This window comes from Flagellimonas aurea (assembly GCF_017313785.1).
GTDB classification, from domain to species: Bacteria; Bacteroidota; Bacteroidia; order Flavobacteriales; family Flavobacteriaceae; genus Flagellimonas; species Flagellimonas aurea.
This window is the reverse complement of the sequence record NZ_JAFLNL010000006.1, coordinates 1-115,343: the sequence shown is the minus strand read 5'-3', so window position 1 is coordinate 115,343 and position 115,343 is coordinate 1. Positions and strand designations below refer to the sequence as shown.

At 43.6% G+C, this 115,343-nt stretch carries 94 protein-coding genes and 1 tRNA gene (1 of these 95 running past the window's edge); 64 read left to right on the top strand and 31 right to left on the bottom strand.

Translation table 11 applies throughout. The features are described from left to right. Window positions 1-746: the 3' end of a zinc-dependent metalloprotease gene (locus J0656_RS11840; RefSeq protein ID WP_207034025.1), read on the top strand. Its footprint begins 1,591 nt before the window's first position; only the last 746 of its 2,337 coding nucleotides appear in the window; the start codon falls outside the window, past its left edge; it ends in the stop codon at window positions 744-746. Window positions 747-862: 116 nt separating this feature from the next. Here J0656_RS11840 and J0656_RS11835 read toward each other — a convergent pair whose 3' ends face one another. The 4 genes from J0656_RS11835 to J0656_RS11820 all read right to left on the bottom strand — a co-directional run bounded on the left by J0656_RS11835 (window position 863) and on the right by J0656_RS11820 (window position 3,073). After that, window positions 863-1,108 (bottom strand): DUF6520 family protein, encoded by a 246-nt coding sequence (locus J0656_RS11835; RefSeq protein WP_207034022.1) that lies wholly within the window; start codon window positions 1,106-1,108, stop codon window positions 863-865. A gap of 58 nt (window positions 1,109-1,166) precedes the next feature. Continuing rightward, entirely contained in the window at window positions 1,167-1,622 is a 456-nt protein-coding gene (locus J0656_RS11830) for a MauE/DoxX family redox-associated membrane protein (RefSeq protein WP_207034020.1), read from the bottom strand. A gap of 76 nt (window positions 1,623-1,698) precedes the next feature. After that, window positions 1,699-2,661 carry a helix-turn-helix transcriptional regulator gene (locus tag J0656_RS11825; RefSeq protein WP_207034018.1) on the bottom strand — a complete coding sequence of 321 codons (963 nt, stop codon included), beginning with the start codon at window positions 2,659-2,661 and terminating at the stop codon, window positions 1,699-1,701. A 40-nt stretch (window positions 2,662-2,701) separates the two neighbouring features. Further along, a complete protein-coding gene (locus J0656_RS11820) occupies window positions 2,702-3,073 on the bottom strand; it encodes a DUF7793 family protein (protein ID WP_207034015.1) in 372 nt (123 codons plus the stop codon). Between the two features lie 376 nt (window positions 3,074-3,449). On the opposite strand from J0656_RS11820, the gene J0656_RS11815 reads away from it, so the two are divergent. Beyond that, window positions 3,450-4,289 (top strand): RteC domain-containing protein, encoded by an 840-nt coding sequence (locus tag J0656_RS11815; RefSeq protein ID WP_207034014.1) that lies wholly within the window; start codon window positions 3,450-3,452, stop codon window positions 4,287-4,289. A gap of 67 nt (window positions 4,290-4,356) precedes the next feature. Here J0656_RS11815 and J0656_RS11810 read toward each other — a convergent pair whose 3' ends face one another. The 3 genes from J0656_RS11810 to J0656_RS11800 form a co-directional block, all read right to left on the bottom strand. Continuing rightward, entirely contained in the window at window positions 4,357-5,556 is a 1,200-nt protein-coding gene (locus J0656_RS11810) for a serine hydrolase domain-containing protein (protein ID WP_207034012.1), read from the bottom strand. Window positions 5,557-5,689: 133 nt separating this feature from the next. Continuing rightward, window positions 5,690-6,808 (bottom strand): alkene reductase, encoded by a 1,119-nt coding sequence (locus J0656_RS11805; protein WP_207034010.1) that lies wholly within the window; start codon window positions 6,806-6,808, stop codon window positions 5,690-5,692. A 23-nt stretch (window positions 6,809-6,831) separates the two neighbouring features. Then, window positions 6,832-8,001: an MFS transporter gene (locus J0656_RS11800; RefSeq protein WP_207034008.1), complete on the bottom strand. Its 1,170-nt coding sequence runs from the start codon at window positions 7,999-8,001 to the stop codon at window positions 6,832-6,834. 94 nt (window positions 8,002-8,095) lie between these two features. On the opposite strand from J0656_RS11800, the gene J0656_RS11795 reads away from it, so the two are divergent. From J0656_RS11795 to J0656_RS11675, 25 genes are all read left to right on the top strand, one after another. Beyond that, window positions 8,096-9,004, top strand: a complete 909-nt coding sequence (locus J0656_RS11795; RefSeq protein ID WP_207034005.1) for a LysR family transcriptional regulator — start codon at window positions 8,096-8,098, stop codon at window positions 9,002-9,004. A 454-nt stretch (window positions 9,005-9,458) separates the two neighbouring features. Continuing rightward, complete coding sequence (locus tag J0656_RS11790) at window positions 9,459-9,746, top strand: helix-turn-helix domain-containing protein (RefSeq protein WP_207034002.1); 288 nt, start codon at window positions 9,459-9,461, stop codon at window positions 9,744-9,746. Then, the gene (locus J0656_RS11785) at window positions 9,743-10,417 is read left to right on the top strand and encodes a hypothetical protein (protein WP_207033999.1); all 675 of its coding nucleotides are present in this window, start codon (window positions 9,743-9,745) and stop codon (window positions 10,415-10,417) included. Before J0656_RS11790 ends, J0656_RS11785 begins: the two co-directional genes overlap by 4 nt. Then, window positions 10,401-11,078 (top strand): ATPase, encoded by a 678-nt coding sequence (locus tag J0656_RS11780; RefSeq protein WP_207033997.1) that lies wholly within the window; start codon window positions 10,401-10,403, stop codon window positions 11,076-11,078. Before J0656_RS11785 ends, J0656_RS11780 begins: the two co-directional genes overlap by 17 nt. A gap of 18 nt (window positions 11,079-11,096) precedes the next feature. After that, window positions 11,097-12,173: an exonuclease/endonuclease/phosphatase family protein gene (locus J0656_RS11775; RefSeq protein WP_207033995.1), complete on the top strand. Its 1,077-nt coding sequence runs from the start codon at window positions 11,097-11,099 to the stop codon at window positions 12,171-12,173. A gap of 613 nt (window positions 12,174-12,786) precedes the next feature. Next, the gene (locus J0656_RS11770; protein ID WP_207033993.1) at window positions 12,787-17,418 is read left to right on the top strand and encodes a T9SS type B sorting domain-containing protein; all 4,632 of its coding nucleotides are present in this window, start codon (window positions 12,787-12,789) and stop codon (window positions 17,416-17,418) included. Window positions 17,419-17,438: 20 nt separating this feature from the next. After that, complete coding sequence (locus tag J0656_RS11765) at window positions 17,439-18,326, top strand: PorP/SprF family type IX secretion system membrane protein (RefSeq protein ID WP_207033991.1); 888 nt, start codon at window positions 17,439-17,441, stop codon at window positions 18,324-18,326. A gap of 298 nt (window positions 18,327-18,624) precedes the next feature. Continuing rightward, window positions 18,625-23,037: a T9SS type B sorting domain-containing protein gene (locus J0656_RS11760; RefSeq protein ID WP_207033989.1), complete on the top strand. Its 4,413-nt coding sequence runs from the start codon at window positions 18,625-18,627 to the stop codon at window positions 23,035-23,037. A 7-nt stretch (window positions 23,038-23,044) separates the two neighbouring features. Further along, on the top strand, window positions 23,045-23,953 hold the full coding sequence (locus J0656_RS11755; protein ID WP_207033988.1) for a PorP/SprF family type IX secretion system membrane protein: 909 nt from the start codon (window positions 23,045-23,047) through the stop codon (window positions 23,951-23,953). A gap of 221 nt (window positions 23,954-24,174) precedes the next feature. After that, on the top strand, window positions 24,175-26,082 hold the full coding sequence (locus tag J0656_RS11750) for a tetratricopeptide repeat-containing sensor histidine kinase (protein WP_207033986.1): 1,908 nt from the start codon (window positions 24,175-24,177) through the stop codon (window positions 26,080-26,082). Beyond that, entirely contained in the window at window positions 26,075-26,719 is a 645-nt protein-coding gene (locus J0656_RS11745; RefSeq protein WP_207033984.1) for a response regulator transcription factor, read from the top strand. Before J0656_RS11750 ends, J0656_RS11745 begins: the two co-directional genes overlap by 8 nt. A 730-nt stretch (window positions 26,720-27,449) precedes the next feature. Then, window positions 27,450-28,001 carry an RNA polymerase sigma-70 factor gene (locus J0656_RS11740; protein ID WP_207034363.1) on the top strand — a complete coding sequence of 184 codons (552 nt, stop codon included), beginning with the start codon at window positions 27,450-27,452 and terminating at the stop codon, window positions 27,999-28,001. 72 nt (window positions 28,002-28,073) lie between these two features. Then, complete coding sequence (locus J0656_RS11735; protein WP_207033981.1) at window positions 28,074-29,267, top strand: FecR family protein; 1,194 nt, start codon at window positions 28,074-28,076, stop codon at window positions 29,265-29,267. Between the two features lie 214 nt (window positions 29,268-29,481). Then, window positions 29,482-32,871, top strand: coding sequence for a TonB-dependent receptor (locus tag J0656_RS11730; RefSeq protein WP_207033979.1), 3,390 nt, complete (start codon window positions 29,482-29,484; stop codon window positions 32,869-32,871). 14 nt (window positions 32,872-32,885) lie between these two features. After that, a complete protein-coding gene (locus tag J0656_RS11725) occupies window positions 32,886-34,646 on the top strand; it encodes a RagB/SusD family nutrient uptake outer membrane protein (protein WP_207033977.1) in 1,761 nt (586 codons plus the stop codon). Between the two features lie 158 nt (window positions 34,647-34,804). Next, window positions 34,805-36,979, top strand: a complete 2,175-nt coding sequence (locus tag J0656_RS11720) for a hypothetical protein (protein ID WP_207033975.1) — start codon at window positions 34,805-34,807, stop codon at window positions 36,977-36,979. Window positions 36,980-37,010: 31 nt separating this feature from the next. Beyond that, window positions 37,011-38,228 (top strand): AGE family epimerase/isomerase, encoded by a 1,218-nt coding sequence (locus J0656_RS11715; protein WP_207033973.1) that lies wholly within the window; start codon window positions 37,011-37,013, stop codon window positions 38,226-38,228. After that, window positions 38,215-39,654, top strand: a complete 1,440-nt coding sequence (locus J0656_RS11710) for a sugar porter family MFS transporter (RefSeq protein WP_207033971.1) — start codon at window positions 38,215-38,217, stop codon at window positions 39,652-39,654. The genes J0656_RS11715 and J0656_RS11710 overlap by 14 nt, the downstream gene beginning before the upstream one ends. 162 nt (window positions 39,655-39,816) lie before the next feature. Then, window positions 39,817-42,147, top strand: coding sequence for a LamG domain-containing protein (locus J0656_RS11705; RefSeq protein WP_207033969.1), 2,331 nt, complete (start codon window positions 39,817-39,819; stop codon window positions 42,145-42,147). 153 nt (window positions 42,148-42,300) lie between these two features. After that, entirely contained in the window at window positions 42,301-43,569 is a 1,269-nt protein-coding gene (locus tag J0656_RS11700; protein WP_237688923.1) for a Gfo/Idh/MocA family oxidoreductase, read from the top strand. A gap of 112 nt (window positions 43,570-43,681) precedes the next feature. Beyond that, entirely contained in the window at window positions 43,682-47,074 is a 3,393-nt protein-coding gene (locus J0656_RS11695; RefSeq protein ID WP_207033967.1) for a DUF1080 domain-containing protein, read from the top strand. A 116-nt stretch (window positions 47,075-47,190) separates the two neighbouring features. Continuing rightward, entirely contained in the window at window positions 47,191-47,877 is a 687-nt protein-coding gene (locus tag J0656_RS11690) for an endonuclease/exonuclease/phosphatase family protein (protein ID WP_207033966.1), read from the top strand. Between the two features lie 124 nt (window positions 47,878-48,001). Further along, window positions 48,002-49,813 (top strand): sodium:solute symporter family protein, encoded by a 1,812-nt coding sequence (locus tag J0656_RS11685; protein ID WP_207033964.1) that lies wholly within the window; start codon window positions 48,002-48,004, stop codon window positions 49,811-49,813. Window positions 49,814-49,842: 29 nt separating this feature from the next. Then, the gene (gene nagB / locus J0656_RS11680; protein WP_207033962.1) at window positions 49,843-51,762 is read left to right on the top strand and encodes a glucosamine-6-phosphate deaminase; all 1,920 of its coding nucleotides are present in this window, start codon (window positions 49,843-49,845) and stop codon (window positions 51,760-51,762) included. Between the two features lie 15 nt (window positions 51,763-51,777). Next, on the top strand, window positions 51,778-52,608 hold the full coding sequence (locus tag J0656_RS11675; protein WP_207033960.1) for an N-acetylglucosamine kinase: 831 nt from the start codon (window positions 51,778-51,780) through the stop codon (window positions 52,606-52,608). 290 nt (window positions 52,609-52,898) lie between these two features. Here the strand turns inward: J0656_RS11675 and J0656_RS11670 are convergent, their stop codons facing one another. Next, entirely contained in the window at window positions 52,899-53,519 is a 621-nt protein-coding gene (locus J0656_RS11670) for an N-acetylmuramoyl-L-alanine amidase family protein (RefSeq protein WP_207033958.1), read from the bottom strand. Between the two features lie 227 nt (window positions 53,520-53,746). Here J0656_RS11670 and J0656_RS11665 point away from each other — a divergent pair, with 227 nt between their 5' ends. The 15 genes from J0656_RS11665 to J0656_RS11595 all read left to right on the top strand — a co-directional run bounded on the left by J0656_RS11665 (window position 53,747) and on the right by J0656_RS11595 (window position 72,634). Then, window positions 53,747-54,040 carry a hypothetical protein gene (locus J0656_RS11665; RefSeq protein WP_207033956.1) on the top strand — a complete coding sequence of 98 codons (294 nt, stop codon included), beginning with the start codon at window positions 53,747-53,749 and terminating at the stop codon, window positions 54,038-54,040. A 27-nt stretch (window positions 54,041-54,067) separates the two neighbouring features. After that, window positions 54,068-54,358 carry a hypothetical protein gene (locus J0656_RS11660; RefSeq protein ID WP_207033954.1) on the top strand — a complete coding sequence of 97 codons (291 nt, stop codon included), beginning with the start codon at window positions 54,068-54,070 and terminating at the stop codon, window positions 54,356-54,358. Beyond that, the gene (locus tag J0656_RS11655; protein WP_207033952.1) at window positions 54,333-56,759 is read left to right on the top strand and encodes a TraG family conjugative transposon ATPase; all 2,427 of its coding nucleotides are present in this window, start codon (window positions 54,333-54,335) and stop codon (window positions 56,757-56,759) included. The genes J0656_RS11660 and J0656_RS11655 overlap by 26 nt, the downstream gene beginning before the upstream one ends. Continuing rightward, window positions 56,746-57,351 carry a conjugal transfer protein gene (locus J0656_RS11650; RefSeq protein ID WP_207033950.1) on the top strand — a complete coding sequence of 202 codons (606 nt, stop codon included), beginning with the start codon at window positions 56,746-56,748 and terminating at the stop codon, window positions 57,349-57,351. Before J0656_RS11655 ends, J0656_RS11650 begins: the two co-directional genes overlap by 14 nt. 11 nt (window positions 57,352-57,362) lie before the next feature. Next, window positions 57,363-58,187, top strand: coding sequence for a hypothetical protein (locus J0656_RS11645; protein ID WP_207033948.1), 825 nt, complete (start codon window positions 57,363-57,365; stop codon window positions 58,185-58,187). A gap of 27 nt (window positions 58,188-58,214) precedes the next feature. Continuing rightward, a complete protein-coding gene (locus tag J0656_RS11640) occupies window positions 58,215-58,832 on the top strand; it encodes a conjugal transfer protein TraK (RefSeq protein WP_207033945.1) in 618 nt (205 codons plus the stop codon). Between the two features lie 6 nt (window positions 58,833-58,838). Beyond that, window positions 58,839-59,744 (top strand): conjugative transposon protein TraM, encoded by a 906-nt coding sequence (traM, locus tag J0656_RS11635; RefSeq protein ID WP_207033943.1) that lies wholly within the window; start codon window positions 58,839-58,841, stop codon window positions 59,742-59,744. A gap of 11 nt (window positions 59,745-59,755) precedes the next feature. Further along, the gene (locus J0656_RS11630) at window positions 59,756-60,562 is read left to right on the top strand and encodes a DUF4138 domain-containing protein (protein ID WP_207033941.1); all 807 of its coding nucleotides are present in this window, start codon (window positions 59,756-59,758) and stop codon (window positions 60,560-60,562) included. A gap of 285 nt (window positions 60,563-60,847) precedes the next feature. Beyond that, a complete protein-coding gene (locus J0656_RS11625) occupies window positions 60,848-61,834 on the top strand; it encodes a FecR family protein (RefSeq protein ID WP_207033939.1) in 987 nt (328 codons plus the stop codon). Then, window positions 61,824-62,414 carry an RNA polymerase sigma factor gene (locus tag J0656_RS11620; RefSeq protein WP_207033937.1) on the top strand — a complete coding sequence of 197 codons (591 nt, stop codon included), beginning with the start codon at window positions 61,824-61,826 and terminating at the stop codon, window positions 62,412-62,414. The genes J0656_RS11625 and J0656_RS11620 overlap by 11 nt, the downstream gene beginning before the upstream one ends. Window positions 62,415-62,510: 96 nt before the next feature. After that, window positions 62,511-65,879, top strand: coding sequence for a SusC/RagA family TonB-linked outer membrane protein (locus J0656_RS11615; protein ID WP_207033935.1), 3,369 nt, complete (start codon window positions 62,511-62,513; stop codon window positions 65,877-65,879). Between the two features lie 8 nt (window positions 65,880-65,887). Further along, entirely contained in the window at window positions 65,888-67,564 is a 1,677-nt protein-coding gene (locus J0656_RS11610; protein ID WP_207033934.1) for a RagB/SusD family nutrient uptake outer membrane protein, read from the top strand. Between the two features lie 56 nt (window positions 67,565-67,620). Continuing rightward, a complete protein-coding gene (locus tag J0656_RS11605; protein ID WP_207033932.1) occupies window positions 67,621-68,856 on the top strand; it encodes a YdcF family protein in 1,236 nt (411 codons plus the stop codon). Window positions 68,857-68,860: 4 nt separating this feature from the next. Further along, window positions 68,861-70,948 (top strand): glycoside hydrolase domain-containing protein, encoded by a 2,088-nt coding sequence (locus tag J0656_RS11600; protein ID WP_207033930.1) that lies wholly within the window; start codon window positions 68,861-68,863, stop codon window positions 70,946-70,948. 129 nt (window positions 70,949-71,077) lie between these two features. Further along, window positions 71,078-72,634 (top strand): purple acid phosphatase family protein, encoded by a 1,557-nt coding sequence (locus J0656_RS11595; RefSeq protein WP_207033927.1) that lies wholly within the window; start codon window positions 71,078-71,080, stop codon window positions 72,632-72,634. Window positions 72,635-73,078: 444 nt separating this feature from the next. Here J0656_RS11595 and J0656_RS11590 read toward each other — a convergent pair whose 3' ends face one another. The 3 genes from J0656_RS11590 to J0656_RS11580 form a co-directional block, all read right to left on the bottom strand. Next, window positions 73,079-74,485 (bottom strand): alpha/beta hydrolase, encoded by a 1,407-nt coding sequence (locus J0656_RS11590; protein ID WP_207033925.1) that lies wholly within the window; start codon window positions 74,483-74,485, stop codon window positions 73,079-73,081. An 89-nt stretch (window positions 74,486-74,574) separates the two neighbouring features. Further along, window positions 74,575-74,757, bottom strand: a complete 183-nt coding sequence (locus J0656_RS11585) for a hypothetical protein (RefSeq protein WP_207033923.1) — start codon at window positions 74,755-74,757, stop codon at window positions 74,575-74,577. Window positions 74,758-74,806: 49 nt separating this feature from the next. Continuing rightward, entirely contained in the window at window positions 74,807-75,607 is an 801-nt protein-coding gene (locus J0656_RS11580) for a helix-turn-helix domain-containing protein (RefSeq protein WP_207033921.1), read from the bottom strand. A 251-nt stretch (window positions 75,608-75,858) separates the two neighbouring features. Between J0656_RS11580 and J0656_RS11575 the strand changes: the two genes are divergently transcribed. From J0656_RS11575 to J0656_RS11560, 4 genes are read left to right on the top strand one after another with little or no spacing between them, the layout of a single operon-like run. After that, window positions 75,859-77,547 carry a GMC oxidoreductase gene (locus J0656_RS11575; protein WP_207033919.1) on the top strand — a complete coding sequence of 563 codons (1,689 nt, stop codon included), beginning with the start codon at window positions 75,859-75,861 and terminating at the stop codon, window positions 77,545-77,547. A gap of 12 nt (window positions 77,548-77,559) precedes the next feature. Beyond that, the gene (locus J0656_RS11570; protein ID WP_207033917.1) at window positions 77,560-78,642 is read left to right on the top strand and encodes a Gfo/Idh/MocA family protein; all 1,083 of its coding nucleotides are present in this window, start codon (window positions 77,560-77,562) and stop codon (window positions 78,640-78,642) included. 35 nt (window positions 78,643-78,677) lie between these two features. After that, window positions 78,678-79,232, top strand: coding sequence for a gluconate 2-dehydrogenase subunit 3 family protein (locus tag J0656_RS11565; protein WP_207033915.1), 555 nt, complete (start codon window positions 78,678-78,680; stop codon window positions 79,230-79,232). Next, window positions 79,229-79,936 (top strand): galactosamine-6-phosphate isomerase, encoded by a 708-nt coding sequence (locus J0656_RS11560; RefSeq protein WP_207033913.1) that lies wholly within the window; start codon window positions 79,229-79,231, stop codon window positions 79,934-79,936. Before J0656_RS11565 ends, J0656_RS11560 begins: the two co-directional genes overlap by 4 nt. Before the next feature lie 29 nt (window positions 79,937-79,965). Here the strand turns inward: J0656_RS11560 and J0656_RS11555 are convergent, their stop codons facing one another. The 4 genes from J0656_RS11555 to J0656_RS11540 all read right to left on the bottom strand — a co-directional run bounded on the left by J0656_RS11555 (window position 79,966) and on the right by J0656_RS11540 (window position 82,928). Further along, window positions 79,966-80,535, bottom strand: coding sequence for a hypothetical protein (locus tag J0656_RS11555; RefSeq protein WP_207033911.1), 570 nt, complete (start codon window positions 80,533-80,535; stop codon window positions 79,966-79,968). A gap of 50 nt (window positions 80,536-80,585) precedes the next feature. Next, on the bottom strand, window positions 80,586-80,819 hold the full coding sequence (locus J0656_RS11550) for a hypothetical protein (RefSeq protein ID WP_207033909.1): 234 nt from the start codon (window positions 80,817-80,819) through the stop codon (window positions 80,586-80,588). 463 nt (window positions 80,820-81,282) lie between these two features. Next, complete coding sequence (locus tag J0656_RS11545; protein ID WP_207033906.1) at window positions 81,283-82,581, bottom strand: type II toxin-antitoxin system HipA family toxin; 1,299 nt, start codon at window positions 82,579-82,581, stop codon at window positions 81,283-81,285. Continuing rightward, a complete protein-coding gene (locus tag J0656_RS11540) occupies window positions 82,581-82,928 on the bottom strand; it encodes a helix-turn-helix domain-containing protein (RefSeq protein WP_207033904.1) in 348 nt (115 codons plus the stop codon). The genes J0656_RS11545 and J0656_RS11540 overlap by 1 nt, the downstream gene beginning before the upstream one ends. 741 nt (window positions 82,929-83,669) lie before the next feature. Here J0656_RS11540 and J0656_RS11535 point away from each other — a divergent pair. Both J0656_RS11535 and J0656_RS11530 read left to right on the top strand, forming a co-directional pair. Beyond that, on the top strand, window positions 83,670-83,924 hold the full coding sequence (locus J0656_RS11535; RefSeq protein ID WP_207033902.1) for a helix-turn-helix domain-containing protein: 255 nt from the start codon (window positions 83,670-83,672) through the stop codon (window positions 83,922-83,924). Continuing rightward, window positions 83,921-85,159: a type II toxin-antitoxin system HipA family toxin gene (locus J0656_RS11530; RefSeq protein WP_207033900.1), complete on the top strand. Its 1,239-nt coding sequence runs from the start codon at window positions 83,921-83,923 to the stop codon at window positions 85,157-85,159. Before J0656_RS11535 ends, J0656_RS11530 begins: the two co-directional genes overlap by 4 nt. 269 nt (window positions 85,160-85,428) lie before the next feature. On the opposite strand, the gene J0656_RS11525 is transcribed toward J0656_RS11530, so the two are convergent. From J0656_RS11525 to J0656_RS20300, 3 genes are all read right to left on the bottom strand, one after another. Continuing rightward, a complete protein-coding gene (locus tag J0656_RS11525; protein ID WP_207033898.1) occupies window positions 85,429-86,544 on the bottom strand; it encodes an ATP-binding protein in 1,116 nt (371 codons plus the stop codon). 558 nt (window positions 86,545-87,102) lie between these two features. After that, window positions 87,103-87,228, bottom strand: a complete 126-nt coding sequence (locus tag J0656_RS20305; protein WP_288980957.1) for a DMT family protein — start codon at window positions 87,226-87,228, stop codon at window positions 87,103-87,105. Between the two features lie 92 nt (window positions 87,229-87,320). Beyond that, the gene (locus tag J0656_RS20300; RefSeq protein WP_262897080.1) at window positions 87,321-87,404 is read right to left on the bottom strand and encodes a hypothetical protein; all 84 of its coding nucleotides are present in this window, start codon (window positions 87,402-87,404) and stop codon (window positions 87,321-87,323) included. A gap of 460 nt (window positions 87,405-87,864) precedes the next feature. Here J0656_RS20300 and J0656_RS11515 point away from each other — a divergent pair, with 460 nt between their 5' ends. From J0656_RS11515 to J0656_RS11480, 8 genes are all read left to right on the top strand, one after another. Continuing rightward, window positions 87,865-88,950 carry a sensor histidine kinase gene (locus J0656_RS11515; RefSeq protein WP_237688922.1) on the top strand — a complete coding sequence of 362 codons (1,086 nt, stop codon included), beginning with the start codon at window positions 87,865-87,867 and terminating at the stop codon, window positions 88,948-88,950. A 5-nt stretch (window positions 88,951-88,955) separates the two neighbouring features. Next, window positions 88,956-90,284: a sigma-54-dependent transcriptional regulator gene (locus J0656_RS11510; protein WP_207033894.1), complete on the top strand. Its 1,329-nt coding sequence runs from the start codon at window positions 88,956-88,958 to the stop codon at window positions 90,282-90,284. A gap of 219 nt (window positions 90,285-90,503) precedes the next feature. Continuing rightward, window positions 90,504-90,680: a hypothetical protein gene (locus tag J0656_RS11505; RefSeq protein ID WP_207033892.1), complete on the top strand. Its 177-nt coding sequence runs from the start codon at window positions 90,504-90,506 to the stop codon at window positions 90,678-90,680. Next, window positions 90,677-91,285 (top strand): MCP four helix bundle domain-containing protein, encoded by a 609-nt coding sequence (locus J0656_RS11500; RefSeq protein ID WP_207033891.1) that lies wholly within the window; start codon window positions 90,677-90,679, stop codon window positions 91,283-91,285. Before J0656_RS11505 ends, J0656_RS11500 begins: the two co-directional genes overlap by 4 nt. A 241-nt stretch (window positions 91,286-91,526) precedes the next feature. Further along, window positions 91,527-92,819, top strand: a complete 1,293-nt coding sequence (locus tag J0656_RS11495) for a Glu/Leu/Phe/Val family dehydrogenase (RefSeq protein WP_207033889.1) — start codon at window positions 91,527-91,529, stop codon at window positions 92,817-92,819. Between the two features lie 65 nt (window positions 92,820-92,884). After that, entirely contained in the window at window positions 92,885-93,304 is a 420-nt protein-coding gene (locus J0656_RS11490; RefSeq protein ID WP_207033887.1) for a GreA/GreB family elongation factor, read from the top strand. Further along, complete coding sequence (locus tag J0656_RS11485) at window positions 93,301-93,690, top strand: hypothetical protein (RefSeq protein WP_207033885.1); 390 nt, start codon at window positions 93,301-93,303, stop codon at window positions 93,688-93,690. The genes J0656_RS11490 and J0656_RS11485 overlap by 4 nt, the downstream gene beginning before the upstream one ends. 110 nt (window positions 93,691-93,800) lie before the next feature. After that, window positions 93,801-95,654: a SulP family inorganic anion transporter gene (locus J0656_RS11480; RefSeq protein WP_207033883.1), complete on the top strand. Its 1,854-nt coding sequence runs from the start codon at window positions 93,801-93,803 to the stop codon at window positions 95,652-95,654. A 322-nt stretch (window positions 95,655-95,976) separates the two neighbouring features. On the opposite strand, the gene J0656_RS11475 is transcribed toward J0656_RS11480, so the two are convergent. Further along, a complete protein-coding gene (locus J0656_RS11475) occupies window positions 95,977-97,188 on the bottom strand; it encodes a site-specific integrase (protein WP_207033881.1) in 1,212 nt (403 codons plus the stop codon). Between the two features lie 226 nt (window positions 97,189-97,414). Then, window positions 97,415-97,487: transfer RNA gene (locus J0656_RS11470), tRNA-Lys, on the bottom strand. A 118-nt stretch (window positions 97,488-97,605) separates the two neighbouring features. Here J0656_RS11470 and J0656_RS11465 point away from each other — a divergent pair. Next, on the top strand, window positions 97,606-98,118 hold the full coding sequence (locus J0656_RS11465; RefSeq protein ID WP_207033879.1) for a shikimate kinase: 513 nt from the start codon (window positions 97,606-97,608) through the stop codon (window positions 98,116-98,118). Here J0656_RS11465 and J0656_RS11460 read toward each other — a convergent pair. Further along, window positions 98,110-98,607 carry a phosphoribosyltransferase family protein gene (locus J0656_RS11460; protein WP_207033877.1) on the bottom strand — a complete coding sequence of 166 codons (498 nt, stop codon included), beginning with the start codon at window positions 98,605-98,607 and terminating at the stop codon, window positions 98,110-98,112. The two genes, J0656_RS11465 and J0656_RS11460, sit on opposite strands and share 9 nt — an antisense overlap. A gap of 37 nt (window positions 98,608-98,644) precedes the next feature. After that, window positions 98,645-99,016: an Hsp15 family ribosome-associated heat shock protein gene (locus J0656_RS11455; protein ID WP_207033875.1), complete on the bottom strand. Its 372-nt coding sequence runs from the start codon at window positions 99,014-99,016 to the stop codon at window positions 98,645-98,647. A gap of 78 nt (window positions 99,017-99,094) precedes the next feature. Between J0656_RS11455 and J0656_RS11450 the strand changes: the two genes are divergently transcribed. Then, a complete protein-coding gene (locus J0656_RS11450) occupies window positions 99,095-100,048 on the top strand; it encodes an FKBP-type peptidyl-prolyl cis-trans isomerase (protein WP_207033873.1) in 954 nt (317 codons plus the stop codon). Between the two features lie 66 nt (window positions 100,049-100,114). Here the strand turns inward: J0656_RS11450 and J0656_RS11445 are convergent, their stop codons facing one another. From J0656_RS11445 to J0656_RS11435, 3 genes are read right to left on the bottom strand one after another with little or no spacing between them, the layout of a single operon-like run. Then, window positions 100,115-100,714 carry an outer membrane beta-barrel protein gene (locus tag J0656_RS11445; RefSeq protein WP_166247356.1) on the bottom strand — a complete coding sequence of 200 codons (600 nt, stop codon included), beginning with the start codon at window positions 100,712-100,714 and terminating at the stop codon, window positions 100,115-100,117. Window positions 100,715-100,762: 48 nt separating this feature from the next. Continuing rightward, window positions 100,763-101,716 (bottom strand): transketolase family protein, encoded by a 954-nt coding sequence (locus J0656_RS11440; RefSeq protein WP_207033871.1) that lies wholly within the window; start codon window positions 101,714-101,716, stop codon window positions 100,763-100,765. A 17-nt stretch (window positions 101,717-101,733) separates the two neighbouring features. Next, window positions 101,734-102,579 carry a transketolase gene (locus J0656_RS11435; RefSeq protein WP_207033869.1) on the bottom strand — a complete coding sequence of 282 codons (846 nt, stop codon included), beginning with the start codon at window positions 102,577-102,579 and terminating at the stop codon, window positions 101,734-101,736. Window positions 102,580-102,735: 156 nt separating this feature from the next. On the opposite strand from J0656_RS11435, the gene tgt reads away from it, so the two are divergent. From tgt to J0656_RS11410, 5 genes are all read left to right on the top strand, one after another. Continuing rightward, complete coding sequence (gene tgt, locus J0656_RS11430; RefSeq protein WP_207033867.1) at window positions 102,736-103,866, top strand: tRNA guanosine(34) transglycosylase Tgt; 1,131 nt, start codon at window positions 102,736-102,738, stop codon at window positions 103,864-103,866. Beyond that, window positions 103,866-104,948 carry an LptF/LptG family permease gene (locus J0656_RS11425; RefSeq protein ID WP_207033865.1) on the top strand — a complete coding sequence of 361 codons (1,083 nt, stop codon included), beginning with the start codon at window positions 103,866-103,868 and terminating at the stop codon, window positions 104,946-104,948. The genes tgt and J0656_RS11425 overlap by 1 nt, the downstream gene beginning before the upstream one ends. Before the next feature lie 114 nt (window positions 104,949-105,062). Next, window positions 105,063-106,016, top strand: coding sequence for an acetyl-CoA carboxylase carboxyltransferase subunit alpha (locus J0656_RS11420; RefSeq protein WP_207033863.1), 954 nt, complete (start codon window positions 105,063-105,065; stop codon window positions 106,014-106,016). A 167-nt stretch (window positions 106,017-106,183) separates the two neighbouring features. After that, on the top strand, window positions 106,184-107,731 hold the full coding sequence (gene dnaB / locus J0656_RS11415; protein WP_207033861.1) for a replicative DNA helicase: 1,548 nt from the start codon (window positions 106,184-106,186) through the stop codon (window positions 107,729-107,731). Continuing rightward, window positions 107,715-109,019: an asparagine synthetase B gene (locus J0656_RS11410; RefSeq protein WP_237688921.1), complete on the top strand. Its 1,305-nt coding sequence runs from the start codon at window positions 107,715-107,717 to the stop codon at window positions 109,017-109,019. The genes dnaB and J0656_RS11410 overlap by 17 nt, the downstream gene beginning before the upstream one ends. Here J0656_RS11410 and J0656_RS11405 read toward each other — a convergent pair. Together J0656_RS11405 and J0656_RS11400 are read right to left on the bottom strand one after the other, a co-directional pair. Further along, complete coding sequence (locus J0656_RS11405) at window positions 109,016-109,903, bottom strand: dienelactone hydrolase family protein (protein WP_207033859.1); 888 nt, start codon at window positions 109,901-109,903, stop codon at window positions 109,016-109,018. The genes J0656_RS11410 and J0656_RS11405 overlap by 4 nt on opposite strands. An 85-nt stretch (window positions 109,904-109,988) precedes the next feature. Further along, window positions 109,989-110,780, bottom strand: a complete 792-nt coding sequence (locus J0656_RS11400) for an HAD family hydrolase (protein WP_207033858.1) — start codon at window positions 110,778-110,780, stop codon at window positions 109,989-109,991. 97 nt (window positions 110,781-110,877) lie between these two features. On the opposite strand from J0656_RS11400, the gene J0656_RS11395 reads away from it, so the two are divergent. After that, a complete protein-coding gene (locus tag J0656_RS11395) occupies window positions 110,878-111,300 on the top strand; it encodes a secondary thiamine-phosphate synthase enzyme YjbQ (protein ID WP_207033856.1) in 423 nt (140 codons plus the stop codon). Between the two features lie 102 nt (window positions 111,301-111,402). Here J0656_RS11395 and rplT read toward each other — a convergent pair whose 3' ends face one another. The 4 genes from rplT to thrS form a co-directional block, all read right to left on the bottom strand. After that, window positions 111,403-111,747, bottom strand: a complete 345-nt coding sequence (gene rplT, locus J0656_RS11390; RefSeq protein ID WP_207033854.1) for a 50S ribosomal protein L20 — start codon at window positions 111,745-111,747, stop codon at window positions 111,403-111,405. 89 nt (window positions 111,748-111,836) lie between these two features. Next, window positions 111,837-112,034 (bottom strand): 50S ribosomal protein L35, encoded by a 198-nt coding sequence (gene rpmI / locus J0656_RS11385; RefSeq protein WP_108245191.1) that lies wholly within the window; start codon window positions 112,032-112,034, stop codon window positions 111,837-111,839. A 47-nt stretch (window positions 112,035-112,081) separates the two neighbouring features. Further along, the gene (gene infC, locus J0656_RS11380; protein ID WP_262904458.1) at window positions 112,082-112,633 is read right to left on the bottom strand and encodes a translation initiation factor IF-3; all 552 of its coding nucleotides are present in this window, start codon (window positions 112,631-112,633) and stop codon (window positions 112,082-112,084) included. 36 nt (window positions 112,634-112,669) lie between these two features. Next, entirely contained in the window at window positions 112,670-114,610 is a 1,941-nt protein-coding gene (gene thrS, locus J0656_RS11375; RefSeq protein WP_207033852.1) for a threonine--tRNA ligase, read from the bottom strand. Window positions 114,611-115,343 lie beyond the last annotated feature (733 nt).

Here is a 115,343-nt window from a genome sequence, read left to right as displayed (position 1 = left end):
TAAAAAACTTGGAACGGGCCATAGCATTGATGCCCAATGCATGCAGCGATCAAAAGGATAATACGAGATTGATGGGGCTTTATAACAAATCCTTGGATTTGTGGTACCATCATGTGAAACATGTTGTTTCGGTGATAGGAGGGTATGAAATACAGTACCAGTCAATCAATCAAAAAGGAAACCTATTTGAACCGATAAATTTAAAATTTCAGGAGGAGGCCCTGGAATTTATACTGTCCGAAGCCCTTAAATCCCCCAAGTGGCTTACGGATCCTGAATTCTTGGATGGGATAAGACATTCGACCTTTCCGGACCGGGTATTGACCTACCAACAAAAATTGCTGCTGGACCTGCTAAGTGCGCCAAGGTTGAAACGGATAGAACAAATGGAAAAAAGGATGGGACGGCCATATCTACTACAGGAATATCTGGAATCATTACAAACAGGACTTTTTGCTCCCTTGGTAGCGAAGGATTTTGGAACCATGGATAGACGGAGACAGGAAATTCAAATAGCCTATATCACCGAGATGATAAGGTCGATAGAGACCCAAGGTGCCCGTTTTGAACAAGACGCCCAGTTTTTTACACATTCAGCGTATGTCAAAGGACTAAAAGTATCCCAATTGATGGCTTTGAAGAAAAAAATCATAACGGAGCAAAAAGGAAGAAAGGACAGTCCTTTATTGGGGCATTGGCAGCGATGTCTTAAAGAAATCGATTCATTTTTAGATAGTGAACGGTAACCCATATCCTGGTCACTAGTCTAGTATACAATAGTTTATTGTTTTTATTTTTTTTTGAATTAGTGCAAAAAGGTGCCCAATAGCGGGCACCTTTTTTAATCCAAAGTATTCCTTGTTTAAGGTCTACTTAACGGGGTGCTTCCCAAATCACGTTCTGCATACAACTGCATACCATTGAATTTGCAAGGATTGCTTCCCCCTTGGTAGCAAGCATCGTCCACTTGAATGGTTTCCCAACCTTGACCAGGAATATAATAATGGGCATCCTGTACCACAACTTGGTCCTCGGTGGCAAAAGCAAGGCCAACTGCCATAAGAATGGCAAAGGCCGGTAATACGAGTTTTAAAAATTTAGATTTCATAATATTAAGAATTACATATTGATGCCTACTCTCTTCCATAGGTTTTCGGCTTCCCCTATCACTGTACAGTGTCTTTATACGTTGATTTTTTCTTTGTCATCAGAACAATACCAATTAGGGCCAATCCCATCCAACAGATATTGAACACTAGGTGGGTTTCCCATCCCATACTTGATATGACCCCGCCGCAGGAGCAGGGGATATGGTCACTATAGTTGAGTACAACAATGATATAGGCAGAAAACAGGGCCATGAGTATGAGCGACCCATAAAGCGCAAATAAGCGAAATGGCCTCATGAGGAGCAGTATGGCCAAAACAAGTTCGGAAAGCGGGACAAGCCAAGCTGCCCAATGTCCGTATCCAACCAATAGGGTAGATTGGTCCAGTTGGTCCTTGAACTGTTGAAACCCATTTAATTTACTTGTTGCCGCATAGATAAATAGTAGGGCATACAAGAAGCATATCACTTCCACTATGATCTCGGTAAGTTTTATGTTTTTAGTATTGCACATTGTAACTTTCTGATTTACAATGTAAAATTAAAAGGTCTAAAGGATCTCTTAGGGATTATTTAGGCTCTGAGAAGGATTATTTTGACAGTCGTCTTAACACAGAGGGATTATATCCGTACCTTTTTTTGAATTCCCGGGCAAAGTGGTTGCCTTTTTTGAAACCTACGGTTCTGGCTATGGCAAGGATGGTCTTGTTGGAGTGCTCTATCAGGATATGGGCCTTTCTGAGCCGTTCATGTTTTTGATATTGAAAGGCCGTCATTCCGAAGAGCTCCTTAAATCCTTTTTTGAACTTATACTCGTTGGTATTGCAAATATGCGCCAGTTCTTTGATTGCGGGCAGAGGGGTATCCAAGTGGTCCATGATATACTGTTTGGCCTTCCTTAGGTTTTCCATGTCCATGGCGTGGAGGATATGGGTCTGTGTTCTTTGTGGTTTTGGCAAAAGCTCATGGGCCTGTAAGTGTTCCTTCAGTTTCTTTTGTATGAAACCTTGATCCGTTCGGTCGTTCTTGACCAGATCAAAGGATGTGACCATAAGCGTTTCCTTTTTGGTCCCTTGTTCCGGAAAATGCATGATATGGCAATGGGCAGGGAGTTGGAGTCCCGATCGTTCGTTAAAGGTCAATTGCAAGGTCAATTCCCAAATTCGGTCCTTTGGTGAGGCTTTCAACAGTTTTTTCCATCCCTTTTGGGAGTCCTTGGTCAAGAGTTGTACAAAGGGAACCCCAATCAATGTTCCTTGTTTATGGTACAGCATTGTCTCGACCGTAGGGCTTGTCCTGACGATTTGACCTTTGTTATCCAGTTTGAAGAACATTTGAACGACCAAGTCGTAGGAATTGGGCAGTTTGATAAACCCTTGGTGCAGAAAGGCATCCCTGAGCTCTTCGGTGGTGGAGTTGACCAAAAATATCAGAGCCTCAAGCGCATCGTTTTTGTCCGATCGTTCGATTTGGTAAGAGAAGTTTCCATTGGCAATATGCACCAATTGGTTGTAAATGTCCTCCAAACGTATTTTGTTTTCCGGCCGATCCATATGATTTTAATTATTTGGTTCCGTTTATGGAATGTGGGGTTCAGCGATTTTGTAAAAGGAACTGCTCGGCTTCGTCCATATCTTCGAATACCTTGGTTGGAACCGGGGCCACTTTTCCAATGATAAACTTTGAGAATGCACGCCCCAATGGGGTATTGGCGACAAGCACGAGATATTTGATGGATTCAGTACCTTCTTTTTCCAAGTATCGCCAGGCATCCTTATCCACATTTTGTAGGCCTCTCATTCTGCATACAATGGGATAGGATTTTCCTTGTTGTAATCGTATTCGAGCAGCAACAATTTTTTTAGCGTTTGAAAGATCGATATACACCTGTTCTTTCCAAATGAAGAAGAGTATATCCTTTTCCAACCACATGATTGCAATTTCGGTTTCCACAAATCTTTTCATCCCGTCCATTTTCAAAAAGGGCGATTAAATTAAAAAAAAATGAAAAAACCATTTAACAGGAAAAATCTGAATTTTAACAAAATAGGCTCCAAAATGTAAAAAAGCGTATCTGCAGTCAGGGATTATTTTAGGCGCTACCCGCTCATTGGATACAAAATTTTATGGATTTTGATTAGTTTGAAAAAGTGCGGTTTGATACCAATAAAGGTCAGGAGTCCAAATTTGGCCCCATGATTTGGCCCCGATTGGATCGATTTAAAGGAGGCCCAGTTCAAAAGTTCCCAAAACAAAAGATCGATGGATAGCTCCCCTTCCCTAGTGCAAACTAGGGAAGGGATCAGGGCAAGCTTTTGGAGACTACTAAAGATTACCTATAATGAAATATCAAAAACTGCTATTGGATATTGAGGGCCAGTTGGAGGCCTTGGAAAGCGGAAATGGCGATATCCTTTACAAAGCGGAGAAGGGCATAGCATTGGTGGAGAAATGTATCCGCAAACTGCAACAGCAGATTGTAGGCCAAGATTTTGAAACGCAGTCCGATGAGATCTATTTCTTCAAGCATGTCAAGCCCCAGATTTTTAGCAAGCTCATTTATTACATAAGGCTCTTCAGTATCGAGAGCAAACGTCCCCGGGGAAAGGATGTGGCCCAGATCAAATACCTGCAACAACAGATCGATAAGCTACAGACGTTCTTCAACGACAATTTGGAATTCTATAACTATTACCGGCGTGGGGCCATGTCCATGGACGAACAGTATTTTGTCCGTGGCAACCGAGATCTGCGGATGCCCCTGGAATCCTTCCACTTTTTGATCGATGACCAGTTTTCCACCTGTCAGGACGGCACGGTGGCCACCATTATGGCCTACGACATGCTCATTGTATACCTGAGAAAGGAAGTGGACGATTTGAACAACAATATGGAACCTACAAAGAACACCCCTATGGAAAAACCATCAAAACTATTTTGGACAGGGAGCAAGACCGATCTGATCGAGCTCCTTTATGCCCTACACACCAGTAAATGTATTAACGGCGGTACCGTCGATATCAAGGAAATGGCCTCGCATTTCGAATACTTTTACAATGTGGACCTGGGCAATTATTACCACACCTTTATCGATATCCGATCAAGGAAAAGCAGCAAGACGCGTTTTCTGGACAAGCTCATTGAAATGCTCCATCAGCGCATGGAATCCTTGGATGAATAAACGAAGGACAGTGTCTTGCTTTATAATCTGCTATCACGGTCATGGATAAGGATGGTCGGAAACTCCTTTACTCCATGATTCCTTGATAGACCAGCACTTCAAATTCATCGCCTATCCTCCAGTAGGGGGATAGGTACTCTTGGGTGAACAACAATCCTATCAATTTTTCCTTGGGGTCTGCCCAGTAATGCGTATTGAAAGCACCGCCCCAACTGAAGGTGCCTATACTGAATGGGGATAGATAGTCATTTTTTTCGGTCTCCAGTGCAAATCCCAGACCGAATTGAAAATCATCCGGTTGTGCGGGATATGGGGATATGGCCATATCAAGGGTCAACTGATTGGTCAACATCAGTTCCACCGTCTTGCTGCCAAGTATCCTCTTGTTTTTATAGGTGCCCTTGTTCAAGAACATGGAAAGAAAATTGGCATAATCGGACACTGTGGTGCTCAAACCGGCCCCGCCCGATAAATAGGTTCCTTCCTTTATTGGAAAATCGGGATCCACACCTTCATAAATCGGATGGTCCACTTTTTCCAGCCTATCCCCGTTACTTTCATATAGGGTCACCACACGATGGTGTTTTTCGGTGGGTACATGGAAGAAGGTGTCCTCCATATCCAAAGGATCGAATATGCGCTCCCTTAGAAACACATCAAACGGTCGACCTGACCATAGCTCCACCAAATAGCCCAATAGGTCGGTATTAAGGCCATAGGTGAAAGCTTCTCCAGGTTGATGTTGCAAGGGCATTTTGGCCAATGATGGCATTTTATCCGCTAAGGTCCCGTTCATAGTTCCTATACCGCTGGGGATATGGTTCTTTTGATAAATGGCCCACATTGTGGAATCGCTGAATATGGCAGGGTAAGCAATGCCGGAGGTATGCCTGAGCAGATCACGAATGGTGATCTGTCTTTGCGCAGGGACCGTGGTGAATGAACTATCGGCAGGATTAAAGGTTGCAAGGACGCCCGTTTCCTTAAAGGCCGGAATATATCTGGAAACCGGGTCGTCCAAAAGGAACTTTCCCTCCTCCCAAAGCATCATAACGGCCAAACTGGTTATCGCTTTGGACTGGGACGCGATCCTAAAAATATGATCGGTCTTCATGGGGATTCCTTTCGCTAGATCGGCATGTCCAAAGGCTTTGTTGAAAACTGTTTTACCGTCCCGAATGATCAAGGCCACCGCTCCGGGGATATGCTGCTCCTTGATATGATTTTCAATTAAGCCATCGATTTTGTAAAGACGTTCATTGTCCATGCCCTGAACAGTTTGGCCCAGCAGGGCACCAGAACTTGACAAAAGGAGTAGGAGCGATAAAACACCCCATTTTGTATATATGTTGACACTTGGATTCATAGGTTACTTTGATTCTTTTATGGTTGATATGACTTTATTGTAGTACCGTAGGGTAGTCGGTGTATCCTTTGGCACCACCACCGAAATACGTGGTTGCATCCCCTTCGGCCAGTGGATGGCCATGGGCCAGTCGAAAGGGTAGGTCGGGATTTGCGATAAAGGGCCTTCCAAACCCGATCATATCGGCCCATCCTTCCCTGATGGCCCTTTCCGCTTTGACCTTATCGTACTTGCCAGCATAGATAAAGCTTCCTGAAAAGGATTCCCGCAATTGTTGTTTGAATGATATGGGCATAGTTGGGGCATCCTCCCAATCCGCTTCCGCAATATGGATATAAGCAATTCCCAGTCTGTCCAAGAGCTTTGCCGCGGCCAAATAGGTCTCCTTTGGCCGGTCATCGACCGTTCCCTGTAAGGTGGTCAACGGGGCCAATCGCACCCCGACCCTGTCTTTGCCCACGGCCTGTGTTGCGGTCTCAGTGACTTCCTGAAGAAAACGTAAACGGTTCTCCAAAGAGCCTCCATAGCTATCGGTCCGATGGTTCGCTTGTGAATCCAGAAATTGATTGATCAAGTAACCATTGGCACCATGGAGCTCCACGCCGTCAAAACCCGCTTTAATGGCGTTTTGGGCCGCTTGGCCAAAATCAGCGACCACTGCCTTTATCTCTGAGGTGGTCAATGCCCGGGGAGGGGAATGTTGCACCATTTCACCCACGCCTGACTCCGGACCTTTTCCCATGGGGTCTATAAATACCTTGACGCCCTCTGCGCTTAGGGCAGATGAGGATACGGGAGCTTGATGGTCCGGTTGTAGGGAAGTGTGGGATATTCTTCCCACATGCCATAATTGGGCAAATATGGTACCGTTGTTCCCATGAACGGCGTCGGTGACCTTTTTCCAACCCTCGATCTGTTCCTCACTGTAGATACCTGGGGTCCAGGCATATCCTTGTCCCTGTTTGCTTATCTGTGTCCCTTCCGAGATGATCAGTCCCGCACTGGCCCGCTGTGCATAGTAAGAGGCCATTAGTGCAGTTGGAACATCTCCCTTTCCCGCCCTCGAGCGTGTCATAGGGGGCATTGCGATACGGTTTCTTAATCTTTGGTTCCCGAGCCTATGAGGTTCGGACAGTATGCTTTCATCTTTCATAATAAAGTGTTTAATGATCTGAGCTAACAATTGGATGCTGCCACCTTTCTGTTCCGTTGGATGAACAACAAGGAAATAATGACACCGATGATGCCCATGATGGCACCGACCCAAACGGGTGATGTATAGCCATACCCCAATTCTATCGGGATTCCCCCTAGAAATGCACCAAGGGCATTGGCTATGTTAAAACATGAGGGCCCCAAGGAGGCGACAAGCATTTTGGCATCACTTTGGACACTGTTGATGAGTTGTACCTGTAATGGAGGAACGATAGCAAAGGTGGCCGCTCCGGTCAAAAATGTCATAAGGATTGACATACCCGTGTGGGCTGCCGTAAAATAAATGACGAGCATACAGATGACTTGGAATACCAAGGCGAGAATGATGGTGGTGGAAGGCCCCAATTTATCGGACATTTTACCGCCGATCAGGTTGCCGACCACCATCCCAAGACCCGCCAAAACCATGATATAGGGCATATTACTCTGAGCTATACCCGATACTTCGGTCATTAAAGGAGCGATATAGCTGATCCATGCAAACAGCGCTCCGGGTGCTATGGAAATGATCAGGACCATGAACCAAATGTTCGGTTCCTTGAAGATCCCAAAATCCCTCCACGGGCTTCCGATGAGTTTTCGGGCAGCCATTTTCGGGACCCAGAGATGGAGCACCAAAACAGTCAGCCCTCCGATCAGGGCAATCAATAAAAAGGTATAGCGCCAAGAGAAGGCATGACCGATATAGGTCCCGATGGGTACCCCCAAAAGATTGGCAATGGTCAGCCCCGAGAACATGAAGGCCACGGCCTGCGCCTCTTTTCCCTTATCGGCCAATTGGCTGGCCACTACGGCCCCGACGCCAAAAAAGGCACCATGTGGCAATCCCGAGACAAATCGGGAAACCATCAATGATCCATAAGAGGGGGCTATAATGGAAAGTGCGTTGAAAATGGTAAAGAGCACCATAAGTACCATCAAGGTCCTATTGGGGGACATTCTGGCCATACCCGTTACAAACAATGGCGCCCCGATAACCACCCCAATGGCATAGGCCGAGATTAAATGCCCCGCCTGGGGAATACTGATGCCAAGATCAAGGGCGACGTCCGGGAGCATGCCCATCATGGTAAACTCCGCTACCCCTATACCCAATCCGCCAAGGGCCAATGCAACCAAACTTTTTTTCATATCATGATTTTGTTTGGTACAAAAGTATTGGGTGTCGAAATATTATAAAAATAATATAAATCATACATTTGTATAATAATTATAATGATTCGATATGGTCAATTTGGAATGGTTCAGAACGTTTATCGCCATCTATGAAACGGGTACACTTACCGGGGCTGCCCAATCGCTGTATGTTTCTCAGCCGGGGGTCAGCCTGCACCTGGGAGCTTTGGAGACCTATACCGGTTATAAGCTATTTGATAGGTCATCTAGACGGATGGTGCCTACGGAAAGGGGCAAGGTGCTGTACAACCATGTGAAGGACGCCATCACAAAACTTGAGGATGCAGAGCAATGTTTTAAGAAAAATGCCCTGAACAATACACCAACTATCCATGTGGGCATGTGTATGGAAACCTTCCAATATACCTTGGAACCTTATATCTCCAGCCTGCCCTTTGATATCGTTGTGAAGTTTGTGGAATATACCGAGGCCCTTGCCGATTTGGAGAAGGGCATCCTCGATCTGGTGATAAGTTCCCAAAAGGGAAGTGAAAAGAACATTGACTATCGTGCATTTTCCAAGGAAAGGATCGTATTGGTGGCCGGAAGGGATACCGACACCTCCGCCTTTGACGAAATACTTGCAAGAAAGGATAAACAAGAAATGCTCCAGTGGCTCAAACAACAGATTTGGTATGGCACTACAGGGGATATGGAACATTTGCGCAAGTTTTGGCAGACCAATTTTAAAAAACATCCGGATTTTAAGTGCAATTACATCGTTCCCAACAAGACTTCGATCGTACGCTGCCTTAGAAATGCCAGTGGGGTTTCCGTTCTTCCCGATTTTCTGTGCAGGGAAGAAATGTACAAGGGGAATATAAAGTTGCTTTGGGAGGGCTTCAACGTCTTGGAGAACAACCTCTACTTCGCTATGCGCAAGAACACCCTATACTCCGATGAGATCGGACAAATACAACGGATTTTTGAGCATAAAATGACGGTTGCCGAAGTATAACCATGGATACATGCCAGTCGCTATCCCTCAGTTGATGGACTTTGATGGCAACCGTTGTCCAAAGATGGTTCGGGGTAACCATGGGGTGGAAATTTTAGATTCCCGCCCGCAGGATTACTTGTTATTCTTGTAAGGCTTTGGTTTTTGAGTGTTTCACTTACCGGTAATAATTTGCTTGTAGGTGCTACCAGAATTTTTCCCAAGTTGGTACCAACTTGGGAATTTTGGTTTTCGGGCGTTTCGAGGCCTCATTTTTCTCATTTTCATGACATGCTGAGGCTTTCAAGAGTCCAAAACACACCAAAACCATTTAAATTTTATGTAAAAAAAATCGTTCCCAAGTTGGTACCAACTTGGGACTTTTTTCCAAAAAGCTTTTTCAGATTTGTGGTCGAACCCGGATAGCGAGCACATAACTTAGTTGGTAGGCGCCTATCCCCAAAACCATAGTAAAATGGCGGCAACGATCATTACCACCGAGGGTCTCAAAGCGTTCAAAGAGGAACTCCTCAAGGAATTCAAGAGCTTGATGTTGGAACACACCCATCCCCAAACCAAAAACTGGCTGCGCTCCAGTGACGTACTGAAGCGATTGGAAATCAGCTACGGCACGCTACAAGGCCTCCGCAATAAAAATATCATTCCCAGTTACAAAGTTGAAGGCATTCTTTTCTACGATGCCGAGGAAATCGACAAGATTATCTTGGAGAACAAGGTGGGGTTTACGGAAGGGACGGTATGAACTATATCAAGCATCTCAATACCGTGTTTGTAGAGATTTATGGGGACGAACGTTTGGTCCCGGGACATATCAGTCTATATCTGGCCCTATTTTTCTATTGGAACCTGTATCGGTTTCCAAAGGATTTTCCGGTCAATCGCAAGGAACTGATGAAGATGGGCAAAATCGGTTCCAAATCCACATATCACCGTTTGTTGAAACAACTCGATCAGATGGGGTACATCACCTACACTCCCTCACATAGTCCGATCCGATGCAGTAGGATCGGACTGACCCAAAACTGGGACAAGAGCGGTACGGTGATGGAACGCAGCCGTTCCATTTTTGGGACCTACTGTCCCAACCGTGTACCGGACACCTTATATAAGAAAACAGACCAAACCGATAAACGTTCTGGAGTAGCAAAGCCCAAAAGTCAATTGGAGGTTTTCAATTTTTTTAAGGAGAAAGCTTATGGAAAAGAAGAGGCGCAAAAATTCTTTAACCATTACCAGGCCATTGGTTGGAAGATCGGGGGCAAGATTCCCATAGTGGACTGGAAGGCTGCCGCACATAACTGGATGCTCAAGGCCGATGAAATAAAAAAGGCCAATGACAAATCCGTTATCAACACAAGAGACCGGGACCATTTGATGGTCGAAACCCAAAAAGACTATGGACAACCCCTCTAAGATAAGGGAAGGGAGCGTAATCTATTCCCTGGGCGAGTTCGATGGGAAACAGGTGGAATATGATTTTTCCAAAGTACTGACCTATCTGGATGCCAAAGGAAAAATGCTTTTTGGACGGAATTTCAGGCTTTTTCCTGAAGACCATAAGGTACTCTTAAAACTCTGTAATTACATGGTCCGTGATCGTACGGGCTGTCAAAAAATGGGCATTGATCCAGATAAGGGAATCCTGCTTTCCGGTCCTGTAGGCTGCGGGAAGACCACCTTGATGAAGCTCATCAGGCATATTGTTCCACATTATCGCCCTTATGAGGTCATTCCGGCCCGGAACATTGTCTTTGGGTTCAATCATGTAGGACATCGAATCATCGAGGACTATGGCAACGGCCGGTATTTCTGTTTTGATGATATCGGGGTGGAACAGATGGGCAGGCATTTTGGGAAGGACTGCAATGTCTTGGGGGAAATATTATTGTCCCGCCATGAGTTGTTTTTGGAATCGGGCCTCCAAACCCATGCCACTACCAACTTGAACGCGGCCGAACTGGAGGAGCGTTATGGCAATCGGGTACGAAGCCGTATGCGGGAACTGTTCAACTTGGTCGCCTTCGACCAAAGTGCACGGGATAAACGTGGAATCATAACCGAGAATAAAAAATAACATCAAAAAACGAGAATCATGAGAATAGCTACAATGAACATCCAAAACCTTTTTTATAGGGACTTATCCTTCCTCAAGCAAAATGCTTCCAAAAACCTTCAGGACTGGATGGAAGAATTCCATGTCCTATTGAAAAATCCCAAAAAAGAGCACCAAGATTTGGGACGTATGCGGGAACTGGCCTTTTTGATGGGCTTCAGTCCACAGACCACGGAACCTTTTCTCACCCTTCGCAGGAGGGGAGGACATCTTTATGTAAAACCTTTGGGAGGGGAACGTCAGGTAAAGGCATCGGAGCGGGTGGGATGGAACGGCTGGGTGGAACTCAGAAGTTATCCTTTGGATGAAAAGCATCGAGAGGCAAAAGTAAGTTCCATTGTACAGGCAAACCCAGATATTTTGGTTTTACAAGAAGTAGAGGATAGGGCCTCCCTATCGGATTTCAATAGGGACTATTTGGCCCCCAAACTGGATGGGGCCTTTGAACAATGGCTTTTCACGGAAGGCAATGACAACAGGGGACTGGGCCATGCGATACTCACTAGGAACGGGTATCGTATCACTGGGTTCCAGCCCCATGCCCACGAGAAGGACAAAGAGGGCCGTGACCTTTTTGGGATGGACTGCCCAGAATATACCGTCGTGACCCCGGAAGGGAAGGAGTTGACGATCATTAGTGCCAGGTTCCAGGAAGATCACAAGGATTTGGATTTGCATACAAAAAGAAAGCAACAAGCACAAAGGGTTCGGTCTTTCTGCAATCAATTGATTTCCCAAAGTAGGGACAAAATTATGGTTTGTGGAACCTTGGGCGAGGTTTCCTATGGGGATTGTTTAACTCCTTTACTGGGTGATGGAACATTAAGTGACTTTCACGGTCGGTCCTTAGGTAAAACAAGAAAGGGGAAAGAAGGGGACTGGTTGGCCAAACACGATTATTTATTGTACTCAAAGGCCATGGCTTCCTGCATAAATGGGTCTGGGGTTCTATTTCCATTGGAATCAAAGGCATCGGATGGTGGGAAATGCCGATTTGTGGGCAAGAACAACAGGGCTGTTGTCCCCCCATTGATATGGGGTGAATTTGATTTCTAATCATTCCTTTTGCTCCTCCAATGGTGTAGCCTTCCCTAAAAAAGTGTAGATGGAGAATGACCGAAATTAAAAGTAAGTTTAGAGGGAGCCGGCAAGGAGGTGGTTATAGCTCCTAAGTACCTCCTCATTTATACGTCCATTGGCCTACCCCGGTATTCCATTCAGCATTGCTGATAATGGATGGTCTTAATTGATTAACCATATGAATTAAGCACTATTTGAAATGATATGTCTAGTGTAAAAACAAATATTTCTCCAGGGCATCATTTGTAATATCAAGTTAGAAAAGTTTTACAACAAGTTTTACTTAAAAGACAACAAAAGTAGGAAAGCACCTCATAAGTATATATATGTTTGAACAATAATCAACTAATAAACAGCATGCAAACGAAAAAATCGACCCTACTTTCGATTTTTCCTCAAATCGACAATTCCCACCGAATTAATTACCAATGTATTTTCCAAGAATCATTTTTCTTGAATAAAGACCAAAGCTCGTAGGGAAGTTGGAAAAAAATTGCACTCCTATCAAAACATAAATTAAGAATTTACATGGCAAGAGTACCCATGTTTTGCTCACACATTCAAGATGTCAACACCAAAAACCAGCCTCATGAAAAAAATTATATTCTTACTTGCACTTAATTGTTTTCTTTTCCATCAAACCTCCTTTTCTCAAGGTTTGTCAGGCTCTAATGTTGAATTTGTAGAACTTACTTCATCAACAAGTGTAAATAATTCTGATGATGAACTGGATGCTACTCCTGCACAGGCTGACTATAACGTAGAATTTGAAATAGGTAGTACATCTAATATGTATGTGGATGTAGACGGAAATAAAATAGTATTTGGAGCTAGAAATGGTACTACTCTAACTGTTGATGAGATAACATTTAATTTTTCTGGAGGGACCTTTGGAGGTATTATTGGTGCTTCATTCAATTCGGGTGCATCTACAGGGACAAATACGTCGGGGGTTTCCGTATCCTTTACGGCAACAAGCGTCACATTATCGGGGTTACAGGACACAGATTTTTCCCAGGGATTTGGCTTGGGTCAAATGGGTACTTTGGTTTTTGATATAACAACAGTTGGAGCTGGCTGCTCCGCTCCATCTGATGCAGCCACAAGTGCAGTATTTGGAACTGAAACAGCGTCTAGCCTGACATTATCAAGTTTTACGGCACCGGCTGGTGGTGCAGATGGTTATGCAATTTATATGAATAGTACCAATTCTTTCATAGCACCAAGTGATGGCGATCAACCAGTAGCGGATATCACTTGGAATGGTGCGGGACAACAACCTATTTATTTTGGCACTTCAGCTTCACCAAATGTTACGGTTTCAGGCTTGGACGGAAACACAACGTATTTCTTTAGGGTATATGCTTATAACGATTGCTCGGGTACAGATACTTATGAAACCACAGGGTTAAATGCAAACGATACAACGGCAAACTCCGCCCCAACTCAAAACGCTAATACAGGTTCCTCTCTTAATGAAGGTGGTACAGCTATCATTTCCAGTACCGAATTAGATTTTGATGATGCGGAAGAAGCGGATACTGATATTACTTATACACTCGATAATACCCCTTCTAATGGTACACTTAGAAATAACACCACACCGTTATCAGTTGGAGGTACTTTTACACAAGACGATTTGAATAGCAACAGGATTGACTATGTACATAATGGAGGTAACACAACTTCGGATAGTTTTCAATTCGATGTCAGTGATGGTCAAGGAGGTTCAGTAAATAATCAAACCTTCAGTTTTACGATCGCAGCAGTTAATGACGACCCAACACTTACAGGGCTTCCTGCGAGTATTACTGTAACCGAGGATGTAGGGAGCAATGTAGATTTATCTGCTGCCACTTTTGCCGATGAGGATGCGGCCACGGGGAATGTAAGTTTAACAATTACGGCTGCGGCAGGTACACTCTCTGCCTCATCAGGAGGTGGAGTGACCATTAGCAACTCAGGTACAGCCACAATTACCTTATTGGGTACAGTTGCCAATATTGACACTTATTTGAATACAGTTAGTAATATTCAATATACAACTGCGAACAATAGTACCACATCAACAAGCCTTTCTTTTACGGCAAATGATGGAGGGAATACTGGAACAGGCGGAGGATCAACTATTACTGTTGGTTCCTCTGTAACCGTTAATATTACTGCAGTTAATGATGCGCCTACAGTTTCCTCGGTAAGTTTTTTAGGAAACCTTACAGTAGGCCAGACCTTGACGGGGAGCTATGCCTATGACGACCAAGAGGGCGATGCCGAAAGCGGAACCACCTATCAATGGTACCGCTCCGATGACGGAGCAGGTACCAACAAGGCGGCCATTTTCGGGGCCACCAATGACACCTATGTATTGGTAAATGATGATTTGGCCAAATACATCAGTTTTGAAGTGACCCCTAGTGATGGTTCAGATTCGGGCGGCCCCGAAGAAAGTGCTTTGGACGGACCGATCGCTGCCCCGCCCAATAATTCCCCGACCGTAACATCCACGTCAATCACATCAGCAACAGCGCAATCACTTTATTACTATGACATTAAAGCATCAGATGCCGATAACGATGTGATCACTTGGACAGCAAATACCGTTCCTGCTTGGTTGACCTTTACCAGTGGTACACTGCAAACCAGTTTTGTAGGTACTGGTGCAACGCCAACCAATACAGGGGATGGGGTGAATCAGTCGCCAGATGGGACCACTGCTTCCAGTGCGGTTATTCGAACGGGCACTGCCGCCCATGGCGATAATAAACTGTTCTTCACCGATACCGAAGAGTATGGGGTTCGTTATGTTGATGAGAGCGGAAATGTGCAAACCTGGTATCAAGGGGATGGAACTTATACAAATCTAAATCCAGTAGGGATTGCCTATGATGTGGTCAATGATGCGGTGTATGTCGGAGATTATGCCAAATCGGATATCGTGAAAATTGATCATACGGGTACTAGAACCCTTCTTTCTGATTTGCCGGAACCGTTTATGTTGAGACTACTCGTCAATTCAAACGGTTCCAAACTGTATGCGTCCGCGCGAGGAGGTATTTATGAAATTGACCTTGCCAATAATGACCCAGCTACGAACTGGACGCGTGTAGTGGGTACGGGAACAATGGGTTATAGCGATACGGGAACGGCGTCAACCTCACAAGTTTCTCAACCGCACGGTATGGCGTTTGACAGTGCAGGGCGTTTGGTTTTTACCGACCGATTTAACGACATCATCAGGAGGGTTGATTTAGCGACGGACACCATTGAAACCATAGCGGGTACGCAAGGAGCAGGAACAGAAGCTGGCGATGGCGGTCCTGCAGTCAATGCGACTTTTAACGACCCCTCGGGATTGGTCATTAACGAGCACGATGAAATTTTCATCTCCGAGAGATTAAGCAAGCGGATACGAAAAATTGATATCAACGGTGATATTGATACATTTTTCACAGTTTCTGCGGGCGGTTTTGCAGACGACTTAGTGATATCCGATGCGGGTGAGCTGTATTTAGTGACAACCACACTTATTGCACAGGTAGCGACCAAAGCTGAATTGACCGGTACGCCAACCAATGCCGATGCAGGTGTACATGATGTAGCACTTATACTGAGTGATGGTATAGCTAATGTGCCTTATAATTTCCAAATTACGGTTCAACCGATTAACATTGCTCCAACCGATATTACGCTGGATAATAACAGCATCGGCCAGAGTGCTACAGGTGTAGACTCCACGGTAGGTACGTTATCCACTACCGATGCCGATTCTAGCGATTCCCATACCTACACGCTGGTATCGGGAACTGGTGATACGGATAACTCCAGTTTTAATATCAGTGGAAGCATAGTTAGGACCAATAGCTCATTAGCGGTAGGTAGCTATAGTGTCAGAATCAATACCAATGATGGTACGGATGATTTTGCCAAGGAACTTACCGTTAACGTTACCGATGATGTTGCACCTGAAGGCTATACGGTAACCATTGACCAAGATCCCATAAGTAGTTCAAACCAAACTACGATCAGTTTTACTTTTGCCGGTGCCGGAATAGGTACGGACTACGATTATACCTTCAGTAGTGACGGTGGCGGGACAAACGTTACCGGCTCAGGAACCATTGCCACGGCAACCGATCAAATAACAGGTATTGACCTTAGCGGTCTTGGTGATGGAAACATCACGTTGTCTGTGACGCTTACCGATACCAATGGCAACGAAGGGGTTCCGGCCACGGATAGCAAGACAAAGGATGTTGTGGAGCCAGTTCCTAATTTGGTGATTGCAGAATCCCTATACTTTGGCCCTTTCACAATTCGATTACAGTTTTCAGAACCTGTTCTTGATCTGGCCCCCAACCCAGTGTTGATCGCACCAGGGCCAGGCGGGGAACAAATGGCGACCTTGGGTCCACTTCAAGAGGTGACCGCTGGATTGCTTTATGATATTCAGGTTACCCCATTGGTGCCAGGTGAAATCGTATTCTACAATGATCTTTATGGTATGGCAAGGGATGAAGCTGGAAACTATACCATACCGTTAGGATTTGTGAACGGTACCTATTATGATTTGGATACGGACAATGATGGTATTGGGAATAGTACGGATACCGATGACGACAACGACGGTACACCGGACCAGGAGGATGCCTTTCCATTAGATGAAAATGAGGATACCGATACCGATGGTGACGGAACGGGCGACAATGCCGATGAGGACGATGACAACGACGGCACACCCGACGATGAGGATGCCTTCCCGTTTGATGCAACCGAGGACACCGACACCGATGGAGACGGAATAGGCGATAATGCCGATACAGATGATGATGGTGATGGCTACACGGATGACGAGGAGGAGGACCAAGGAACAGATCCCAAAGATGATACCAGTGTTCCAGAGGATGTAGATGATATTGATGACGACACGCCGGACGATACAGAGGCCACGCCCGCATTGGTCCCTGCTCAAGCTTTTACCCCTAACGGTGACGGTAACAACGATACTTGGATCGTTCCCGGCATAAATGATTACCCGAACAATGTGGTACGGGTATACAACCGCTGGGGACATGAGGTATTTGCCACCCAGTCCTACCGTAACGATTGGGGCGGATTTTATAAGGACAATAGGAAACTATTGCCCGCGGGCTCCTACCTATATGTGATCGACTTGGGCAATGGACAACCCCCGTTACAGGGCTGGATATTCATCAACTATTAGAAATCAACAACAAACAACCTATGAAAACCTCAATTCGCATCTGCCTTTTGTTCATATTACTTCTTTCAGGCACTGTACAAGGACAGCAAGACCCGAACTTTACCTTTTACAGGTACAACATGAACATCATTAACCCCGCCTTTGCCGGTAGTACGGAAATGGCCGAGCTTACCCTTGGACTCAGAAGTCAATGGGCTGGGGTGGAGGGAGCACCGGAGAGCCAGAGTGCCATCTTTGGAATGCCAATTGGCAAGAACGTGGGCCTTGGAGTGTCCATATTGAACGACCGTACCTTCATAGAAACCCAGACCTGGATGGCCATCGATGTTTCCTATCACATCCGCCTGAACGATGCCAACCTACTGTATTTTGGACTGAAGGGAAGTGCCAATTCCTATGATGCCAATACCCAGGGCCTGGTCACTTATGGTATGGGACAGGACGGTGCGCTGATGGATTATGAGAGTCGGTTCACTCCAAACGTAGGGGCCGGGGTTTATTTGAAGAACGAGAAATACTTTCTTTCACTTTCCGTACCCAAGGTATTGACACCTGACCGTTTGCAGGAAAACAACGGTAACGCTTTCCTTGGAACGGACAAGCTCCACGGATACCTTTCAGGAGGGTATGAGTTTACCCTATCCAAGAGGATGAAGCTACAGGCGACGGGCCTGTTGCGCTATGTGGAGGCGTCCCCCATATCGATGGAGGTAACGGGGATATTGGACTTCGGGAGCCGTTTCAGTTTTGGGACGAGCTATCGACATAACGAGAGCTTCAGTGGGCTCTTTCTGTTCAATGTTGGCCAAGGCTTTGATTTTGGGTACGCCTATGAGAGTGCGACCCAGCAGTCCATTAACGGCATTGACAATGCCACCCATGAGTTGTTCATGCGGTTGGCACTGTAAATTAAATCTCTGTTAATTAAAGAAATAATTTTATGAAGTTAGCGATATCCTAAAATGGGGATGGCGATCAAAGGGGTAAGGCTACACAATTCTTGAGAATAATAAAGAAAGTATTTATTATTCGGTGTCACACGGGGAGAGCATTGCGAAAAACTATATTAGGTCAGAAATAGGCTATCCAGTTCATTGGTATTCATGTAGCGTACGTACCCCTACGTAAATTATGTACATGGGTGCGTATTTTATTTGATTTTACATCGATATAACTTGCGGCGTGAAAGTATAAAGACCTTTTCACATGCCCAAATCAACGCTTCAATCCCTATCGATTACACTAGTCTTCTTGATTTTAGGTTCAACGAGCCTGTTCGGACAAACCGTAAATCGACCCCATACCTCTATAGGAGACTTGACCAATGGTGAATGGACTCTTTTGCCCTACGAGGGAGGTGGACATCCACGTACCCGGGCCACCATGGACGGTTATTTGCCAACATTGGAGGACGGGGCGGTAGCTGTGGAGTTCATCCTTAAAGGAGGTGACGGCGGACGTGCCACTTGGCAAGGTTTGGTAGCCCAGAAAATAGGACGGGGCGGGGAAGGTGGCACGGTTAGGTTTACCTTGCCCATTACCAGTGAAAATGCAGGGGACCGGCTCCATTTTTTTATAGGATCTCGAGGGGAATCCGATGTTCATGATGTTGCCGCCAGCGGCGGCGGTGGCGGAGCTACGGCAATAACTCCATATGGGCAACCTACTAATCCCATAGTGGTTGCAGCAGGTGGTGGTGGTGGAGCGGCAATCGAAGCTCTGGTTTCCCATGGATATGGTGGCGGCATAGCAAGACATGGAAAAAATAGTTGTAATTCGCACGGATTAAGAGTGGATGATGCTACTTCGTATGGAAGTGGCGGGGTAGCTCATAGAGGCTTAATTAATGATGTTGAGACTACTTTTCATCCATTTTCAGGGGGCGGGGGCAGTTTATATAGCACACCTGAATCAACAGTGTTATTTGAATTGGAAGTTATGGGAAGTTCACCCAATGAAGGTGGTGCCGGAGGTTATCATCCACCAACTACTGTATATGAGGGAGATTGTTCGGGAGGGTTATTAGACCCTAATTGTACAAAAATAGTGGTTAATGATATCAATCGTGGAGGTACGGGCTGGGCCGGTGGCGGGGCTGGCGGAATATTTTATGGCCACCCGATTGGACCTTCACCCAAATGCTCAAATCAATATATTGGGAAAGGGGCCTCTGGCGGCGGCGGCGGCGGTTATTATGGCGGTGGTGGCGGCGATTTGGAACGTGGCGGCGGTGGCGGACAATCTTATTACGACTTGAGTATGGTGCAAAACGGGGTGGAAACAGAAGGAGGAACGACGAACGCTCCTGTTACTGGTTATATACAATACAGGGTCATTTATGATGAACAGCCCCCGGTGGCAGTATGTAGGGATATTACAGTGTCCCTTGACCCTGAGAATCCCTTGTTGGCCGATGGTACCGTTACCATAACGGCTGCCGATATTGATGCAGGGTCTTATGATGATGTCTATGTTGCATCCATGTCCCTATCACAAACTACCTTTACCTGTGATGATGTTGGTACCATCCCAGTTACCTTAACGGTTCTTGATGGTAGGGGCAATGAGGCTACCTGTACGGCCAATGTAACCGTAGTGGACAATACCCCTCCCTTTATGCTTTCGATGACCAATTTTATTGAAATGGGACAGAATACTTCGGTGGAACTTACGCCACAAGGCCCTTTTGATATTTCGGATAATTGTGGAAGCTATACCGCTGTAGCCAGCACGCGTACCGCAACCTGTGCCGATATTGGTACCAATGTTTCGGTTCCCATTGAAGTAACCGACCAATATGGGAATGCGGCAACCTATAATTACATTTATCAAATCAGCAAGGATACGCCTCCTATAGTGAATACAAAACCGGCTACCATTTATCTAAGTGCCAATGGGGGCGCAACCCTAAGACCAGAGGATATAGATAATAACAGTATAGATTTCAATGGCTGTTACACCACATTTACCAGAACATTGAGCAAAACCGAATTTACCTGTGCCGATGCGGGAACACATACGGTTACCTTAACGGTAAATGACGGTTATAATTCGGCTTCGGCCACAGCCACGGTTACTGTGGTAGATCCCTATGATCGCGGTTCAGATATTATTTATGTAGATGAACAGGCCGCGGGGGCAAACATTGGAACCTCGTGGAACGATGCATACACCGATTTACAGGATGCACTTGCCCTCTCCGCTAATTGTGGGTTGGCGGAGATATGGGTGGTCCAAGGCACCTACAAACCGGGAGCTTCCGAATACGATTCCTTTGTCATTCCCGAAGGCGTGACCCTTTTGGGAGGCTTTACCGGAAATGAAACTTCCCCCGATCAACGAGATTGGAACGCGGCTCCGACCATCTTAAGTGGCGATATCAATGGGAGTGGAGTGGCAGATACCGGGGACAGTCATACCATTTTGACCGTCTTACAACCTAATGTGACCATAGATGGAGTCATTGTCCAGCATTCCTATGCGGATGATCCTTCGGACAATAGTCCAGTGGCCATTGGCCGGACAGGTGGTGGGCTTTATATCGATCAAGACGCCAACTTTATGTTAAGGAATAGCATATTGCATGATAATGTTGCCTTTGGTGATGGTGTCAATGGTATGGGGGGCGCCATAATCAGTTTTACCGGCGATACCCAATTGATCAGTTGTTTGTTATATAATAATGAAGCGACTACTGCTGGTGGTGCTGTATCCTGTGAATCCGGTGAAGTTGAAATTATAAATTCCACCCTGAGCGATAATACAGCTGCCGCTGGGGGTGGTATCCATTTAAGCGATGGGACCTTGTTGGTGGCGAACTCCATACTTTCCAATAATACAGGAACAAATGGACATATCAATCTGGTTGCTGGATATGGACGCATGTATAGTTCATTGGCATATAATGGAACTGTTTCTGGAGATGTGATGCAAAGCCGCAATCTGGCGGTAGATCCCGAGTTTGAAGATGTGGCGGAACATGATTATAGCGTGAAGGCCACTAGTCCTGCCATTAATGCCGGGAACAATAATTTTGTGGTATCGTTAGGGGCACCCGAAGCGGTAGTCGATTTGGCTGGAAATGAGCGCATTTACGACTATGCCAACGGTGGTATTGTTGATATGGGCGCCTATGAGTTATTGGACCGGGCACCCGTGGCCATTTGTCAGGATATTAGAGTAGCGCTGGACGCAAACGGTAGTGCAATGATAAGCCCAGAGGAAATAGATGATGGCTCTTATGATGAAGATAATGGAATAACGCTTGCCCTAGATATAACTGAATTCGATTGTTCCCATCTGGGAACCAATCAAGTGGTCTTGACCGTAACCGCCGATAATGGGGTCAGTGAACAATGTATGGCCACGGTGACCGTAGAGGATACCTTGCCTCCGGTTCCCGATCAGGCGGATTTACCGGATATTACTTCAGCGTGTGAAGTGAGCAATCTCATCCCACCAACTGCCACAGATAATTGTAGTAGTACTGCGGTAACGGTCTCCCATAATGCTGTCTTGCCTATCCATATTCAAGGTACTACAGTAGTAACATGGAGTTACGAAGATGAGGCCGGGAATAGCAGCACACAAATACAGCATGTGATTGTAGGGGATACGGAAGCACCGGTTCCTGACCAGGCGGCTTTACCGGATATCACTGCAGTATGTGGGGTAAGTAGTCTCACACCACCGACGGCGACGGATAATTGTAGTGGTGTAATAAGAGCCACTACTGATGCTATTTTCCCTATCCATATTCAAGGCATTACAGAAGTCAATTGGACATACGAAGATGAATCCGGGAACATCCGTACACAAACACAGCATGTGATTATTGAAGATACTACAGCTCCTGAATTGATTTCAGGTTTGGATACGGACCTTACGGTGTATTGTGACCAAGTTCCGGAGATACCCGACCTGGCCTTTGCGGATAATTGTGATATGGAGGTTCAAATTGAATATGGTCAAAACGAGACTATTTCAGCTGAAGGCTACCTCATTGAACGTTTCTGGGTAGCTACTGATTCCAATGGAAACGAAAGACGTGTTGAGCAACATATCACGGTACTCCCCACACAGATCAGGGTCGATGATGATATCAGGGTATGTGACACCGAGACCCGTTTTGATCTTTATACGATAATCGAAGGTACAGTGATGAACGGCATCTGGGAATCCCTAAACGATGGGGTAGGTCTGGAGGGCTCTATGATCGATCCATCGACCATGGAAGCGGGGTCCTATTCCTTTACCTATACCGAAGGCGAAGGAATGTGTGTCAATCAGGTCGTTGTCGATCTAAGCGTCGAAGATTCCTGTGGTATGGATGTGGACGCTGCCATAGAGGTTTCACGGGTGGTTACCCCCAATGGGGATGGCCATAATGATTATTTCGTAGTGGAAGGTTCCGAGATCAATGGAAAAACGATAAGCTTGTTCGTATTTGATCGTTGGGGCCAGCAGGTCTATAAGTCGGATGATTATCAGAATGATTGGGACGCATTAAGCGGCCGAAACCAACGAACATTGGTCTCGGGAACTTATTTCTATGTGATACAGGTCCCGGGCAGCAATATCCGACCGATAAAAGGTAGTGTCTACATTGGAACAAATTAGGATTAGGATGAAGAAGTATATTATTTGGGCCATGATGGGAATCTTGTGTGAAGGAATCTCCTATGCACAGCAGGCACCACAGTTTACACAGTATCTATATAACCCGGTCAGTATCAACCCAGCTTTTGCCGGAAGCACGGAGCGTTTCTCGGCCATTTTGATGCACCGTTCCCAATGGAGCGGTTTCGATGGTGCGCCATCCACACAGATATTTTCGGCACATAGCCCTCTGCCCAATGATAAAGTGGGGCTGGGCCTATCACTGGTCAGTGATGGCCTGGGGGAAGAAAGGTTTCATTACCTCTATGGTGATTTTTCCTATACCCTACGGGTCAGTAGAACTGTTCGTTTGGCCTTAGGGATAAAGGCCGGTTTTACCCATTATTCCTTGAGTCCTGGATTATTAGGCTCGCCGGGGATCCAGAGTGACCCTTATTTCAGTTCATACACGGATAGCTGGTCGCCAAATATGGGGGTAGGTGGGTTTCTGCACGGTGAAGGTTGGCACCTTGCCATTTCGGCACCACAGTTGTTTCAGGTGGATTTTATCGAAAACCCGGGAAACGATACTGCCTATAGGGTTATGGAAAGGCCAAACTTGTATATCACTGGGGGATATGGTATTGATCTGACCAGATTTGTTGAACTGAAACCTACAACAATGCTCATCATCTCTAAGGGAAGCCCGATTTCCATCGATGTGGGAACCAATGTTACTTTTTATGACCGTTTGATGTTGGGAATCAATTACCGTATCAACAGCTACGATGCCATTGGAGGTTTGGGAAGCTTTAGGTTGGGCAAACGGATGACAATGGGGTATGCCTATGAGATTCCTATTTCCGGTATCCGGCCTTATACGGGCGGGACACACGAGTTCTTTTTAAGGTATGATCTTATTCTCGATATCAACTAGGACCATGGACAATGTACCCGGATGCAAAAAATGCATAAATTTAAGTGACCGGTCCCCTGGGTTAAGCTATTAATGGTATTTTTATGCATGTGAACATGTGTCCCGTTCCCATACTGATATTGTTTTTTTACTTGGTTTCCGGTCCCTGTAGTTCACAGGTGTTGAAGGCAAATGACACCGTTGTTGATACGTTTGTTACAATTCCTACGTTCCAGGGAAAAATGGACTATCTACACGGCTTGCTCCAGGATGCCGGACCTGATCAGGATCTGCTGGCCGATAAACTTCACCGATATAGGGATTCATGGATAGCACAAGAACGATGGGAGGAAGCTCTATCGCTTACCAATGTTTTGGGCAACTATTTTATCTACGTGTCCATTAACCATAAAAAAGCCTATGAAATATTGGAAGGGTACACACCCTTTATCCTTCATAATACCGATAGGGAACAGATTTCGTTCTTTTATATGACCCATGCGGAAGCAGCGACCTTTATGCAGCGCTATAAGGAATCCTTGAGCATATTAGATCAGGGGATTGCGTTCATGGAAAAACATAGGGACTCCTCGTTGTACGAGTTCGGGTATGCCTATTTGAAGGCAGGGGAGAACAGTGATAAGGTCAATGAGATCTCCAAAAGTGTCTACTATTTTGAAAAAGCAAAGAAGATATTTATCCATCAAAAGGATACATTGATGTATTTATGGGCACAGAATGGCCTCGCCCAACTCTACGGTAAAAATGGCTTGTATGACAGGGCCTGGCAAGCGCGCAGGGAGGTTTTTGAAACAGGGACGCAAATAGGGGAACACCAAGTGGTGGCCGTAGCACGTTTGACAGCTTGTAATGAGGCAAATCAACAAGGTGATTTTCAGGAGGAGCTGCATCAAATCAGAATGGCCTTAAAGGAAAGGAACCAAGAGGCCGATGTACAAGGGATTGTTGACATTTTAACGCTTTCCTATGCCGTTTCCGTGTATGCAAGAAATGGTATTCGGGATACATCCGACCTGTATAAAAAGGAACTGATCTCTAAAATTGGGCCACATGTCAATAATCCTTTTTTGGAAACCTACTACCAATTGGCAATGAGTCAAAATGCCCTCGCCAATGATCAATTGGTCGAAGCGGAAAATTATGCCCAAAGGGTGCTTGATGGGGTACAGGGCACTTTGGAAGCCGAGAATATTATGCGCTCGGAATTTCTATTGGCAACCATCTATGAACGAATGAACGATTTGCAGGGGTCGCTCGAACATTTTAAAAACTACTCCAGGATGAAGGACTCCGTTAACAATGTGACCTCCAGACGGAAATTTGCCTTTATGCAGGCCGAGCTCGAGGCTGAAAAAAAAGATATGGAAATTGCCCAGCAACGGAAGGATATCAAGATTTTGGATGCCAGCAACAAGGAAAAGACCTATTGGCTGGTTTTTGGGGGCATATTACTTTTGGGTGGCTCTGGCTTTCTGTGGTTGTTCAGGAACCGGCGTTTTGCAAAAAAGGAAAAGGAGCTTACGGAGAAATATTCCCAAGATCTTTTAAGGCAACAGGAAAGGGAACGAAGCCATATCGCTTGGGAGTTGCACGATGGGATCGGCCAACAATTGACCATCATGTCCAAAAAGGCAAGGGACGCTGATCAAAAGGAATTATTGCAACTTTCACAAGATACCCTTGAAGAGGTGAGAATGTTGGGAAAAGGTCTCCTGCCTCCTGCATTGGCCAATTTGGGAACGACCGGTGCCATAGAACAGCTTGTCCATACCTTTGATGAAAAGTACAGTATGATCTTTACGTTGGAAATGGATGGGATAGAGGGTTGCTTTTCCAAGGAACAAAATGTAAACCTCTATCGCTTTGTACAAGAGGCCATGACAAATTTGGTCAAGCATTCGCATGCCACAGAAGTGCTCATACAGATAGTGCGAAGGGCCAATGGCGTAAAACTCTTTATCAAGGATAATGGAATAGGGTTCAATTATGAGGAAAATTACAAGGGCCATGGCCTGGGACTAAAGACGATGGAACAACGGATCAGGATGATGGGAGGGACCATACATATCCGATCAGAAAATAAAAGAGGAACCATTATTAACGCAAACATTCCTATCACCGATGCATAATACCCACACCCTTTTAGTTGCAGATGACCACCCCTTATTACTCAAGGGCCTGGTCGATGAGCTCGAATCGAAAGGATACAATGTGATCGCCCAAGCAAGCAATGGCCTTGAAGCCCTTGAATTGATCATTGAAAAAAGTCCCGATATCGTGGTCTTGGATATCCAAATGCCAAGGCTAACCGGAATAGAGGTCATAGCAAAGGCCAGGGAGGCCGGTAGTTCACCACGTTTCATCTTGCTTACCTCTTACAAGGAGGAGGGGTTGGTATACAAGGCCCAACAGCTTGGGATCAGCGGTTACTTGCTCAAGGAGGAACCTTTTTCGGAAATGCAAAAGTGCCTTCAAAAGGTAAGCGCCGGAGGAACCTATTTCAGTAGGACCTTTGAACAACTCGTCGAAGAAGGAATCAATCCACAACTGCAAAGGCTTAAACTACTATCTTCCTCCGAGAGGACCATCCTTAGGATGATGGCGCAGTCAAAGACTTCCAAGGAGATTGCAGAGGAGTTGGTGATTTCCTTGCGAACCGTCCAAAAGCACAGAAGTAACATGATCCAAAAATTAGCGTTGGAAAGCGATGGGGACCAATGGACCTCATGGCTTACAAAATATAGGGAAATGATATTGGCCTTATAGACGGATAACGAAGGTATTGGATACGTACCCCTACGTAAAAATTGTGGTAGGGTACGTATTTTTAATGAGGCCAGGTCGATTTAACTTGTTTTGCACAAAAACAAGGTTGAATATGATGTCCGTTCCCCGACTTCTGGCCGTTGCCACGGTGTTTTACGAGTACATTTTTCATTATGGGTCATATCCTAAAACCTTTGGGAGTCCCAATCTTCAAAGTGATGCTGCCATCTGCCCATGGCTTTCCCTATATGGTGATCGGTCCCTGTTTTTTTCTGGGTTCTCTTTTTGGGATTCCCCAGTATGTAGGAAAGAAATTATTGTCGTTCGATTGTGTACTGAGCAGCTTTTGTACTTCAAAGACCATGTTTCTGCATTAGAAAACATGATTAATATAAAATTGTTTAACCCTATTTCAACTTATGGTCGTCTTAGTAATGTTATGAGTGGAGTCCAACATAATATTATGCTGAAATTATTGAGTAGCGTAACTGTTTACACATTGTTGAGTCGTTTTAGTTAGTTTGAAATAGGGCAGTCTTTGATTGCCCTATTTTTTGTGGATTGGACGGGTCTATTGATACGCAGTGACATATTGGCCTAGTTCTACCCAATTACAGGTGTGGGATATATCGAACCTAAGGGAACAATGGATTTCCATCCTTTACATTTGGGCGAACAAGGTGGCCATACTTGAAAAGTTTCATCGTAAGGTGAAAATAACCCCCTAAAACTGAAAGCCGATAAAACATACCGTCTAACGACCAAAGAATATAAAGTTCTTTTCGATGACCACCATGCCGCACTTTGTCTGTTCTGCAATCGCTATCTGAACGACCTTGAACTGGCAAAGGACGTGGTACAGGAAATCTTCATTAAGGTTTGGAACCAAAAAACAGTTTTCAAAAGTCAGGGAACGGTTAAATCGTACCTCTATACCGCGGTAAAGAACAGGTCCCTGGACATATTGAAGAGCAAGCACTATAAATCAAAATGCAAGCTATCGGTAGAGATGGTCCAGACTATGGAGACCGATTCTTTTTTTACCAGCGAACTGGTCCTGCAAGAAACCGCCCGTTTGGTGGACATTACGGTCGATACGTTGCCAACAAGGTGCAAGAAAATCATCAAGTTGAGCTTATTGGGCTATAAGAATGGGGAAATAGCCAATGAATTGGAGATTACCTTAAACACGGTAAAGGCCCAGAAAAAAATAGCCTATCGCAAACTTCGTTTCCAACTTCGGGAACATATGGCCGCTTTGGCGCATATCTTCTTACCATAAAAAACATAAATGTTTAACCCCAGTCATTAATTCTATCGTCTTTGGATTAAAGACAGTAACTAAAAATCCTTTATGTCAAGAGATTTCGGCAAAATAATGGAGCTGGCCCAAAAACTGGCCAGAACGATATTTCTAAGAGAGCGCATCGATAAGGTGGATTCCTCAAAGGATCTTGATGATGGGGAGCGAGAATATATAATGCAGAAACTGGGGGAGCCCAGTTATTGGCTAGAAAGAAGCCGCCTAAAAAAGGATATCGACCATGCGCACCAGAAGGATTGGGAAAGGTTAAGGGCCCATATGGTAGGAGATAAAAAAATCAGGCACTTGAGGGCCGTAATTAAGGTCGCCGCGATATTTATAGGTGTTGTTGGCCTCACTTACTTAGGTTTTAAGGAAAATTTCATCACTGATGAAAACGAGGCTCTTTATCAGCAAGAGTCGATTACCTTGGAGCTGGAGAATGGCGCAATAGAGAAATTGACAAGCTCGGGTAGTCGACCGTTCATGAACGGTCAAGGCGGCATTGTCGGGTATCAGAAGGACAATCAAATTGATTATTCAGGTGCTGACCATCAGGATAATCAAGAGCAGCCGCTACAATACCATAGATTGACTGTTCCCTATGGCAAAACGTTCCAGGTTGTGCTTTCGGATGGAACCCGAGTCCATTTGAATGCCGGGACCATGTTGCGGTATCCAGTACGTTTTGTCGAAGGGCGGGATAGAGAGGTGTTTATGGAGGGGGAGGCACTCTTTGATGTGAGCAAGGATGCGAGGCAGCCTTTTGTTGTACATGCGAATCAATTGGGAGTGAAAGTGTTGGGGACACAATTTGTCGTTTCATCCTATCCCGAGGATACATCTATCAATACGATTTTATTGGAGGGTTCTGTAGGACTCTATAGGGCTTCCCATAACATGGGCTCGGAACAATATACCGTATTGAAGCCAGGGTTCATGGGATCTTGGAACAAAGCAATGGGTGATATCTCGGTAAAGGTAGTAGATACGGATATCTATACTGCGTGGACCAATGGCAGAGTGGTATTTAGCCATTTGAAATTCAACGACATCATCAAAAAATTGGCCCGATGTTATAATGTGTCCATTACCAACAACAATGCCCGTTTGGGCGAAGCAACCTTTACGGCCACATTTGATATAAAGGTCGAATCAATCAGGGATATCCTGGAGTCGTTCAAAAGGAACTATGGCTTCGATTATGATTATAGTATCGAAGACAATCAAGTGAATATATACTAACCCTATAAAAATGAAATGCCAATGAAGTGAACCTTCGACAACAAATAACCATCATCCCTGCATAAAAAAATCGGAAAATGCGGACACATTCCCCGATTGGATGTAAGGGTTGATCTAAACCAAATGTTAAATCATCTTAATACAGAACGAAGATATGAAAATCCTTTCGATGTTAAGGGGCATGCCCCCCTTATACTTGAAGTTAGACCTTAAAATGAAACTGACAGTCTATCTTTTTATCATTTCCCTTTTTCATGTTCAGGCCAATTCGTATGCCCAGAACACGAAAATATCCTTGCACATGGACAATGTAAGCGTTGAAAAAGTATTGCGGGAAATAGAGTCCAATACACAGTTTAAATTCTTGTACAACGATAGTGAAATTGAATATGCTAAAAAAGTTTCGATCAATGTAAAGAACAAGCGTATTTCCAGAATATTGGATGAGCTGTTCCTTGATACGCCCATAACTTATGAGGTCTTCAAGAAACAGATTATACTTAAGCGTTCCATGCCCACCGTGGATGAGGATCACCCCAAGAGGGACCGATCAAATCAAGATGACCAACAAACCGTTTCGGGTGCTGTAGAGGATGTCGACGGAAACCCTTTGCCTGGGGTCAATGTCCTAGTAGATGGCACGACAAATGGTACCCAGACCGATTTTGATGGCAATTATTCCATTGAGGCGGTTGAAGGCGATATTCTTGTATTTTCTTATATGGGGATGATATCCCAACGCATAGAGGTGACCTCGGGTACAGTGGATGTGACTATGAAGGAAAACACCAGTCAACTGGATGAGGTCGTTGTAGTAGGGTATGGGGTACAGAAGAAGGAGAATCTGACCGGTGCCGTTGGTGAGACCTCTAGTGTGGTCCTTGAAAACAGGGCGGTCCAGAATGCTGGACAGGCATTACAGGGTACCGTTGCCAACCTGAACGTGACAACGAATCCCGGTTCACCAGGAAGAATCGGTCAAGGATCCGCTTTTCAGATTAGAGGTCTCGGGGACATCAATGGTGGAGCTTCACCACTGGTACTTATAGATGGGGTGCAGGGAGATCTGAACCTGCTCAATCCGGTGGACATAGAAAGTATTTCCGTACTAAAGGATGCTGCTTCCGCTGCAATTTATGGAGCACGTGCAACCTTTGGGGTTATTTTGGTGACCACTAAAAAAGGATCCAGAAGAGAGACCAAAGTAAGTATCAATAGTTCAGTATCGAACAATGCCCAGACCGTTTTTCCAAAAACAGTGAATTCTTTGCTTCATGCCCAAACGATGAACGCCGCTGCTGCCAATTCGGGAATGAACCCGATTTTTGGTCCAGATCAGATGGATAGGATACGACAGTATCTTTCCGATCCCGGAAGTGTTCCCACCACAGTTCCCGAGCCCGGAGACCCTTCACGGTGGAGTTATGCACTGGGAAATGCAAACGTGGATTACTTTGATGCATATTACAGTGATTCCATGGTAAGCCAAAAGCATGATTTTGCTGTAAGTGGCGGAGGGGACAATACGGATTACCGTATCTCCTTGGGCTATCTGGATCAAGATGGGATTTTTGAAATGGGAAAAGACAACTACAAGAGATACAACCTTTTGGCCAATATCAATACAGATTTGAACGAAAAGCTCAAGTTTAGATTCCAGACCTTGTATAACCGAGGTTTTACCAATGAACCCTATGATTATTCCGCACAAACAGGGGATTTGTTCCATATCGCCTACACAAGACCGCCACATTGGCCGTTGTACGACCCAAACGGATATCCTTTATGGACTTCCGAAATCCAATATTTTGAAGGTTCGAGACGTAAAACTAGGGAGGACGAATTAAAATTGATGGGGACATTGGAATTTGAGCCTGTAAAAGGGTGGAAAACCACTGCGAGGTACTCGTATTCCAAATTGATGACGGAAGCCAATGCCCATCAGGCTATTTTACAAGCTCATGATACGGATGGGAATCCATATGATATTCAATCGGTCAACGCCGTTAGCAAGACCAATGCATCCAGGGACTATGAAAGTTTGGAATTGTTTTCTTCTTATGATAAAACCATCGGCGGACATTACTTCAATATTTTAGTCGGGGGTCAGAGAGAGGATTATACCCGCAACGCAATATCGGGCTATGTACCGAACTTGGTTACGGATGCCATACCGTCCTTGAATACGGGTACGGGTATTCGACAAACATCCGATTCGATTGATGAATGGGTCAATATCGGATTTTTTGGCCGGGTCAACTATAATTATGAAGGGAAATATCTATTCGAGGCCAATGCCAGATATGATGGGACCTCGAAATTTCCTGTGGGTAATCAATGGGGCTTTTTTCCGTCTGTATCCGCGGGCTGGAACATCGCCAAGGAAAACTTTTTTAAGGTAGAGGAGATCAACTCCTTGAAATTAAGGGCATCGTATGGGGAACTAGGAAATCAACAAGTTTCAAATTACCTTTTTTATGCACAAGTGCCCATTCGTACGAACCTAGGTTATATCATTGATGGGGAACGCCCCAACTATATTTCCGCACCTGGATTGGTCAGCAATAATTTGACCTGGGCAACTGCGAACACATTGGATTTCGGTTTGGATGCAACTTTGTTGAAGAATCGTTTGAGCCTAAGTTTTGATTGGTTTGAAAGAAAGACAATGGATATGGTCGGGCCAGCGCAAGCTTTGCCTTCTATTTTAGGAGTGGGCGTCCCGGTAACCAACAATGCCGATATGGAAACCAAGGGATTTGAGTTGACCTTGGGCTGGAACGATGTCATCAATGAGGAGTTCAATTATTCGCTTCAACTCAACTTGTCGGACAACTTCTCCAAAGTGACCAGATACAATAGCCCGACCAACAATATCTGGGGTTATTACGAAGGCAAGGAAATAGGTGAGATTTGGGGATATACCACTGCCGGTATTATCCAGACCGATGAGCAGTTGAACAATATGGCCGACCAAACGACCTATATCTATGGGGGCAACTGGAATCTTGGGGATATCGAATACACGGATTTGAACGGTGATGGTGTCATATCACAAGGGGAGAATACCATTGAAGACCCTGGAGATCTGACACGGATAGGAAATACCACCCCACGTTATGCCTTTGGATTTACAACCAGGTTCGAATGGAAAGGGTTCGATTTCAATATGTTTTGGCAAGGGATTGCCAAGAGGGAAGTGTGGCTCGGTGACATCCCGTTCTTTGGACTTACAGGTAGTTGGACGCAGCAAGTGTTCGAAACGACCATGGATTACTGGTCACCGGAAAATACGGACGCCTATTTTGCCAGACCCTATGCAACCGGGGAAATCAGCAAAAACCAACAACGGCAAACCAGATTTTTACAAGATGCTTCCTATGCACGGTTGAAAAACCTTCAATTGGGCTACTCCCTCCCGAATTCGGTTCTGGACCCCTTGGGCTTTAGTAGGCTTAGGGTTTACGTGAGCGGGGAAAACTTATTGACCTTTTCTCCCATTGATGAGAATTTTGACCCGGAAAGATTACATGGAAACTATGGTCCGGGTAAATCATACCCGTTGTTTAGAACAATCACCATGGGTGTAAATATTGAATTTTAAAAATGGACATGATCATGAAAAAACATACACTAGTCATAATGATGGCCGTACTATTTGTTGCGATGCTATCATGCGAAGATGAATTGACCACTATTCCGAAGGATACCATCACGGACCAAGGAATTACCTTCTCGGCCAATGAAATGGAGATGTACGCCAATCAGTTTTATACATCCTTGCCCGGAACCATGGCCGCATGGGCTTGGGAGTCGGATGCCGCATCGGATAATGATGTGCCCGCATCCTTTACATCGTATCCATTGGCATTCGGAACCCAGACGATTCCGGCATCCGGAGGAGGCTGGAATTGGGGCAATATTAGAAATGTGAATTTTTTCCTGGATAATATCTCAGTATCCGAGGCTCCGCAATCGGCCCAGGACAAATATCTGGGGGAGATCCTGTTCTTCAAGGCCTTCTTTTATTTTGACCTGATGAAAAGGTTCGGTGACCTGCCATGGTTGGAAACTACACTGGATGTGGACTCCCCGGAACTTTTCGAAGGGCGTCTTTCAAGATCGGTAGTTGCCGATTCCATACTTTCTGTATTGGACCGTTCCATTGAGAAGCTCCCTGTAAAATCGCAAACCCAATATGGTCGTATACATAGGGATGTGGCGCTACTATTTAAAGCAAGGGTGGCACTTTATGAAGGAACTTGGGAAAAGTATCACGCAGGAACCCCTTTTGAGGGAGATGGAAGGGACGTTGATAGATTTTTCACCCAAGCAAGGGATGCTGCTGAAGAAGTTATGGAAAGTGGATATACGTTGTACAGCGATTTTTCACATCCCGAAATTCCGGAAGGCTTTAGTTACTGGAGGTTGTTCTCAACCCCGAGTTCCGAAATTTCAAGTATTTCCGAAGTATTGCTGGCCAGAGAGTATAGTGCCGATTTGGATTTGATCTATTGGGGACAGCAGATCAGGACCTCTGGAGGGCCAAACGGACATGGAATTTCAAAATCTTTAGTGGATGCCTATTTGTGTGATGATGGGTTGCCGATTTCGGTAAGTCCAGAATATTTGGGGGATGAAACACTAGAGAATGTTACGACCAATAGAGACCCTCGCTTGAAAATGACCGTATCCACACCAGGAATGCCGATTAAGATTTTCAATGGTGTGGTCGATACATACGAACTCCCTTTTCTAACATTGAACCCATGGCCCAATACTACGGGATATCAAATATATAAGTGGCTCAGTCCTTTTATAGCAACTGAGGATGCATCTGGTAACAATACCTCCAATGCCGTTCCTTTGTTCAGGTATGCCGAAGCATTATTGATTGCTGCTGAAGCACATGAAGAATTAGGAACTTGTACCCAGGCAGTGTTGGATAGGACCATCAATTTACTGAGGGACAGAGCACGAGTTCCCCATCTCGATGTGAGTGTTGGATTTTCCGACCCCAATTGGAATTTTCCCGGCTTGTCTCCCCTAATGAACGAGATCAGAAGGGAGAGAAGAGTGGAATTGGCCTTCGAAGGATTTAGAAGAGATGATCTGTACCGCTGGGCAGCCACGGATTTGATTCGAGCGCCCCGACTTGGGTCCAAATTGGAGCAATGGAGGGACCGATCTTTTGAGCCTGCATATGATGTGGATGAAGTATCTCAACGGATAGAAAATGTCGATGGCTACATTTCTCCTTTATTACAGACCTTCGGCGAAGGGGAAGTTGGCTTTGATCCTTCAAAAAATTACTTGGCACCATTGCCCGTAGATCAACTTACATTGAACCCAAACTTGGAGCAAAACCCAGGTTACTAGCCATTACGCCTATTAAAAAGCGGTTTAGTTGTGGCCTTTCGATTTTCTGGAAGGCCACAAACTAAATCATGGATTGTTTTATGGATATTCCCATCTTTTAGGGACTTCCAACAACCAGATTGTGTTCTGTAAACCTTCTATAACCATAACCTTACGTAATGAAATCAGTTCTGAAAACACTTATGTTCTTAGGGCCTTTGGCCATTATTTATATCCTATTTGTCCATTATGCATCACCTCAGAAAATACATGTTTACTGTAATGAAAGCAATGATCTATATGGGGTCATCCAAAAATTGGAGCATTTAAAAGTGGTTCGCTATAATAATCTAGAGCAATTGATGCATGGCGTTGGTCCTGGGGAACCATCACTTATTTTAGCAGACAGTTACCCAGGTGAACGCTTGACGTTTCCAGAGAATTTTTTCAATCTATTAAAGGAGAGGAAAAGTCGTTTTTATGTCGAGTTTGCAGATCGGCTCCCAGGGGTAGTGACCCAACCGAAAAATGAAACGCCAAGGTATGAACGGGCGGTGGTCAACTCTTCTTTTTTTGGAAGTTCAGTGGATAGTTTGGACATCTTGGCCGTTAATGGACTTACGTATGTTCCGGTCCAAGTTTCCGAGGCACATATGGTAGCAACTAGAGTAGCTGGCCTGGATAGCGCCATTTATGGAATTCCAGAATCGACTAATCCCCTGCTGTTTGAATTAAACGGTTATGAAGGGTTGGTATCCACTACGGGACTGAGCAATTTCCTTAAAGGAAGGTATGCCCCACAAGAGGAATGGCAAGGGGTTTGGAAAGGTATTCTCCATTATTTGCTCGGCGATACCTTGAGCATCGATACATTGGAATGGGAACCTAAAATTCGAACGACCTATGCTAGTAAAGAATCATTGCCGGAGGATGTCCGCAGAAAAAGTATCCAGCGGGGAATGGCATGGTTTCAAAATGCCAAAATGCTGGTGCCGGAGAACTATAACGTGATATTGGGGAACCACCCCGACAAAGATATCAAGACCGAGTTTATCAACTGGAGCGACACCATTCCCGTAGGGGATGGTAGCAGTGGGGTATTCGAATGTATTTTTTCCAGGATAGATGAAACGGGAAACCAACCCATTGGCGTCGTAGTCAGGGGGGATTGCACCGGTGAGGTAGCGGGAGCTTTTGCTACATCCGGTAAGTTTCTTGATAGAAGGGACAACTACAAGGTCGCCAATAATCTTTTGGCCTTTTATTTGAAAGAATCCCCCGCTTTGAAAGGGGCATATGGAGACCCTGGACATGGTGCTTATGGTCTTGTCCCTTGGGGCATTTCCAGCTATGCCTGGTATAAGGCCAATTATGGGGATGATAATGCCCGTCTTTTTCTTGGTGCCATCATCACTACGGCAATCACAGGGAACCTTGAACATGACAATACATTGATGCGAATGTTGCTCGCATTGTACAGGACCACGGGCAAGAATGGTTTCAGAGGGGATAGGATAGATTTGCCCCAATTACAGGAAAATGGATGGCAACATTATTATGATGGTGAAGTCCTAAACCTTTCCCCGCATATGGAGGCATATCTCTGGGCCTGTTTTCTCTGGGCCTATGATAAGACCGGAGACCCTATTTTTCTGGAACGTACCAAAAAAGCGATAAAGACCACGATGGAAGGCTATCCGGATAAATGGAAATGGATGAACGGATTGGCCCAGGAAAAGGCTAGGATCATTTTGCCCCTGGCTTGGTTGGTACGGGTGGAAGATTCTTATGAAAACAGGAAAATGCTCTATACCGCCCTGGACGGCTTATTGGAGCTCCAGGATGAGAGCGGTGCCATTAGGGAAGAATTGGGAAGCATCGAAAAGGGCGTTTTCCCACCTTCCAAGAGCAATGCCGACTATGGTCTGCACGAAGCCTCCCTGATTGCCAAGAACGGGGATTCCGTAAGCGATCTCCTCTATACTACAAATTTTGCTTTGGTTGGCCTTCATGAAGCATGGTATACCCTTAAGGATCCAAAGATAAAGGCCGCCCTTGACCAATTATCAGAGTTTCTCTTCCGTATCCAGGTAAAATCTCCGGAACATCCCGAGCTGGACGGAGGGTGGATGAGGGCCTTTGATTTTGAAAGGTTCGAACATTGGGGGTCAAATGCGGATGCCGGTTGGGGAGCTTGGGCCATCGAAAGTGGGTGGACACAGGGCTGGATTACGACCATACTGTCCCTTCGTGGTCTGGACACCTCTATTTGGGACCTGACCCGGCAATCGGAGATAGGGGACCATTATAGCCAATTAAAGAAGGAAATGTTGCCTTCCACTGAACATCGATAGGATAAAACAACCAAAGACAATAGGAATTACATTGGAAAACAAGAAAGATATAACAGAGGACTTGGACGGACTGAAAGAGGTCTATCGTTCCGCACTTTTTGACGATTTGGTACCGTGGTGGGAAACCCATTCCGTTGATCAAATAAAGGGAGGTTTTTTGACGCGTCTCGCTAAGGATGGTACACCTTATTCCGAGGACAAGGATATGTGGATGACGGGCAGGCAGGTATGGATGTTCAGTCATTTGTACAACCGGTTCGAAAAGCGGGAACAATGGAAGGAAATTGCTGGACATGGATTGGACTTTATGCTCGAGCATGCATTTTGTGATAATGGAAAGGTGCATTTTAGACTGGATGGCCATGGTAGGCCGGTATCCTCGGTACTGAGCTTGTACACCGAGGTTTTTTGCGCTATTGCATTGGCCGAATATGCAGCACTGGCAAAAGATGACCAATTAAAGGACCGGGCTTTCAGGATGTACGATTTTTTACTGGGTAGGCTCGGGCAGCCATCGGACACCCCTATGTTGGGGTATCCGCTCAATAGGAAGTTTCACTTACATTCCCATGATATGTGCAGGATTACGGTGGCTAAGGTTTTCAAGGATATTTGGCCTTTGAAACGTTTTGAAGATGACATTACCTTGTCCATCGAATCCATACTGAAAAGACATTGGAAACCGGATCAAGGCTATCTTTTGGAAAATGTTGGGATGGATGGATCGAGCATGTTGGATATCCCGGAAGGCCGTCTCTTTCACCCGGGGCATGCCATAGAGAGTGCATGGATGATCATGGAAATCGGTATCGAGCGCAAGGAGGAATACTGGATCAATGAGGCGGTAGCTATCATATTGGCATCAATGGAACATGGTTGGGACAAAGATTTTGGGGGTATCCGCTACCTTACGAATATCGATTGGACCCCTACACATGAACTGGAAGCAGACCTGAAATTATGGTGGCCCCATGGAGAGGCGTTGTATGCTCTCTTGCTGGGATGGCTCCAAACGGGAAGGGATGATTTGAAGGTGTGGTATCAAAAAGTCCATCACTATACGTTTACGCATTTTCCCGATAGGGAACATGGCGAATGGTATGGCTATCTAAATCGGGATGGAAGCCCGGTCTGGTCAATGAAGGCCAATGGATGGAAAGGATTTTTCCACATTCCCAGGATACTGTTAAGGTGTCATCAATTATTGGAGCTCACCATCAAATCAGATGCAGAAAATGACCGATTTTAACAGTAAGGTGGGCGCAGCGTCGTCAGGCAGCTCTCTTTTAGTGGTACAGGTTTGTTTGGTGGCCTCCTTGGGAGGAGTGCTGTTCGGTTTTGATACCGCTGTTATTTCTGGGACCATTGGTATGGTAGAGACCCAATTTGGCTTGGATAAAGTGGAGGTCGGGTGGTTTGGAAGTGCAGCCTTGATAGGGGCAATTATCGGTTCGTTGATCTCGGGTGTACTTGGGGACCGATACGGGCGCAGGTATATACTCCTTGTTTCAGCCGTACTTTTTTTTCTCTCTGCGTTGGGGTCTACTTTGCCATCCTCCTTTAGTGCATTGATCATTGCTAGGCTTGTCGGTGGCCTGGGAATAGGTATTGCCTCTGTCTTGGCGCCACTATATATCTCTGAGTTTTCCCCGGCCAAAATACGGGGACGTCTTGTGGCATTGTACCAATTATCAATTGTCATCGGCATATTATTGGCCTATTTCTCCAACTGGGCCGTATTGGGCCTTGTCCAGATGGATTCGATAGGCCTTGAGGGGATGGAAACTCTCAACAAGATTATGGTATCGGAGACCTGGAGGGCGATGTTCGGAACCGAGATGTTGCCCGCTCTTTTGTTCTTCTTGCTGTTATGGACCATTCCTGAAAGTCCAAGGTGGTTGATCAAGGAAGGGAAAGACAAAAAAGCCATGGCCATATTGGAGCGCATAAACGGACGACGCTCCTTACCTGTCGAATTCAATACAATTGTAGAGTCCCTGTCCCAAAAAGGAGGCTTACTGAAAGAGCTGACCCAGCCAGGTTTTAAAAGGGCACTGATCGCAGGACTGGGACTTTCCATATTTGGGCAGTTTACCGGAGTGAACATCATTGTCTATTATGGCCCGGATATACTAAGCGATGCAGGCATCAACTTTGATGGGGCCCTAAAATTCCAAGTAGCGATAGGGTTTATCAACCTTGTTTTTACGGCACTGGCGCTTTGGAAAATAGATAGTTGGGGACGTAGGCCACTTTTGATATGGGGCATGTCATCCGTTTGTACATCCTTGATCGTTATAGGTGTTTTGTTTTCTTTGCCATCCATTCCCAGTATTTGGGTCGTAGCCATGCTGTGCATCTATATGGCAAGCTTGGCATTTTCCATAAACGCCGTCATATGGGTTCTATTGGGGGAACTGTACCCTACACAGATCAGGGGACGTGCGATGTCATTGGTGACCTTCGCCAATTGGGGCGCCAATTTCGGGACTGCATTTTTGTTTCCTTGGCTTGTTTCCGTGATCGGAATGGATTCGAGCTTCTTTCTTTTTGCAGTTTTTTGTTTTTTAGCAACAATTTTTTTCCATCAAATGATACCGGAGACCAAGGGCAGGACACTTGAGGAGATTGAAGAATATTGGAGAGACCATGATGCCCAGGATGCGGAACCTTGATAAAGACCGGTACTTGAACGGTTACGGCTAGGTTACACTTTTCAAATATTGTACGACAATCGAATTTCTTAGAGGCGGTATAAAAAGTTTTTTATGAGTAATATTGTCCATGTATTGAAAAAATGATAATCCAATAATTTTATATATTCGGCTGTTATGGCCATGAGCTTTATAGCGTACAATTTTTCCATCCGATCCAAACGCTCTTCCCAGTGGTGCATGTATTGCTTGTGGATTCTTTTTTTAGGGATGCGGATTACTTATTCCCAAAGTTATCCATCGTTAACGGAAGATGAGCGCCTTGAGCTTCGAACCACTGCCCATGTAGTAGTGGATCTCAATGATGCAAGTTTTGATACATTGTCCCCCATATTGGTGCCCGATAATGTTCCCTTGGCCGTAATTCCTTCTGAAAGTAGTGAAGAGAACGCCAGTTTTTTTGAGCAGTATGTCCGTTACCAAAACCAGTTGGTGGTCCTTGGACAGGAGGGGTCTTTGACAAAGGTTCCCGAAAACCTTTCCATGGTCTGGGTAGCTGACTCGGATGTGGAAAGTGTGGAGCTTATTTCCAAGGGGAAACCCAATCTCTCGCAAGGCGCAAATGAAAAGGAACTTCTAGGTATTTATCCTTACCGGGGAAATGAACCAACATATAATGAACTATTGGATATTTGGCAGTATAAAGGAAAAATGCCCAATTTCATCAAAGCCGAATCCTCCTTTGAACACATTGACAGTTTAGTGCGCCGATTGAATCGTAGTCCAAAGATATTCGGAACTGTACGGACGGAAGAAGGGTTATTGGACGGGGTCATTTTTAAAAATTATTCCGGTGCTCAAGTGGATGGATATTTTAGCTATCCGGTTTTGGACACCTTATCGCTTCCCATATTGGTGCCCTACAAGCCGGGGTTCCATTTTTCCCCTGATATTATCTATACCACTCCCGAAAACCTGAACAACAAAAAAGAGTTTGTCGGTTTTCCCTTGAACCCAGAATATGGCCTTTCCCATCACTTTGAATTCAAAGAAGGTCCCAACGATGTTCTGGCCAAAAATGGAAAGGGGCTTATTTCAAATGATGTAATGGCAAAGAAGGATTCGGTATATGGAAAGGTTAGTTACTTCGCGGATGGAGCCTATGTCGACGTAGGTATCTCCAGTAAAGCTTCTTTAAAGGGAAATTTTACCATTAGTGCTTGGATAAAACCAACCCAACGGGGGCACAATAACAGTATTCTTGGGAAGGGAGATAACTTTGTCTTTAAGATACATGATGGCTTTTTGACCTTTACCATGGCAGGGATAAAGGATTACATGTCCACTTCTTCACCGATACCCTTGAACGAATGGTCCCATGTTGCATTGGTCCATTCCAAGATGGGCAATACACTTTTTTTCTATATCAATGGGGAACGTACCGATAGTGTCGAGCTGATTTCCGAATATGAAACGTCAGATTATAATATCCTTATAGGGAGTAATCTATGGGAAGAATTTTTTGAAGGTTATATCCGAGAAATAAAAATATGGGAGCGGGAATTGAACGATGCTGAAATCAGTGCACACTATGCTCAGACCATTACCTTGGAAAAGGACAGGGATTTTTTGGGATATATTGTCACTTTACTGGTTTTGTTCAGTGCCGGATATATTGTGTTTCGGTATAGAAGAAAACAACCGGAACTCCAGGGGTCGAATCAAAAGAAGGCTGCCGTCCTACCAAAAGTTCATAAGGAGCGCGGGGCAGGCCAAGGACAAATACGGTGCTTTGGTCCCCTAAAGATTATCGACAAGGATGGTTCCGACCTGGCCAAAAAGCTGTCCCCGCTCCAAAAGAAAATGTTCATGATCATTTTTTTACATAGCCAAGGAAGTGAAAAGGGCATAGATACCAAGGGCCTTACCGAATTGCTTTGGCCTGGTAGGAGTGTGGCGGATGCAAAAAATACAAGGGGGACAACGATTCAAAATTTAAGACAGCAATTGGCCACTTGTTCAGGTCTTGAGGTGCTCTTTAGGGAAAGGCTCTGGTTTTTGCACTTGGGCGGGAACTGTTATTCGGACTATGCTGTGGCACTGGAATTTTTGGAATTTCTGGATAGTGGGGAGTATTCCGATAAGGAACTTGAAGCTGAACTCAGAAATTTGATTCCCATTGTCAACAAGGGAAGATTGTTCGCCAGCACAAGTGCAGCATGGTTAGATCCGTTCATTGAAAGATTCAGCAATCAGATCGTGGAACAATTTATCCAAATTAGCAAGAATCCAAATATCAGTAGAGATACCGATATCATGTTTGATCTGGCCGAGGTAATCTGTCTCTATGATGACCTCAATGAGCATGCATTGCATGTCAAGCTGAATGTGTTCATAGAACAGGGCAAATTGAGCCTGGCACATCAAGCTTACCATAACTTCAAAAAACAATATGAGAAACTCTACGGGGAGACCTATGAAGTTTCTTTCGAGGATCTTATTGCTTCCCAATAGGGAACACCGATTTTTGTGGGCAAAATGCGAAAAAAACACATTTTTTTAATCCATTACCCCATTTGGTACCCCTTTTTTTAAGCCCTTGCTTTTTTATTTGCGGCATCGTTGATCAATGAGCTTGTTGTAAATAATCAAATCAGAGCATACCAAATGAAAAAAGAAATCGAAAGTAGAAGAGGGTTTGTAAAAAAATCCTTGATAGCGGCCACAGGGTTAAGTATCATACCTAGGCATGTTTTGGGCGGTCCAAACTTTATTCCTCCCAGTGATCAACTCACCAAAGCGGTAATTGGTGTTGGTGGCATGGGACAGGGTCATTTGACCTATGAGGGAACTAGGCTATTGGCCATATGCGATGCGGATGGAAAGCATTTGGCCGATACGCTCAAGAAGGTCGATGGTAGTGTTAAGGGGTACCGTGATTTTAGGGAAGTCCTTGAGAGGCCGGACATCGATATTGTTCATATCGCGACCCCTCCACATTGGCATGGACTGATGTCAATTATGGCCGCAGAGGCAGGTAAGGATGTTTGGTGCGAGAAACCGATGACCAGAACCATTGGTGAGGGTAAGCGTGTGGTGGAAGCTATGAAAGTCCATGGAAAAATGTTCCGATTGAATACCTGGTTCCGCTTTAAGGATAATTTCTACGGTATGGGAACCCCGGTGAAAAAACTAAAGAAAGTGGTCGATAGCGGTGCGCTCGGATGGCCATTAAAAGTTACGATAAGTGGGGTTACCGGTTTTAATTGGAAGTTCTATTGGGTAGGCAAGGAGAATTTGGCACCGCAATCTGTTCCCGATTATTTGGATTATAATATGTGGTTGGGGCCAGCTCCTGAAAAACCCTACAACCCGCATCGTGTCCATTCCACTTTTAGAGGATATTGGGACTATGATGGTGGAGGATTGGGCGATATGGGCCAGCATTACATTGATCCGGTTCAGTATTTTCTGGGAAAGGATCATACCAGCCCTGTCAAGGTTGAGGTGGATGCCCCGCAACAGCATTATGATGCCATTGGAACTTGGCGAAGGATAACCTATACCTATGCAGATGGTTGTCAAATTATATTGGATGGAGAAAACAGTGACAAACATGCGGCCTATATTGAAGGGCCCGATGGCAAAATTTTCAATGGATTTAAATCAACCATACCAAATATCGAAGGGCTTATTGATACACTTCCCGATCCAGAGGAACAGATTACCTCATTTTCGGAGTCCGTAAAGACCCGTCAAAAATTTGCACTGAACGAGGAGAACGGTCATCGCTCTGCAACCATTGTGAACATGGGGGTAGTGGCTCTTCGATTAGGTCGAAACCTCGATTTTGACCCAATCAAACAAGAGTTTGTGAACGACCCGGAAGCCAATAGGTTATTGGACCAACCCATGCGAACCTCTTGGGCCAACTGATTATCATTTAAAACTCCTATTTGAAGAAATAAAGAAAGCGCCAATCTAATGCACGTTGCCATTCGAGAACTGATTGGATCAGGTGCATTCAAATGGTCAAAAATCACGAAAAATGAAAAGAATACAATACATTATATCATCGCTCTTTTTGCTCCTTGCCCTACAAGTTTCCACTGGACAGATCAACCGGACTTTGGAAACAAAAGTAGTGGATATATTGGCCCAGTTCCCTACCAAAGATCTAGAGCATTCGGACAGACTCATGCAAGAATTGGTGGGTTTGCAGGCCGAAGGGATCAATAAATTATGTGATCGAATCGTTCCTTTGGGAACAGGGGATGATACTCCAGCAAGGTATGCCGTCCACAGTTTGGCGGTTTATGCCGGTAAGCACCGGGTAGGTACTGTGGAGAAAGCGCTGCTCAATGCTTTAGAGGAGGCGAAAAACAAAGAGATAAAAACGTTTTTTATCGACCGTTTGGCATTTTGCGGAACCGATACCAGTGTAGCGTCATTGGGTAAATACCTTTTGGATGGAGAATTATATACGCCGGCACTGGCCACATTGACAGCCATAGGCACTCCGGGCGCCGGAGCAATCATTCATGCTACAACCAAATCGGTCGATGGTCTGCAGAAAGCGGCATTCCTCACAGTACTGGGACGTTTACGCTATGTTCCTGCTAAGGGATATTTGGAAGGAGTTGTATCAGACCCTGCCTCGGATAGCATTGTCAGACAAAAAGCACTGATGGCATTGGCAGAAATAGCTGATCCCAAATCGGTTGATATGATGTCCAGAGCTGTGGAGCGTGAGGAATATCGACTGGGTGATAGCCGCGCCATTATTGCATATATACATTTTGGAAACAGACTTATCGAGCAAGGAAATGCGTCCTTGGCCGAGCAAATAGCAACCTCATTATTGAAAAACTGTACTGCAGATGACCAGTTGCACTTCAGGGCTGCTGGAATCAACCTTCTGGTGTCCGCTATCGGTAAAAATGCAACAAAAACCCTTTTAAAAGAGGCGAAGCACCATGATGCGGCTTACACTGGAAGTGTGTTAAGGGCGGCAGGTCAATACCTTACGCAGACCTCGGTATCAAAATGGGTGAAACAGTACAGAAAAATGGAGGATGCCGGTAAAGTTCAACTTCTGGAAATGCTCAGGGAGCGTAAAGAGCCGGAGGTATTGGACAAATGCATTGAAAGAGCCATCGAATCCGATAACGAAACGTTAAGATTGGCTGGTATAAGGGCTTTGGATTTTCAAGAAAAGGACAAGGCGTTGCCATTGCTCTTTAGAATACTGGACGGGGCTACGTCCGATAGGATACTGTCTACCATCCAAAATACGTTGATGAAAATAGTAAGTACCAAAGATGCAGCGCTGATTGCTGAAGAATTAGCACTTACCAATAACCGGAAGGCCAAGGCTGTCCTGGTACATGTGTTGGCCGAACGAAATGCCACAAATCAATTTGAGGTGATTGCCAATTTGCTGGACAAAGCGGACGCTGGGCTAAAAAGGGCCATATATAGGGCAATTCCATCTGTTTCGACAGAAAAGGACCTAATGAGGTTGATGAAGCTGCTTTCTATGACAGAAGAGGAGGAGAACATCAATGCTGTGCAGCAAGCCCTTGTAAAAGTTCTTGGTAATGCAGGAAAGGAAAGTGCTCCGGCTATTTATAATGCCTTTGGAGACTTTGAAGATAAATCCAAATTGATTCCGGTCCTTCCCGCACTGAGAGGCCAAAAGGCATTGACCCTCATATCGGAACGCATGCAATTTGGTAATAACAAAGAGAAAAAGGCAGCCATCCTTGCACTCGCAGCATGGAAAGGCAACGAGAGTTTACCATATTTGTTCAAAGCCATAGTCAGTTCAAAAAAAGATATCAGGGAGTTGTCCTTTCGCCAATATTTGAAAAAAGTTGCTACTTCTGACCAACCCGATGATCAAAAACTATTATTGATACGAAAGTTGATGCCGTACAGTAGCACCTTGCCAGAGAAAAAACAAGTGATAGTAGCAGCCCGATCGGCAAAGACATTCCTGTCTTTGGTTTTTGTATCGGATTATTTGGAAGATGCCGATCTAGCGGCTGTGGCATCCAATGCTGTGATTCAGATTGCCTTACCAACGCCCGGTGCCAACAATGGTCTACATGGTGAGGTGGTTCGGGAAGCCGTGTCAAAAAGTATGAAAAACTTAACGGGCCCCGATAGTCAATACCTAAGGATAGATGTACAAGAGTTTTTGGACAAAATGCCTAAAGAAAAAGGATTTGTCCCCATTTTCAATGGCAAAGACCTTACCGGTTGGGAAGGTTTGGTGGAAAATCCCATCAAAAGAAGACAAATGTCCAAAACTGCTCTGAAACAAGCACAAGAAAAGGCCAATGCCCAAATGATGCAGGACTGGTTTGTAAAAGATGGGGTCATAGGCTTTAAGGGTGAAGGCTACAATAATATTTGTACCATAAAGGATTATGGTGATTTTGAGATGCTAGTGGATTGGAAAATTACGCACGGCGGGGATAGTGGAATATACCTTAGGGGAACCCCTCAAGTGCAAATTTGGGACACAGCACGTACCGACGTGGGAGCAGAAGTTGGCAGCGGGGGGTTGTACAATAATCAAAACAATACAAGTAAGCCCTTGGTGGTGGCCGATAATCCCATAAACGAATGGAATACATTTAGAATCAAAATGATCGGGGAACGTGTTACGGTCTATTTGAACGGAAAGTTGGTCACCGACAACGTGGTTTTGGAAAATTATTGGGACAGGGACAACACCATTTTTGTGAAAGAGGCCATAGAACTCCAAGCCCACGGAGAGGACTTGGGCTTTAGGAATGTTTATGTCAGGGAAATAGCTTCAGGCAATGAGCTTCTAAGCCCTGAAGAACAAAGGGAAGGTTTTCAATCCCTTTTCAACGGAAAGGATCTTGACCATTGGATTGGAAACAAGACCGATTATTTGGTCCAAGACAATGAGTTGATGGTTCAGCCTAAACAGGGCGGTCATGGAAATTTATATACTGCCAATGCATATACGGATTTTATTTTTCGATTCGATTTTAAGTTGACCCCGGGAGCCAACAATGGGCTTGGTATCCATGCACCGTTGGAAGGTGATGCGGCCTATGTTGGGAAAGAGTTACAAATTTTGGACAATACGGCCGCCATCTATGCCGATTTAAAACCGTATCAGTATCATGGGTCGGTATATGGAATCGCAGCTGCTAAAAGAGGGTTTTTAAACCCTGTTGGAGAATGGAATTCCCAAGAAGTCACTGTAAAGGGAAATCATGTCAAAATTATGCTCAATAATCATGTTATTCTTGATACCGACATCAAAGAAGCCTCGAAAAACGGGGCTGCGGACGGGCAGCACCATCCCGGGCTCCAGAAAAATACTGGACACATTGGGTTTTTGGGCCATGGTTCTGTACTCTGGTTCCGAAATATCAGGATCAAAGATTTAAAATAGAGATGGATTATAGACGATACAATTTTATGATTAAACATATCGGAATGATGTGCTTATGTTTGGTTTTCAGTGGCCTGAATCCAATTCAGGCCCAAGTGAGACCTAAAGTGAGTGTCATGTCATTTAACATACATGCCGGTTACGGAACCGATGGAACTTTTAATTTGTTGGGAATCGGAAACCAAATCAAGGAAGCCCAACCTGATATAGTCTGTTTACAAGAGGTGGATTACAGGACGCAAAGGTCACACGGCAAAGATGTGACTTTGGAATTGGCCAGTATTACCGGGTTTCATTCTTTTTTTGGAAAGGCAATTTTTTTTGACGGGGGGGAGTATGGTTTGGCCATTTTGTCAAAGCATCCCATTTGTGAGGTCAAAGTCCATACCTTGCCCAATAGCGGAAATGCCGAGCCCAGGATAGCCCTGGAATGCATTGTTCAAGTTCCGGGTTTGGGTAAACTTAGGGTCGTGAACGTACATCTGGACCATTCGAATATGGAATTGAATCTGTCCCAAATACGATATGTGAACAAAAAATTTGCGGATAAGAGGCCCACTATAATGGCTGGCGACTTCAATCAAGAAATGAAAGGCAAAGGCATGCGACAGTTGGGAAAGGATTGGAATTTTTCAATGGATGCAAACGCACTTACCTATCCAACAGATAAGCCCGACACAAAAATTGATTATATCATGGCTTATCCCCTGAACAAATGGAAAATAAAAAATGCTCGGGTTTATAATGATTCTAGAGTCTCGGACCATTTGCCCATTGTAGCTGACCTTCTTTATCTAGAGTGAATACCATGGATTATAGGTTGAATTGTTGGAGTTAGTTGATGAAGATGGGCAGGGTTTGCCCCTGCCTTTCCTTTAACCTACAACAGGGAAATTCACTTTTCCTGCACTAAAACATGAATGAAATATGATAACACTACAATGGTTGGACTATGCCATTATCGTAACCTTTTTTGCCGTCACCCTAGGCATTGGAATTTATGTATCCAAGAGTTCGGGCAGGAGCAGTTCAGACTTCTTTTTGTCTGGAAGGTCCATGCCCTGGTGGCTTTTGGGCATTTCCATGGTGGCGACCACTTTTTCTACTGATACGCCCAATTTGGTGACCGATATTGTCCGGACTAATGGGGTGGCCGGTAACTGGGTTTGGTGGGCCTTTCTTTTAACAGGTCTTCTGACTGTTTTTATATATGCAAGATTGTGGCGTAGGTCCAATGTCAATACAGACCTTGAGTTTTATGAACTTAGGTATGGAGGTGCACCCGCCAGATTTTTAAGGAGGTTTAGAGCCATTTATCTCGGGGTGGTTTTCAATGTGATTACAATGTCGGCGGTGACTCTTGCCGCTATCAAGATCGGGGGCATTATGTTAGGTCTTGAACCATGGCAGACAGTTCTCATTGCAGGTATGGTAACGGTGATTTTTAGCGCTATCGGAGGATTCAAGGGTGTTGTGTACACGGATTTCATCCTTTTTTTCGTGGCCATGGGGGGAACCATTGGAGCAGCCTATTATTTAGTAAACATCCCCGAGGTAGGGGGATTGGAAACACTTTTTTCCAATCCGAATGTCAAACATAAATTGAGCATGGTACCGGATTTTGACAATACCGATGCTTTGATCACTTTGATTATCATTCCCTTGGCGGTACAGTGGTGGAGCTCATGGTACCCTGGTTCAGAACCCGGTGGGGGCGGTTATATCGCACAACGGATGCTCTCTGCCAAAAATGCGAAGCATGCCATCGCGGCAACGTTCTTCTTCAATATCATGCACTATGCCGTTAGGCCATGGCCTTGGATATTGGTGGCGTTGGCCTCTATTGTTGTGTTTCCCGACCTAGAGAGCCTCCAACAGGCCTTTCCGATCATATCCGACGACAAACTTGGGCACGACCTGGCCTTTTCGGCCATGTTGACCAAATTACCCTCTGGCCTTATGGGCCTTGTACTCACTTCACTGGTCGCGGCCTATATGTCTACTATATCCACACAGCTCAATTGGGGTTCTTCGTATATTGTGTATGATTTCTATAAAGAAAGGGTGGATCCCAATGCATCCGAGAAACGCTTGGTAATGGTCGGTAGGTTGTCCACGGTGGGCTTGATGGTGCTGAGTGCCGCACTGGCCCTTTTGCTCCAAAACGCCCTTCAGCTCTTTGAGATATTGCTGGTATTTGGGGCGGGGACCGGTCTGATATTCATTCTAAGATGGTTTTGGTGGCGAATCAACGCGTGGAGCGAGATTACGGCAATGTTCGCTTCCGGTATACTTTCGCTGGTGCTGAAACTAACTCCTTTGGGAGATTATCTGTTCGGTGTTGATCATGGGATGCTACCGAGTTGGTCGGAGTACCCTATGGTGGTCTTGACCACAACAGTCCTATGGTTGACAGCGACTTATGTCTCACCTCCTGAGTCCCGGGAAGTACTTTATGGGTTCTGTAAGAAGATAGGGCCCGGAGGTCCTGGATGGGAAACAATTGTCCGAAAGGGTAGGACGGAAGGGATCGATTTGGACATCGGTAAACAATGGAGTGTTCCCAGTGGTATATTGGCCATGCTCTTGGGCACAATACTAATTTACTCCTGCCTATTTGCAGTGGGACATTGGATTTATGGTGAGTGGCTGCTAGCTGGTTCCTTGACCGTCCTAGCGGTTGGTTCGGGGGTAAGTTTGATGCTTACCTGGAAAAGAATAGAAAAGATTATCAAATAAACTTTATATACAATTTAAAAACATATATCATGAAAGCAGCGCTGCAATCAATACGGTATGAACCAGCCGGAAGGTTCGAAGCCACCAGATATGAAAAAGTCCATAATGTTATCTTTCAAGATTCCAAGCAAGGGTCGTTGCAGGTGGCCAGGGAAATTGCAAGTTTGATACGTGAAAGGGCTGACAAGGGACAAAAATGTGTTCTTGGGTTGGCCACGGGATCTTCCCCGATCAGGGTCTACGAGGAATTGGTGCGTATGCATCGGGAAGAGGGACTCAGTTTTAAGAACGTAGTCACCTTTAATCTTGATGAATACCATCCAATGGATCGTAGCAATATCCAGAGCTACCATTATTTTATGCACCAGCACTTGTTCGACCATGTGGACATTGCTGCCGAAAACGTACATATACCGGATGGCAGGATCTCCTTACAGGATGTACAGGAATATTGTAAGAAATATGAGGGTATGATCGAACAAGCAGGTGGCCTGGACTTCCAATTGTTGGGCATTGGCAGGACCGGACATATCGGTTTCAATGAACCGGGCTCGCATTATAACTCGGCCACTAGGGAAATTACATTGGATTATGTTACCCGCATTGATGCTTCGTCTGCTTTCAAGGGACTGGAGAACGTCCCCCGTAAGGCCATAACCATGGGCATCGGAACCATTAAAAGGGCGAAGCGCATCGTATTGTTGGCATGGGGTCAGAACAAGGCCCCGGTCATCCGTGAGACCATTGAGGGCGATATCAGTTCGGAAGTTCCTGCCACTTATTTACAGGAACATGCCAACACCACTTTTGTCCTTGATAAAGAGGCAGCTTCACTATTAACACGGATAGATACCCCTTGGTTGGTACAGAGCTGTGATTGGACCCATGACCTGACGCACAAGGCGGTGGTCTGGTTGAGCCAGAAGAGGGGCAAGCCTATTTTACAATTGACCGATAAGGACTATAACGATATGGGAATGTCCGACCTTTTGAGTTCGGAGCAATCTTCCTATGAAATCAACATAAAGATTTTTAACCGTTTACAACATACCATCACAGGCTGGCCCGGAGGGAAGCCCGATGCCGACGATACCAATCGTCCCGAACGTGCAGAACCTAGAGCCAAAAGGGTCATTATCTTCTCACCGCATCCTGACGATGATGTTATATCGATGGGAGGGACCTTCGATAGGTTGGTCACCCAGGGCCATGAGGTCCATGTTGTATACCAAACATCGGGCAATATTGCGGTTGCTGATCACGAGGCTATCAAAGCGGCTGAAGTGGCCAATAGCATAGGGCCGACCGAAATATTTGATACGGTGATACGGGAGATTCGGGAAAAAACCGAAGGTGATTTCGATTCTAAGCTCGTACGAAGGCTCAAAGGAAATATAAGAAGGGCGGAAAGTATCGCGGCCACGCGGTATCTGGGCATACCGGATGACCAGGTACATTTTTTGGACCTGCCCTTTTATGAAACAGGATCGATAAAGAAGAAACCGTTGGCAGAAGAGGATATCGTCATAATGAACAATATCATTCAGAAAGTGAAGCCCCACCAGATTTATGCCGCTGGTGACTTGGCCGATCCACATGGTACCCATAGGGTATGTCTGGAGGCGCTGTTCGCCTCCTTGGAGTCCCTTAAATCGGAAGAATACATGAAGAACTGCTGGGTTTGGCTCTACCGAGGGGCATGGCACGAGTGGGAGACCCATGAGATTGAAATGGCAGTGCCCATGAGCCCTGCACAGGTTCTTAGAAAGCGAAAGGCCATATTCTTTCATCAGACCCAAAAGGACGGGGTGATGTTCCAAGGAGAAGATTTACGCGAGTTTTGGGTAAGGGCGGAGGATCGGAACAAGGAAACGGCAGAAAAATACCAATCCTTGGGACTTGCCAGTTATGCGGCCATGGAGGCTTTCGTCAGATATGATTTTTTTTAAGCATAAAATTTTGATATGGTATTGATTGCTGATAGCGGTTCGACCAAATGTGATTGGCAAGTTTATGATACGACTGGCTCCATGATGTTTCAAAAAAGGACAATCGGAATCAATCCAATTATTCATTCAGACGGTGATATTTGCTCAGTTTTACAAGAGTTGAAAAATGATATGCCCAATGAGATTTCACAAATTGAATTTTACTGTGCCGGTGGTAAAAATGCGGAGTCAAAGCAAAGATTGCTTCAAATTTTCGGTCAATTTTTTAAACAGGCTCAGGTGAAAATAGAGGATGATCTGGGAATGGCCGTGAAATGTACCAAAGGTTTACCAGGAGTGGTATGTATTTTGGGTACTGGAGCAAACAGTTGTTTTTTTGACGGAGCTAAGGTTCATAAACGGTTACCGGACCTAGGGTATCAGATAATGGATCTGGGCAGCGGGAACTACTATGGGAGGGAATTGTTACGGAGTTATGCTTATGGCTATATGCCTGTAGATCTAAGAAAAAGCTTTGAGAAAAGGTATGATCTTGAGGACAGGGGCATTCTGAGGGAACTCTATCACGGGGAGAACCCAAGTTCCTATCTTGCCAGTTTTGCCAAGTTCATGATAGAGAACAACAAACATCCGTTTATGCTCTCTTTGATCAGGGAAGGGGTGGAAAAGGTCTTTACTCATGTTTTGGGACCCTACCAGTTTGAAATGAAACGGCATCCGATCTACTTTGTGGGTTCCATTGCTTTTTATCTACAAAACGCTATCCAGAACAAAGCAGAAGCGTATAATTTTAATAGGATTCACTTTATTGGTAAACCACTGGAATATTTATCAGTGGTATCATAGGTTGAATAGAAAAGGGCCGTAGCTTTTGGTCCAACTGTTTTATTAAAAGTTTTTGTTTGTTCCTCATTTGAAGTAAAGTTATACAGCAAAAAAATCACTGAAAGTAAATATATATGTTTACAAAAAGTCAAATACGTAAATATTCAGGTTTACTTTATGTGATGGTACTATAGAACCAGTAGGATATTGCACCGATTTATGATTTTCTTCTTTTATCGATTTCTTTCAGTAAAGCCCGGATAACTCCTGAAAACAGTTGTCGCAATAATGCGACCAAGGTCTTGAATATCTCAGTCATGGTAGAACGTTTTGATCAGTGATTGTAATAGGGCCAGAGCAATAGCGGATCGGCCTTCCTTTTTTAGTACGTGATCAGCTTCCAAATCATTGGAAAGGAACCCGGTTTCCAATAGGATCGAGGAACAGTGGCCAAAGGTATCCCGTAATACCTGGAAGTTGGCCTGTTTGATCCCACGGTAACGTATCCCCAGCCTACTTTGTAAATAATGGGCCAAGGTATGGGCGACAACATAGGATTTCCGGTTCACTTTCCCGTTGAACAAAAAGATCTCAAAGCCTTGAGCTTTGGCATTTGGGGCCTGGTTGCAATGGATGGATACAAAGACATCAGCCTCAAGTACCTTGGGAAGTAGGGCCCGGTCGCCCAATGAAATCAAGGTGTCCCTGTAACGGGTCAGATAGATTTCCAAACTATCCCGGAACAAGGTGCGGTTCAGTGCAAGACACTCCTTGGCAATCTTCAACACTACTTCCTTTTCCATAATACCATGAGAGCCGATGGCCCCGGTGTCGGGACCCCCATGGCCAGGGTCGATGACCACAATAGGTTTTTGGGCCATCGCGATGGAAACGTAAAATAGCATTACCCAGGAGCATAGGTATATTTTCATATCGAAACATTTTTGTTTGAACAATTTCCAGTGAACCGCTCATTTTGGTGCCAATACTTCAATAATTAACACCTTCAAGTGTTAAAAAATGTGATTGCTATAGCCTTTTCTCCATATCACTGGAAATTCCATATCGGAATCCAAGCTGGACGGACAACCAAGCTCCGGTAAGCATTCCAAACCACTGATCACAAACAGGTCTTGATCCGGCCAAAAAACGAACAGTCATGAAAAACCTAAAAAAATCAGTAGTACTGGGTATAGGATTATTGCTCTCCCAGACCGCCTATCCCCAAATCGGGGGCATCGAAGATTCCGTTGCGGATATTTCAGATACCATCCGGGCCATTTTCCCTATCATACTCGGGGTCATCTTCCTTATCGGCTTTCTTTTCAATGCAGGGCATTTCTTCGGGGAGAACGCCGACCTCAAAAAAGGGATTACCCGCGTCTTGGTCTTTGTACTCATCGCAGGAGCGGTCGTGGGCATCTTTACCTATCTGATCGGCATCGTCGTCTAAGCCACAAAGCACATTAAATCCAATCTTATGAAACAGTACGAAATATATAGGAATATCCGTGTCCGTGCCTTGATCTTTGGATTGCCGGTCGCCTTTTTTGCCCTTCAGATGATGGCCGTCGTCGGTTCGCTCATGGCGGTCATCTTCTCCTTCAATTTGATGCTCCTTTTTTTGGCTGTCTTGGCCAATGTGGTCCTCTACGGTGTGTTGCTCCGACTGGTGCAACAACCTCGACTGCTCCAATGGGGCATACGATTTCCCCATATCGTCTCGAACAAAAAAATAACGTCCTATGGCTTCTACGATCAATTTTCATGAGCGCTATCCCATCGTGGATGTGGACCGGAATAGGATTTTGGCCAATAACGGCAACATAGCTTATGCCTATCGGGTAGTGTTACCAGAAATCCATTCCCTATCGGAAAAGGATTTCGAGGAGCTCCATGGGCATTGGTTCCAAGCCCTGAAATCCCTGCCCGTGGGCACCTTGGTCCATAAACAGGACATCTACAGAAAAACTACATATGACGCCCATGAATTGCCCAACGACACATTTTTGCAACGTGCGACACGGGAACATTTTATGGGAAGGGAACACTTGACCCATGAGTCTTTGATCTTTTTTGTTTGGCCGAAGAACAGGGCCATCAACGATCCGGCCTTGGTCAACCCCTTTGCCGTTATTTCAAAAAAGTTACCGGATAAACTCGGGGACCAAGCGGAAGGTTTCGGCAAAGCGGTAGGGGACGCCGTTACTTTTTTGAACAATGGTCCCAAGCTCATAATGGAACCGTTCAACCAGACAAGGATCATCCAGTACACAGATGCCTATTTCAATGGGTTCAATGAAGGATTCGATACCGATATGGTGCTCGAAAAGGATAGGGTACTGGTGGGCAATCATTATTTTGAAGTGATGGCCGTGAACAATGAGAGCTGTTTTGGGGATGTGGTTCAGACCAGTGTACCCAACGAACAATATGCTAAGGATGGGTTTTGGTTCCACCAGGGTTTTATCGACGGGCTTGGGCTCACTTTTCAGGGAAACCATATCGTCAACCAGATCATCCATTTGGATGACCGCCACAGATGGCGCAAACAGTTGGAGAAACGGTTGGAAGAGCTCTCCAAGAGCAGCAATTTCGGCTCCCAGAACAAAGTACTGTACGATAGGGTGTCGGATACCCTCTCCAAACTCAATCAAGATGATGCCTCCCTGATCATCCGAGGCCAATTGAATGTGGTATGCTGGTCGAAGAACGAAAAGAAGTTGGAGCAGTCGATATCAGAACTCACTGCCCGTTTCAAGGAATTGGACATACGACCCTACTGCCCACAAGGGAAGGCCCGTATCCATTATGTGCTCAACAGTTATCCGTTGTTTTCCTCCAATTTCTCCGATACCGATCTCTATGTGACCGACCTGAAGCACGCCCTCTGTCTTTGGATCAACGCTACCAATTACCGCTGCGATAAACAAGGCATTATTTTCAATGACCGCTTGGACAACATTCCGGTAATGAAGGATGTTTGGGACGAGGAAAAACGACGTATCAAGGCCAGGAACTTTGCCATTTTCGCCCCCACGGGTGAAGGCAAATCCTTTTTGGCCAACAATATTTTGCGGCAGTATTTTGAGCAGGATGTGCGACTGGTGATCATCGATCTGGGCGGAAGCTATGCCAAGTTTGCCCAGTTGTACCCGGACCAACACATTATCCTTAAATACGAACCCGGCAAAAACCTGGGCATCAATCCTTTTTATAAGACCCCTGGCGAAGCTGTCACCGCGGAGTGGTTGGAAGATCTGACAAACTTCTTGATAGAACTCTATGTCCCAGGCGAAAGGAGTAACAAAGCACAGGAAGTGGCCCTCAAAAAAATACTTCGTTCCTATTACGAACGGGTCAAGGAAGGGCATAGTCTGGATGGTCTATATCGGTATGTACAGGACAACCGGGACAGTCTGTTGGAGAAGCTTGGCATCGATCCCGATTATTTCAACCTAACCAATTTTCTGCATATCCTCTCCGAATATGTTGGTGATGGCCTTTACAGTTTTCTCTTCAAGGCAGGAGAGGACCGATCCCATCGCTTGGAGGACAAGCGTCTGATCGTCTTTGAGCTGGACGAGGTCAGGGACAACCGGGAAGTACTGTCGGTCATGCTCAAGCTCATCAAATCGGCCATACAGCGCACCATATGGCGGAACCGATCGGAGCGTGGCATCATACTCTTCGATGAATTCGCCAAACAGCTCAAGTTCGACAATGTTTTGGAGAGTGTTGAATTCTACTATCAGGCCATCCGGAAACAGAACGGGGCCATCGGCATTGTCCTGCAGTCCATCAACCAATTGCCCGAGAACCATACCTCGGCCACCATTTTAGAGAATACCCAGGTCATCTACAGTCTTCGAAATGAAAAGGGATATGGGGCACTTCGAGACCGCCTTAACCTAACTTCCCATGATTTGGACCAGCTCCGCTCCATAAAGAACGATCTCAAGGGCGAGCGCAAGTACACCGAAATCTTTATCAAGATCGGGTCCGAGAGCAATATCTACCGTTTGGAAGTGCCCCCTGAGGCCTATGCCGCCTATCTCACGGATGGCACCGAAAACCAAGCGATTATGGATCTGTACGAAAAGACCCATGATATGGAACATGCCATTACAGCATTCATCAATCAGAAAAAAAGACAACATGAATTCCATTAAAAAACAACCCTTTCGAAAGAATGCCCTGATCACCGTATGGGTCATGGTCCTCATGTTAGTGTTGCCCGGCCGTGCTACGGCCCAGGGGATGCCGGTATATGACAACACCAATTTTTTGTCCTTGGGCAAACAGTTGATCGAATCGGCCAAGCAGACCGCAGAACTCTTAAAGATGGCGGAAGAACTCAATGCCGTTAGGGAAAAGATAGAAAAGGTAAACAATGCCGTTAGGCAATACCAAGCGGTCAGGGACATTACCAAAAACAATGAAGAGCTTTTCGAAATGGTCGGGGACGACCTAAGGGAAGTATTGAACTCTCCCTATATCCATGGGGATGAAGTGGAGGTCATCACCAATGCCTTTAATGGCATCATGGAGCATTCCCTAAATCAGCTGGAATTTATGGAACAAGTACTCAGCAATGATTTTTTGAACATGAGCGATGCGGAGCGCTTGGAGATTTTGGAGGGCCAGCGAGAGGCATCCCAAAGGATGTTGGCGGATATCAAACTCAAAAAAAGGAGATATGATATGGTGATCTCCTTTCGGAAAATGCAGACCCTTATCAAGGACAGAAAATTGAACTATTAAAGAACATCGTTATGGGACTTGAATATGTGGATGCGGTCTTCCAGACCATTATGGACAGCAGTTTTGCCTCCTATACCATTGGAGGGATGAAGGCCTTGGCCGTGCTGTTCTTTTTGATCAACATCATCAAAAAATACTATGAGGGCGGAACGACCCGGACAGGATTGACCTGGGGGCTGACCCCGACCGATCTGATCCGGAACTTTGCGGTAGTGCTCGTAGTACTGTTCTCCACAGAAGTATTGGGCACTTTTGATACCATACTGGTGGCCATCGAGGGACAGTATAGGGAAACGGCACCGGAACTTATACCACTTGGCCTACAAGAGGTCGAAGTAACGGAAGAACCGGGATTGTTGGATGCAGCCTCCAAAGCTATGGGGTTGCTATATGAATGGCTGTCCACTCCTTTTTTGGGACTCCGGACCCTTGCTTGGATGGGGAGTGTGGTCCTTTGGATATTGGACCTGTTCATTTACCCGCTTTTTTTGGCCGAACGCTATTTTATCCTTGGGGTAATGCAGGCCTTTTTTCCTTTGGTCATCAGTATGGCGGTCTTTGAGAAATTCCGAGAAATGGGGTACCGTTTCTTCAGGCTCTATGCCGCGGTATATATGATCGTCCCTGCCTTCTTTTTGGTCAATGTTTTTGTCAATACCCTCTATCAGGAAGTAGTGGAGAATTTCTGGCCCAACCTTTTTGGGACGGATTTTGGTAGCGAGCTGTTCGCTCCTGTGATCGAACTGGCAGGTATCGGCTTTATCGTGTTATTGAAATTCAAACTCTACAAACGGGCCACGACCTTCACCTTCCGGCTTTTTGCTGGAGGTGCCTAACATTCATCAATCTTTAACATAAAAACTATGAAAAAAATATACAGGAACATCACCGACATCCTTCGCCTGAACCGTTTTATCGTTTTGGCCGTGGTCATACTCTGTCTATTGACTAGTGGACTTTCCTTGGGCCTGCTGCACCACTATCAGGAGAAACTATTGAATTCCGCCTTTGCGATAGGTGCGAACGGTACCGTTGTACCGTTGAAACTGGTCGATCGAAAGGACAAACGGGAAGTGGAGGCCCTGGCCCACATCGACCGGTTCCATCGGCTGTTCTATGGGATTGACGGTACCGATTACCGGAGCCATCTGGAAAAGGCGATCTGGTTGGGGGATGCTTCTGTAGATGCCATTTATCGACAGAAAAAGTTGGATGGGGTATACAACCGTTTGGTACAGTTCTCCCTGCGCCAACAGATCGATCGGGTGGACATTGAACTGGACCTAAACTCGGAACCCTATGGTTTTAAGACAAGGACCTTATTTGAGGTCCATAGGGGCACGATCACCGACCGCTACCAATTGGACACTTCGGGGAAACTCATTACTGTGGATCGGAACTTCCCGCACAACCCACATGGATTGCTGATCATCGATTTCTATGAGGACTCCCTTCGAAAACTGGAACCACAAACCAAATAAAGAATCATGAAACTGGAAAGAAACAAACTGTTATTCATAGGGCTGTTGGTCTGCTTGCTAGGGTTTATAGTACTCTACGCCCTTTCAATGGATAAGGAATCGGGAGACGGGGAGCTAAAACAGCCGAAGGTGCCCACATTGACGGAAGAACCTGAGGAGTACCGCTCCAAATTGGAAGCCGTGGATGCCATCAAGGAGGAATGGGAAAGACCAAAACCAAGCCTGTACGGAGAACAGTATATCGACTCCACGGGGGGCTATGACACTACACTGGAGGATAAGGAACGTCAGCGTATCGTTGACAGTATCTACAGGGAGGGACGTATCGACTATGGAGCTAGGGTGTACCGAAAGCCTAAAGGAAAGCCCCAAAAGGGTGACGAAATAAAACCCGAAAAACATAGCTCTCACATAATACCAGAACAAGAACGTATTGATTTTTCAACGGCCCATAGCGCTTTTTTTGCCACTAAGGCAGTGAAGCGTGATAGTGTTCATCCACCCGTTGCAATCCAGGCCATGGTCAATGGAGAACAGCGGGTGCGGGCCAAAAACCGTCTTGAGCTTCGGTTAAGGGAGAATATAATGCTCGGTGGTAAAGTTTTTAAACGTAATATCTTGCTCTATGGCTTTATCTCCTTTAGGACCCATCGGGTCTTTGTGTCCATTGACCATATTGGTCAGCACCCGGTCCACTTGAAAGCCTATGATACGATGGATGGACGGGAAGGCATCTATATCAAGAACAGCTATCGGGAAGAAGCTGTACGGGAAGTGATGGACGATGCCGTTCAGGACGTAAACCTTCCAGGGATGCCCCAGTTGGGAGGTATCAAACAAGTCTTCAGGCGTTCCAACCGAACCGTTCAAGTAACTATCCTTGACGGCTATCAACTTTTACTTAAACCTTAACATCAAAACTCATGAAAACACTTCAACGTATATCCATTTTTGTATGGTCCATTACAGCACTTCAGGCCCAGACCGACACCTTAATTGTTAATGAAACCCATCTTTTTTCCTTACTGTTTCCTGAGCCAATTACCAATGCGGTCACGGGGCATTCGAACTACACGTTTGGTTACAACACAGATACACCGGGAAGACTGGGGCTTTTACAAGGGCATGCTGGTACGGACAGCAACCTTTTGGTGTTGACCAGTGACGGTCTGGCCTATTCCTTTTACCTGACCTATAGAAAACAGCTTGGAAAGAGCCATCGATTTATCGACAAGAATGATGCTATTGGAAATGTGCTGATCAAAAAACGTTTGGATTCCTTGGACCAACAGGAAAAAAGCAGGTCACAAACCATTGTGCAATCTGACACCGTTCAATACCGAAAGGCAAGCCATTATTTTTTGGAACGAAGTTCCAAGGTGCTCAAATCCAAGCGTAAGAACGGTATCGTTCTTCGGCTGTGCGAAGTGGGCTATTTTGGAAAGGAAACCTACATAGTCCTAGAAATCGAAAATAAATCCAAGATTGATTTTGATGTTGATTATATACAGATCTTTAAAGAGCAGGGGAGTGGAAGTAAAAAGTCTTCCTATCAGAAATTATTGTCGGATACCCTCTACAGGTACCGTATGCCCTCTAGGGTTCCAACAGCATACAAACAAAGGTTTGTTTGTGTAATTCCCAAAGTTACCTTGGGCAGCCGTGAAAATTTATTAGTGGAGCTTAGAGAAAAACAAGGGAATAGACAAGTTGTTATACGTTCAAAGTAGTATGTCTTAATTCTAGCATGAGGATTTTAAGCATTTAGCGATGTCCTAAAAGGGGAAGGCTACAAAAAGGGGTAAGGCTACAGACCAATCGATACGTCCACAAAATGTAGCAATAAATAATTCTGGATTTCCTGAATTTTGAGATTAAATCTAATTCTCTGACTTATCGTACCTACCGACTTTATAGGGTATTAACCTTTACTTAATTCACACTTTTCGTTTTGATGACATTCTGATCTAGGGGTAATTCTACCTTTCAACCCTCCTATTGCTAAAAGACAAAGTATGGACATATCCAAAGAGGATATCAAATGCGTTCGAAAGCTTTCGGGGGAATTGGACACGGATCAGGACAGATCCATGTTTGAAGTGAACCTACTGCTGGATGATGATTTACACGAACGTTTTCAAGATTATAAGTTATTGTGGGACTGCTATCCAAAACCTTCCCTTCCGCTTAGAAAAGAGCACTTCGCTAAACGCGTCATGGAAGAAATTTCGGAAGCCCCAAAACCTAAACTCATTTTTCTGTCCACTAAACTTAAAGCGGTGATTGCGGTCGCAGCTGCTGTTCTGGTTGCTTTTGGAGTGTATTTGTTTACACAGGATAATGAACCTAGGTACACCAATCATATCATAGCTCTTGAAGGAGAAAGGAAACACGTTACCCTCCCAGACGGATCGTCGGTCACGGTAAATGCCAATTCAGAACTTAAATACCCCGAGGTTTTCACGGATGATAAGCGGGATGTTTGGATGTCCGGGGAGGTGTATTTTGATATTGTGGAGGATGCTGATCGGCCTTTTAGTGTAGGTGCAAGCGGATTTGAAGTGAAGGTATTGGGAACCAAGTTCAATGTAAATGCCAAAGGAATGTCAAAAATAGTGTCTCTGGTAAGTGGCAAGGTACAGGTGACATTGGAGAATTCCGGTGATAAAATCCAATTAAGGCCAAACGAAGAACTTTCCTGGAATATGGAAAGTGGAGAAGTGGTAAAGCGCAATTTTGATGTATCCAAGACCACGGCCTGGAAAGACAATATTCTTTTACTGCATGATCTCACTTTGGAAGAAGCGTTACTTCCCATCAATGAATTTTACGGTACAACATTTACTGTTTCCGATAGTGTTGTAGCGAACAAGAGGATCAATGCAGCCTTTGAGGACCAGGATTTAGATCAGTTCATTCAAACTTTGGAATTTATTGCTGACGTGAAGATTTCGAAGCAGTCATCAAAAAAATTTACAATAGCCCCCAGTGATGAAAAGTAAAGCTTCCACATACAAGGAATTGAACCAAAAATCAGATTTGGAACTCTTTCAGTTAATCAAACAAAGGGAAAAAGGGGCCTTGGAGGCTGTTTTTAATAGGTACTATGAAAGCCTATGTCGTTTTGGAATCGCTTATGAAAATGATTTGGATGTGGTCCAGGAAAAGGTTTCCGATGTATTTATCCAATTGTGGAATTCCCATGATCGCATCCATGAGATCCAAAAGCCAAAACCCTATCTCTATGTAGTGGTCAAAAACAAACTTATGGAGCCGGTTTCGTACCAAAAACTCAAGCAAACCTTGGATAAGGGAGTAGAGGATGAATATTCCACTAGCCCAAGTATCGAACAAGAAATTATAGATCAAGAACAAAGGGAAATGTATGTTCGGAAGATACAGGAAATCTTGGACCAGATTCCCAAAAAGTCCCGCCAAATCTTTGAAATGAGCAGGCTGGATGAACTAAAGTACAAGGAAATCTCAGAGATTCTGGGAGTGTCCATTAAGACTGTAGAGAGCCATATGGCCATAGCCCTCAGGACCATTAGAAATATGGTAGTGAAGAACAAACAATTTTAACCCCGTAAAAAAGTGTATGACAAAACTGAGCTTCTAAACCTTCATCAAAAAACTAAAAAAATTAGTGAGAACCAATATTAAACTACTCTTTCAAAAATGAAAAAATTAAACCTCTTAGCATTGCTATTGTGTTTGCCTTTGTTAGGTCGAGCGGCTGTCGTTCCCATATCGGCGAACGTTATGGTAAACACCCAAAATTTTGAGATCATTAACCTAAACCTTAAAAGTGTTGCTCTGGAAAAGGTGTTCGACCTTATTGAAAAGCAGACAGGTAAAAAATTTATTTATGCGGCCGATGCACAATATCTGCAACAGCGCATTAGTATCGATGCCAACAAAGTAAACTTGGAATCTGTGTTGGAAGACCTTAAAAGTAAGGCCAATGTAGACTTTAAAGTGACCGAGCAAGGTGTTCTTGTAAAATTTATACAAGAACAACGTAGTATTTCCGGTAAAGTTATCGATGAGGCCGGAGCACCCATACCAGGTGCCAACGTTTTTGTTGATGGTACGGATTATGGTACGGTTTCAGATTTTGACGGAAACTTTAGCTTGGATATTCCATCCAACTTTAAACTATTGTCCGTTACCTACATTGGCTATCAAAGACAGGATGTAGATATTGAACAACTGAACAATGTTACCATTACGCTGCTTGAAAGTGCTTCCCAATTGGATGAAATTGTAGTGGTTGGATATGGTACCGAGGCCAGAAGAAACATTACAGGTGCCATTGCATCGGTTGCTCCGGAGGAAATTGTAACCCAGCCAAAAGCCAACGTAGTGGAAATGTTGGATGGTCGCTTGCCTGGTGTTCAAGTGATGAGTGACAATTCTCCAGGGGGTGGTACTTCGATTCGAGTTCGTGGTTTTAGTACCATCAACAGTAATGATCCCTTGGTGATCATTGATGGTATTCCAGCTTCCAATGGACTTAATGGAATCAACCCTTCCGATATCGAGACCATCCAAGTATTGAAGGATGCCGCTTCTGCCTCCATTTATGGGTCTCGTGCAGCGAACGGTGTTGTGATCATTACCACTAAAAGTGGCTCGGATACCGGTGGGGAGTATGTAGTTTCCTTTGATGGGTATGCCGGTCTTCAGTCAACCTATAATTTACCTAGAATGCTAAATGCCCAACAATATGGTGACCTATTGTGGGAAGCAACGATCAACGATGGAGGAACTCCTTCCCATGATATTTATGGGGACGATCCAACACAGGCCGTTATTCCACAATGGTTGGATGCGGACCAAACCATTCCTAGTGACGATGTGGATTGGGTGGATGAAATCATGCAAACGGCCCAAATACAATCGTATAATGTGTCTTTGGCCAAAGGAGATTCCAAAAGTCAACAAATGTTCTCATTGGGGTATTTCAACCAAGAAGGTTTGATCAAATACACTGGTTTTGAAAGATACTCGGCAAGATTCAACTCTTCTTATAATATTGGTGATTTCCTTACCATTGGTGAAAATTTTACGGCCAACTATAAGGAGCAGGTTTCCGTTGGGACCAACGCCGCTTTGGGTAGTGTGATTCTTACCGCCATGCAATTTCCATCAATCGTCCCCGTAAAGGATATCAACGGGGCATATGCAGGGAACCCGATCAACGATAGTAACAACCCTATGGGACAGTTGTCCAGAAACAAGGACAACAAACAAAAAAGGGTTCAAGCTTTGGGTAATGTGTTTGCAAATCTATATGTAGGCGATTTTACCTTTAAAACTTCCTTTGGATTGGATTACCAAAACTATAATATCAGAAGTTTTTCACCTACTTACGACGAGATATTGTCTACCAACAATACCAACTCCTTATCAACGTCCAACAGCTTCAACTATCAGTTCTCATTTACCAATACATTGAACTATAAAAAGCAATTTGGAAAACATCATCTGGATGCCATCTTAGGTCAGGAATCCATAGAGTACAATTACGAAGGTTTTAGTGCATCTGTAAGTGAATTTTTGTACGAGGATTTAAACTTCAGATACCTAAGCTTTGGTACCGAGAACATGTTGAATTCGGGGAGTGCCAATGGATGGTCTTTGAACTCTTACTTTGGAAGGGTGAACTATAACTTTGACGAAAAATACCTTTTTACCGCTACGGTAAGACGTGACGGTAGTTCCAGGTTCAGTGAGGATAACAGGTGGGGTACGTTCCCAGCATTTTCATTGGGATGGAGATTAAATCGCGAGGATTTCTTTAATCCTGATGGAGCTATTTCTTCCTTGATGCTGCGTGGTAGCTGGGGTCAAACCGGTAACCAAGAGATTTCCAATTATGCTACAGTGGATAGTTACCGGAACAACAACGCCAACTCCAACTATGCCATCGATGGTGCACAAGAAGCAGTTTATATCGGATTGACCCAATCCCGAATTCCAAATGCAGATTTGAAATGGGAAACTACCACCCAAACCTCTTTTGGTGTGGATATGGGACTTTGGGACGACCGTTTGAACATTACCGCCGATTACTACATTAAAAATACGGACGATATTTTGGTGTACAATACCGTTCCATTGACGTACGGTGGTACCAATGATGGACAGTGGGTCAATGATGGAAAAATGAAAAACACTGGTTTTGAATTGGACATCAACTATAACGATATGGTAGGTGATTTTGGCTATAGCATTGGATTGAACCTTACGGGATCCAAAAATGAGCTTACCGAGTTGACCACCTCTGATTATTTGGGTATTCCGAGTTCATCATTGCACAGTGTAAACTTTGATCAAGAAATTTCAAGAAGTGCGGTAGGTCAGCCCATTGCTTCTTTCTACGGTTATGTTGCGGATGGTTTGTTCCAAAGTCAAGCCGAAGTGGATAGCTATGGAATGCAACCCAATGCACAACCTGGAGATATAAGATTTAAGGATGTTGATAGGGACGGTGATGTAGATGCAGATGATAGAACTTTTATCGGTTCACCACACCCCGATGTGATGTTGGGCCTTAACCTTCAGTTCAATTACAAAGCTTTTGATCTAGGCATTTTGTTCAATGGTAGTTTTGGGAATGATACCTATAACTTCACCAAATACAAGAACCATTTCTTTAACCAAGCAGCATATAACAAAGAAAATGTATTGTTGAACGCTTGGTCAGAAAGTAACACCAGTAGCAGCATTCCAAGATTGTCCTTGGATGATCCGAATAACAACATTCGTCCTTCAACGTACTATGTTGAAAATGGATCTTATGTTCGCTTGACAAACCTACAGCTGGGATATTCCATTGATCCAGAGCTTTTGGGTGGAATGAACCTTAGGATTTACGTTCAGGCAAGTAACCTTTTCACTATTACTGATTATAGTGGAATGAACCCACAAGTCGGACTTCAGAATTATGGTGGCAGTAACCGAAACCTCGATATCGGTATCGACCGAGGATTGTATCCCCCGAGCAGGACTTTTGTGATCGGATGTAACTTAAAACTTTAAAAAAAGCCATGAAAAACATATTGAAAATAAATTCAAAATATATAATGGTAGGTGCTACGATGGCACTTACGGTCTTGGGTTCTTGTTCCAAGGACTTTCTAGAGGAGGTTACCTATGGAGAAGTTGCCCCTGATGAAATGACAAAAGCAGAGAATGTGGAAAAAGCCATTATTTCTGCATATAGTGTGTTGAACGGTCAGATAGATGGTGCTAGTAATGCTTACAATTCCCCGGCTTCCAATTGGAGTTTTGGAGATGTAGTATCGGATGACTGTTACAAAGGTGGTGGTGGTACCGGTGACCAAAGCCAGATCCATCAAATGGAACTGTACAACACTACACCTACCACGTATGATGTAGAACGAAAATGGATGGCGTTGTACGAAGGAGTTAAAAGAACCAATGAGGCCATGAAATTGTTGAACGCCTCAGAGGACTTCGATGCAACCTTAAAAGCTCAACGAACTGCTGAACTTAGATTCATAAGAGGTCACTATTATTTTGAGCTTAAAAAAATCTATGATCAAATTCCATATATCGATGAAACTGCGGAAACTGTTTCTGATTATGCGCGTTCCAATACCGAATTTACTTCTGCAGAGATTTGGGCCAAAATAGAGGCTGATTTTCAAGCCGCTTACGATGCTTTGCCAAGCAGTCAAGAAGAGGTAGGTAGACCTACCAATCTTGCGGCAATGGCATATTTGGCCAAGACGTATCTTTTTCAAGAAAAATGGCAAGCCGCTTTCGATGCTACAACTGTTGTAATGGGGGGTAGCTACGAATTGATGGATGATTTCCAATCGGTTTTCTTACCTGAAAATGACAATGGTTCAGAAGTGCTTTTTGCCGTGCAATATTCGGTGAATGATGGGCAAGGAAGTAACTACAACGGTAGTATTGGTGACCGTTTGACCGCTCCCGGAGGGCCTTATTACTCTCAATATGGTTTCCACCGTCCATCACAGAACTTGGTAAATGCTTTTAAAACAGATGCCTCTGGGCTTCCGGTTAACGACAATGTTGATGTGACCGAAACTGATTTTGTAGATCCCCGTTTGGATATTACCATTGGTAGACCAGGTATTCCTTACAAAGACCTAAACGTTATTTATGAGGCCAACTGGGCAAGGGATTTGGCGACCTATGGTCCTTTTGGACCTAAAAAGCGAATCCTCTCAGCAAATTCCCCTTACCACGTGACTGTTTGGCCGTATGTCGATGCGTTGAACTATTACATCATCCGTTATGCTGAGGTATTGTTGTGGAGAGCGGAAGCCGCCGTTGAATTGGGTAACTTGGAGGAAGCTAGGTCTTTAGTGAACCAAATTCGTGAGCGTGCAGCCAATTCCCAATATGTACAAACATTGGATGGGTCTAGTGATGCTGCCAACTACAACATCGGAACTTATGATACGGCTTGGACCGATGCCACTGATGCAATGGAGAAAGTCCGTTTGGAGTCTCGCTTGGAACTTGCCATGGAAGGACACCGTTTCTTCAATTTGGTGCGTTGGGGCATCGCCAAAGAGGTGATTGATGATTATTTAGAGGTGGAAAGAACCAAAAGAACCCACTTGACCAATGCAGCCTTTACCCTAGGTAAAAATGAGTACTGGCCAATTCCACAAGAATATATTGACAGTGTTGACGAGGGTCTGGTAACCCAGAACAACGGATACTAACTAAAATTTTAATCATAAGGGCGGCTTCAATAGCCGCCCTTTTTAAAATCAACAGCATGAAAAAACTACTTCTTTTTTCATGGGTTATGGGTTGTGCTTTTATTTCTCGAGCTCAAACTATAACTCAAGATCATCCCAACATAACCCAAGAGAGGCTACAAGCAAAAAATTTCTATTTGTTTTCGGTATTGGAAAGCAATGCGGGGATCATGAATCTTTTAAAAACGGATAAGCAATTGAAATCCTACTGGGATAAAATGACAATTCCCATGGAAACCTTGCCCCAAAATGGTAAGGAAATCATAACTCCATTTTTATGGTCGGAAAGTGATATCCAAACCATTGGAAACCGATTGGTGGATTTGTCCAAGGGCAATGCTGACTTTAAGGGCCTTATCAAAAAGTTAAGGGATTCCAACCAATATGCAAATTTTGAACGGGCTTCTGATGATGAATATCTCTATGACATATGGGAACAATGTGCCAAAGGATTGGATACGGTGTTGGAAGTTTATGGGGCAGGGAAAATGCCATTTTATAAAAATATTGATTCGGTTTCTTTTGATGCCAAATCGAAAAGATACCTCTATGCGGTTGCTACATTAAAGACACTGGCCATTGATGGTGCCCAAGAGGAACAATTGTTCTTCCAACCAAGCTTATATCTTGCCTTAAACTTGTTGTATGCCAACCATAAGGACGAAGCTGTTCGTTATGATCCATTGGACAAAAAAGAGAATGCCAAAGCTGTTCAAACCATAAAAAACATAGATTTCAAGTCTTATCCCTATGCATCCATTGTGGTTTTGGGAGGCGGTCCCGAAAATTATCGGGATAAACTTTCCATTGCGGGAAAGGTGAACCTTCAATTGGCCATGAAAGAATACCGAGCCAAAAAAGCACCTTTTATAATTGTTTCAGGAGGTCATGTACATCCGTATATGACGCCTTACTGTGAGGCCGTGGAAATGAAACAAGCACTTATGGAGGAATATGGAGTTCCCGAAGAGTACATCATCATCGAACCTTATGCAAGACACACTACGACCAATATGCGAAATGCAACCCGATTAATGGTGGAATACGGGATTCCATTGGAACAAAAGAGCTTGGTAGTGACGAATCCTTCACATAGTGATTACACGGGGAGTGAAACGTTTAAAAGACGTTGTCAGGAAGAATTGGGCTATCAACCTGTAAATTTCCATGAGAGACTATCCCCAACTACCCTTGAATTTACAGGAAACAAAGTTTCATTCCACCAAAATCCAAACCAACCCTTAGACCCATAATGGTATGAAAAAGTACGGTTTGTGTATTCCAATGGTGCTGCTATTTTTCGCTTGTCAACAAAGGAAGGCTAAAAATGAGGTTGACATAGTCAAATCCCCAAGTGAACAAGTGAACGGCTTTCTAGGCACCTCCGGAGATCATGGGCAAATGTCCCCGGCAGCGGCTTCTCCATTTAATATGATATCCATTGGCCCCGTGACCCATCCTGGCACACATACAGGCTATGATTACTATGCAAAGGAATTTTTAGGTTTTGTCCATACCCATATTGAAGGTGTTGGTTGTAGAGGCGGGGGAGGTAACATTTTGGTAAAGCCTATTGGAAATGAAGAAGTGGATGAAAAATTGCTGAAGAAGCATGAGTCCGCCAAACCCGGTTATTACAAAGCCACCTTTGAAAATGGAATAAGTGCCGAAATGGCTACCGACCATAATTATGGGGTGCATCAATATCATTTTCCGGAATCGGGACAAATGTTGAAAGTAGATTTGGCCTATGCCTTTTTAAATCGGTTCGAAGAAGCACAACACACTGCTGTTGGGAATACGATAAAAGGTTGGGTAGATACCAAAACAGTTTGTGATAGGGGTAGGTACAGACTCTATTTTTATATGGAGTTTGACCATGTTTCCACTATTTCAAAATCACAAAAGGACAGCTATGTAATTTATGGCACAGGCAATCCAACAATAGGGTTGAAAATCGGTTTCTCTTCTGTAAATGAGGAGTTCGCCAAAACTAGGGTGGTCAATGGGGGTAGTTTGTCCAAAACCATTGAAAAGAGCACATTGGCTTGGAATGCCCTTTTGGGGCATGCAAAAGTGGAAGGAGAAGCAGATAGGGTAGCACTTTTTTATTCGTTGTTGTATCGAGGCCTTCAATCTCCTTATGTAGTCTCGGAACCGGATGGAAGTTATAAGGCGATTGATGGAACAGTTCAAAAATCCAAGGATTCTGTCTACCATGGATGGGCTATTTGGGACAATTACAGGGAACAAATGCCTTTATTGTCGCTGCTGTATCCCCAAAAATATGGCGACATCGCAAGATCAATTGCCAATTTATATCCCTATGGTAAAAATGATTGGTCCACCCAATTTGAGCCCTCCAATTCAGTTCGCACGGAACATGCACAAGTGGTGCTTTTGGATGCTTTGGAGAAGGGGCACGAGCTTCCTTTGATAAAAATAAAGGACTCTTTGATCAAGGAAATCGATAAGTTGGATTTTGGTTCGCCCGACAAAGCTTTGGAATCTTCCTATGATCTATGGGCAAGTTCCAAATTGATGTTGTCAATAGGGGATACCATGCTGGCCAACGAGTACCTAAATAAGGCTTTGGACTACAAAACTTATTGGGAAAAGGACTTTTCCGATATGGCTTGGCCCGATGTGGACCGCATGGGTGCCAGAGGATTGTATCAAGGTACGCTTTGGCAATACCGTTGGTTTGTACCTTTTGATATTGAGGGACTCCAGAGTTTGGACGGTGGCGAGAGTGCTTTCAGGAAACAATTGGACCAATTTTTTGAAGAGAACAATTATAATCACGCCAACCAGCCCGATCTTCAGGTACCTGGACTTTACAACGCCACCAAAGAACCTTGGAAATCCCAAAAACTCTATCGAGAACTTATGCTGGATACTGTGGTTCAAGCGTATTTCAATAATAACAGCAAAGGTATCGACCCCTATATAGGTCGCATTTATAACAATAGACCTCGGGCGTATTTAAAAACCATGGATGATGATATGGGCACCATGTCGTCTTGGTTTGTGCTAAGGGCCATGGGATTCTCTGCGGTGAATGTTGGGGAACCTGTATACTATGTAACAGCTCCCATTTTTAAGGAGGTGGAATTGAACTGGTCTTCACAAAAATCATTCAAAATTCAGGTTTCTAACTACCACAAGGATCATTTTTATATCAAATCTGTTCAGTTGAATGGAAAACCCTTACTTCGAAATTGGTTGACCCACCAGGAGATAATGAATGGTGGGGAATTGATTGTGGAAACTGATAGTGTTCCAAATCTGAATTGGGGAACTGAAAATCAATTTTTGACCAAAGTTAGCATAGAAAAAGATTGACCATAACTTAACATATAAAAGATAACCAGTTCAATTCAGTTTGTTTATTTGTTTAATTGTGAGTGAGGTGCAGCCATGTTTGGGCAGCACCTTTTTTTAATTTAAAATAGATTTTTAAAAAACTTAAAGATGTCAGCGAAACTTAAAATTGGAATGTTTTTTTTCGGGTTATTGGTACTGGGTAAGACTGTAGGGCAGGAACTACCCCGTACCTATAAAGCGCCGGAATTTGATGTGGAATGGCGCAAACCCACAAATCACCCGGATAGAATTGTGCTTTCCTATGGGGAGGATCCATCAACAACCGCCAGTGTTACGTGGCGAACAACTTCTGAAATAGACACTGCCTACGCAGAAATAGCCATTGCAACCGCAGCCCCTAAATTTTGGCGTAATGCAAAGACCATAAAAGCAGGGACCACAACTTTTGATGCTATAGAGATCAATGAGGCTGAAATACTGGCGAATTACCATTCAGTGTGGTTTACAGATTTAAAAAGTGATACAACTTATGCATATCGGGTAGGGGATGGCAAACGATGGAGCGAGTGGATTCAATTTAAAACCGCACCAAAAGAAAGTAAGGACAAGTTCTCATTTTTATACGTAGGGGACACCCAAAATTTTATATTGGAATTATGGTCACGTCTGATCAGGGAGAGCTATAAAAAAGCCCCTGATGCAAAATTTATTGTTCATGCAGGTGATTTGGTAAACAACGCCCACAACGAACAACAATGGCAAGAATGGTTTGACGCTGGTGGTTGGATTCATAGTTCCATTGGTGCTTTTCCGATTCCGGGAAACCATGAGTATCGAAATTTGAGCCCTGAAACTTCTGAAAGAAGTTTGTCCGTACAATGGAAACATCAATTTACCTTACCGGAAAATGGACCTGAGGGATTGGAAGAAACCGCTTATTACATGGACTATGGGAATATGCGGATTATTGGATTGAACAGTAATGTTGACCATGAGAAACAAGCCGAGTGGGTAGATCATATACTATCGAGAACGGATAAGGATTGGGTCATCGTAACATTTCACCATCCTTTGTTTTCCGCTTCCGAGGGTAGGGACAATAAAGAATGGAGGGAGTTAATGAAGCCTATTTTTGATCAATATGAAGTTGACCTAGTACTGCAGGGACATGATCATAGTTATGCCCGTGGCAGGGTATCTCCCAAAGAAAATGTATTGGATGGGGTCAATATGAGAGATAAAACTGGAACTGTATATGTAGTTTCGGTAAGTGGTGGAAAAATGTATGGCTTACGAAAAAACGCATGGGAAGGTTATGATGCCGAAAGAGATAGGGCGGCTGAAAACACACAGTTGTTCCAAGTAATCACCATCGAGGATAATAAATTGTCCTTTGAATCCTACACGGCCGTTGGAGCGCTTTATGATGCGTTTGACTTAATTAAAAGGGCAGATCTTCCCAATGAATTTATCGAAAGGGATACTGAAGCCATTGTGGAGCGTAGATTTTCCAATACCATTCCTTATCAAGATCCACTGCCTAAAGGAGCAGAAGAGTCATTATTGTCAAAATACCCTGGATTTGAAATAACCGGAGTACATTTTGTAAACGATACCAATTTTATAGGATATAAGGTTCGATTGGAAAGAGGAGAAGACAGGGAGGAAATTTCTTTGGATGTGAATGGGAAATTCTTGGATTAATCCAATTTTTTCACCAATCAAAGCGATTGATAGAACATTGATATGTTTTGAAAGTAAGGTGAACAGAGGTTCAGGGTTTTTTATCCTCTTGGACCTTTCCTGTTCATAGATTCACAATAAGTACTACCGAATCCAAATCATCAAGTAAAGTCTCATTCTCTCGAATACAGAAGAGACTTGTTTGCACTTGGAGTGCCTATTCCAAATTCACTCGAGTAATTCCTTTAGCGAACTACTATTTTTCTTGGTGGCCAAATAATAGTCACAAGATTCTTATTGGAGCTAAAAGACTTAAAATAAATCGTTTTTCCAAACTATTGCTCTGGAGGCTTAATTAGATAAAAACGTTAAAACAATAAAAGGAATTAGAAGCGAACATAGTTCCTAAGCAATAAAATTGCTCCATATTTTTGAACCAACAAAAATATTGGGCGGTATCATTAATTAATTTATTTCTAAGCTATCATCGGAAACGGTTTGGTTTCCTATTGCCTTAGTATTCATAAACCTGCTTACAACTTTTTCAAATGCACTTGGTGCAAAAAGTGCAATAAAATGCGGAGCGTTCTTAACTCTGATAAAGGATATTGAACTGCTGTTTTGGGCAAGACGCTTGTAATGTCGCACGGCTCCCTTAATATGTGTTTTGGAATCGAGCGTACCATTGATAATCAAAGTTGGCGGTATGTGTTGTGGTGTTTTCCCAAAGTGTTCATCCCTAGAGTAGGTTGGCATCGAATTTTCAGCAATTAAACTGGGGAGTGGACTTTTAAACAATAAATCTTTTGACTCATCAATAACTTCGGTTTTTGTCATTTCAGGTCTCAGATTATTTTCAGAAGCAGTAATGACCTGGGTTAATGGAATGGAATTGGTTGAGGATTGATACGCCGCGCCATAGTCATTATAAAACGCTGTGATCTGTGTGATGGCCTTTTGGAGTGGTTCATAGTCGTTGCTATTAAGCCCCTTTATGATTTCTGGTATTGAATTCCGTACATAAGGTATGTCCAACATCATACCAAAAAGGATGGCCAGATCCTGTTTTGGTAAATTAGCAGCAAACTCAGTATCCGTTTTAGTGCGCTCTATGATGCTGTTCAATTGCTCTTCCAAGGTTATGTCGTTAGGTTCCCTATGATCAACTTGTTCAAGGAAAGATTTTCCAACATCATCCGTGACCAATGATCTGTGGCTTAGATCAAATTCATCATCGTCTTGAAGGGGAACCAGAGAATCCAAGATGACGGCATCCAGATCTACTGTCCCTAATTGTAACAAACGTAATACCAATTGTGTTCCATAGGAAACACCGTAGATGTAGCGCTCTTCCGTTCCACTAAATTCATTGATCAAGAAGCTAAGGTCCCTAGCGGCATTGGTAATAGTAAATGCCTTTACGTACTCCAAATTGCTGTACATGTAGTTAAAGCAGGGACCCCATTCATCATTGGCCAGAGCCATCCCATCTGGAGAATCAACTATTTCTTCTTTGGGACATATTTTACTGGAATATCCAGTGCCCCTATGATCAGGAACAAAAATATCCAGATGAGGAAATAGGTTAGAGAACTGATCGATCAGAGGATATAGACTTGCACCGGATTCACCAGGTCCTCCAGGTATTAACCAGATAGATCCCTTTCTATCTTTTTTTGCAGGAAACTTTCTAACGAACAAGTTTATAGTATTTTCATCACCTTCTTGATAATTCAGGGGGGCTTTGGTAGTAATGCAAACGGAGCCATCAAGTTCAGGGACATTATCGGAATTAGGACAAGATTGGGATTGAGCGGTCCAAAATGCAAAGAAGCATAGAAAATGAACAGCTGATTGGATGATTTTCTTCAAAATGTAATGATTTTATAGAGTAAAATTTCAGTCTCTATACGTAGAGACGCAAATTTACAATGAATGGTTGCCCGTCGTTTATTTAAACTTTAAAGATGCCAATAAGAGTCCGTTTCCTCTCCGTCATCAACCATTCTAATTTGGATATTGAACAATTCGGTCAGAATTTTATCCTTAGTTGAGTTATCAAATTCCTCAAATTTTATTTCCTCAATATGTTCCGAAATTTTGTCTCCGGTGTGCCATTTTTCCGCCACAATTTTATCAATCAAAATGTTCAATTCGGGTTGTAGCCTTACCCCATTTGGGATTTTATGTGTTTTACAAATATTTATGAAGGTGGCTTGCATCGGAAAATCCCCAGTTAAGTGCTACGGTCTCTTGGGTCAGATTAGAATTTTTTAGCTGAAAAGAGGCTCCCTTCACTCGATATTGTAATGCAAAATCAGAAAAGGTTGAACCCATTAGATCTTTGAACAAGGCCGTGAATTTAGTTACGGACATGTGGCACGCCAAAGCTGCCTCTTTAGTGGTTATGAGCCTTTTTTCTTCAAAAATCAAGCGTAAGGCTCCTTGAATAGAGGTTCTATGTCCATGATTTGATTTTTGAAAGGGAACTTTCCATCCTTCCATAAGGGAAAGCAACAATTCAAATAAATATATTTTAGCCCAGTCCGCATCATATTTTTTGGAAAACCTTTGTTGGACTTTTTTTGCCAGATTCTTTATTTCGCCCTTCAAATTTACTGCTGTCCTAGGTCTATCCATTGGTGGAACCATAAATGTTGAAGTCATATCCCTATCTAAGAAAAGTGTGGTTGCCAAATATCTTGGGTCGATAACAAATACAGCCACCTCACAGGGTGCCTCCAGTATTTCAAAACCATGTGGTTCCCACATATTGCAAAACCAAACCTCCCCTGGCCCTATTTCTATATCGTATCCTAGGTACGAGCGTTTCATTTTACCTTTCAATACTACTCCCAGTTCGAATTCATAATGCATGTCAAACCAACCTTCTTCTCTGTTTTCATGCCTGTTCAATAAGATTTGGATGGGCTTGTTATCGTCAAGTTCAAAATAAAAGCGTTTAAAATCATCTATCTGTGCTCCATTTATCATATTCTTTCATGATTTTACAAAAAATATGGAGTAATTTACAAAAAGACACATATAAGAATTGACCATATTTGAAATTAAACTTTAATCAAGGCAATTACAATTTGTTCTTGGGAATGAGTTTATCACTACTGATAAGAAACTCGGACACACAGTAAACCGGAAAATCGAGGTTGTTTTTTGAACGGATTTATTAGTTAGGCACATCTGGTTTATTAACAATCAAATGGAACATTTCTTAATTATGAATTTTTATGGAACATTTTGATGCCATCGTTATAGGATCGGGAATATCTGGAGGCTGGGCTGCCAAAGAACTTTGTGAACAAGGCTTAAAAACGCTCGTACTGGAAAGGGGAAGGGATGTAGAGCACATCAAAGATTATCCCACCATGACCATGGATCCGTGGGATTTTGAACACCGGGGCCGAATGACCAAAAAGTTCTATGAAGAAAACCCATTGATTACCAAGGCATCCGGATTTGGGGAGGATACGGCCCATTTTTTTATAAAGGATGCAGACCATCCCTATGTACAGGAAAAACCATTTGACTGGATACGGGGATATCAAGTCGGTGGAAAATCTTTGATTTGGGGAAGGGCCTGTCAACGTTGGAGCGATTACGAGTTCAAAGCACCTGAAAAGTACAATTATGGGATAGGTTGGCCCATTGATTATAATGATATTGCCCCATGGTACTCCCATGTGGAGAAATTCATTGGCGTATGTGGTAATAAGGATGGTATTGAGTCTATGCCCGATGGGGAATTTTTGCCCCCCTTCGAACTGAACTGCGTTGAGGAACACATGAAAAGCACGCTCGAAGAACATTTCTCTGGAAGATATTTGGCTCAGGGAAGATGGGCGCATCTCAGCGAACCAGAGCAAACCCATTTGGATCAAGGTAGGGGCAAGTGCCTTTGTCGCAATAAGTGTATGAGAGGATGTCCATTCGGAGGGTACTTCAGTTCTAATACCTCCACATTGCCTTGGGCCGAGAAAACAGGTAACCTAACGATTAGACCGTTTTCGGTAGTGCATTCAATTGTTTACGATGAGGATTCGGGAAAAGCTTCCGGTGTCAAGGTCATTGATTCCAATACAAAAGAGGAGTTCATCTTCAGCGCCAGAATTATTTTTGTGAATGCATCGGCACTCAATTCCAATTTGATTTTACTCAATTCAAAATCCGATCGTTTTCCCAATGGTCTGGGCAACGATCATGACTTATTGGGAAGGTATATCGGTTTTCATATATACAGGGCCCGAGCAGGTGCCAAAATCAGTGGATATGAGGACAAATATTATTATGGTTCAAGGCCATCGGAATGTATTATAGCCAATTACCGGAATTTAAAGGAACAGGATACCGATTTCCTTGGCGGATATACCATTTTTACCGGAGCCTATCGAAACAGAGCCGAAGAAATCCCTGACGAAAAACCACACCTTGGGGCGGACTTTAAACACAAACTAAGTAAACCCGGGAATTGGCAAATCTATATGTACATGCAGGGAGAAACTATCCCAAAAGCATCGAACAGGGTTTATTTGAGCCAGGATAAGACAGATGATTGGGGTATTCCCTTACTTGTCACAGATGTTGGTTATGATGAAAATGACGAAAAAATGATTAAAGATTTTCTTGTGGAAAGTCGTCGCATGCTCGAAAAAATGGGCTGTACGGATATAGACACACAGGACAACAACCAAGCACCTGGATTGGATATCCACGAAATGGGTGGTGTAAGAATGGGGAAAGACCCTGAGACTTCCCTTCTGAACAAATACAACCAAATGCATGAATGCAAAAATGTATTTGTGACCGATGGCGCCTGTATGACCAGTACGGGCAATCAAAGTCCATCCATTCTGTATATGGCACTTACAGCACGGGCAGCCACATATGCTGCGGCCCAGTTTAAAAAAGGATTGTTATAATAAATTAAGATTATGGACAAAAAAGTCGGAGTCGGACTCGTCGGTTCTCAATTCATATCAAGTATACATGCCGATGCATTGAGCAGGGTATCGGATGCAGAGATTTTAGCGGTAATGTCTCCTACAAAAGGGCATGCCGAAAACTTTGCGAAAAAGTTCAACATTCCCAATCATTTTACGGATCTGGACAAAATGTTGGCAATGCCGCAAATTGATATGGTGGTCATTGGCGCACCCAACTATCTACACTGTGAGATTACTTTAAAGATAGCAAAGGCAGGCAAACATGTAGTGGTTGAAAAACCTTTGTGCATGAACTTAAAGGAAGCGGATTTAATGATCGATGCCTGTAAAAAAGCCAATGTAAAGCTCATGTATGCCGAAGAACTTTGTTTCGCCCCTAAATATGTACGTTTGAAGGCTTTATTGGACGAAGGAGCCCTTGGAGAACCTGTGCTCTTCAAACAATCGGAAAAACACGATGGTCCTCACGCCGACCACTTTTGGGATATTGAACGCTCTGGAGGTGGGGTAACTATGGATATGGGCTGCCATGCCATCCAATTTTTTAGATGGCTACATCCTAAAAAAAACATCAAATCGGTATATGCCCAAATGATGACCAGTGTGCACGGCGATAAAACCGAAGGTGATGACAACTCCATTATTATTCTGGAATTCGAAGATGGTGTAACGGCCGTAATGGAAGAAAGCTGGACCAAACTTGGGGGCATGGACGATAAAGCCGAAATACATGGTTCTGAAGGAGTGGCCTACGCAGATATACTCCAAGGCAACTCAATCCAAACATACAGTAGCAAGGGAGTGGGCTATGCTGTGGAAAAGGCAGGAAACACCATTGGGTGGAGCTATACCATGTTTGAAGAGAGTTGGAACTATGGCTTCCCACAGGAATTTGAACATTTTGTGGATTGTGTCAAAAATGACAAACAGTCCTTGGTGACAGGGGAAGATGGAAAGGCTGTACTGGAAGTGATTCTTGCGGCCTATGAATCAGCGGGCACTGGAAAAAAAGTGCCACTTCCTTTCAAATCGGATGTGGACAAGCCCTATAAATTATGGAAGAAAGTATAGTGGTCATGTTCCCACTATTCCAAACAGATTAAAACATGGAAAGAAGAGATGCTTTAAAACTTACAGCCACCATTTTGGGAGGAAGTGTCATAGGAGCCCAATTCTTTTTGTCGGGCTGTGTTGTACCCCCCAAGAAAAGAGCTGAAATTGTAACCAATGACGATGTTCACTTTCTTGATGAAATAGGCGAAACCATTCTTCCTGACACAAACGAGTCCCCTGGGGCAAAGGCAGCTCATATTGGAGCATTTATGAAAACAATCGTAAATGACTGTTACAGTAAAGATGAAGCCTTAATCTTTATCAGTGGTTTGGATAAAATCGAGGAAAGATCCATAGATGTATTTCGAGAATCATTTCTCTCTTTATCGAAAGAAAAAAAACTAAATCTACTTACCCAATTTGATGAGGAGGCCAAAAAAGCCACATCTTTGGAGAAGCCCCATTTTTTCACCATGCTCAAAGAGCTTACCGTTTGGGGTTATTTTACTTCTGAGATTGGTGCGACCCAAGCCCTTCGTTACAATCCAGTTCCCGGTAGATTTGAAGGCTGCATTCCCTATACAGGTGAAAGCGTTTGGATATCATGAACAACCAATTCTTTGAAGACTATGAAGCGATGAGCGCATATGCGGGCCATATTGTACTCTCAGAACTTAAAAGAAAAAAAAACCTTCGTATTTGTGCAGCTACCGGAAACTCCCCGACAGGAACCTATGAGTTTTTGGCAAGGCAATATTTGAATCGGCCAGAGCTTTTCGAAAAGCTCCATATTGTAAAATTGGATGAATGGGGCGGGCTACCCGATACAAACCCAGGTTCTTGTGAGTATTATTTGCAGGAACACCTTCTAAGTCCCTTGCATATTCCCAATGATCGATACACTGGTTTTATCACCAACCCACAAAATGCTTCGAAAGAATGTAATAGGATTCAACAAAAGATTGAAAATGATGGTTTAATCGATTTGTGTATTTTGGGATTGGGGAAGAACGGACATATTGGCTTTAATGAGCCTGATTACCACTTGCAGCCATTTTGCCATGTGGCTCAACTTTCGGAGGCATCACAAAAGCATGGTATGGTTAAGGATTTGGATATAAAACCATCGTTCGGAATGACGCTGGGTATGCAAAACATCCTCTCTGCCAAAAGAATAATCCTCTTGATTTATGGAACGGGCAAAGAAGAAGTACGCTCCAAATTGAAGAAAAAAATCATAACTACCCAATTGCCTGCTACTTTCTTATGGCTTCACCCCAAGGTTGATTGTTTGCAAGTAAAAAGTACCTAGTGGCCCCTTAAGGGTTTGGATTGAATCGTTTATTTGAACTTTGTTAGTGATTTATCTTTAGTGTACTCATATTCTTTTAACTCATCCAATTCTTCTGATATTCTTGATTTCCATTCAAGAAACTTTGGATAGTTAACCAAAACTTCATAGTCGTACTTTTCCTGCATCGATTGGCATAAATTATATATGCTATCGGAAGTAGAGGTGTAAAAGTCTTCATCATTAAAGTTTCCTCCACCATATTCACTATATGATTTTCGCAATTTTCTTGTGTACAGTTCTTGAATGTCAAAATGAAGTTGCTCGTGATCTAAAGTTTTGGAATCATTCGTATTTGTCCATGAACGACATTTTTGGAAATAACAAAGAGGATTAATCTCAACTTGTCCGTAAATATTTTTCATGCTAATGTATTGAATTGTCATTCCAGTACCAGCCCTATTATGTGTCCTAACTGGCGTAGGCGGTCCCTTGAAATCATCCCAAGTTAAAGGCCTATTTTTACTCCACAGGATTAAGGAATCATTTTCTTGAATTATTTCTTGTCCAAATGATGCAAGGCCTATATGAATCAACAATATTATGAATGCACTTCTCAAATATTCTATTTCTCGTTTTAAATGGTGGTTAATCGTTTATTTGAACTTATTTAATTGTCTCCAAGATTAGGAAAGGTCACTATGATTTTTTCATTCGAATCCATCATGATATATTTTCCACCTTTAACGTGCAGATCTATTTTTTCACCCAAGCTCATTTTTGAAAGCTTTGATACAATTTCATTGATTACCTTTTTTGCTTCTGGCAAAGGGTTGGTAATTCCTTTTTCCATCATCTCTTTGCGAAGTTTATAAATCTCAAGATAGTGTTTAACATCTAGCATTAGTAATCGTTTATTTAAACATTATGTTTCGATGTGCTTTTTTTTATTAAGTTCTTTATCTTTTCTGAATCAAAATAGTCTAGTTCTTTCAAGAGAATTGGCAAAAACTTCTCAAAACTTTTAAAACTATCGTTTTGTTCGTATTCCTTGATTTTGGCTGGATGAGCCGGATGGTTGAGACCACCAAAGATGGAAAATGAGAACCACCTAATTTTTGGATTTAGTGATTTTAAAATCAGTCTTTTGCGCTAGTCTTGAGGGTGCTCAATTCTATCCGGCGAAGGTGGTATACTATGTCCGGCGTTTCCAGTTTGGTTTCAATATGGGTTGAACTATGTGTTTTTTATTATAAATATACATTTGTTTGGATGAAACTTGTAAATAGTCTTTTTGGTTCGATTTTGAACCATTTTTTGTGGCATTGTCCAAAAAATTGTCCAAGCTTTTTCGGGTCTTCCGTCAATCAGTTGAACCGGATAAGTGTCGAGGCAATGGCTTCCATTTTTTTAGGTTCCACCCGTACCTGTTCTGCATAGGTATTCCAATCGCCCACCACTGAATGGATATGTTCCACAATGTCCTTTGCCTTTTTGATGCTCATCGACCTGCCCACGGTCAATAGGTCCTCCTTCGAAATTTGCTTTCTTTTTCCATTGATGCTCAAGGCATGTTGGCTCACCCAGATACTGTCGGGACGGTAGGCATGGCAAATGTCATAGGCCGGCGCCAGTTCCCATCTGTCCCCTTTCTTGAGCCGGAAGGCAAAATTCTTGGTATGGTCATCACAATTGCGGGCCAGTACGTTGAATACCATACGTCGGTACATTTGTTCCGCCTGCTGATAGTCCAACCGCAACTCCCGCATCGTCTCGAACAATTGCTCATAACTGTAACTGTTCACCAAGTTGAAATCATAGTGTTTCATCGCACATAGGGTCTGTATGTGGTGCTTTACATTTCCTTCTTCCCGATCAAACCGTTTGGTCATAAAGTGAGCCCTTCCACGTTCTTCCAACAATTGGCAGGGCATCATGTCGATACCAGCGTCCTTGGCCATGAGGTAATAGGCCATTTCCACCCTTCCGTAGCCCTGGGTGTCACCCAATTGTACATCGCTCACCCCGTCCAGTTTGATGAGCCAGTGACCGAATCCTTTGGGAACATTTGTCTGACCGGACCGGACCTCCCCAGTCTTTTCATTGTATGCGATTACGGCCTTTGGCCTAGCACCTCCGGCAGAAGTACCTATGGTGATCAATTTACGGATGGCCTCCTCTTCCTCATCTTGAAGGTTCACGTGGAAAGCTTCCCGCTTCTCCAACATTTTTCGGGCAATGTTCACCAGACCATCGATTTCAAGTTGGACCGTATTTTTCTTTGGCTTCAAGACTTCGGGTTCAAATTCCAGGGCACCCATGCCGCGGCTTCCGATAAAGCACAACTGTTCCACCGGGTTCATACTGTTCTCAGGACGTCCCTGTTGGGCGAGCCAAATATTGATCAGTTGGTTCCCATAGGCATCCGGAAGTACATCGGCAAGTAGGCCTGGAAGTCCTTTGAACGTATCATAGCTGCTGTTGCGACCGGCCCTGAGTTCCGGAAAACTGAATATGCCATTGCCCCCCTTCAAAGGTATCTTTAGCGGTGAGAGTTCCCGATCAAAATCCTTGGCATATTCGAACACACCCAGTCCCTGATCTGAATCCCAGGCCACGGCACCTGCCAATTCCCCCCAAATCCGAACAAACGCACTGGTCGCCATTACCAATCACTTTCTTGTTGGCCCTTATGGGGTTTTCCCGAGGCATGTTTGCGACGCTCACGCTCCATCTTGGCCAAATGCATGGGACTGATCTGGGGTCTTACCTCAAATACGTCCATCACATGGAGTAGTTCCAAGGTGCGCAGGACTTGTAGCAGGGTGGACACCGTTACCGTTCCCCCCCGTTCCAATAGACTCAAAGTGGAACGACTGATGTCCGCGTTTTGGGCCACTGTTGCCTGGCTCAGGTTCTTCTGGAGACGGTGGTGCTTGATGAAGCGACCAATGACCTCACTTAAGGCCTTATCGCTCATTGCGTACCAAGAATTGTGTGATATATCAGTCATAGTAACCTATAATTATATGTTTTGTGTGATAAACAATACAAATGTAATAAAAATTATGGTTACAAAATATTTATTATGTATGATAAATAATGCAAAATAGAAATAAATGGATTAGTTTGAATGAAAAATCATTCAATAGTATTAGATTTTTAAGTTTGTCAATGTGCCAGACCGGTTGGAACGGATACCGAGAATCACTAAAAACGGTTAAATTTGAACCACCAAAAATCTCGCTGTAGTAGGTTGTGCGTCAGTTATTACCCGTAAAGCAATAAACGATGATATTATTCAAAAACTGGAAATTTATCTAAATGACTACTTACCCAAGAAGATTCCGTTGAAACCCTGCTATCTGGATCATATTGTCCAATGACCCAAAATCAGGGGAGGTTACTATTGGGATACTCAATAGTCCCATGCCTATTAGGATATTGATCCAAAGGTTGCGATTTTTCAATTTATTGTATTTTAAAGCAGCCTTTAAAACTATACAAATAAGTCCATGAAATCACAACAATTGAGGTGAATAAAGGTAACAACGAGGTGAGTGACATTTCGTAGGGGCAGGTTCTTTCCACTGATGTTTCTCAAATAGATTTTTGAGGTGATTTTCATTAAAAAGTAGGGATGGTTTGTTTTAACTACTATTATAATGATAATTATTATGTATATTTATATGTAAATATTACTATAATGTCACTTATTACACTGAATAAGGCTCAAAAAAGAATTACTCAGAATATGAGGGATCTGCGCCTTGGGAGGGGGCTGACCCAAAAGGGGTTGGCTGAGCGCTCAGGTGTGAGCGTGTCCTCGTTGCGCAAGTTCGAACAAAAGGGAAGCATTTCCCTGGATTCTTTTTTGAAGTTGGCCCTGACGCTGGGATGTATGGATAAGCTGATAACAGCTACCCAACCTATGGAAAGCAATTTTTCATCCATCGATGATGTGCTGGCCAAAGAAGATAAAAAGCCTAAAAGGGGTAAACACGGATGAGCACTTATATTTCTGTAAATGAATTGAAGATCGGGATAGACTTTGGAAAAAATGTTATACCCGTGGGCCGTCTGGCAACTCGGGATTATAAAACCTATTTTGAATATGACACGGATTTTATAAAAACAGGATTGGAAATATCCCCGATAAAACTTCCTCTTGGTCCGGGACTTCAGGTGTTCGATTATCAACCCTTCGAGGGGTTGCCCGGTGTATTTAATGACAGCCTGCCGGATGGATGGGGACGGCTGCTGTTCGACCGGTATATTAGAAGTCAACATTTGTTGCCCGATGATTTTTCATCTTTGGACCGGTTGGCCCATGTCGGTACAACAGGGCTTGGGGCTTTGGTGTATGAGCCTGATCATAGCATGACGGATAAAGAAAAAGATACAATCGACCTGGATATACTTTCCCGGCACACACAGGAGATTTTGGATGGAACTGCCGATGAGGTGCTGGAGGAACTTCTCAATCTGAATGGTTCATCTGCGGGAGCCCGTCCAAAAGCCCTTATAGGTTTGGATACCACGAAAACCCATATTATATCGGGAAAACATAATCTTGGGCCCGACCATGAACACTGGCTGGTCAAATTTGCAAACAGTAGCGATGGTGCCGATGCCGGTGCCATCGAGTATGTATACGCCCTTATGGCCAAAGAAGCCGGTGTGGAAATGATGCCCGTACATCTATTTGATGCGGCAAAAGGTTCCGGTTATTTTGCTACCCAACGCTTTGATAGGGAAGGGGACAAAAGATTTCATATGCATACCGCTAGCGGGCTACTGCATTCGAACTTTAGAATGCCATCCTTGGACTATGAGGATTTGATCGCCCTTACCGGTGTGCTTACCAAGGATGTGCGGGAAATTGAGAAAATGTTCCGTCTTGCCGTATTCAATGTGCTTTCCCATAACCGGGATGACCATGGTAAGAACTTTTCTTTTCTCATGGGTGAAAACGGGGATTGGAAATTATCGCCAGCCTATGACCTTACCTTTTCATCAGGTCCACGGGGACAACAGAGTACCATGGTCATGGGTGAAGGACAATCGCCATCAGTTGGACATTTATTGAAATTAGGTGAGGAAGCCGGTCTAAAGGAATCCAAGGTCAATGAAATTGTAGAGCAGACCAAATACGCCCTAGGTCATTGGGAAGTTTTGGCTGATAAACATGGTGTGGCAAAAACGAATATCAAGTTTATTCAATCCAGAATAGGGACCGTTTAATCGAAACAAACGACGACTATGTCAGGTATGATCAAGGTCGAATTGCGTTGGTTCAATTAACTCACTTTCAGTATTTCCCATACCCGTTCCACCCATTAAAGAAAGCTTAAAACCAGCTGTTTAATAATTATCGTCGGATGCATTAAGAGAAGAACATTAAAAGTGTATTATTTAAGCCACCTCATTTCCGGGCTTTATATGGATGCTAACCAATAACATATTAGTAATTTGACCATACTTGATTTTGTCCGACGTTTTCACATGACCCTCTATTTTAAAAAATCTCTAAAACTATCTTTGTTGATCACTGTAATTTGTGCATCATAAGCGGTTACAAAAGCTTTAGGAACTTTTACTTTACTTTTTGGATTCCACTTGATTTCAAAAGCTCCTAGTTTTCCAGCCTCTTCCTCAACATAGTCAATTTCTTGTTGCGATACCGTTCTCCAAAAATAGCCTTTGGCCAGTGAACCCGTATACGAATTATGCTTTAAACGTTCGGCTATTAAAAAATTCTCCCAGAGGTTACCTTTATCCTGGCGAATTTCCATAGGATTCAAATCACCTATGACCATATTGCGAACACCAGTATCGTAGAAATAGATTTTTTGATTGGTCTTGATTTCGTTTCGTAAATTTTTACTGAAACTTGGGAGTTTGAATATTACATACGCTTGACAAAGTAAATCAATGTATGTAGCTACTGTTTTTTTATCTATACCTAAGAGCTGTGACAATTCATTATAACTTACTTCGCTGCCTATTTGAAAGGCTAAGGCTCTTAATAGTTTTTCTAAAACCTCTGGTTTTCGAATGCCACCATAGCTTAGGATGTCTTTATATAAATAACTATCGGTAAGTTGTTTTAAGATTTCCTTTTCTGCTCCGAAATTATTAATGACATCTGGATACATTCCATAAATAACTCGCAGTTCCAGCTGCTGTTCGGCTTTAAGATATCCTACATTGGATTCAAACTCTGTCCAAGATATAGGGTAGAGCTTATATTCCCATTTTCTGCCGGTAAGAGGCTCCTGGGTATGGTTGTTTAATTCAAAAGCCGATGAGCCGCTCACCAGTAGTTGAACTCCTTTAAGTTGATCGGTAATTAGCTTAAGGGTAAGTCCTATATTATCGATTCGTTGGGCCTCATCAATAAATACGGTTTTGAAATTACCAATAATATTTTTGAGTTGCTCTAAATTGGGACTGGAAAGTAGTTTTCGGACAGTAGGATCATCCCCGTTTAAAAAAAGGTAATCCTGATTTTCGAGCAATTTATTGAAAAGCGTAGTTTTACCTACTTGCCTTGGACCAATCAATAGAATAGCCTTACCTGTGCCAAAACGATTTTTTATTTTCTCTTCTAAACTTCTACTTATCATATTTAGGGATTGTATTCCCCAAATATAACTATATTTGGGGAATATATTCCTTGATTATAATTAATATGGTGTTTGTGGATGAGCCGGCTGGTTGGGCCCACCAAAAACGGAAAATTTGAGCCATCCTAAATTGGGTAGTAGAGACTTGAAATTCAGATTTTGTTGTCCTGTTGGAGGTGCTCAATTCTATTCGGCGAAGGTGGTATACTATGTACGACGTTTCCATCTCTGCATGGATGGGACGGATAATGGGAGTCCTTGAAAAACGCAAATTCATACCAGCCAATATTTCGTTTAAGAACTTTAAATCGATTTCTTACGGCCATATTCAATTTTTTCCGGCAAAGGTGGTATACCTTACCCATTTATATAGATATTAGTGTTTCAGCGTATTCCATTATCCATTATTTAAGGTCCAGATTGTCCTTTTTGTTGGAGCTCAATTTCCATCCCTATCATCAGTACCTAAGAGTGAAAAATGAGCCAAATACATCTTTTTGTCAATTCATATATTTATTGTTATGGTGCCGAATATCACACCTCTAATCGGTTCAAATCTTATTTCTTAAACATGAAATAAACGGCTAAAATCAAAAAAAGAAAGGAAATGATATGGTTCGGACGAAACGTTTCTGTCTTGAAGACCACCAAGGTGAATACCGCAAAAACAACCAATGTTATCACCTCTTGCAGTACTTTCAATTGGATAAGGCTGAACGGTCCCCCATAATCCTATTGGCGGGTACTTGGAACATATATTCAAACAGCGCTATGCCCTAACTGATCAGTATTATGGACACAAGCCCAAGCTTATTGAACCACTTCCATTCTGAAAATTTGAGGTGGCCATACCAGGCCATGATCATAAAGGAATTGCTCATGACCAACAGGCCAATTGTCAAAAATGCTTTCATCGAGGATGTTTGGGTTAGTGAACCGTTCCGGGACCTTGATACATGGCCAGATGCGTGTTCTTTTCAAAGGGTGGAAAATACAGAAAAAACCAACACGGGAACAGCAAAAACCAACACGGGATGAGTGTGTGACCGGGATACATATTGGATGAGCCGGATGGTTGAGACCACCAAAAATGGAAAATGAGAGCCACCTGATATTTGGTTTTAGTGGTTTGAAAGCCAAGTTATTATATTAGTTTGAGGGGTGCTCAACTTTACCGGCGAAGTTGGTATACTATGTCCGGCGTTTTCAGGCCACAGGGCAGACATGTTCTTTAGGTAAAAGGACTTTGATGAAATTTTCGTAGCTATGTGATAGCAATTGGAGGGTATGTACCTTTACGGTCAAAACGTTTCAAAAGCCATGAAGAATACAGATCAAAAATTAAAGGAACGGGTAAAAGAGTTGACCTGTCTTTACGAGGTTACCTCTATCATCGTGAATTCCGGATACGACGAACTGTCCACTTCCTTGGAAGCCATTGCCTATTGTCTTAAAAGAGGGTGGCAGTTTCCCGAAGTTGCCGAGGCGGCGGTTTCCATCGGCAACTATCAGGTACGGACCCATGGATTTTCGGAGCCTATGACCTGCCTATCCCGTGACGTCATTGTGTTCAACAAGGTGGAGGGGACCATAGCCATAGGTTATCCAGCTTCGGATTATACACTGAAGGACTTTCTTCCGGAAGAAAGGACCCTGCTCAAAAATGTATGTCTGGCCGTAGGGAACCTAATGGAACGTAAACAGATCCATGATAGCGAAGCGGAAACGAAAAGACAAATGGAACGTAATGATCGTTTGCATATCATGGGAGAGATCACTGCGGGCATAGCCCATGAGCTGAATACCCCTTTGGCCAATATTTTGGGGTTTGCCGAATTATTGCTGGATAAAGCTACCGATACTGGGACCAAGGAGGATCTACAAACGATTTTGGACAATGCCATTTTCAGCAGGGAAATTGTCAAAAAACTAATGTTCTTTACCTGTGAAATGCCACAACAGATGGAAGTTGTCGAGCTGAACAAGATCATGGACAGTGTGGTTCGCCTTATGGGGCCCTCCCTTAGGGAAAAACAGTTATCGGTCGTCAAATCCTACGACAACGATGATTTAAGGATCCAGGCCAATACGGTCCAATTGACCCAGGTCATGTTCAACCTTATCATGAACGCGGCGTATTACTCCCCTGAACGCGGAGAGATCAGGGTAGAGCTCCTTGGCGAGAAGCAGAAGATCGTTATCAATATTATCGACCAAGGGGAAGGGATAGCACCTGGCCAGGAAAACAAGGTTTTTGAACCCTTTTATACCACCAAACCGGTCGGGGAGGGCACAGGTCTTGGCCTGAGCGTGGTCCATGGCATTATTAAAAGCTATAAGGGGACCATTAGGCATGGACCCAATAAGCCAAAAGGAACTATTTTTACCTTGGAATTTCCAAAATGATGCCCATGGCCCTGAACAAAGAGAACATTCTTATTGTAGATGATGATATCAAGATCTTGGAACTCTTGGCAAGAAGGCTCAAAGAGTTCAACTACCATGTTTTTAAGGCCATATCGGTTAAAGAAGCCCTGTTTATCCTAAAGGACACCTCCATAGACCTATTGATCACGGACATTCAAATGCCCGAAGTCGATGGTATTCAATTATTGAAGTACGCCAAAGAACATTATCCCAATATGCCAAAATTGGTAGTTACAGGATACCCATCCGTTGGTGGCGCCTTGGAAGTGCTTAAGTCCGGAGCTATGGACTATTTGACCAAGCCCTTTACAAAAGAGGAACTCAAAATGGCCGTGGAAAGAGCGTTGGAAAAAAGACAAGAACATCAAGGAGCTATTATTTCCGTTCCCTCCCCGATACAACAACCGGCATTCAAGGAAATGGTCGGTGATTCCACCGCTTTTGGTCAGGTACTTACCATTGTAGATAGGGTAAAGGATAACAAGGCAACGGTATTGATACAAGGTGAAAGTGGTACTGGTAAGGAATTGGTAGCCAGGGCCATCCATTATTCGGGAAAGTACAGTAAAGGACCCTTTATCGCAGTGAACTGCGGGGCCATTCCGGAAAATCTTCAAGAGGCGGAATTGTTTGGATATATCAAAGGGGCCTTTACCGGGGCCGACCAAAACCGAAACGGTTTTTTTCAGGCGGCATCGGGAGGCACGCTCTTTTTGGATGAAATAGGGAATGCCTGTTTAGATGTACAGGCCAAATTATTGAGGGCACTTCAGGAAAAGGAAATTACCAAAGTCGGTTCCCGAACTTCTGAAAAAGTCGACCTTCGTGTTGTTGCGGCCACCAATATGGACCTATCGGAAGAGATCAAGAAAAAGAGCTTTCGGGAAGACCTCTATTATCGTTTGACCGTTGTTGAGATCAAGGTACCTCCATTGCGCGAACGAAAATCGGATATTCCACTATTGGTGGATCGATTCCTTCAAAAATACGGTATGGAGTATCGAGATCGTTTATTGAGGATGGATTCCGAAGCCCTGAAAATATTGGAACGTTACTCTTGGCCGGGAAATATAAGGGAACTTGAAAATGTGGTACAACGAGCCGTGATCATGGCGGATGGCCCGATCGGTGTAAAAGACTTACCGGACTTTTTAAAATATGAGATAGAATTTCCCGAGGAGGAACTCATGCCCTTGAGGGACATGGAAAGACAATATATCAAACGGGTGCTACTGTATGCCGAAGGGAACAAGACCAAAGCAGCAAAGATTTTAAAGATCAGTAGAAAAACCCTTCGTGACAAACTTGATTGACCTGGTCAGCTTTTGACCAACTGGATAGAAACTTTCCACTTTTCATTTTTCCACTTTTCCCATTTTAATATGTTGATTTCTGAAAATCAATTAATTGTATTTTGTTTTCTTCTTTTTTTCTTTCCAGGCATGCCATTTGCCATATAGTGTACCAAATAGTTTCAAGTAGAACGGATCAAGGTAATATACTCCGGCACTACGGTGACAAAACAACACATAATGATGGTAGGGCAAGCTATGAAATACGGCAATCTTGTTTTAGAAAGGTATGACTTTTTGATGGTCAAAAAATACTTACAAGGGCCATTGGGCTTGGAAGATTATACCCATGGAACTGTATTGGCCTTGTTGAAGGAAAATTTGCAGAAAGCCATTGTTCAAGAAAAGAAGATATGAATGCAAAACTCACATGGAAACAACGCATATTGGTCGGATTTGTAATGGCCGTTGCATTTTTATTGGTACTGGGCTCCAATCTCTTGGACCGTAGGCATTTTTCAACGGTACAAAACACCATCGAATCGATGTATGGCGATCGAGTTGTCGTACAGGACTATATCTATCAATTGAGGATTTATCTGCACGATAGGGAATTGGAGGTGTCGGGAGATGACAGCACAGTAAAAGATAATGAAAGCTATGGACAGATCACGACCATCCTTGACGATTTTGCCGCTACCGAGTTGACACGAGAGGAGGCAACATTTTTAAAACGCCTGCGCCGGCAATTTTCGAGCTTGCGCTCCTATGACCTGTCAACGGTGGACCGGGAGGATGCCAAATCAAAAATGTTGGGGCATATCCAATCGACCAAAACAACCTTGGATGCTCTTGAGGAAATTCAAATCGAAGAGAGTGGACATCTTACAGAGATCTCAGAGAAATCATTGAGTGTCAATGTGATGTTGTCCCAATTGGAAATCGCTTTTTTGATCATTATAGGAGTTTCCATATTGGTACTGGCCTTTCAGCCGATCAGAACACTATATCCCATCCATTGATTTTAAACAAGAAAAGAACCTAAATAAAATGAACAGTCCCATGAACCAATTTAAACGGAGCTTATGCTCTACCTGTGTTCACAGATCGTACTGCGTTCTGAGCAGCGATAGGTCAAATATCAACCTATGTAATGAATATCGACATCATATGGATGATAAGAATGAACCTACCATCGTGTTTTCGGATGAAATGTATTAACAAACAATCAGAGGGTACGAGACACCCAAAAAACAGTTATTTATGACAACAACTTTAACATCAAAAAAAAAGCAGCCAAAACAAGGCATGTTGGACAACGTTATGCGACAGTTCAACAATGCAGCGGATATTATCGAGCTGAATACCAACATCAGAAAGATACTGGAGGTCACCAATAATGAATTCGTTGTGCATTTTCCCGTACGCATGGACAATGGGGAGGTAGAGATATTTACGGGCTACCGTGTTCAGCACAACAATGCACTTGGGCCCTACAAAGGAGGATTGCGTTACCACCCCACGGTGGACATTGACGCTGCCAGGGCCCTGGCCATGTGGATGACGTGGAAGACCTCTTTGGCCGGATTGCCCTATGGTGGGGCCAAAGGAGGGATACAGTTGGATCCCACCAAATATTCCCAAGACGAACTGCAACGGATCACCAGAAGGTTTACCTATGCCCTTGGGGACAATATTGGACCGGAACTGGATATTCCTGCGCCTGATGTCAACACCAACCCGCAAACCATGGCCTGGATCTTGGATACCTATATGTCCACCAAATCCCCCAATGAGCGCTCGAAGAACCTGCATGTGGTCACGGGAAAACCCATTGGTACCGGTGGTTCTGAAGGAAGGGACCGGGCTACGGGCTATGGGGTTTTCCTGACCATCAAATTTTGGGCGGAACACAATACGATCGACCTAAAGAACAAAACATTCATTGTACAGGGGTTTGGTAATGTGGGCTATTGGGCGTCCCATTTTCTAAAAAAAGAAGGAGCCATTCTAATTGCCGTACAGGATGCCTATGGTAGTATCCACAACCATGAGAGTATTTCCCCGGAAAAACTTTTGGACTATGCGAAGGCCAATAAGGGCAGTATATCGGGTTTTGCAGGGGCAAATGTCATCGACAATGCCGAATTTTTTGGTTTGGACTGTGACATTTGTATACCTGCGGCATTGGGCAACCAGGTCACAGTGGATAATGCCCATGACATCAAGGCCCGCTTGATTGCCGAAGGGGCCAATGGACCGACCGATGTAAAGGCGGAGGAGATACTTTTGAAGCGGGGCATTGACATCATACCGGATATCCTGTGCAATTCCGGTGGTGTAATAGGCAGCTATTTTGAATGGTTGCAGAATCGCAATGGGGAAATATGGCAGTTGGACGAGGTATTGGAGAAACTGGAAAGAAAGATGCGGGAATCGTTCAACAAGGTCATGTACAAAACAAAGACAAAGAACCTGGACATGAGAACGGCTGCCTTTGTCATTGCCATAGAGCGACTTGAGGAAACCTATGTACAGCGGGGCATATTCCCATAATAAAAAAAACGAAGGGTTTTGCCGGAACTGATCCAGCGAAACCCATAATGCATAAAATTAATACAATGAAATACGATAGTCTGTTGATTGAAAAAAAGGAATATGTCCTACTCAAAAGGTTGATGAACCTTTCGGGATACCATCAGGACAGTACATGGAGAAAATCGGTAAGGAAGTTGGCCGGGGAATTGGAGACCGCGAAGATATTGGATGAGAAGGATATGCCCAAGGATGTGATACGGTTCAATTCCAATGTCACGATTGTTTCCGAAAATGGGTGGCATAAAAAATTCAAATTGGTACTTCCCAAGAAAAGTGATGTCAAGAACGATTGCATATCTATATTAACTCCCATGGGGTCCGCGGTAATGGGGTACGCCAAAGGAGATTGCATAGTTTGGGAATTTCCATCGGGCAACCAGAAACTGACCATTGAGCACATCGAACAGGAAAATGAGTCCATCAACCTGAACATGGTACTATGAAATCCGTCAACCGCCCCTATTTTCATGAATCCATAAGCCGGATCATCAGTAAAAAGGACAAATTGGAAATCACCAATTGGACAGAGACCATGGAAGGAATCAATGAAGAACTGCAGTACTTGATCCAATTGGAAAAAAGGTTGTTGGGGGATCCGTCCATGAACCAACGGCTTTTGGCGATCCAAAGGGATAATCAACTTCGGTTGGGAACATTGTACCGCTATGAACGTACCATGTTGAATGCCATCGAATGCGATACCATGGAATGTGATGCCTATTATCTCAACACCCATGAGAAAAACCGAGATGGTTATATGGGCCATATAAAAAGCTATTCACAGATCAAGTTGTTGCTGTTCTCCAAAATCTTGGAACGTTTCAACTGAAAACCTCAATACAAGGATCGATCGGTGGTTAGAGCATATGTGAAGATCGCTGAGAATACGCTGTTCTAAAGTAACCGAGCATGGGACATAAGTAAACAATCAACATTTTTATGAAGCACTTTTTTTCCAATTTTAAAGGAGACCTTTTTGGTGGTATCACGGCAGGCATTGTCGCCCTGCCCTTGGCCCTGGCCTTTGGTGTCAGCTCGGGTTTGGGTCCCAGTTCCGGTTTGTACGGTGCCATTTTCATCAGTTTTTTCGCTGCCTTGTTCGGTGGCACCAATACCCAGATATCCGGTCCAACGGCACCTATGACCACTGTTGGCATGGTCGTGGTTGCCGGTATCGTGGCCATGAACGATGGTAATCTGGAGAAGGCATTGCCAGCCATTTTATCGGTATTTCTATTGGCAGGGTTGTTACAAATCCTATTGGGCCTTGCAGGACTTGGAAAATACGTTCGCTATATTCCGTATCCTGTGGTTTCAGGCTTTATGACGGCCATTGGTGTAATCATCCTTGTTACCCAGCTGTTGCCTTCCATGGGCTATTACCCAACGGAAGATGAAGCATTTGTGGACCGATTCAGACCTCGGGCGAAAGAGGTTATCCTCAGGGATATCCTTACTGAAGAATCGAATGGGGGAATACTGGTGCTTGAGGATTTTCAAGAAACCCTGGACAGGGCGGGGGAGGCATCTGAGGAAAATATCCTGAAAGAGGCCCGGACCTTGGCCAATAAAGATGCTTCCGGGGTCATCGGTACAATCAAGGTTTTGCCAATGGCCCTGCAACGGATCGATTGGTTGGAATTTGCCCTGGCCCTGGCTACCATTGTGATCATCTATGGCTTTAAAAGAATCACTAGCGCCATTCCCAGTGCATTGGTCGCATTGTTGGTCGTTTCAGGGGCGGCCTATGGGATAGGCTTGGATTACAGGCCCATCCCACAAATACCCAGCGGTTTTCCCTTTCCCCATTTGGACATCTTCAGTGAATTCAAATTAAATTCGATAACACCCTATATTTTTACAGCCTTGACCCTGGCGCTTTTGGGAGCCATAGATTCGCTATTGACCTCTGTGGTCGCGGACAATATGACCAAAACACAGCATAAGCCCAACAAGGAATTGATGGGGCAGGGCATCGGTAACAGTATAGCGGCCATTTTTGGGGGTATCCCCGGAGCGGGGGCGACCATCCGTACTGTAGTCAATATCAATGCCGGTGGTAAGACCAGATTATCGGGTATGATTGCGGGAATCCTGTTGCTTGTCGTATTGTTGGCCTTAGGGCCCATCGCTTCCAAAATACCGGCCGCAGTTCTTGCCGGCATCCTGGTTACCGTGGGGATTGGGGTAATCGACTACAAGGGGCTCAGGGCCATACCGTATCTGCCCAGAGATGTCAAATTCGGACCTTTGAAGATCAGTTCCGAGGTGGTGGTCATGTTGGTGGTCATGGTCTTGGCCTCCGTTTGGAATTTGGTCTACGCCGTGGGTATCGGATTGGTGATCGCCTCCCTGATGTTCATGAAAAAAATGGGGGACTTAACGGCCAGGCAATCGGATGTCAAGACCTTACTGGAAGAAAAGGGTTGGGCGGATGAAGCCAACTTTCCAGAGGATCTCAAAAAGGAGGTTTTTATCAAACACTTGAACGGACCTTTGTTTTTTGGGTCTACAAGCGAGTTTCAACAATTGGCCAAGCAAATACCGAAAACCGCCTCCATGGTGGTCATACGAATGGACCGGATGCAGTATTTGGACCAATCGGGGCTATATACCCTTGAGGACATATTGATAGAACTTAAAAATAAAGCTATCACGGTACTCTTTGTACATGTCCTCGAGCAACCCAAATATATGATGGAGCGGGTCGATTTGATTCCATCATTGATTCCGGAAAATCAAATATTCGATGATTTTGAGGCCTGTACCAACTTTATCAGAAGTCAAAGATAGAGCCGCTGGTGTCAAAAAAAGCTGTTCTACATGATCAACTGATCGGTACTTGATTGGGGATAGTTTTAAAAGAATTGGATTTATAATACTCCCATGGCCCCCTACTTTTTTCCATGATTGCTGAATGCATAAAACCATCATTACCCTTGGATGTTACGAGTAGTGGGTGCACAATGGATGAGACCACTAAAAACGGAAAATTTGAGCCACCCGACATTTGGTTGTAGTGAATTGAAAATTAGATTTTTATATTCGTTTCGAGGGTGTTCAATTTTATCCGTTGGGGGCGGTTATATATCCTGTGTCTCCACATGATGGTTTACTAATACTTATCCTTCAGGATGCTCATATCATCATACAATTTCTTGTCTATTACCTTGGCGTAAATCTGAGTGGTCTTCAGAGATTGGTGCCCTAGCATTTTGCTTACCGATTCAATTGAAATACCATTGGATAAGGTTACTGTAGTAGCGAAGGTGTGACGTGCCAAATGAAAGGTAAGTTTCTTTTTAATCCCACAGGCGGAAGCAATTTCCTTTAAGTAGGCGTTGGTCTTTTGGTTGCTGATTACCGGTAATAGAGCCCTTGTAAGTAAGCTTTGCCGATGGTCATTGTACTTGAACAGTATTTTTTCAGCAATGGGCAGCAATGGCACGCTGCTCAATGAATCGGTTTTAGCTCTTTTGATCTTGATCCATCGTTTACCTTCTATACCATTCACTATATGGTTGTTTGAAAGCTTTTTGACGTCCACATAAGCCAATCCGGTAAAGCAACAAAAAACAAAAATATCCCTTACTTGTTCCAAGCTTTTTGACTCGAGCTGCAATTCGATCAGGGACCTGAGTTCTGCTTCGGTCAGGACATCTCTTTCCACCTTTTTCCATTCGGCCTTCCAAGAATAGAAAGGATCTTTTTTCACCCAATTATTGGCAAAGGCCATCCTCATGATTTTTTTGAAGTTGACCACGTATTTGGTAACCGTATTCTGATTGCCGATTTTTTGCGTCTTTAGGTAGTGGTGAAATCCATTGACAAAGTTTAAATCAACCTCCATTACATATAGGTCGGATACTTTATATTCCTTTTGGATAAAGCCGGCAAGATGGTTCATTGTGCGTACATGCCTGCGGTACGCTCCATAGGAATAGTCAGATCCGATCAACTCTTTGATCTGGGCATTGTGTTCTTCATAAATGGCAAGGAGTGTTTTATGGTCAGTTCCTTTGCCCAGTAGTTTGTTTTTGATGGTCTCCGCATTGAAGGGCTTTTTTTTGACCATCAACTTTGAATGGATTTCATAAGCTTTGGATTCCAGCTGGTCCATATAGTGGTTCATTTCTTTGGCCTCCTTGCCCGAACCCTTTATCCTTCCTTTTACGGAACACCATTTTTCGGGAGTTGTTTTTCGTTTGATACTGAGCTCTGTCCTTTGACCGTTTACGGTAATCCTGAGATAGATACCAGCTTTTCCGGTTTTGTCCAATTGAGCCTTTCTTAGATAGTGGATTAAAGAGAATGTTTTTGTTTCCATTTGTCATCGATTTACTGATTCAATTTTGTTCCAAAGCATTTGAAAAAAAATGTTCGGATCGTTTTTAACATTGATCAGGTGCCATTTTTGCGGATTCTAAAACCGTTCACCGAATCGTTCACCGCGATATATGGTACAATTTGATATAAAATGAAATCAATAAAAACAAAAAAGCCTGTAAATCAATGACTTACAGACTTTTTGAATATTTTTGAAAGCTCAAAAGTGACCTGACTGGGGCTCGAACCCAGGACCCTCTCCTTAAAAGGGAGATGCTCTACCAACTGAGCTATCAGGTCTTCAAGTTGTGCCTAGCTGTTTGGCTAAGCGGGTGCAAATATAACATCAATAATCTATTTTCCAAGGTGAATTATAGATAAATTTGTGTTTTTTTGAAATCTGATAAAATTCATCAATATGAAAATTGTGTTAGTGGGATATATGGCGAGTGGAAAGTCGACCGTTGGACGATTGTTGGCCAGTCATTTACAGATGGAATTCATCGATTTGGACGACTATATTGAAGCCAATCAAAAAAAATCCATAAAAAATATTTTTTCTGAAAAAGGAGAGATTTTTTTCAGGAAGTTGGAGCATCAAATGCTAAAAGAGGTTCTGGAAAAGGAAGAATCTATCATAATTTCAACCGGGGGCGGCACACCGTGCTATGGAACCAATATGGCCACTATTTTGGAACAGGCAGATGCATCCATTTATCTTGACCTGAGCATTCCCAATTTGGTGAACAGGATTTCAAAAGAAAAAGTGAACCGGCCGCTGGTGAAAAATATTCCCGATTCGGAACTTCCCGAATTTATAGGCAAACACCTATTTGAGCGCAGGCCCTATTATTTACAATCAAAACACATTTTGGACTGCAACGGCAAGGATGTAGAAACCGTAGTGGATAAAATCAAGGAGTTACTCTAGGTAGACAGCGTTGTTTTTGGGCTCAAAATCCACTTTTATATGCTCGTTCAAGGAGGTGGATAACGAAATACCCTTGAAATCGGCCTTAATCGGATATTTTTTGTGGTTCCTGTTGACCAATACAGCCGTTTTAAGCTGTTTTATGGGCGTTTTAAGGAAATGATGTGTTCCATATATTAAAGTTGTGCCCGAGTTCAGTACATCGTCCACCAAAACGATTGATTTGTTTTTATAACCATCTTCAGCAAGGGAGGTACTGACCCCACTTTTCAACGGATTTTTCTTGTCCATATCCATTTTGCACAACACAATATTGGCATCGGTTATGTTCTTGAGTACGGTGACTATTTTTTTTGCAAAACTTTCTCCGCCACCTTTAATTCCGGCGACCACAATTTCATCCTCGTCCACATTGGTCTCATAAATCTGATAAGCGATTCTTTTGGTAATGTGCTGTATCTGGTCGTGGTTAAGAATAAGGTTCCTCATAGTTGTGCAATGGTTGATTCAAAGATATGAAAACGGTTTATTCCGATTCGTCCAAAAAGTCGTCCAAATCCCGACGGTCTTTTTTGGTAGGTCGACCAAGTCCTTTTTTTCGGTAATGCTTTTTTGCATGTTGAAGCAGTTCGCTGTGTTCAAAGGCATCTTTTGGCGTGGTGTCCTTTCGGTAAATATCCACCAATTTGGCTCCTACACGGCTCTCGGGAACGTCCAAAACCGTAAGTTGATAGTCGATTTGATTTTTCCGTACCACGATTTTATCCATAGGGAAAACATCCCGTGAAGGCTTTACGGCACTGCCATTTACCCTAACATGGCCTTTTTTGACCGCATTGGAGGCAATGCTACGTGTTTTAAAGTATCTAGTGCACCAAAGGTACTTGTCTATTCGCATGGTCTTCGCAAATCTTTGTTAACGGACGGAACAAAAATAATGGAAAATTGTATCTTGCGCGCCTAAATAACAGACTTGATGAAGTACGGAGTTTTAGTATTTATTTGTTTTGCGGTAACGCTGCTATCTTGTAAAAATGATGATGACGGAGGCCCAGAAGCCATACCCCCAAGTTTATTGAGCGATGTGGCACCGGAGGATGACGAAACCATAAGGGAGTTTTTGAACACCCACTTTTACAACTACGAAGAATTTGAAACACCACCTGAGGGCTTTGATTATAGAATAGTTATTGATACCATAGCAGGCGAGAATGCCGACAAACGACCTTTAATGGAAGATGCCGAATCGGTTACGGTAAATGTATCATCAAGTTTTTTTGGCCTAAGTGCGGGAGAAGAAGATATCGCTCATAAACTATATTATATTGAAGCACGGGAAGGCGGCGGAGAAAGCCCAACCTATGCGGATTCTACTTTGTTGAAGTATGAAGGCTCCTTGTTGAATGGGACTCCTTTTGATCAAAGAGCCGAATTTGCTTGGCAAGAACTTTCCTTTAACGTTCAAGGTTACTCCAATGGTGTTGCAAAAATGAAAGCGGGAACACCCGACCAAATCATAGATAATCCAGATGGTACTTATAGTATTGCCAACAGCGGTATTGGACTGATCATTATGCCTTCAGGTCTCGGATATTTTCATAATCCAAGAGATGCTTCTGTGATACCAAGGTATTCCCCTTTAATCTTTAAAGTGGAGTTAGGTGCTTTTGTTGAGGATACCGATAGTGATAATGATGGTATTCCCTCAATCCAGGAAGATTTGAATGGTAATGGATACTTGGGGGACGATAATACAGACTTTGATGTAGAGCCTTTCAATGGTCGTTTGGCCAATTTTCGTGATGCAGACGACGATGGTGATGGTATACCTACACGAGATGAGATTTCGGACGAAAATGGGAATATCATCATTCCTTATCCAGATGCGGACGGGGACGGGGTTCCAGATTATTTGGACCCGGACAACTAGGAGAGATTATAAAAAACAAAAACCCGCTGCATCGCAGCGGGTTTTTTTATTGTACTTAATCGGATATTATAATTTCAGCGATGCTGCAAAAATAACTTGGGAAGGTCTTGAATCTATCCTTCCTTCGACATTGGCAACATTGGCGTCGATAAATTCGGCTTCATTTTTAGAAAAACCTCTTTCATAACGCACATCCAGTCCAAGCCTACCAAGATTGACACCGATACCGGCATTTAGACCAACTGTAAAATCGTTTTCTACATCTTCTACTGTCAAACCTTCCAAATCGTTCTTAAGGGTATATTGGAATGCAGGACCTGCAAAAATATGCAGGGGTCCAATCAATTTATACCCCAAAAGCACGGGCATGTCCAATTTGGACACATCGTAGTCTTGTGAGTTTCCATTAATATCATAAGAACTCTTTGTCTTGGAATATACCAACTCTGGTCTTAAATAGATCTTAGGGAAATCCAGTTTGCCCCAAAAACCAAAATGATACCCGGCTTTACCTTCAGGATCATCAACGGCATCTGTTACGGTGTTGACCAAATCTCCGTTCTTGTTGTACGAAAGACCGGCCTTAATACCAAATCCAGAGCCACTCTGGGCCATTGCAGCAGAGCCAATAAGGGCAAATGCCACTACTAAAAAAGTTTTTTTCATAAGTGTTGTTTTAAAAGATGAAATATCTCCATAGGGAGATACCTGAAACTATTTACGTTTCAACACCTTTAAAACGGCAGCTTCGATGGCTTTATTGTTCAAGCCATACTTCTCCATCAACTGCTCTGGCGTACCACTTTCCCCGAAGGTATCCTGTGTGGCCACAAACTCTTGAGGAGCAGGATGATTGCTGGCCAATACACGGGCTACACTTTCTCCAAGTCCACCTAAATAATTATGCTCTTCTGCAGTTACCACACAACCTGTTTTCTTCACGGAATCCAAAATGGCTTTATCATCCAAAGGCTTTATGGTGTGGATGTTGATCACTTCCGCTGAGATTCCCTGGTTTTCCAAACTTTCAGCAGCAAGGAGTGCTTGCCATACCAAATGTCCGGTTGCAATGATTGTTACATCGGTACCTTCGTTGAGCATTAGCGCCTTCCCGATTTCAAATTTTTGGTCAACAGGAGTGAAATTGGCCACTTTTGGTCTTCCAAAACGGAGATATACGGGACCATGATGCTCTGCGATGGCAATGGTGGCCGCCTTGGTTTGGTTGAAATCACAAGGATTGATCACCGTCATCCCGGGCAACATTTTCATCAAACCGATATCTTCCAAAATCTGGTGGGTCGCACCATCTTCCCCCAAGGTCAATCCGGAGTGGGAGGCACATATTTTTACATTTTTATCGGAATACGCAATGGACTGGCGGATTTGATCGTACACACGGCCAGTTGCAAAGTTGGCAAAAGTAGAGGCAAAAGGAATTTTCCCGCCAATGGTCAAACCGGCGGCCATACCCATCATGTTAGCCTCTGCAATTCCCACCTGAAAGAAACGTTCTGGGTTTTCCTCGATAAAGGTTTCAATCTTAAGGGAACCTACCAAATCGGCACAAAGGGCCACTACATTTGGGTTGGTTCTCCCCAGTTCCGTCATTCCGGCACCATATCCGCTTCGGGTGTCCTGTTTTCCTTGATCTGTATATTTAGTCATTGTATCTTTTTCTATAATTAGTAATCGCCTAAAGTCTCTGGGTTCTGCTCCAACGCATTTGCCAATTGCTCATCGCTTGGTGCCTTACCGTGCCAAGCGTGGGTGTGCATCATAAAATCAACACCATTCCCCATTTCAGTTGTCATGACAATACAAACGGGTTTCCCTTTTCCAGTCCTGCTCTTGGCTTCTTTAAGCCCTGCAACAACTTGCTCTAGGTCGTTTCCGTTTTCAATTTCCAACACATCCCATCCAAAAACCCTGAATTTTTCGGCGACATCGCCAATGGGCAATACATCTTCGGTAGCACCATCGATTTGTTGTCCGTTTCTATCAACAGTTGAAATCAAGTTGTCCACTTTATTACCTGCGGCATACATAATTGCTTCCCAGTTTTGACCTTCTTGCAACTCGCCATCCCCATGAAGGCTGAACACCAAATGGTCGTCCCCGTTCAATTTTTTTGCCAAGGCGGCACCAATGGCAACCGACATTCCCTGGCCCAAAGATCCCGATGCTACGCGAACACCAGGTAGGCCTTCGTGGGTAGTGGGGTGTCCCTGTAATCTGGAATCGATTAGCCTAAAGGTGTTGAGTTCCTCAATGGGAAAGTAACCTCTTCGGGCTAAAACGCTATAAAAAACGGGGGAAATATGGCCATTGGACAGGAAAAATATGTCTTCCCCAATTCCATCCATATCAAATCCATCTTTTAATTCCATTACCTCGTTGTAGAGTGCTACAAAAAACTCGGTACAGCCCAAGGAACCTCCTGGGTGACCCGAATTTACCTTATGGACCATTCGTAAAATGTCCCTTCTAACCTGTACTACCAGGTCCTGTAATTCTTGCGTGTTCGGCATCGTGTCAATAATTTAGATATCAAATGTAATCTCATTATTTGTAGAAAACAAGTGTTGATTTTACATTTAATAAACATCTTACCTTCAGAAACTTTATTTTTTTGTTAAGGATGAACGAAATAGAGTTAGTTATATTTGCGGTTCTAAAACGAACAATTGGATTTTACCTTATTACAAAAGGACAGCAAAACTAAGGCTAGGGCAGGGGAACTGACTACCGACCATGGTAATATTCAGACCCCTATTTTTATGCCCGTAGGTACCGTGGCCTCCGTTAAGGGCGTTCACCAGCGGGAATTAAAGGATGAAATAAATCCTGATATTATTTTAGGGAACACCTATCATCTTTTCTTAAGACCGGGCACCGGAATACTTGAAGAAGCTGGTGGACTTCATGAATTTATGAATTGGGACCGTCCCATTTTGACGGATAGTGGAGGATATCAGGTATATTCTTTATCCGATAACAGAAAGATTAAAGAAGAAGGGGTCAAGTTTAAATCCCATATTGATGGTTCTCGTCATGTGTTTACCCCGGAAAATGTAATGGAGATACAGCGTACCATTGGTGCGGACATCATCATGGCTTTTGATGAGTGTACTCCATATCCTTGTGATTATCAGTACGCCAAACGTTCCATGCACATGACGCATAGGTGGTTGGATAGATGCATCAACCATTTGGAAAAGCTTCCGTTCAAATATGGGTATTCACAAAGTTTTTTTCCAATAGTACAAGGTTCTACCTATAAAGATTTAAGAAAACAATCCGCGGAGTATATTGCATCGGTAGGAGCAGAGGGGAATGCCATTGGCGGCCTATCGGTAGGGGAGCCCGCTGAAGAAATGTATGAAATGGCGGAGATTGTATGTGATATTTTACCAGAGGATAAACCAAGATACCTCATGGGTGTTGGTACCCCGATAAATATTTTGGAAAATATAGCCTTGGGCGTGGACATGTTCGATTGCGTGATGCCCACCAGGAATGCCAGAAATGGGATGTTGTTCACCGCACACGGTACCATCAATATCAAAAATAAAAAATGGGAGAACGATTTCTCTCCCATTGACGAAATGGGCATCACATTTGTGGATACCGAATATTCCAAGGCCTATCTGCGACATTTGTTCGCGGCCAATGAATATTTGGGCAAGCAAATTGCCACCATTCACAACCTTGGTTTTTATTTATGGTTGGTGCGTACCGCAAGAGAACGTATTTTAGCCGGAGACTTTTTGGAGTGGAAGACCAAAATGGTCAATCAAATGGATAAAAGATTGTAATGCTTACCATACTCGATAGATACATTTTAAAACGTTACCTGATTACCTTTATGGGGATGCTTTTGCTATTTGTGCCTATCGGGATTATGGCGAACTTGGCAGAAAAAATAGGTAAGATCATTGATAATGAGGCCCCATTGGCAGAAGTAATCGTGTTCTATGGTAATTTTACTTTGGTGATTGGAAACCTATTATTACCGATTTTCCTTTTCCTATCGATTATCTTTTTCACCTCAAAATTGGCCAGTAATACGGAGATCGTGGCGATTTTGAGTTCCGGTGTGTCTTTCGGACGGTTTTTGCGTCCCTACTTTGTCGGTGCAACATTGGTGGCCATACTAATATTTATGATGGGGATGTTCATCGTGCCCCATGCCAGTATTGGTTTTAATGAGTTTGAGTACAAATATTTTAAAAAAGGAAAACAGACCAGGGTAACGGAGAATATCTTCAACCAATTGAACGAGAGCGATTATTTGTACGTAAGCAGTTTTGATCCCAATCGTCAGATAGGATACAATTTTACCTACGAGCATTTTGATTCCATCGGTAAATTGGACTACAAGATTTCTGCCAGCAATATTCGTTGGATAGCAGATGACAGTATATACCGCTTGACCAATTACGAGAAGCGAGAGGTAAGGAACGAAACCGAATACATCAACGCAAAACGCAGGTTGGATACCGTTTTCTCCTTTAAGATAGATGATCTAACACCGGTGTCGTATGTGGCCGAGACCAAAAACCTTTTTGAGCTGAACGATTTTATCGAAGATCAGCGCAGAAAAGGCGCATCGAACATCAATGCATACGTGCTCGTAAAATATAAAAGGTGGGCACTGCCCATTGCGGCGTTTATTCTTACCGTAATCGCCGTGGCAGTATCCTCCGTAAAGCGTAGGGGGGGGATGGGACTCAATTTGGCCTTCGGTATCGGAGTGGCTTTTGTGTACATCTTCTTCGACAAAGTTTTTGGAACATTGGCAGAGCAATCCGGTTTTTCACCACTTTTGGCCGTGGTGATTCCCAACCTTCTTTTTGGCGTTTTTGCCGTTTATATGTTGATGAAGGCCAAACGATAATTCAGTCATTATGGCGTATATTGTTGAAGTTAAAAGACTTGTATATTTCATGTGAGTATGTCATAATGTTATATATTTGTCCCCATTGTTTTTCGTGAAAATAAAAGACTTCCCATGGAATATCTAGAATTTGAACTCCCCATCAAAGAACTTGAAGAGCAACTTCAAAAATGTATGGTGATTGGGGAAGAAAGTGATGTAGACGTTACCGAAACCTGTTCTCAAATAGAGAAAAAACTGGCTCAGACCCGAAAAGATATATATCAAAACCTTACCGCTTGGCAAAGGGTGCAATTATCAAGGCACCCCAGTAGGCCTTACACGATGGATTACATCAATGCCATTTGTGGAGATACTTTCTTGGAGCTTCATGGTGACAGAAATGTAAAGGATGACAAGGCCATGGTGGGCGGACTTGGAAAGATTGGTGACCAGAGCTATATGTTCATCGGTCAGCAAAAGGGATACAATACCAAGACCCGCCAGTACCGAAATTTTGGTATGGCAAATCCGGAAGGATACCGTAAAGCACTTCGTTTGATGAAGTCCGCCGAAAAATTTAAGATTCCGGTAGTGTGCTTTGTAGATACCCCCGGTGCTTACCCAGGTATCGAAGCCGAGGAACGTGGTCAAGGAGAGGCTATTGCCCGTAACATTTTGGAGATGACCCGCTTAAAGGTGCCTATCATTGTAATTATCATTGGTGAAGGAGCATCCGGTGGCGCATTGGGCATCGGTGTAGGTGACAAAGTGTTGATGCTGGAAAATACATGGTACTCCGTAATCTCTCCAGAATCTTGTTCATCCATTCTTTGGAGAAGTTGGGAATACAAGGAACAAGCCGCAGAAGCTTTGAAGTTGACCGCTACCGATATGAAAAAGCAGGGTCTGGTCGATGAAATCGTTAAGGAACCTCTTGGGGGTGCTCATTCCAATAGACAGAAAACATTCGAAACCGTTGCAAATAAAATTTCTTCCCATTTCGAAGAACTCAATAAGTTATCACCAAAGGAATTGGTGAAATCCCGAATGGAAAAATATTCCAATATGGGTGTTTTCAGTGAATAATCCTTGTTTTTTGGGGGGTGACCATTTTAGTTAGGTTATGTCCCCGATTTTTTTTATGTTATTAACAGGTATTTTAAGTTATCAACATTTAAATTGTTGAGTACCTGTGGAAATCGTTATTGTCAAAATTAAAGTTAACTAAAGGTTAATTAGCTACTTTCGCATTCATGGAAAAACCTAGCCCCATAGTTGGACACAGAGTGGACAAATCTGCCCTTATCAGTCTTGAGAAAGGAAAAATACCTCCTCAAGCAGTTGATTTAGAGGAAGTTGTGTTGGGTGCTATGATGATTGACAAAAAAGGTGTCGATGAGGTCATCGATATTCTTCATCCTGACGTTTTCTATAAAGATTCCCATAAATACATCTACGAGGCCATCTTCAAACTGTTCGAATCTTCCGAACCGGTGGATTTATTAACGGTTTCTTCCCAATTGAAGAAGGATGGTAAGCTGGAAGTGTCGGGAGGTGATTTTTACCTCATTAAACTTACCCAAAAAGTTGCTTCTTCGGCCCATATCGAGTTTCACGCAAGAATCATACTTCAAAAATATATCCAGAGAAGTTTGATAAAGATTTCCAACGATATTATTGAAGAAGCCTACAGCGACTCCACCGATGTTTTTGACCTCTTGGACAATGCAGAGGCAAAATTGTACGAAGTAACTCAAGGTAACTTAAAGCGCTCTGCGGAAACAGCACAGAATTTGGTGATTCAGGCCAAAAAGAGAATCGAGGAAATTTCGAACAAGGAAGGTCTGAGCGGTATTCCGTCAGGGTTTGATAAATTGGACAAACTTACCTCCGGTTGGCAGCCCAGTGATTTGATCATTGTGGCGGCACGTCCGGGTATGGGTAAAACAGCTTTAACGCTGTCCATGGCTCGTAATATTGCCGTGAACTCAGAAATCCCAGTGGCGTTCTTCTCCTTGGAGATGTCATCCGTACAGTTGATTACCCGTTTGATTTCTTCTGAAACAGGTTTGTCATCGGAAAAATTGAGGACCGGTAAACTGGAAAAGCACGAATGGGAACAATTGAACGTAAAGGTGAAAACCTTGGAAAAAGCACCGTTGTTCATTGATGATACACCATCACTGTCAATTTTCGACCTTCGTGCGAAAGCTAGGCGATTGGCTTCACAACATAATATCAGATTGATTATTATTGATTACTTACAATTGATGACCGCTGGAGGAAGTCAAAAAGGAGGAAACCGTGAACAAGAAATTTCTACCATTTCGCGTAACCTAAAGGCATTGGCCAAGGAACTCGATGTTCCAGTGATTGCACTTTCGCAGTTGTCCAGGGCAGTGGAAACACGTGGAGGAAGCAAGCGCCCCATACTTTCGGATTTGAGGGAATCGGGAGCGATTGAACAGGATGCGGATATTGTATCGTTCATCTACCGCCCCGAATATTATAAAATTGACGAGTGGGACGATGAGGAGCGCACCCCTACCCAAGGTCAGGCAGAGTTTATTGTAGCGAAGCACCGTAACGGTGGTTTAGAAAATATTAGGTTAAAATTTGTGGGTGCTCTAGGTAAATTTGATAACTTGGATGACTTTGATTCCCCATTCGAATTCCAATCGAAGATGAATGCGGACGAAGATAATCCCTTTGCGACACCAAATCTTCCCAGTGCGGACGATGCATTTGGTAGCGCAATGAACAGTGATGATGACCTAGATGATAATGACGTACCCTTTTAAAAACAACAAATTCCTGTCACCTCGAGCGCAGTCGAGAGGTATTCTTTTTATAATCCTCTTATTTTCATTACAATCTTTTGCCTCCGTTATCCTAATCCCTATGGATGACGAAGGACAAAAAAATCATTTAAAAGCATACGGAATCACCTATTGGGTGCTATCCAAGCAGCAAAAGGTTCAATGGTTGCTCAACTATCGTGGCGGCTCTTTTTTATTGCCAGATGGAGAGGCCATCCGAAAAGAATGTCAGATTAGAGACGTTTCTTTTGAAGTACTTTCAGATGGACAGGCTGCACAGATTCTGGATGATATAAGTAGTCCATCTCAAAACCAAGATGCAGTGATCCTTGAAAAAGCACCAAAGATTGCGGTGTATTCCCCAAAGGGAAACCAACCATGGGACGATGCAGTGACCATGGTGCTCACCTATGCGGAAATTCCTTATACCACAATTTACGATACAGAAGTTTTGGGCGATAAATTGGCCCTGTATGATTGGCTGCACTTGCACCATGAAGATTTTACAGGTCAGTATGGACGATTCTATGGGCACTACAGAGCTGCTCCATGGTATATTGAGGACAAGGCAAATGCTGAAGCATTGGCTCAAAGCCTCGGATATTCTAAAGTGTCCGATGAAAAATTGGCTGTGGCTCTTAAAATTCGAAATTATGTGATTGGGGGCGGTTTTATGTTCGCCATGTGCTCGGCCACTGATAGTTTTGATATTGCCTTAGCTGCTGAAGGCGTTGATATTTGCGAGCCTATGTTCGATGGGGACCCTTCGGATGCGAATTATCAATCTAAGCTCGATTTTAGCAACACGTTTGCGTTTACCAATTTTACGTTGGAGCGAAATCCTATTCGGTATGAGTTTTCATCCATCGATATGACCAATAAAAGGGCGAATGTGCCCAAGGAGTCGGATTATTTCTCATTGATGGAATTCTCGGCCAAGTGGGACCCCGTTCCTACTATGTTGACCCAGAACCATACCAGCTTGGTAAAAGGATTTATGGGACAGACCACGGCTTATACCCGAAAAGAGGTAAAGCCAACGGTAATGGTGCTTGGTGAGAATAAAATCAATGGGGAGGCAAGATACATCCATGGCATCAAGGGCAAAGGCTTTTTTACCTTTTACGGAGGTCACGACCCTGAGGATTACCAGCATAGGGTAGGGGACCCCAAAACCGAGTTGGAACTTCATCCAACCTCGCCAGGCTACCGTTTGATTTTGAACAATGTGCTGTTCCCTGCTGCCCGCAAAAAGAAGCAGAAGACCTAACTCAGGTGTTCCTTGAAGAAATCAACCGTCCTTTTCCACGCCAAATCAGCTGATGCTTCATCAAAACGGGGAGTGGTATTGTTGTGGAACCCATGGTTCACATCCGGATAAAAATGTACCTCGTAATCTTTATCGAGTTCTTTCAGTTTTGCTTCATAGGCTTCCCAACCGGCATTCACCCGTTCATCCAATCCTGCATAATGAATCAATAGTGGGGCATTGATCTCTGCCACTTCATCATCTGCGGGCTGACTTCCGTAAAAGGGAACGGCTGCGGCCAAATCTGGGACTTTTACGGCCATCATATTGGAAATCCATCCACCAAAACAAAATCCTACTACACCAATTTTACCGTTGCAACCCTCGTGGTTTTTAAGATATTCATAGGCTGCAATAAAATCCTGAAGCATTTCGTCCCTATCTCGTTGTCGTTGAAGCGTTCTGCCTTCGTCATCATTGCCAGGGTAACCTCCAAGGGGGGTAAGGGCATCGGGAGCCAAGGAAATAAAACCCGCTTTCGCAGCTCTGCGTCCAACATCTTCGATGTAAGGATTAAGGCCACGATTTTCGTGCACCACGACGACTCCGCCCATTTTACCTCCTGCATTCTTTGGTTTGGAGAGCAACCCTTTGATTTCACCACCCCCTTTTGGTGAGTTGTAGGTAATGAATTTGGAATCCAGCTCAGGGTCGTTCGGTGATACGGTAAGCGTATCCTTGTAATTCGGCATAATAAAGCTCATCAAGGAAGCGATGGTGATTCCGCCGACGGCATAAACGGAAAGCTTTTCCATAAATTCCCTGCGGTCTATCTGGTTGTGGGCATATTTGTCGTAAAGGTCAAAGACTTCTTGTTTAATGTCGTCTTTTTTTAAAGATGCCATAGTGTTGCTTTTAAGGTTTGTCCTTTAAGGTACAAATTTTACAGAAGCAAATCACTTAAGTATAGAGGTTTGGAATATTGTCTTATTAAAGCAATTTTTCCAAAATACGCTCCACGCCAAAATTATCATTGCTATCCGTTCTGAACTTTGCCATTTTCAGCACATTTGGGTGGGCGTTGGCCATAGCGAAACTAAAATCGGAGAGTTCAAGCATTTCCAAATCGTTGTTATAGTCGCCAAAGACCATGATTTCGTTGGAAGCTATCTGAAATTCGTCCATTACTTTTTTCAGTGCGTAGCCTTTGTGGGCATTCAAATCGGAAATATCCACCCAATTGGTGCCGGATACTTTGACTTTCAGGTCTCCCTCCAGATGTTTTACATGTGGATAGATGTGTTCCTCGGAATTTTCAAAATGGTATATGGCTATTTTCAGCACGTCATCAACCACTTGTTTTTGGTCTTCCACGATTTGAAATTCAGAATAGTATTCACGTAGCATATCCAAAAATTCATTGGAATCTCCGCCGACATACGCGGTGTTTTGGGAACATAGAACGGGGTGGACATTTTCCAATGGCCGAACTGTATCAAGAATGCGGTGCACTTCGGATTGGTTAATTGTAGTTGTGAGCAGGGTCTTTTCTTGCTTTCTAATTAAAGCTCCATTTTCCGCAATGACCAAAATTTCATTCTTTATGGAGTCCAATTTGTCCACCATACTGTGGTACTGTCTTCCACTGGCAGCAACAAAGGCAATGTTCTTTTTTTTGAGTTCTTCGTAGATTTCAAAGAAACGAGAGCTCACCTCATGTTTGGAATTTAAAAGAGTCCCATCCATATCGGTGACCACCATTTTAATCTGTGATAAATCCATGCAAATTGATTAAGCTGCAAAGTTATTTGTTATTCATGGAACTGACTCTTTGATTTGGTAAACTTTATATTAATTTGGGACCAAAGAATGTTTTTACATGAATTTTTATCAGAAAGAAATACAATTGCGGTCGTACTCCAGAGGGTTCCATTTGATTACAGATTCAATTATTGATGCTGTTCCAGAGCTGAGAAAAATAAAAACTGGTTGTTTACAGGTATTTATTAAGCATACCTCGGCCAGCTTGACAATAAATGAAAACGCCGATCCAACGGTTAGAACGGATTTTGAAAGTCATATTAATAAAATGGTACCGGAAAACGCTCCGTATTACGTTCACAACTATGAGGGGCCTGATGATATGCCGGCCCATATCAAAGCCTCCTTGATGGGTGCCTCGGTTCAGATTCCTATCACGCAAGGTAGATTGAACATGGGAATTTGGCAGGGGATATATTTATGTGAGCATAGAAATCATGCTTCGGGAAGAAAGCTGGTTATTACAGCTTTTGGACAATAAATAAATTGTTGTCAGTTCGAGCGCAGTCGAGAACCTATTTAAAATAAAAGATCCCGCACAAGGCGGGATCTAAATAAGCGGGGTAAGTTTATATTAACTTTTTTACTTTACTTTCTCAACGATGGCCTTAAAGGCTTCAGGGTGGTTCATCGCCAAATCTGCAAGAACCTTTCTATTAAGTTCTATTCCATTAGCTTTTACTTTCCCCATGAATTGAGAGTAAGACATTCCGTGCATTCTAGCCCCGGCATTGATACGGGTAATCCAAAGTGAACGGAAAGTACGCTTTTTGTTTCTTCTGTCGCGGTAAGCATAAAGCATCGCTTTCTCTACCGCATTTTTGGCTACTGTCCAAACGTTTTTACGTCTTCCAAAGTAACCTTTTGCTTGCTTCATCACTTTTTTTCTTCTAGCTCTTGAAGCAACTGAATTTACTGATCTTGGCATAATGTCATTTTTTTGTAGCAGGCGTCCCTATAATGAGTGCTTTTTTTTGCCTGACTCCATGGTTAATAAATAATGTACCGGTCGAACAATTATTTTAAACGTAACTGTTCTTTGATGTTGTCCTCGTCCGCTTGGTGAACCAAGGTGGAGTGGGTCAACTTCAGCTTGCGCTTTTTGGATTTCTTAGTCAAAATGTGACTTTTAAAAGCGTGCTTTCTCTTGATTTTACCAGTTCCTGTAAGCTTAAAACGCTTTTTGGCACTGGATTTTGTTTTCATCTTAGGCATTTTCCTAGTATTTAACTCCGCTTATTATACCGAACTAAGTCCGGTTTTTATTTTTTACTTGTCTTGGGTGCGATGAACATGGTCATTCGCTTTCCTTCCAATTTTGGCATTTGTTCAACCTTACCAAGGTCTTCCAATTCTTGGGCCAATTTTAGAAGTAATATTTCACCCTGATCTTTATAAACGATGGAACGTCCTTTAAAGAATACATAGGCTTTTAGTTTGGCACCGTCTTTCAAGAATTTTTCAGCATGTCGCTTTTTAAATTCATAATCATGGTCATCCGTTTGTGGTCCAAACCTGATTTCCTTTACTACAACTTTACTAGCTTTGGCCTTCATGGCCTTATCACGTTTTTTCTGTTCGTAAAGGAACTTTTTATAATCCATTACCTTGCAAACAGGAGGTTCGGCGTTTGGCGAAATCTCTACCAAATCCAATTCCTGTTCCGTGGCTATTTCCCTTGCTTTGGAAATGGGGTAAACACCCATTTCAACATTGTCCCCGACAAGACGTACTTCTCGGGCCTTTATTTTTTCATTGATGTTGTGAGGGTTTTTGTTTTCCCTCCTAGGTTGGGGTCTAAATCTTCTTCTAATTGCTATGACGTAAACTTTTTAATTAAACTTAATTTTTTAGAACGACTTTAAGGTACTATTTATTTCAGTAGTTACCAAGTCTGAAAAAGCATCTACGTTTAAACTCCCTAAATCTTCACCGCCATGACGCCTTACAGATATGGTTGCAGACTCTTCTTCCTGCTCCCCGACTATGATCATAAAGGGGATTTTTTTGAGTTCTGCCTCCCGGATTTTCTTCCCTACCGTCTCGTTCCTCTTATCAATGAGCGCGCGAATTTCGTGATTTTCTAGTGAATTCAAAACTTTTTCCGCATATTTTTCATGTTTCTCACTGACGGGCAATACGATAGCTTGGGTCGGAATCAACCATAACGGGAAGTTACCACCGGTATGTTCCAATAGCAATGCTACAAACCGTTCCATGCTACCGAAGGGCGCGCGGTGAATCATAACGGGCCTATGCATTTCGTTATCGCTTCCTTTATAGGTAAGGTCGAAACGCTTGGGTAGATTGTAGTCAACCTGAATAGTTCCCAATTGCCAATTTCTGCCGAGGGCATCCTTGATCATAAAATCTAGCTTGGGGCCATAAAAAGCAGCTTCTCCACTTTCTATCACATAATTCAACCCTTTTTCTTCTGCAGCATTGATAATGGCCTGCTCCGCTTTTTCCCAGTCGTCCGTATTACCAATATATTTGTCGGGATTCTCAAGGTCCCTTACAGATACCTGGGCCGTAAAGTTGTCAAAACCTAATGAGTTCAATACATATAAAGTAAGGTCAATCACATTTTTGAACTCATCGTTCAATTGTTCCGTAGTACAGAAAATGTGGGCGTCATCTTGAGTGAAGCCTCTAACCCTGGTAAGCCCGTGCAATTCACCGCTCTGCTCATATCTATATACGGTACCGAACTCGGCATATCGTTTTGGCAAATCTTTATAACTGAAAGGATGGCTGTTGTATATTTCACAATGATGCGGACAGTTCATTGGCTTTAACAGGAACTCTTCATCCTCCTTAGGGGTGCGGATGGGCTGGAAGCTGTCTTCACCATATTTGGCATAATGCCCGGAGGTAACATAAAGTTCCTTTTGGCCAATATGTGGTGTGACCACCATTTCGTAACCTGCTTTCTTTTGGGCTTTTTTCAGGAATTGTTCCAAACGCTCTCTTAACGCAGCACCATTGGGTAGCCATAAAGGAAGGCCCTGACCAACCTTTTGCGAAAAGGTAAAAAGTTCCAGTTCCTTTCCAAGTTTTCTGTGATCTCTCTTTTTTGCTTCTTCTAAAAGTTGGAGGTATTCTGTAAGCTCCTTTTGTTTTGGAAAAGAGATGCCATAAACCCGTGTCAATTGCGTATTTTTTTCATCACCCCTCCAATATGCACCGGCAACGCTCAATAATTTAATGGCCTTGATGATTCCTGTATTGGGAATGTGACCACCACGGCACAGGTCGGTAAAGGTACTGTGGTCACAAAAGGTAATGGTGCCGTCCTCAAGGTTTTCTATAAGTTCAACCTTATATTCGTTCCCCTGTTCTTTGTAGTAAGAAAGCGCATCGGCTTTGGAAACACTTCTCATATGGTAGTCATGCTTCCCTCGGGCAATCTCCAAAGCTTTTTTCTCTATTGTCGGAAAATCCTTTTCCGAGATGCTTCGTTCGCCAAAATCAACATCGTAATAGAATCCGTTCTCAATGGCCGGACCTATGGTAAGCTTTATGCCAGGATAAAGTTCCTCCAAAGCCTGGGCCACAACGTGGGAGGTTGAGTGCCAAAATGCTTTTTTCCCCTCATCATCGTTCCATGTATAAAGAGTTAAAGTGCCATCGGTGGTTAATGGTGTTGTGGTTTCAACCGTAGTGTCATTAAATTTTGCGGAAATAACGTTTCTTGCTAGCCCTTCACTAATACTATGGGCAACGGAAAAAGGAGTGGTTCCCTTTTCAACTTCTTTTACAGCACCATCGGGCAGTGTGATCTTTATCATGCTATTTGAACTTCTATTTTTTATAATCTAAAGGACAAAGATAATACCTTGTATAGATGCTACAATACTTACCTTATATATAAGCACCAATTTTCTGCCAAGGGAGGGATGGATTCGAGTCTTTTTTGAAGTGCAGGAAGATTAAACGAAGTACGGTTTTGTGTTTTTGATTTTTTTTGTATTTTTATCTGCTTTGCTTTCAATTAGTTGGAAGAAATTCTACCAAGAAGAGAAAAAACCTCTTGTTTATTTATCAAATGGTGTTACATTTGCAGCCCGAAAAACAACAAAGGGTTTGTTTTTTTTTGGTAAGTTCAGAAGCATATTGAAGCAGCGGTTTTAACAGGTCAGCATGACTTGAAAAAAAACATAAAAAGCATTGTGTAATCGAAAAAAGGGTTTTACATTTGCAGCCCGAAAAACAGTAAGCTGTTTTGAGGAAAAGTTCATGTAAAATATTGTTTTTTGAGGTCAGGAAAATGTTTTGATTTTTTTCAAAAAAAAGCTTGCCAGTTTAAAAAACAGTTGTAAATTTGCAGCCGCTTTACAGAAGACGTAAAGTGGTTAAAGCCGAAAGGAGTTTGATTTTAGAAGGATTGATTCGGTTTTTTGAAACAAAGAAGTTCATATACATATTGTAACGACAGCGTAGAATTAAGAAATGAACCATTTTGATGCAGGGACTCGGTATTCCGGGTGTCGGACAGACATTCAAGGAAATACAATGAAGAGT

Coding starts and splice junctions, on each gene's coding strand:
- J0656_RS11835 (WP_207034022.1), bottom strand. CDS start 1,108: ATGAAATCTAAATTTTTAAAACTCGTATTACCGGCCTTTGCCATTCTT.
- J0656_RS11830 (WP_207034020.1), bottom strand. CDS start 1,622: ATGTGCAATACTAAAAACATAAAACTTACCGAGATCATAGTGGAAGTG.
- J0656_RS11825 (WP_207034018.1), bottom strand. CDS start 2,661: ATGGATCGGCCGGAAAACAAAATACGTTTGGAGGACATTTACAACCAA.
- J0656_RS11820 (WP_207034015.1), bottom strand. CDS start 3,073: ATGAAAAGATTTGTGGAAACCGAAATTGCAATCATGTGGTTGGAAAAG.
- J0656_RS11815 (WP_207034014.1), top strand. CDS start 3,450: ATGAAATATCAAAAACTGCTATTGGATATTGAGGGCCAGTTGGAGGCC.
- J0656_RS11810 (WP_207034012.1), bottom strand. CDS start 5,556: ATGGACAATGAACGTCTTTACAAAATCGATGGCTTAATTGAAAATCAT.
- J0656_RS11805 (WP_207034010.1), bottom strand. CDS start 6,808: ATGAAAGATGAAAGCATACTGTCCGAACCTCATAGGCTCGGGAACCAA.
- J0656_RS11800 (WP_207034008.1), bottom strand. CDS start 8,001: ATGAAAAAAAGTTTGGTTGCATTGGCCCTTGGCGGATTGGGTATAGGG.
- J0656_RS11795 (WP_207034005.1), top strand. CDS start 8,096: ATGGTCAATTTGGAATGGTTCAGAACGTTTATCGCCATCTATGAAACG.
- J0656_RS11790 (WP_207034002.1), top strand. CDS start 9,459: ATGGCGGCAACGATCATTACCACCGAGGGTCTCAAAGCGTTCAAAGAG.
- J0656_RS11785 (WP_207033999.1), top strand. CDS start 9,743: ATGAACTATATCAAGCATCTCAATACCGTGTTTGTAGAGATTTATGGG.
- J0656_RS11780 (WP_207033997.1), top strand. CDS start 10,401: ATGGACAACCCCTCTAAGATAAGGGAAGGGAGCGTAATCTATTCCCTG.
- J0656_RS11775 (WP_207033995.1), top strand. CDS start 11,097: ATGAGAATAGCTACAATGAACATCCAAAACCTTTTTTATAGGGACTTA.
- J0656_RS11770 (WP_207033993.1), top strand. CDS start 12,787: ATGAAAAAAATTATATTCTTACTTGCACTTAATTGTTTTCTTTTCCAT.
- J0656_RS11765 (WP_207033991.1), top strand. CDS start 17,439: ATGAAAACCTCAATTCGCATCTGCCTTTTGTTCATATTACTTCTTTCA.
- J0656_RS11760 (WP_207033989.1), top strand. CDS start 18,625: ATGCCCAAATCAACGCTTCAATCCCTATCGATTACACTAGTCTTCTTG.
- J0656_RS11755 (WP_207033988.1), top strand. CDS start 23,045: ATGAAGAAGTATATTATTTGGGCCATGATGGGAATCTTGTGTGAAGGA.
- J0656_RS11750 (WP_207033986.1), top strand. CDS start 24,175: ATGGACTATCTACACGGCTTGCTCCAGGATGCCGGACCTGATCAGGAT.
- J0656_RS11745 (WP_207033984.1), top strand. CDS start 26,075: ATGCATAATACCCACACCCTTTTAGTTGCAGATGACCACCCCTTATTA.
- J0656_RS11735 (WP_207033981.1), top strand. CDS start 28,074: ATGTCAAGAGATTTCGGCAAAATAATGGAGCTGGCCCAAAAACTGGCC.
- J0656_RS11730 (WP_207033979.1), top strand. CDS start 29,482: ATGAAACTGACAGTCTATCTTTTTATCATTTCCCTTTTTCATGTTCAG.
- J0656_RS11725 (WP_207033977.1), top strand. CDS start 32,886: ATGAAAAAACATACACTAGTCATAATGATGGCCGTACTATTTGTTGCG.
- J0656_RS11720 (WP_207033975.1), top strand. CDS start 34,805: ATGAAATCAGTTCTGAAAACACTTATGTTCTTAGGGCCTTTGGCCATT.
- J0656_RS11710 (WP_207033971.1), top strand. CDS start 38,215: ATGACCGATTTTAACAGTAAGGTGGGCGCAGCGTCGTCAGGCAGCTCT.
- J0656_RS11705 (WP_207033969.1), top strand. CDS start 39,817: ATGAGCTTTATAGCGTACAATTTTTCCATCCGATCCAAACGCTCTTCC.
- J0656_RS11700 (WP_237688923.1), top strand. CDS start 42,301: ATGAAAAAAGAAATCGAAAGTAGAAGAGGGTTTGTAAAAAAATCCTTG.
- J0656_RS11695 (WP_207033967.1), top strand. CDS start 43,682: ATGAAAAGAATACAATACATTATATCATCGCTCTTTTTGCTCCTTGCC.
- J0656_RS11690 (WP_207033966.1), top strand. CDS start 47,191: ATGTCATTTAACATACATGCCGGTTACGGAACCGATGGAACTTTTAAT.
- J0656_RS11685 (WP_207033964.1), top strand. CDS start 48,002: ATGATAACACTACAATGGTTGGACTATGCCATTATCGTAACCTTTTTT.
- nagB (WP_207033962.1), top strand. CDS start 49,843: ATGAAAGCAGCGCTGCAATCAATACGGTATGAACCAGCCGGAAGGTTC.
- J0656_RS11675 (WP_207033960.1), top strand. CDS start 51,778: ATGGTATTGATTGCTGATAGCGGTTCGACCAAATGTGATTGGCAAGTT.
- J0656_RS11670 (WP_207033958.1), bottom strand. CDS start 53,519: ATGAAAATATACCTATGCTCCTGGGTAATGCTATTTTACGTTTCCATC.
- J0656_RS11665 (WP_207033956.1), top strand. CDS start 53,747: ATGAAAAACCTAAAAAAATCAGTAGTACTGGGTATAGGATTATTGCTC.
- J0656_RS11660 (WP_207033954.1), top strand. CDS start 54,068: ATGAAACAGTACGAAATATATAGGAATATCCGTGTCCGTGCCTTGATC.
- J0656_RS11655 (WP_207033952.1), top strand. CDS start 54,333: ATGGCTTCTACGATCAATTTTCATGAGCGCTATCCCATCGTGGATGTG.
- J0656_RS11650 (WP_207033950.1), top strand. CDS start 56,746: ATGAATTCCATTAAAAAACAACCCTTTCGAAAGAATGCCCTGATCACC.
- J0656_RS11645 (WP_207033948.1), top strand. CDS start 57,363: ATGGGACTTGAATATGTGGATGCGGTCTTCCAGACCATTATGGACAGC.
- J0656_RS11640 (WP_207033945.1), top strand. CDS start 58,215: ATGAAAAAAATATACAGGAACATCACCGACATCCTTCGCCTGAACCGT.
- traM (WP_207033943.1), top strand. CDS start 58,839: ATGAAACTGGAAAGAAACAAACTGTTATTCATAGGGCTGTTGGTCTGC.
- J0656_RS11630 (WP_207033941.1), top strand. CDS start 59,756: ATGAAAACACTTCAACGTATATCCATTTTTGTATGGTCCATTACAGCA.
- J0656_RS11625 (WP_207033939.1), top strand. CDS start 60,848: ATGGACATATCCAAAGAGGATATCAAATGCGTTCGAAAGCTTTCGGGG.
- J0656_RS11620 (WP_207033937.1), top strand. CDS start 61,824: ATGAAAAGTAAAGCTTCCACATACAAGGAATTGAACCAAAAATCAGAT.
- J0656_RS11615 (WP_207033935.1), top strand. CDS start 62,511: ATGAAAAAATTAAACCTCTTAGCATTGCTATTGTGTTTGCCTTTGTTA.
- J0656_RS11610 (WP_207033934.1), top strand. CDS start 65,888: ATGAAAAACATATTGAAAATAAATTCAAAATATATAATGGTAGGTGCT.
- J0656_RS11605 (WP_207033932.1), top strand. CDS start 67,621: ATGAAAAAACTACTTCTTTTTTCATGGGTTATGGGTTGTGCTTTTATT.
- J0656_RS11600 (WP_207033930.1), top strand. CDS start 68,861: ATGAAAAAGTACGGTTTGTGTATTCCAATGGTGCTGCTATTTTTCGCT.
- J0656_RS11595 (WP_207033927.1), top strand. CDS start 71,078: ATGTCAGCGAAACTTAAAATTGGAATGTTTTTTTTCGGGTTATTGGTA.
- J0656_RS11580 (WP_207033921.1), bottom strand. CDS start 75,607: ATGATAAATGGAGCACAGATAGATGATTTTAAACGCTTTTATTTTGAA.
- J0656_RS11575 (WP_207033919.1), top strand. CDS start 75,859: ATGGAACATTTTGATGCCATCGTTATAGGATCGGGAATATCTGGAGGC.
- J0656_RS11570 (WP_207033917.1), top strand. CDS start 77,560: ATGGACAAAAAAGTCGGAGTCGGACTCGTCGGTTCTCAATTCATATCA.
- J0656_RS11565 (WP_207033915.1), top strand. CDS start 78,678: ATGGAAAGAAGAGATGCTTTAAAACTTACAGCCACCATTTTGGGAGGA.
- J0656_RS11560 (WP_207033913.1), top strand. CDS start 79,229: ATGAACAACCAATTCTTTGAAGACTATGAAGCGATGAGCGCATATGCG.
- J0656_RS11550 (WP_207033909.1), bottom strand. CDS start 80,819: ATGCTAGATGTTAAACACTATCTTGAGATTTATAAACTTCGCAAAGAG.
- J0656_RS11545 (WP_207033906.1), bottom strand. CDS start 82,581: ATGGCGACCAGTGCGTTTGTTCGGATTTGGGGGGAATTGGCAGGTGCC.
- J0656_RS11540 (WP_207033904.1), bottom strand. CDS start 82,928: ATGACTGATATATCACACAATTCTTGGTACGCAATGAGCGATAAGGCC.
- J0656_RS11535 (WP_207033902.1), top strand. CDS start 83,670: ATGAGGGATCTGCGCCTTGGGAGGGGGCTGACCCAAAAGGGGTTGGCT.
- J0656_RS11530 (WP_207033900.1), top strand. CDS start 83,921: ATGAGCACTTATATTTCTGTAAATGAATTGAAGATCGGGATAGACTTT.
- J0656_RS11525 (WP_207033898.1), bottom strand. CDS start 86,544: ATGATAAGTAGAAGTTTAGAAGAGAAAATAAAAAATCGTTTTGGCACA.
- J0656_RS20300 (WP_262897080.1), bottom strand. CDS start 87,404: ATGGCCTGGTATGGCCACCTCAAATTTTCAGAATGGAAGTGGTTCAAT.
- J0656_RS11515 (WP_237688922.1), top strand. CDS start 87,865: ATGAAGAATACAGATCAAAAATTAAAGGAACGGGTAAAAGAGTTGACC.
- J0656_RS11510 (WP_207033894.1), top strand. CDS start 88,956: ATGGCCCTGAACAAAGAGAACATTCTTATTGTAGATGATGATATCAAG.
- J0656_RS11505 (WP_207033892.1), top strand. CDS start 90,504: ATGATGGTAGGGCAAGCTATGAAATACGGCAATCTTGTTTTAGAAAGG.
- J0656_RS11500 (WP_207033891.1), top strand. CDS start 90,677: ATGAATGCAAAACTCACATGGAAACAACGCATATTGGTCGGATTTGTA.
- J0656_RS11495 (WP_207033889.1), top strand. CDS start 91,527: ATGACAACAACTTTAACATCAAAAAAAAAGCAGCCAAAACAAGGCATG.
- J0656_RS11490 (WP_207033887.1), top strand. CDS start 92,885: ATGAAATACGATAGTCTGTTGATTGAAAAAAAGGAATATGTCCTACTC.
- J0656_RS11485 (WP_207033885.1), top strand. CDS start 93,301: ATGAAATCCGTCAACCGCCCCTATTTTCATGAATCCATAAGCCGGATC.
- J0656_RS11480 (WP_207033883.1), top strand. CDS start 93,801: ATGAAGCACTTTTTTTCCAATTTTAAAGGAGACCTTTTTGGTGGTATC.
- J0656_RS11475 (WP_207033881.1), bottom strand. CDS start 97,188: ATGGAAACAAAAACATTCTCTTTAATCCACTATCTAAGAAAGGCTCAA.
- J0656_RS11465 (WP_207033879.1), top strand. CDS start 97,606: ATGAAAATTGTGTTAGTGGGATATATGGCGAGTGGAAAGTCGACCGTT.
- J0656_RS11460 (WP_207033877.1), bottom strand. CDS start 98,607: ATGAGGAACCTTATTCTTAACCACGACCAGATACAGCACATTACCAAA.
- J0656_RS11455 (WP_207033875.1), bottom strand. CDS start 99,016: ATGCGAATAGACAAGTACCTTTGGTGCACTAGATACTTTAAAACACGT.
- J0656_RS11450 (WP_207033873.1), top strand. CDS start 99,095: ATGAAGTACGGAGTTTTAGTATTTATTTGTTTTGCGGTAACGCTGCTA.
- J0656_RS11445 (WP_166247356.1), bottom strand. CDS start 100,714: ATGAAAAAAACTTTTTTAGTAGTGGCATTTGCCCTTATTGGCTCTGCT.
- J0656_RS11440 (WP_207033871.1), bottom strand. CDS start 101,716: ATGACTAAATATACAGATCAAGGAAAACAGGACACCCGAAGCGGATAT.
- J0656_RS11435 (WP_207033869.1), bottom strand. CDS start 102,579: ATGCCGAACACGCAAGAATTACAGGACCTGGTAGTACAGGTTAGAAGG.
- J0656_RS11425 (WP_207033865.1), top strand. CDS start 103,866: ATGCTTACCATACTCGATAGATACATTTTAAAACGTTACCTGATTACC.
- J0656_RS11420 (WP_207033863.1), top strand. CDS start 105,063: ATGGAATATCTAGAATTTGAACTCCCCATCAAAGAACTTGAAGAGCAA.
- dnaB (WP_207033861.1), top strand. CDS start 106,184: ATGGAAAAACCTAGCCCCATAGTTGGACACAGAGTGGACAAATCTGCC.
- J0656_RS11410 (WP_237688921.1), top strand. CDS start 107,715: ATGACGTACCCTTTTAAAAACAACAAATTCCTGTCACCTCGAGCGCAG.
- J0656_RS11405 (WP_207033859.1), bottom strand. CDS start 109,903: ATGGCATCTTTAAAAAAAGACGACATTAAACAAGAAGTCTTTGACCTT.
- J0656_RS11400 (WP_207033858.1), bottom strand. CDS start 110,780: ATGGATTTATCACAGATTAAAATGGTGGTCACCGATATGGATGGGACT.
- J0656_RS11395 (WP_207033856.1), top strand. CDS start 110,878: ATGAATTTTTATCAGAAAGAAATACAATTGCGGTCGTACTCCAGAGGG.
- rplT (WP_207033854.1), bottom strand. CDS start 111,747: ATGCCAAGATCAGTAAATTCAGTTGCTTCAAGAGCTAGAAGAAAAAAA.
- rpmI (WP_108245191.1), bottom strand. CDS start 112,034: ATGCCTAAGATGAAAACAAAATCCAGTGCCAAAAAGCGTTTTAAGCTT.
- thrS (WP_207033852.1), bottom strand. CDS start 114,610: ATGATAAAGATCACACTGCCCGATGGTGCTGTAAAAGAAGTTGAAAAG.